Genomic DNA, 86,693 nt, shown 5'->3' with positions numbered 1-86,693 from the left:
TGCAACAGCGCCTGCTCAAGCGCGGCAGCTTCGGCAGTCTGACCGACCTGAACGACAAAGTGATGCGCTTCATCGACCACTACAACGCCGATGAGGCGCATCCCTACCGCTGGACCTACACCGGCCAGCCGAGGGCCGTCTAACTGTATATGTTTTTCAAAGGCACGACACTAGCACCAGCACCGACAACCGAGGAATGCACCCGGAACCGGCCATCGCGAACCGGGAACCGAGGACAAGGCGGCGCACGCGGTCATTGCAGGAGAGAGGGGGGCGACGGTTGAACCTGAGACCATGGACACCACCCGCGCGCTGCTGCTGGGGATCGTGGGCTGTTTCCTGCTGGGGGTGTGGCCGGCCGCGGCTGACCAGACGCCCCTCTATCGCGACCCTCGGGCCCCGCTGGAAGCCCGCGTCAGCGATCTCCTGGGGCGGCTGACGCTCGAAGAGAAGCTGTCACTGCTGGGCGGCACGGGGTTTGGGACGCGGCCGATCGAGCGCCTGGGTCTGCCCGCGATGGGCATGTGCGACGGGCCCATCGGCGTCCGCGGCGGCGGCCCCGGCACCTCTGGCCCTGCGACGGTCTTCCCCTGCGGCATCGCCATGGCCGCCACCTGGGACCCGGAGATCGTGCAGCGGATCGGGGCGGCCATCGGGCGCGAGGTGCAGCACAAGGGCGTCGGCGCGCAGATCATCCTCGGGCCGTGTGTCAACCTGCACCGCACCCCCCAGGGCGGGCGCAACGGCGAGAGCTTCAGCGAAGACCCCTACCTGGCGTCGCGCATGACGGTGGCCTATGTCACCGGGGTGCAGAGCACGGGCGCGGCGGCCTGTGTCAAACACTTCGCAGTCAACAACCAGGAGTGGCAGCGCGGGACCATCAGCGCCCAGGTGGACGAGCGGGCGCTGCGCGAGCTGTACCTGCCCGCCTTCCAAGCCGCCGTGCAGGAAGCCCACGTGTGGGCGGTGATGAACGCCTACAACCGCCTCAACGGCACGTACTGCTCGGCCAACCGCTATCTGCTGACGACCATCCTCAAGGACGAGTGGGGGTTCGACGGATGCGTCATGACCGATTGGGGGGCGGCACACAGCCCGCTCGGGGTCGCCACCGGCGGCACCGATCTGGAGATGCCCACCGGCGCCCACATGAACCCGGACAGGCTGACCCCGCCGGTGCAGGAGGGCAAGGTCAGCCGCGGCCTCATTGATGACAAGGTGCGACGGATCCTGCGCACCGTCATCCGCGTCGGGCTCCTCGATGGCCCCAAGACACCCGACAACACTGTTGTGAACTGCGCCGCCCACCGCCAGCTCGTGCGCGAGGCCGGGGCGCGGGCCATCGTGCTGCTCAAGAACGACGGCGGATTGCTGCCGCTGGACCCGGCGAAGCTCCGCTCGCTGGCGGTGATCGGCCCGAATGCCGCTGTGAACCGCCTGGCCATGGGTGGCAGCGGCTACGTGACCGCCTTCCAGAGCGTGAGCGCGCTCGACACGATCCGGGCGCGAGTGGGGCCGGGGGTGACGATCAATTACGCCAAGGGCGCGGACATGGGCGATGAGCCGCCGCCGGTCATCGGCAGCGAGTTCCTCACCCCCGCCGGCGGGCCAGACGGTGAGCACGGTCTGCGCGGTGAGTACTTCAAAGGACGGAAGCTCGAGGGTCGCCCGGTGCTGACGCGGACCGACGCCGTCGTGGACTTCCGGTGGCAGGGCAAGCCCCCGGTGGAGGGACTGGGCGGCAGTGACTACTCGGTGCGCTGGACGGGCAAGCTCACGCCGACCCGGAGTGGTGAGTACCGGCTGGGCGTCGCGAGCGATGATGGCTCGCGACTCACGCTCGATGGCAAGGCGCTTATCAGCAACTGGGAGGATCACGCGCTGGAGGCGCGCTCAGTCACGGTGCGCCTGGAAGCGGGGCGGGCCTATGACCTGCAGGTGGAGTACTACCAGAACTCCGGCGACGCGGCGGTGACACTGGGCTGGCGCGCGCCGGGGGTCGCGCCGGAGCATGATCCGCAGATCCGGGAGGCCGTCGCCGCGGCGCAGCAGTCGGACGCGGCGATAGTGCTCGTGGGGCTGTCCTCCTTCCACGAAAGCGAAGGGCGCGACCGCGACAGCCTGCGGTTGCCCGAGCTACAGGCGGACCTCATCCGGGCCGTCGTCGCCGCCAACCCGCGCACGGTGGTCGTGCTGACCAACGGCACGCCGTTGCTGATGGACACGTGGATCAAGCAGACGCCGGCGGTGCTGGAGGCGTGGTACCTGGGCGAGCAGGGCGGGCAGAGCGTGACGGACGTGCTCTTCGGCGATGTGAACCCCTCGGGCAAGCTGCCTGACACGCTCGCCGCGAAGCGCGAGGACTACCCCGACTGGGGCCACTATCCCGGCGGCGCGGGACAGGTGCAGTACGCCGAGGGGATCCTCGTCGGCTACCGGCACTTCGACGCGCGCGGGATCGCCCCGCTCTTCCCCTTCGGGCACGGGCTGTCGTACACGACCTTCGCCTACGACGACCTGCGGGTCACGCCGGAGACCCTCGCCCCGGCGGGGACGGTGCAGGTGTCGCTGACGGTGCGCAACACCGGCCCACGCGCCGGCGAGGAGGTCGTGCAGCTCTACCTGCACGACCCGCGACCGCGCGTGCCGAAGGCGCCGCGCGAGCTGAAGCGCTTCGCCCGGGTGGCGCTGCAGCCCGGCGAGGGCAAGCCGGTGACGTTCACCCTCGAGGCCCCGGCGCTGGCGTACTGCGACGTGCCCGGCAAGCAGTGGCGCGCCGACGCCGGGGTCTATCAGGTCGAGGTCGGCGCGTCCTCGCGGGACCTGCGGCTGCGGGGGAACCTCACCCTCAGTGCGGACTGGACCCGGCCGATCCCGCACCTGGGCGAGTGGCAGGACGCGGCGGCGGACCTGGGGCCCGATCTGGCGCTGGGCAAGCCGGTCCAGGCGTCATCGGTGGAGAACGAGCAGACCCGGGCGGACTGTGCGGTGGACGGGAACGGCGACACGCGGTGGTCGTCGCAGTTCAGCGACCCGCAGTGGCTCCGGGTGGACCTGGGGGAGGCGGCGACGATCGGGCGCGTGTTGCTCCGGTGGGAGACGGCGTTCGCCAGCAGCTATGTGATCGAGGTGTCGCTGGACGGGGAGCAGTGGCGGCAGGTGTACGCCACCGAGAACGGGGCGGGGGACGAGGAGGTCGTCAGCTTCGCGCCCACCCCGGCGCGGTATGTGCGGCTAACAGGCCGCAAGCGGGGAACGCAGTACGGGTATTCATTGTATACCTTAGGGGTGTACGGGCCGAAGAAGTAGGCGAAGCAGCACGAGCAGACGCACAGTCCAATCACGACGAGGGAGACAATGCCGATGGCGCCATTCAGAATCGCCTGTCATCTCATCCAGTATGCCGGCCGGGAGAAGCAAGAGCCGGAGTGGGTGCTGGACAACGTCGCTGCGGCGGGCTACGAGGGCTGCGAGGGCTTCGGCCCGCAGACGGCCGAGGAACTGGTGCAGACCGCCACGTTGGCGGCGCAGCGGGGACTGCACCTGATCAATGTGGGCGGGCCGACGCCCGAGGACAAGGTGCGGTTCAACGCGACCCTGGGCAACAGCGCGGTGGAAGTCCCGGCCGCGCGGAAGCAGTCCCCCACGCCGAGCGACGCCGATTTCGCCGCGGCGGCCGCGGGTCTGGCCGACATCATCGCCCTGTGCCAGCAGCATCACATGAAGCCCTTCCATCACGCGCACATCGGCACGTTCATTGAGACCAAGGAGGATGCCGACCGGCTGCTGGCCGCGGCGCCGGGGCTGGAGCTGCTGCTGGACACGGGCCACCTGACATGCGCGGGCTCGGACGCGCTGGCGACGCTGTGGGCGCACCGGGACCGCATCGGCCATGTGCACCTCAAGGACTTCTGGGCCGTGGACCCGCCGACGTGGCACTGGCCGGGGAGCAAGTTCGGCGAGGCGGGCTGGTTCAAGGAGCTGGGGGATGGCAACATGGGGCTCGACGTACCCGGCGTGCTGACGGCGCTGGAGGAGATCGGGTACGACGGGTGGGTGTCGGTGGAGCTGGACCGGGCGACAGTGCCGATGGAAGAGGCGGCCCGCAAGAACCGGGACTACCTGCGCAGCCTGGGGTACTGAGAGTCCACGAACGGAGTAGAGAAAGAGACGGGACAGGCCGCGTGGCCTGTCCCGTCTTGGCTGCTTCAGGTGGTGCGCCGGCCTACAGGCTGAACTGCCACTGCAGGCCAAACTGGCCGACGTCCACGGTGTCGCGCTCGGCGTACAGGTACTCGAGGGTCAGCTCGTTGTTCTTGTCCATCTGGTAGGCATAGCCGAACTTCCAGGCATTGTACAGATCCCCGAAGATGTCCTTGCTGGGGTTGTACTGCTCGAACCGGATGTACGGCGTGCCCTGGCCGACCTTGCGGGCGATCTGGCCATAGAAGCCGGTGACTTCCTGGCCGAACAGGCGCCCGATGATCCACTCGCCCTGGAGGCTCCAGGGGCTGGGGTCGGTGTGCACGAAGAAGCCGAACATCTCGCGGTCGGTGGTCATCGGGGAAGTGCCCACGGTCTCGGTGAACTCGCCGCCGATGTAGCTGACCCCGAAGTCCACGACGTCCCGGCGCCACTTGAGGTCGAGGCTGACAGTCTTGTTGGCGTTGTTGTCGGGGCTGATGAAGTTGCCGTTGACGAGGCCGAAGTACGCGGTCGGTTCCCAGTCGCCCGCGGACTTGCGGATGAAGTAGACGCCCTGGTCGGTGGGGCCGTTGCAGTACAGGCCGCGCAAGCCGGCGGCGCCGTAGCCCTCGACGCCGGGGAAGCGGTCGAAGGGCAAGCGCTTGGAGCTGCTCTCGAACGCATCCCAGCCGAACCTGTTGTAGACGCGCCCGAACTCCACGCTCCACAGATCGCTGAGCACGTAGTTGACGAACAGGGCCTCGAGATCAATGTTCTGATCCTTGGTGCCCAGGCGCCGCAGGGAGACGACCGCGGTGGTGCGGTCATTGGGCTTGGAGATGAAGTTCAGATACATGCGGCGGATGAGGAACTCATCGCGGGCACGAGTGGCGCTGTCAGGGTTGAAGGCCGCCGGCGGCGAGGCGGCCGGCATGGTCATGCGGCGGTCCTCGTAGCGCGCATGGGTGTAGCCGCTGACGGTGATCTTGTCATACCAGCGTGACGGTGGCGCGGCGGCGGGCTGTGCGGCGGGCTGTACTGGCGGCGGGGCCGCCTTCTGGGCCTCGAGCTTCTGGATGCGGTCCAGGGCTTGCTTGAGCGCGTCCTGGAGCTGTTTGACCTGGTTGCTCAGGTCCTCGACCGTTGGCGCTGCCCACGCGCCGGCCGCGAACGACAGCAGCAGCGTTCCGACTAGCAGCATGACCCACAGCTTTCTCATGACCCGTCCTCCCTGCTCTCTGATGATGCCGCAAAGGGGCAGGACCCCTGTTGAGCACGCGCCAGCACCCCGTCGTCCACAAGCCAAAAAGGGTCACGAAATGCTTCGCGACCCTCGTGCGCTCTCCGCGGTAGCCGCGGCTCTCCAGCCGCAGCCCGTGAGGGATGAACCCATAGTCCACCACACCGCCACCACACCCGGTTGTGCCGGCGGACAGGACTTGTGCCGCCGGAGGTCGAACGAACCTGCGGCAAGTATAGTACGACGCTCCGCAGGACGCAAGGGCATTGTGGCCTGCGGGGCGGAACGGCCTGTGCGGCTCTGGAGAGCCGCGCTCCAACGGCACGGCCATCGCTGGTAGGAGAATGCCATGCCCTCGATAGACACAGAGCGCGAGCACGTGCGGGAATTGGCCCGGCGGGTGGCGGAACTCGCCGCCAGCCCCGAGTACGAGCAGCGGCGCCGGCGGTGGCGTGATGTCAACGGCCTGCGGCGGCCGGACCGGGCGCCGGTGTGGCTGCGGCCGGCCGGGTGCTGGCCGGAGCTGCTGCCCGAGGCGGACTTCCAGTGTGAGAACCCGTTCCTGCGCGGCATGGAGCGGCGCCTGCGCATGGACCTGGTCAAACATGACATTGGCGATGACCACGTCTTCGAGGGCTGGTGGGACGTGCCCGCGGTCTTCGACTGTGACAGTCAGTACACGTGGGGGCTGCGCACCCAGGTGCTCGTGGACAGCACCGACCTGGGCGGCTGGCGTTACGAGCCGCCGCTGAAGACGCCCGAGGATTTCGAGCGCGTCACGCTGCCCACGTTCACCTACAACCCCGCCCGCACCGAGGAGGCGCTATCGCGCGCGGACGAGGTGCTCGGCGACATCCTGCCGGTGCGCCGGACCTGCGGGCCGCACCTGCACCAGACGCTGGGGGCGTACCTGGACCAGCTCCGCGGGCTGGGCGGGATGATGCTGGACCTGTATGTCCAGCCCCACCTGATCCACCGGCTGATGGCTAAGGTCCTCGAGGCGTGCCTGCGGGACCTGCGCAGCGTTGAGGAGAGCGGGTTGCTGACCCCCAACAACACCGGTGGGATGCACTGCTCGGACCCGATCAACGGCGCCCCGCCGCCGGGGCAGGTGCGCCTGCACAACCTGTGGGCCGATGGCAACAGCCAGGAGTTCGATGAGGTCTCGCCCCGGCAGTGGGAGGAGTTCCTGCTGAGCTACCAGAAGCCCATCTTCCAGCAGTTCGGCCTGGTCCACTACGGCTGCTGCGAGGACCTGACCACCAAGATACAGGGCGTGCTCTCGATCCCCAACCTGCGCATTTTCGTGTGCTCGGCCTGGACCGACCTGGACCAGGTCGTCGCCGCCTGCGGCCAGAAGTACTGCATCATGTGGCGGCAGGCGGCCGCCGAGGTGACGTTGCCGGACACCCTGGACAGGGTCGAACAGCACCTGGACGAGGGCCTGCGCAAGCTGCAGGGCCACTACTACCAGATCGTGCTGCGGGAGTTGCAGACCCTCGGTGGCCACCCACGGCGGCTGCACGAGTGGGCGAAGCTGGCCATCGCGAAGGCGGAGCAATGGGCGTGAACGGCAGTAGATAGCAGATAGCAGAGAGTACATAGCAGATAATGGATAGTAGGCAACAAGGAGACAGATGCGATGCGGACCGTACGACTGGCCTTGGTGACGCTCCTGCTGGCGGGCTCGATGGCGCTGGCCCAGGACCGCGAGACGCTCTTCCAGGTCTCGACCCTCGACGCGCTGCTGGCGGGCGTGTTCGACCGCGCCATCAGTGTGGGCGAGCTGCGCCAGCATGGCGACACCGGCCTGGGTTGCTTCGAGGCAGTGGACGGGGAGATGGTTGTGCTCGACGGAAGGGTCTACCAGGTGCGGGCCGACGGGTCGGTGCACCGGGCCACGAGCCACATGGGCAGCCCCTTCGCGGCAGTCACGTATCTCGACCGTGACAGTGAGGTGCGGCTGGATCAGCCTCTGGACCTCAAGGGGCTCGCGGCCCTGGCCCTGGGAAAGCTGCCGAGCCGGAACCTCTTCTGCGTGCTGCGGCTGGACGGGGAGTTCGCGTACGTGAAGACCCGGAGCGTGCCGCGCCAGCACAAGCCCTATCCGAAGCTGCTGGACGTGGCAGCCAAGCAGCCGACCTTCGAGTTCCGCGAGGTGAAGGGGAGCCTGGTGGGGCTGTACTGCCCGTACTACGTGGCCGGGTCCAACATGCCCGGCTTCCACTGGCACTTCCTGAACGAGGCGCGGACCGGCGGGGGGCACCTGCTGGAGTGCAAGCTGACGCGGGGCACGCTGTGGCTGGACCCGACGCCGCGCTACACGCTGTCGCTGCCCCAGAACGACGCTTTCCTGCAGGCGCAGACCGCCGCGCCGGACACGGCCGGGGCGCAGCAGGTGGAGCAGGACCGGAAGTAACCGGGGCTGCGAAAAAACTTGAGTAAATCCTTATGACGTTGCAGGAACCCCTCATATTCCCGCCGAATACGCTGCGCCATGGGGCGTGTTAACGCTCCCATACCAGCCCCGCAGGGCTGGACACGGAGGCGTCCAGGGAGGCATACCCAATGCGACGGACCGGTTTCACACTCATCGAGCTGCTGGTGGTCATAGCCATCATCGCTATCCTGGCAGCCATCCTCTTCCCGGTGTTCGCGAAGGCCCGGGAGAAGGCGCGGCAAAGCAGTTGTCTGGCCAACGGCAAGCAGGTCGGCCTAGCACTCATGTCGTACGCGCAGGACTACGACGAGTCGCTGCCCCAGAGCTGGGTTGACGCTGACGCCAGCGGCGACGGCACCTCGGGCGTAGACTACACCTGGCGCGGCTCGGTCCTGGCGTACTGCAAGAATGCCCAGATCTTCCAGTGCCCCAGCAAGAAGCTCTCCAGCCCGTTCGGCAGCGTCCCGGACTATGGCTACAACTCTGGCTACGGCATGAATGAAGTGCACTGGGCCAATGCCGGCTCCACGTGCGAGCCGCCGGCCGCTCAGTCGCTGGGTTCCATCCAGTACCCCGCGCAGTGTGTGCTGCTGATGGAGACTGAAGGCAGCCAGTCCGTCTCCAATACCGACGGCGCGGATGTCCATGGTGTGAACAGCGAGTTCACGAAGGCCGCCTACCCGGCGCTGTACCGCCACAACGACGGCAGCAACTTCGTGTACTGCGATGGCCACTCCAAGTGGAACAAGATCAACAACATCAAGTGCGCCACCGGGAACTGCGAGTACAGCATCAGCGGCAACTAACTGCCCATCACCGCTGTGATACCAGACGGCGCCTCGGCAACGGGGCGCCGTTTTCTTTGGCCCGGCAGGCAGAGGGGCCGACTGACCGGCGGCGAAATGCCCTGCGGCGGACCAGGGCGGGGCATTGGGCGCAGCACCACACGGACCCCGCCACTCACCGGCCATGAACGAACAACGCTTCCGCATCCTGGAGCCTCGGGCGCTGATTGAGATCGGCCTGCCCACGGCGTTCTTCTGGGGCACGCTGGTCCTGCAGGGCGCCCTCGACGCCGCCTTCCGCGTGCACTTCGGCGCCTTCGGGATGAACCTGATGGTCTACAACACCGTGCTGGCCGTCGGGTTCACGTGCGTCTGGGTGCTGGCTCTGGTGTGGACGCAGACCGAGGTCGTGCTGTCGCCCAAGAGCATCCGGCTGGAACTGCTCGGGCGGCCGCAGTGGGAGCTGCCCTGGGCGCAGCTCATGGCGTGGACGTGGGACTGGCACTGGACCGGCGTGCCGCAGGGGATCGTGCTGGTGCCCAAGCGCCAGGTATTGCCGTACCGGCTGCGGCTCGGGTTCCTGGGTCTGGGACGGCGCGTGGGGAAGGTGGTTGTGCCCTACCTGCCGTATGTGCCGCTGCTGAAGGCGCTGGGCTACTACCTGCCGGGCGAGCAGTGGCAGGAGCCGCCACCGAAGCCGCTGAAGATGGGGTGGTGAGGCGGGGCCGGGAGGGTGCATTACTGCGGGCCTGCCGATGCCCTGTCGCTGATCTCCTCCGCCGTCAGCGCCCGGTCCCATAGCTTCACTTCATCCAGCAGGCCCGTGAAGCAGGCCCGGTGCCCGGCCTCGTAGCTGCCCAGGCACAGGGGGAGCGTGTTGGGCTTGGCCGGGCCGGGGCGGTCCATCGCGCCGCACGCCTCGCCGTCCATATAGACCCTGATCGTCTGCCCGTCGAAGGTCCCCGCCAGGTGCACCCAGCGCCCGGTCGGCAGCGGCTTGCTGCCGGTCAGGTGGTGGCTGAAGCTCGTGACCGGCACGCCGAAGCACGGCTTGCCGCCCGACAGCCCCAGCCGGTAGCCCGTGTTCGTGCCCCCGCTGAAGATGTGGTTCACGATCCACTTGTCGCTCTGGCCCGGCACGTCGGTCTTCACCCAGCACTCGACCGTCAGCGCCGCCAGCGACAGCGCCGGGTGGGGCGGGACGGTGACGCTGCCGCCCTCGCAGACCAGGGCCTGGCCGACGTGGCCGGGGGCGTGGGTCGCCTTCGTCACCATGCCGCCCAGGCCATGGCCGGAGTAGTCCAGGGCCACGGGGCTGTCATCCGCCTCGTCGAAGGTCCACCAGGCCACGAGCCCCGGCACGTCGCCACCGGGCTTCGTTACATGCCGGCCGCAGAGCTTCCGCGCCTCCTGCTCTCGCGCCAGAAGCTCCCGCATCGCCGTGTCATAGGGGCCCAGGCCGATATCCTCAGGCAGCAGGTCGGTATGGGCCTCGGGGGCGGTGGAGAAGACCTTGCGCACGGCGTCCAGGTAGCCGAAGCCGTACTCGCGGTAGGGCGCGAGGTAGTGCCCCTCGCCCCATTCGTTCCAATTGTCCAGCAGCAACATGCGGCTGCCCAGTTGGTCGGCGGGGAGCGTGGCGATGAAGTCCTTCGCCTGGCGGAGGAGGCCCTCGAACTCCTCAGGCGGGATCTTCCAGATGCTGCCCTCGTCCCGCCAGCCGCTCCAGGCCTGTGACACGGTGGCGACCTGCGGCAGAATGTTCAGCTCCTGCGTGCGGCGGAGGTAGTTCATCTGCGCGGCGATGGCTTGCTGCGGGGTGGGGCTGTTCGGGACAGGCCAGCAGTACGCGAAGGTGTAGTCGAGGCCGAGTTGCTTCATCAGCTCGAGGTGCTTGGGGTCCAGACCACGGTACTCGCCCAGGAGCGTCAGGCCGGAAAAGCCGGCCTCGCGGCAGGCCTGCCGCATCTTGTCGCAGGCGGACCGCACCTGCTCAACGCCACCGAGGTCCTGGACGAGGAACTCGGGGCGGTAGATGAACAGCACGGGCTTGCCGTCCACCTTCAGGTAGCTGTCGCGCCGGAAGTAGTTGCTGATCCAGTAGGGCAGCAGGTTCTCCATCAGGTCGCGCTCATCGGCCACACCGGCGGTGCCGCGGCTCTGGTTCTCCCACATGATGGTCCACTTGAGGTGCTTCTCGAAGCGCGCATGGAAGAGCGCCTGCTCGATGGCGCTGGAGAAGCGGGTCGTGACCGGCCCGCCCTGGCTGGAGCGGTACCAGCAGTAGACGAAGAACGAAACCGCGTGCTCGACAGCCCACTTGGTCTCCCAGTCGGAGACCTCGGGGTTGGCCTGGTCGTAGAAGCCCAGGGCCGGGGTGCGCTCGGGGTGCTTGCTCACAACCTGGTCCCACATGCGCGGCTTGTCGGCTTCCCACAGCGGGCAGTGGTGGGCGCCGATGAGGAACTGGGTGGCGGCAGGCTGCGGCTCGGGGATGTAAGGGAGCTTACGGACCGGCAGGGCCGGGAGGAAGCGGATCGTCAGGGGCGCAGTGGCGGTCACGGCGCCGGCAAGCTGGAGGCGTATCTCGGCCGCACCCGGCGCGGCGGCGATGACCTCCCACGCCAGGTCGCGCTCCTCATCCGGCTGCAGATGCGCTGCCACGGCGGCCTGGCCCTCGGTGAGCCTCACCCCCTCCGGCAGCAGCAGCGTGGCCTGCAGATCGGTCGCAGCCGCCCCGTTGTTGGCGACCCGGGCGAGGAGGAGGCAGGGGCGGCCGGCCCGGCAAAGGGGCTGGCGGGGCTGGAAGCTGCGCAAGACCACATCCTGCGCGGCCGCCAGGCCGGCGGTCAGGAGGAGCAGAGCAACAGGGGCGAGGAGCTTGAGTGGCATGGCGCCTCCGGCGGACGAGGTTGCCCGAAGGCTTCGCCGCCGGAGGCGCGGGTCCTGCTGAAGGCTGTGCGTCGTCGGGCGCGCCCACCCTCGTAGGGCAGGTGGCCTCGCCTGCCCTACCCCGCCGCGCGCGGGCGAGGCCGCCCGCAGTACTGGACCGGAGGTCCAGAGGCTACTCGCCTTCCTTGAGCTGGGACCAGACCCAGCCCCGCGGCGGGGCGAGGAAGCCGCGGACGGGGCTGTCGGTCTGCTCCACCGTGGTCAGGACCTGGCCCGTGTGGAAGGAGACCGTGAAGGCGATGCCGTGGTCACCGCGCTTGCCGAACAGGAACACCTGCGCGCCGCCCACGAGGGACTGCTCCAGGACCGTGAAGTCCGGGATCGTGGCGAGCTGCTTCTCGTCGCCGGTGAACCAGACGCTGCTGATGTGCGTCACCGGCTTGCCCCCCTCGTCCTTGGTCTCCACGACGAGCGATTCGCTCTTGCTGAGCATGAACTCCTCATTGGCAGGGGGGAAGAAGTGCGACATCTTGCGCCATTCGGGCTTCTCGTTGCCGAGGAGCAGCTCGTAGTACATCGGCCCGATGCCGCCGCGCGGCAGGCCGATGGCCGGGTTGTCCATGTGCCAGTAGATACGCCCGGGCTGGCCGTCATCCGGCAGCGCGATGGCGTTCTTGCCGCCGCCCAGGAAGTCCTCGGGGTCCACCGTGGCCGGGGCCGGGGCGATCGTGCCCCAGCGGACCTGCCAGGGCATGCCGACCATCGGCCGGCTGTAAGCCACCCAGCGCTTGCCGGTCTGGTCCACGGCCGCGTCGCCGAAGTCAAAGGCGGAGGCCAGCCGGATGGGCTGGCCCGTGGAGCCGGGAGCCAGGTAGAGCAGGTCATGGCCCGAGCGCGAGGTGCGGCGAATGGCGATGATCGAGCCGTCAAGCTGCGGGTGGAAGTCGCTGACGCCGTGTATCAGCACCGTCGGGTTCGTGCCGGCCGCCGACACCTGTACCAGGTCGCCGTTCAGGTTCGGCTCGTCCGCAATGGGCTCAAGGTAGAGCGCCGAGGCCGTGCGCGCCCTCGTCGGGCCGCCGTAGCGGAAGGTGCGGTTCGTGGCGGTATACAGGTGCTTGAAGTTGCCGTGGGCCAGGATGACGATCCGACCGGGGGTGAGGACCTGCGCGTACATCTCACCAGGGCGCGGCAGGCCCAGGGACGCGTCCGGGAACGTCGTCTCATCCGCGCGGACGAGCTTGATGTCGCCCTCCGGGACGTTCAGACGCTTGGCCAGATCGCGACAACAGGGGCGTACCCCCGGCGGCAAGGCAACGGGATCGGCGGCCCACGCGCCGGCCAGCCCCAGGGCCGTCAGGGACCAGGTTACGAGCAAAGCAGCGAGACAGGTGCGCTTCATGCGAGACTCTCCTCAGTGTACTATCTTCGTCTGCCCCCTACGCGCCTTAGAGGCAGATGGGGGATCGGTTGTTCCCGGGCGTGCTGTTGGCGCGCAGCCCTCCAGGGCCGCATCGGTCTGCGATGAGGCTTGCGGCTCTGGAGAGCCGCGCTCCAGAGGCCCTCGCGTTGACGCCTACCGAGGCGACGGCTATACTGACTTGCGGACCTGATGGTCCGCCGAAGGAGTGTTCCCCCATCGCCCCCCGAGCACGACGTACCCTCTGGCAGGTGCGGGACCGTGATCCCGCGTTTGAGCAGGCCCTCGCACATGCGCTGGGGTTGCTGCCCCTGGTCGCGGCTGTGCTGCGCAACCGTGAGATCAGCGACGCCGACGCGGCACAGCAGTTTCTCAACCCGCCCCCCGGCGGGCTGCATGACCCGTTCAGACTACCCGACATGGCGCCGGCTGTCGAGCGCCTCCTGCAGGCGCGGGACGCCGGCGACGAGATACTCGTTCACGGCGACTATGACGCCGATGGCGTGACCAGCGCGGCGCTGCTGGTGCGCGCCCTGTCCAAGCTCGGGCTCGACGTGCACTACTTCATCCCGCATCGGCAGCACGACCACTACGGCCTGTCGCGCCGGGCCGTGAAGATGGCCGGGAAAAAGGGCCTCGGCCTGCTCATCTCGGTAGACTGCGGCGTCAGCGACCACGAGATGATCGCCGAGGCGCGGCAGGAGGGCATTGAGGTCATCGTGCTGGACCACCACCAGCCCGGCGAGACGCTGCCGCCCGGCACGCTGGTGGTCAACCCCAAGCGGGATGACTCCGAATACCCCTTCAGCGAACTCACGGCGGTCGGCATTGCGTACAAGTTCATCTGCGCCCTGTCCCAGCGGCTGGATATCCCCGAGCAATCGGTCGCGCGCGCGTTCCTGGACCTGGTGTGCATTGGCACCATTGCCGATGTGGCGCCGCTGGTGGATGAGAACCGGGCTTTCTGCGCGGCCGGGCTGAAGCTGCTGCCGGGCACGAAGAAGGCGGGCCTGCGCGCGCTGCTGGACATCTGCGACACCAACGGGGCGCTCAACGCCACCGACATCGCGTACCGTCTCGCCCCGCGCCTCAACGCCGTCGGCCGCATGGGCGACGCCACCGAGGCGCTGGAGTTGCTGCTCAGCGACGACGAGAGCGAGGCCCTGAAGCTGGCGCTGAACCTGGAGGCGCTCAACCGCCAGCGCCAGCGGGAGCAGGAGCGGACGTACCAGGAGGCGCGGATACAGGCCGAGCGCCTGCTGGAAGAGGATGACTGCCCGGTGCTGGTGCTGTCGCATGACGGCTGGCACCCGGGCGTGGTCGGCATCGTCGCCTCCAAGATCCTCGAGGAGTTCAGCCGGCCGGCGGTCATCATCGTCGAGGGCGACGACTTCTGCCGGGGCTCAGGCCGCAGCCTCCCCGGCTTCCACCTCGCCCACGCCTTTGCCGCGTGCGGCGACCTCCTCGAACGTGCCGGTGGGCACGAGCTGGCCGGCGGCCTGACCCTTCACCGCGACTGCATCCCGGCGGTGCGGCAGCGCCTGTGCGAGCTGGCCGCGGCGTGTCTCTCTCCGGCGGACCTGCTGCCCCGCCTGGAGCTGGATGCGGCGGTGGAGCCGTCGGAGATCACCCCCGAGCTGGCGCAGGCGCTGGTGGCGCTGGAGCCATGCGGGCAGTCCAACCCGGCGCCGCTGCTGTATTCGCCGGCGCTGGAAGTGCTGAGTGTGCGGCAGGTCGGGCGCGACAACAACCACCTGAAGCTGACGGTGGGCGCCGGGCGCATGGCCTTCGAGGCCATCGGCTTCGGCCTGGGCGACGAGGCGCGTTGGATCAGGCGAGGCATGTCCGTGGACCTCGCCCACACGCCGGGCCTCAACGAGTTCAACGGCAGCGTGGGGCTGCAGCTCAGGCTCGAGGCGGTGCGGCGGAGCGGGGACTGAACGGCAAGTGGCAAGTGGCAAGTGGTGGGGGGCGGGGCCGTTGCCGTTCCCCTCTCCGGAGGCCGAAGGCCGAGGGAGAGGGGCAGGGGTGAGGACGCCGTTCGGCGTTGCCGTCGCGTCCGCAGGACGCTCGGCGGCGAGGCCGACCTATGACGGGGCCTCCGGCCGACCGTCCTGCGGACGGAACGCCATGCGGGGAAGGGGAATGGGGGCCGCGGTCCGGGGGCTGAAGCCCCCTACTGTGGGGCGGCCCTGCGGGTCGCCAGGCGTCCTGCGGACGCTGACGGCAACGGCCAGGCCCGCCGCCATTCGTGCCGCCGAGACGGCCCGCCGCCATCCGCGCTGCCAAGACCGCCCGACGCGAAGAGAGAGCTCACCATGCCCACCCACCAACTGACCCTCAGCACGGGTAGCCGCCGCCAGATCGTGGACATCACGTCACAGGTCGCCGCCGCCATCGCCGCCGCCGGCGACGGCCTCGCGTGTATCTCCGTGCCGCACTGCACCTGTGCGGTGTATGTGAACGAGAATGAGTCGGGGCTGGTGCAGGATACGCTGGCCCTGATGGACAAGCTGAGCCAGGGCGCGTGGCGGCATGACCGCATTGACAGCAACGCCGACGCCCATCTGGCGGCCACTCTCATCGGCAACGCGGTGTGTCTGCCCATCCAGTCGGGGAAGCTCGTGCTGGGGACGTGGCAGCGTGTCATGCTGGTGGAGTTGGACGGCCCGCGCCGCCGGACCGTGCATGTGACTGTAGTCTAGAGGACGTCTCCATGAAGCAAGCCCCTGCCCCGGATTCCCCTGAGCAGCCCGAACCTGCTGTAGCCGAGAACGGCATAGACCTTCGCCCCGATGGCGACATTGTCACCGAGGGGGAGGAGTCCATGCGCCCCCCGGTCTCGACTCCCGTCACCGGCGAGACACCCCCCAGGGGCCGGGTGGACCTGACCCAGGGACACCTGCTGCGCGGCATCGTGGCGCTCTCGTGGCCCATTGTCAGCGGCGCGGTGCTCAACTGGATCATGGGCGTGGCGGACATCAAGATGGTCGGCAGCCTCGGCCCGTCCGCCATCGCCGCCGTCGGCCAGTCCATGAGCATCATCTTCACCGTGCAGTTCGTCGTGTTCGCGGTGGCTACGGGCACGCAGGTGCTGGTGGCCCGGTACACCGGGGCGCGGCAGCCCGGGCGCGTCACCGAAGTGACGCGCCAGTCCATCATCCTGTCGTTCGTGGCCGGCCTCCCCATGATCCCCATCGGGCTGCTGGTGTCGCGGACGCTGCTGGTGTGGCTGGGCGCGACCGGCGAGGTGCTCGACCAGGGCGTCATCTACACTCACGCCATGTTCTGGGGCTCGGTGGGGATGATGCTGAACTTCCTGCTGGCCTCGGCGCTGCAGGGGGCGGGGGATTCGTTGACTCCGCTGCTGATGCTGGTGTGGATCAACGTCGCCCACATCGGCCTGGAGTACTGCATGATCTTCGGGATCGGGCCCTTCCCGGCCATGGGCGTGGCCGGGGCGGGTTGGGCGGTGGTCATCACCCGGAGCCTGGCCGCGGCCGTCATGCTGTGGCTGCTCGGCAGCGGGCGGTTCGCCGTAACGGTGCCGTGGCGCGGCCCGTGGCGCATTGACTGGACCATCTGGGGCAAGATGTTCTACATCGGCACGCCGTCCTCGGTGCAGGGCCTGGTGCGCAACCTGGGCTACGCCGTGCTGATCGGCATCCTCAACCGCACGCGGGGCGGGGAGTTCGCCGTGGCCGGGCATGTGACGGCCGGGCAGTGGAGTTCGCTGGGGATCTTCGTGGGGCTGTCCATGATGACCGCGGCCATGACAGCCGTGGGTCAGAACATGGGGGCGCGCAACCCGCAGCGTGCCGAGCGCAGTTGCTGGTCGGTGGTCAACATCTCGTCGCTGACCTCGATCGGCCTGGGCCTGCTGTGCATCGTGTTCGCACGCCCACTGGTGGGCTTCTTCACCGACGACCCACGCGCGCTGTTCTGGGGCCACTGGGCGCTGATCTACATCGCGGGATCGCTGCCCTTCGCGACGATCTCCATGGCCTTCTCCGGCGGCCTGCGGGGGGCGGGCGACACCCTCAGCCCCCTGTGGGCCACGCTGATCGGGACGCTGGTGATCGGACCGGGGCTGGGCTGGCTGCTGGCCCTGAAGATGGGGATCGGCCCGGCCGGGGTGTGGATCGGCATGGTAGCCTCGATGCTTGCGCAGGCCGTCGTGACCGGCGCGATCTTCAAGGCCGGGCGGTGGAAGAAGATCGAGTTCTAGACGCCCCGCAGAGTCCATGTGGGAGCGGTCAGACCCATGTGGGAGCGGTCACCGACCGCGACCGCAGTGCACTCCAGTCGCGGTCGGTGACCGCTCCCACACACAGCCCGTCGGTGACCGCTCCCACACACAGCCTGCGCTTCGCAGTTGCGCCCCCCGTCGGAGCGGCGGCCACAGCTTCTATCCCGTGGCCTCCGCCACCATCGCCGCGACATCCCCCACGCAGTTGCCCTCGCTGGCGCGCAGGGCGCCGAAGAGCATCGCGGCGCTCTTGATGTTGTCATCCAGGACCGTGACCGGCGCCGGACCGCCCTCCTGCCATGTGAGGAACTGGTCAATGATGGCACAGTGGCCCTCGTACTGCGGGCGTAGCAGCGGGACCTCTTCCATTCGCAGGCCGGTTGGCAGCTTCTCCCACGTCCGCACCACCAGGTCACTGTCCACCGTGACAGCGCCGCCCTCGCACTCGGCACGGTACATCTCCTTGTGCCAGGTGTTCTGCACCCCCGCCTCGTTGCAGTTGCCCTCGTAGTTGACGACAACGCCGTTGCTCATCCGGCCCACAAAGTGGCCGCTGGACTCGCCGTCGAAGCTGCTCCACCGCGGGTTCCAGTCCCACCCGGCGATCTGCACACAGTCGGCGCCGGAGAGGTTGCGCAGCATGTCGAAATGGTGCACACTGCCCTCGACGAGCAGGCTGTGGGGAATCTCGTGGCGGAACGCGCCCCAGGCCCCGCGCACCCGGTAGTCGGCGGCGAAGCGGCCCATGAGGTAGTTGCAGCGGCCCAGGCGCTGCTCGGACAGGACCTGCCTGACGGTCAGCATCGTGGCGTTGTAGCGGTAGTTCTGTACCACCTGCATCGGCACGCCGCTGCTGCGGACGGCGCGGACGATGGCCGTGCAGTCCTCCCAGGTGTCAGCGATGGGCTTCTCGCTCAGGATCGCCATCTTGCGCTCTGCGGCCAGGAGGACAGCGTCCTTGTGATAGGCCGGGGGGATCACGATGCAACAGAAGTCGGCGGTGACGGCGTCGAAGGCCGTGGCCATGTCGGCGAACCGGCGGCTCTCGGGAAGGCCGAGGAAGTCGCCGGAGAGCTGCAGCGGCTCAGGCTTGACGTCCACCAGGCCGACGACTTCCATGCGGTCGGCGAACTGCGGGAAGAAGTTGCGGACATAGCCGCCGGCCATGCCCCCGGCGCCGATCATCAGACAGCGCAGCTTGTCAGCCATGCGGATCATCCCTTAAGATGGGGTTGTTCAGGAAGGCAATCAGACTTCGCTCCTGCCCATCAGAGTCCTCTCATGACCAACCAACCATCTCCCCCTCCGCCCCTGCTCACCCTCCGTCGGGAGGAGGGAGACACGCTCATCGCCACCAGCCGCCAGTGGCCTGCCAAGCGCCAGGACATCCTCCGGCGGGTCGAGGCATTGCTGCAGGACGCGCCGCGGACCATCCCCCCGCTCGACCCACAGTTGCTGGCCCAGGAAGACCAGGGCGACTTCCTGGAGCAGCAGGTGCGGTACGGGGTGGAGATCCACGAGACCTGCACCGCGACGCTGCTGCTGCCCAAGCCGGCCGCCCATCGCCAGCCCGCCGTCCTGTGCTGCCCGTATGACGGGGCCAGCACGACGGCCACGATGGCCAGGGAGCTGGTCAAGCGGCGCTTCGTGGTGCTATCGCCACACGAGCGCCGGGCGCCCGCCGGTAGGGCCCTGTGGGATCACCAGCGCGGACTGGACTTCCTGTGCCACCTCGATGCCGTGGACTCCGACCGCCTCGCGGCCATCGGTCAAGGGCACGGCGGCGCCAACGCCATCCTGCTGGCGGCTTTCGATCACCGCATCAAGGCCAGCGCCGCGGCGTGCGCGTATGCGCCCTTCGGGGTGGGCGGAGCGGAACCGTGGCAGGGCTTCCTGGCGCCCGGCGAGCCGCCGGTGTGTGAGTGGGTCGAGATCATCGGCCTGATCGCCCCCCGGGCCTTCCACTACACCTGGGCCCTGCACGATGAGGTCTTCCCCCACAGCGGGGCGGTGGCCGACGACATGATCGAGGTGGGGCGGCTGTACGATCTGCTGGGCTGCCGCGACAAGTTCAGCGTCTTCGAGAGCCCCGAGGGCCACGGCTACCCGATTGCGGCGCGGCGCGAGGCGTATGGCCTGTTCAAGCGCATCCTGCAAGATCGGCGCTGACGCCCCGTAACAACCCTCGCGTGGGTGCATCCTAGTCCCCAAATGAGCCTCGCCACGCAGACGGACACCTCCTGGTCGGACCTGGCGCGCCGCGCTCACGGTGAGGCGGGCGCTCTCGACGACCTCCTGCACCGCGTTCGCCCGTTCGTCTACGCCCTCATCCTCGACCGCATCCGCCGCCCCGAGGTTGCCGAAGACCTCACCCAGGAGGCCCTCACCGACGTGGTGCGCGGCCTGCCGGGGTTGCACGACCCGTCCGCCCTCACCGCCTGGCTGCGGCGCATTGCGCTGAACCGCTGCCGGCAGTACTGGCGACAGGTGGAGCGGGACTTCGGCGAACTGGAGGATGACGTGGCCGGTGCCGCCACGAACGACGCCTACACGCTCACGGCCCAGCGCGAGACATGGCGGCAGCTCTGCCGCGCCCTGGAGGCTCTGCCCGAGCCCAGCCGCCTGGCCCTGCTCATGCACGTGCTGGGGGACTGCACCTACCGCGAGATCGCCGCGGCCCTGGGGGAGTCGGAAGTCGGGGTGCGCGTGCGGGTGCACCGGGCCCGACAGCGCCTGCGCGAGCTGGTGCGGCCGTCATTCTACGACCCCGAGGAACGGTGACATGAACGACACGAACCTACCCCTGGCCGACCTGGTCGCCTACCTGCGCGTCTTCAGCCATCTCATCAACGCGGGCGTCAGCCTGATCCGCAGCATGGATGTCCTGACGCCACAGATCGTGCACCCCGACCTGCGCGACGCGCATCTGGACGTGATGCGTCAGATCGAGGAGGGCAGTACGCTGTCGCACGCCATGCGGGCCCACCCGGACGTGTTCAGCATCAACGTGATCGGGCTAATGCGCGCGGGGGAAGTCGGCGGGGTGCTGGACGAGACGATGGCGCGGGCGGCGGACCTCTACGAGAAGCAGCTCATGCTGCGCCGGGACCGGTTCATCCAGCAGGCTGCGGCGCGCGCGATGGGCCGGGCTCACGAAGAGCGCTACGAGGCCGCCGTTGCTGCCGCCGAGCCGCTCGTCACCCAGCAGTACTTCTGCCTGATGTTCGGCACGATGCTGAGCAGTGGCGTGCCGATCGTGCAGGCGCTGCAGACCGCGGCCGAGATCCTCCCGACCGAAGCCCACGAGGCCATGGTCGCGGCGGCCCAGGCCCTGCGCGCCCGGGAGATTGACACCCTCACTCCGAGCTTCGCCGCCGTCGGGTTCCCGCCTGAGGTCCTGCAACTCGCGGCGATCGGGGAGGAATGCGGGACGCTGGACCGCACGATGCTGCAGGCCGGGGACGTGCTGGGCGCGCGGGTGGACGGAATGTTGCTGCGGAGCCTGCTGCTGTAGCGGCGCGGCTGATCGCGCCGCTACACGTCTAGCAGCGCCTGCACCTCGGCCCTCGTCGGCAGGGCCCCGCGGCCGCCCAGGGCCCGACACGATAGCGCGGCCGCGGCACTGGCGAACCGGAGGTTCTCCGCCAGCTCGTAGCCCAGCGCCAGCCCGTAGGTGAAAGCGCCGTGGAAGACATCACCGGCCCCCGTGGTGTCCACCACCGGCGTCACGGCGAACGCGGGCTGGTGCAGCTCCTCCGCACCGGCAAACGCCGTCACACCCTCTTCCCCTTGCGTGACGATCACCAACTCCACGCCCTGGTCCTGCAGGCGGCGCACGCCGGCGCGCAGGTCATGCTCGCCGGTCAGCTCGCGCACGAACCCGCGCGGGACGATCGGATGGGTCACTGCGGCCAGAAAGTCCTCGGCCCCCGGCTGCAGGCGCTCGATGTCACCGACCACCGGCAGTCCGCGGCCGCGCGCGTACCGCGCCGCCTCGGTCGCCGCGCGCAGGTGGTGGTGGTCCACCAGCAGGGCCCGGCAGTCCGTCAGCGCCGCCAGGTCCACCTCCCCCTCGACCATCCGCCGGTACGTCCCGGGCTTCCAGAAGATCGTGCGCCGTCCGGTGCTCGCGTGCGCGACGCAGAAGGCAAACTGGGAGGTGATCCCGGGGAGGACCTCCAGATCGGAGGCGTCCACGCCCTCGCGCTCGAAGGCGGCCAGGATGTGGCGGCCGAAGTCATCATCGCCCATCCGGCCGAAGATCTTGGCCCGGCCGCCCAGCGCCGCCACCGCCGACATGGCCGTACCCGACAGCCCCCCGCCCATCTGCACCAGTTCGGTCAGCAGGGCCTTCTCGTCGAGATCGGGATACTCCCCGACAATCCCGACGTAGTCCCAGCAGACGCAGCCGAGGGCACAGACATCGTGGGTGGGGGTGGGGGATTGGGCGCTAGGCATTGGGATCCGGGATTCGGGAGTCGGGACTAGCGATTCGTGGGCAGGGACGGCTGGATGGCTGTGACGACAGACTGGGCGAGGGCGGCGTAGCCCTCGGCGTTGAAGTGCAGCGAGTCCGAGTGCCAGTCGCAGTGGTCCACGATCGCCGCATACAGGTCGTCAATCGGAATGCCGAGATCGGTCATCACGCGCGCCGCGATCTCATTGCGCCGGATGACGGTGGCGTTGGCGGTCGGGTTCAGCTGCTTGTCCGGGAGCGTCACCGAGGTTGTGCAGTTGCCCCACACCAGCTTGGCCTGCGGGGCCAGGGCGCGGAGCTTGTCCACCAGCCGCCGCAGCCCCGACTCGTACTGCGCGTCGGTCAAGTGCCCGCCGTGCAGCCCGTTGTTGAAGTGGATCACGGCATGATTGTAGCCGTCGGTGGCCAGCGTCACCTCGAGCAGGAACGCCGGGTCGCAGACGCTCTTGCTCGTGGCCAGCATGTCCACGTGGGCCCTGTCCTTCAGCAGCGTGCGGACCTGGGGCGTGTAGCCGTTGGTGATGGAGTCGCCGATGAGCAACACGCGCGGGAGCTTCGTGTCGTTCGTCTGCTCCCACCGGAAAATGGCCCATTCGATGCCCTCGCGGGTGCGGTTGTCCAGCGTGTCCTCAGCCATGGCTGTCCCCATTGTCAGCATGATGAGCGCGAGCGGCCACAATCTCATGTGTCACCTCAGGGCGGGTGGTGTGCAGCAACGACTCTGAGTTCGCCGCCTCAGCAGGAGCCGCCTGCTCACGCCTCTGCGGGCGCGATCAGAGCGGGGTGACGCCCTTCTTCAGAATGATGTTGCCGTACTTGGCGGTCTCGCCGGTCACCACCACGGCGAACGCCTCTCTGGCCCGCTCGTAGAACGCGAAGCGCTCGACGCGGGCGATCGGCGGGGTCCGCGGGGCGTGGCGGTCAACGGCCGCACGGTAGGCTGCCTCGACCGTCGGGTCCAGCGTGTCGCCCGGCACCGGGGCCATCATCGCCACGGGGTCGTCCACGTACGCGTCCAGCTCGAACAGCGGCAAGATGGCGTCGAGCAGGTCGGCGATCTTCAGGCCATCGGCGCGCAGCACGCGCCGGCCCACCGTCTCGCCGGGGAAGTGTGCATCGGCCAGCACGATCTCGTCACCGTGGCCCATGCGCGAGAGCACGGCCAGTAGCTCGGGGCTGATGAGGGGGGAGATGCCTTTGAGCATGCGCGAACCTCCAGATGGGTGTGGCGCCATCCGGGCGCCACGAGCTGATGGTAGCGTGTGGGCGCACTGCCGTCAACGCGTAGTCAGCCTGCGGAGCGAAGGCCTGGGGTGTACGGCGGGGGCTTGTACCCCGCCCCGCATGGCAAATACGGAACGGAGGGGCGGGGTACAAGCCCCCGCCCTACAGACGTCGCCCTGCCCTGCAGACTGGTGTCTCCCCTTCCCCCTGGTGTGGGCCGGTGGTATGCTGTTGCCTGGGCAGGTTCTGCGGGTTCGGGGACGAACCCGCCTACGCGATGGTTGTGGAGGATCGGGATGAAGTGTCAACTCCTGTGCTGTGTGGCCGCCTTGTCGTTGCTGACGGCGTCTGGCGTTCTGGCCGCCGACCGTCAGCCGGCCTTTCTGACCGGCTGGGGCATTGATGAGAAGCATCTGGACACCTTCATGGCCGCGGCCCATCACGTGGGCTTCCGCAGCCTCATCACCTGGACCACCGACCCGGCGGTGCTGCGACAGGACGTCGAGGCCGGGGCCAGGTACGGGATCGGCATCTTCTCGTGTATCGCACCCATGGGTGGCGTGGCGTCCCTGTGGAGCAAGCGTACCCCCGACCGCCCCGTGCCGTGGCAGGTCATGAGCGCAGACGAGGAGGCCGCCCTGCGCTTCATCTCGGCCGGGCGGAACAGGTTCCTGATCCCCTACCAGTTCGGCGGCGAGCCGCTGCTGACCCACGAGGTGCTGTGCAACCGGATCATCTGCTTCACCGACCAGGAGTGCCAGGAGCTGTTCAAGTCCCAGATCGCCGCGATCGCCGCGGTGCCGGGCCTCGCGGGCCTGGCCTTCGATGGGTTCGGCTACCAGAACTACCACGGCTGCCAGTGCGACCGGTGCCAGCAGCTACTGGCGCAGTACGTGCAGGCCCACCCCGACATGAAGCCGGAGGAGGCGACGGTGGCCTGCTTCCGCGACACGCTGGTGGACTACATCAATGGCCTGGCCGACTGCGCGCGGTCACGCCGGCCCGACCTGAAGACCGCCATCCACATCTGGCCGGTCTTCGCCCCCGAGCCGCTGTACGGCAACCGGCTGGATGTGGACTACTGCGGTCAGACCGCGGCCTGGTACACGCTGTGGCCCCAGGAGAAGATCGCGGCCTACAGCCGGACCATCGCGGGAGAGGCGCGCAGGTACCACGCCCGCCAGGAAGGGGTGGGCATGATCGGGTACTATGACCGGCCGGGGGACTTCCCGGTCAAGGACGCCGCGCGCGTAGAGATGGAGCTGCGCACGATGATCGAGAACGGCTGCCGCCACCTCCAGGTGTGCAGCAGCCGGGACGTCATCAACAACGCCGACATCGCCGCGGTGGTCCGGAAGTACTGTCAGTAGCGAGACGGCGCACAGTGGGGCTGCGTACCGCAGGCGACTCCGCAGACCACAGTTGCGCGGGCGGCCTCGCCCGCGCCGGGCAGGCGAGGCCGCCTGCCCTACCGATTCGCCTGACCGCCACGCTAGCTCGGAGGCGTCAGCCGCAGCACCCGCCCCTCGCCCGGGCGCAGGTTGAGGGTCAGCTCCGTCCGCGTCCCCAAACCCAGGCGAGAGCGCAGGTCGGCGACGATCAGCGGGCGCCTGAGCGTCAGCCGGGTCCGCTGCCCCTGCGCATGATCCTCATTGACCACGTAGAGCAGATACGTCCCCTCCCGCCGACACAGGTAGAGCTGGACGGACGGGTTGTCGGCGTCGGCCAGCGGCGGGGCATGGCGGGCGACGGCCTGCCCGAGGAGATCGGCCACCACGTCCGGCCCATCCAGGTGAGAGAAGCCGGTGACGATGATCTCGCCCTTCCCCAGCCTCCCGCGCAGCACCGCTCCCTGGCCGTCGGCGTAGGCCCGGTCCGACGCCACTCCGCCGAACGTCCAGCGCCGCCGCACCGTGGCCCCACCGCCGGCGAGGGCCACGGCGGGGCCATCACCACGCTGCACGGTCAGGCCGGGGAAGGCGGCCTGCAGCAGCTTCCCGCAGGAGCGGCCGTACTCGTCGTACAGCCCCACCGGCCCCGTCGCGAGCAGTGTGCCGCCCTGGCTGACCCATGTGGCGAGGCGGTCCTGCGTCTCCCGGTTCAGGAAGACGCCATACGGCGCCACCAGCACCGGCGGCAGGTCCAGCGGCATGGCCGACACGGACTGTCCGGGCGGAGCGGCCGGGGGCGGGCCCTCGAGCAGGCGCCATTCACCCACGATCTCTGTCTGCACATGGCGGCCCAGGAGCAGCTTGTGCAGGTTCTCGGCTTCGTACTGCGGGTCGCGGATGTCGGCGGCGATCGGCGTGCCGATGGTGTGGACGATGCTCGCCAGGGGCTCCACCAGCCCGACCTGGGGCATGTGGCGCGCGCCGACGATCTCGCCCCGGAAACGGCTGATCTCACGGGGGACGACCTTCATGGCATAGGCCATGGCCTTGAACGAATGGTCGGCCCAGTACGCCGTGTGTGGGCCCCAGTAGCCCTCGTCGAAGCTGTAGGTGTTCACGGGGTTGGCGAAGTACACGGTGAAGAGGTCGTTGCCCCGCGAGACGGCCTTCCACAGGTTGCGCGAAACAGCCGCGAAGTTGCGCGCCTCGTTCTGGAGGATCGGGTGCATGAAGTTGCCGCCGAAGCGGTAGCGCAGGCCGTCGGAGCCGCCGCCGTAGGTGCTCCAGTAGTACTCGCTCTGCACCAGGCGCTTGCCGCGGCTCATGCCCACCTGGTAGTCGAGCAGGAAGGGCGAGATGACATGGGTGCCGAGGGCGTCGTGCCAGCGGGCGCGCCGATCCTGGCGCGCAGCGTCCAGCGCACCGCTGGCCGGCACGCCGCACCAGTTCAGCCCGTCCCCGGCCGTCCGGTCGAAGATGGGCTTGCGGCTGACCGACCGCAGGGCCTCCCAGTCACTGCGGTGCAGGCCCTCCATGAGCTGGAAACGGAACTCGATCCACTCGGCCCATAGCGCCCGCCGGGGGTCGTCCATCCCGATCTGCGCCATCTCCTCGGGACGGGGGGGCGTGATGTCGGCGAGGCCGGCGTAGGTGGTCTGCAGCGTCGCGTTGAGCTTCGCCAGGTCGCCATGGCGCTGCTGCAGCCAGGCGCGGAAGTCGCCGAGGGTCTGGTCGTTGTAGCCGAACATGGTGTCGGGCTTCACGCCCAGGCCGGGCTCGTTGTTGGGCTCGAAGCCGTAGAACCCGGACAGGGGGTCGAAGTGCGCGGCGAGCCGGCGCAAGTCCCGCGCCCGGGCGGCCAGGGCCGGGGCGCTGTACGGCGTCTCCTTGCCGCGCGTGTCGAAGGCCCCGCCCACCGTGCACAGGATCATGGCCATGCCGCTGTCGCGGGCGGCGCGGGCGATGTCGTCGAGGGCCCCGGGTCGCGGGTCCTTCCCGTCCGGCCGCACCTCCCCCGCCGCGTAGCCCCCCACCACGATGTCGAAGACGTTCCAGTCCAGCTCGCCCCTCATGCGACGCAGCGTCTGGTCGTAGTACCACTGGCGGCTGGGACCGGAGGGATAGACCAGGCCACCGTTGACGTGCGTGGAGCCCACTAGCAGCGGTGGCCCGGCGACGGGCTGGATCGTCTTGACGCCGGGCCGAGCGAGCGCCTCACGGCGCAGCGAAGCCGTCAGGCCGTCCAGGCCCTGCCCCGCCTGCCGCAGCGCGGCCTCCGCCTTCTCGTAGGCGAGGCGGGCTTCCGCGCCCGTCAGCCCCCCAATCAGCTCGTCTCCCTCGTCCAGCGCCTGATCTGCTCGTGCCGCAAGGGCCGTTGCCTCCTGGTACTGCGCCTCCGCTGCCGGGGTGGCGACGACGTCGGCCAGGGCCCGCGCGTCTTCCAGGTGCATCTGCAGATCGGCCCATGGGCCCATCAGGCGCTCGCGCTGGGCCTTGGCGGCGAACAACTCGCCCAGGCGCCGCGGCACGTCGTCCTGACCGGCCGCGTGGTAGGCCAGCTTGAGCAGGAACGGGTCCCAGTAGCGGTTCAGGCCGGTGAACATGCGCCCGTAGTCCGTGCCGCCCGAGGCGGGGTAGAGGCGGGGGAAGTTGAGGACCGTGACCACGCCCTGGCCGACGCTCTGCCGGACGATGGCCGGGAAACTCTGTCCATCGGTGCTGCGCCATGTGGCCTCGACAGTGGCCCCCGGCCGCGCCGTGGCCTCGTACAGAGCCCCCGTCGGGGCCATCTGGGCCATGTCCAGGCCATTGAACAGCGGCGAGTTGGCGTCCGCCGGCTGTAGGAAGAAGGCCCGGGGCTCGCCCTCGGCCCAGCGCCAGTACGGAGCAATGGCCCGCAGCACCGGCGGGGCGGCCATCGTCACCGGCAGCAGGTCCGCCAGGCCCTGCGGGGGCGGCCCGAACACGAGCAACCGCCCGCCCCCCCGCACGCGCTCGGCCACCTTCGCCGCCACCGCCGAGGGTAGGTCCTCGGTCACGAAGAGCAGGTCATAGCCGGACAGGTCGGCCGCTTGCTTGAGATCCGCGGCCGCCCACTCGGGGTCGAGGTGGGTGCCACGGAAGCAGCGGTCCAGGCCGGTCAGGCCGGCGGCGGCGACGCGCAGCGGCGGTAGCTTGGCCCCGCCCGTCGTCCCGCCGCTGATCGCCACGGGGCCTGAGGCGGCCGTCACGGCGACAATCCCGGCAACCGGGCCGTCGCCGGCGCGGAAAGTCAGGTCGCGGATCGGCTTGTCCGGATGGGGGTTGAGCCAGCGCAGGAGCATCAGGCCCACGGGCGCCCGATTGCTGGCGCCGCGCCAGGCCACGCGCGCGTTCTCCCCCAGGTCGCGCACGCCCCACCAGTCGAGCGCCTCCTGCCCTACCCGCACCGGAATGTCGGTGGTGGTGTTGTCCTCGTAGCGCACCGTGGCCCTGAAGGCGGTCTTGCCGGGCGCGGCCCACGCGCAGCCATGCAGGAAGAAGAGCGCCGCCGCGGGCCGCCCCATCGGCACCGTGGCCTCGACGGGGAAGGTGTTGCGGTCGCCGCCGCGCAGCATGAGGACCGACGGGCCCGTGGCCGGGCCGACCTTGAAGGGGATGCCGCGCAGGAACTGCAGGCCGGTGGGCAGGGCCCGCAGGTCGTTGTCGCCCTGGTCGGTCCAGCCGCCCCGCCCATCGCCCTCGCGCTCGTCCAGCAGGCCCATGTTCGCCGCGTCAGCCAGCGGCACGGGGCTGAACTCAGCTGCCGGCGGGTTGACCGTGATCCGCAACCGTGCTTCCAGGTGGCAGGGGCTCTTGAAGCCGTAGGTAGGCAGCACGAGGCGGTACAGGCTGCGGTTGTCCTGGCTGCGGCGGAGGTCCTGGAACTGCCAGCCGCCCTGGGCGCCGAAGTCCATGACGATCCGGCGCCGGGGCGTCTGGACGACAAGCTGCCGCAAGTTGGCCAGCGGCGCGCGCTGCTCCACCCACAGTTGGTCCGCGCGGGTCGTGCCGTCCTGCAGCGTCACCTCGCATGGCGACACGCCCAGCGTGGCTTCCGGCAGGAAGACATTGATCTCCAGGTTGCCCGCGAGCGTCCGGAAGTCGAGGGACCAGCGGAGGTCGAGCTGGTTCGGTCCGAGCACGGCCTCCTGCTCGGCGTTGCCGAAGTCGCCCTGCCGGCGCATGACGACCCGTCGTCCGGCGAAGGTGTCGGTGGTTGTGACCTCAGCCCCGCGGAAGTCGAAGAGGTGTTGCTTCCAGTCAGCGGACGCGGCGAAGACGTCCACAGCGCTGACCACGGGCGTCCCACCGTCCACCTGGAAGCTCACCGAGCCGGCGCGCCAGGGCGGGTCGAGGACCTTCAGGGTCGCGGCGCCGACCTCGAGTACCTGCGGCGCCGGAGCGGCCGTTGCCAGTGTCGCGACGCCTGCCAGCCACAGCATCATCAGCACGGCGTGTCTCATGGCCGTTCCCATCCCTGGTCGAGCGGTAGCGCTTCGCAGCGGGGCCCTGCTGTGCACGATGCGCCTCCGTGACTTCGCCGTAGCAGGCCGGACGCCTGCACGAGCATGGCGAGGAGGATTAGGGTATGGCTCCGGCGAAGCGAACACGCATATGGGGCTGTTTGCTGCTGTGCATTGAGAAGTGGGAGGGTGGAACCCGTGCTCAAGAAGACCGAGCGTGTTGTTGTGACCGGGGACATCGTTCTCGACTGTCACTTCTATGGGGGAGTGAAGACCGCCGCCACGTCCTTCGCCGAGCCCGGCACCGTCTACACGCAGGAACTGGGGGGCGCCGCACTGACACACCGCCTGCTGAGCGCGGCGGCGGACGCGGAGGGGCTCGCCTGGAAGCGGGGCATCGAGGAATGGCAGGAGAGGAACCGCGGGCGTCGTGACCATGGCGAGAAGGCTCTGCCCAAGCCTAAGGCGCTTGCCGTGCCACGACCCGAGCCCGCCTATGCCGCGGAGCTGGACCTGGTAACACGGGGGCTGGAGGCGAAGCTCCCCTCACACTTGCGCTCCTATGGCGTATGGGTCGCGCGGCCGGCGGGGAAAGGCAAGGAAGAGCGCGTCTGGCGCGTACAGCCGGATTTCGGCTACGGCCCCACGGACCGCGAACGCCAGGACTTCACTTTCACTCGCCGCGCGACTCCACATGCCGACCCGCGCCCCCGACCGCCCGTGCTCACCATCATTGACGACGGTGCAGTGCTCTTCCGACACGCCCCGAGAAGACGCGTGCCGTGGCCCGACCTTCGCCCCAGGGGCAAGGGCTTCTACCTGCTGAAGATGAGCTACCCCCTGTGCCGGGGCGATCTGTGGCCGGCGCTGCGGCCGGTGGCGAACCGGCTGATCGTGGTCGTCTCGGCGAGCGACCTGCGGCGCGAGGATGTCCAGATTGGCGGGCGCCTGTCATGGGAGCGGTGCACCGAGCATACGCTGCGCGGCCTGCAGGCCTCAGAGGTCGGGGATGAGCTGCGGACCGCGGCGCACACTGTGGTGACCTACGGGTCCGCCGGGGCCCTGTGGGTAACGTGCCGCGACGGCGCCGAGGGACGCCGCGAGATCAGCGACGCCGTCCTGGTCTTCACCCCCGAGGAGATGGAGGCGGACTACGCCCGCGCCGTGGACGGCACGGCCTACGGCTTCCAAACGTGCTTCACCGTCGGCATCGCCCATCACCTGATGCGCCACCACCTCGGGCTGGTCAAGGAGACGAGGGGCAAGAGCCCCTTCACGAACCCGGAGACGCTGCTGCGGGCCATGCCGGAGGGCATCGCCGCCGGCCTGAAGGCCCGACGTGAGCTGCTGGTGCTGGGCCATGGCCGGGTGTCCGACCCTCACCCGGGCGTCCCGACGTATGAGTTGGGGCAGGTGCTGGCCCGGACACACAGCGCCCCCAAGATCGTGCGTGTCCCCGCGCAGCCGACAGAGCGTCCGTGGACCATCCTGACCAGCCTCGAGGAGCCGTCCGGCACTGCGGCTTCTGCCACCGGCGCCCCGTCGGGGCCCGGCTCCGCCGGTTGTGCACCGCTGGCCGGCCTCGGGCACCTGGTCGCTATCTACGGCCCGGAGGCCGTCTCGGAGGTGCCGGCCCTGCGCCTGGGCCCCCTGTTCTCAGTGGACCGCAATGAGATCGAGAGCCTGCGCGCGCTGGACATTCTGATCCGCGAATACGAGCACGGCGGCGTCCAGAAGCGGCCGTTGTGCCTCGGCGTCTTTGGCCCCCCGGGGGCAGGGAAGTCGTTCGCGGTAGAGGCCCTGGCGAAGTCCATTCTGGGCAAGGAAGTGCCGTTGCTGCAGTTCAACCTGTCGCAGTTCAGCGACCCCGCCGAACTCGTGGGGGCCTTCCACCGCGTGCGTGACGAAGTCCTGCGGGGAATCACGCCAGTCGCTTTCTGGGATGAGTTCGACACCGGGCAGAACAGGTGGCTGCAGTACCTGCTGGCGCCCATGCAGGATGGCACGTTCCAGGAGGGGCAGGTCATCCACCCCATCGGCAAGTGCATCTTCGTCTTCGCCGGAGGCACCTGCCACAGGCTTGTGGACTTTGCCTTGCGGAAGCCGAGGAAGCCGACAGCGGAGGAGCTGGCGGCGCTCGAACAGCCGCAGCAGCAGGCCAAGGAGAAGGAGTACGAAGAGGCTGCCACGCGCTACCGGGCGTTCACGCTGGCCAAGGGGCCGGACTTCGTCTCGCGGCTACACGGTTTCCTGAACGTGCTGGGGCCGAACGGGCGGCGCGACCCGGCCTGCCCCGACGACCTCACCTGGCCCATCCGCCGCGCGCTACTGCTGCGCAGCCTGCTCAAGCTGGGCGATGACGACCGCCTGGAGATGGACCCCGGCCTGCTGGACGCCCTGCTCCAGGTGTCCGAGTACCGGAACGGTGCGCGCTCCTTCGAGAAGATCGTGCGGGTGCTGTGCAGCGGCTGCAGACAGGCGCACCTGCATCAGTCCGCCTGGCCCCTGGAGTCGCCGAGCGGCCACCAGGCAAGCGGCGCGGACCTGAGCCGCGAGCGGGATCGTCTGCACCGCTCCGCCCTGCCCCCGGAGTTCATGCTCGACTGTGAGACCGTCGCCGACGAGTTCATGAAGCTACTCACCGCGCGCGAGGCCTTCCGCGGCCATCCCGCCCGAGAGGACCTGGCCGGCCTGATCAACTGGGGCTACCTCCCGCAGCAGATGAAGGACAGATGGCTGCGGCAGGTGAGCGGTCCGGACGCGGAACTGGAGGCGAGTCGCAAGGCGTACGAGGATCTCGGCGAGGACCACAGGAAGTCCAGCCTGGCCGCTGCAGTGCGGATACCGGGCCACCTGGGACTCATTGACTTTGCCGTCGAGCCCCTGGCTCCCGGAGAAAGCGACAAGTGGCAGGAGACCCTGCGCAAGGCCATCGAGAAGCACCTGGTCCGCCTGGCCCGCGCCGAGCACCTCGGCTGGCACCGCGAACGCCTGGCCAGCGGCTGGACCTATGCCCCCGAGCGGGACAACGAGCACAAGCGGCATCCCCTGATGGTCGACTGGGCCCAGCTACCCTTCAGCGAGCGTGAGAAGGACTACCGCATCATCCGGGCCATCCCGGACATCCTCAAGGTGGCCGGCTATAGGGCCGTCCGGTTCCGGCCCGAGCCAGGTAGCGATAGCGAGGAGGGGGCGGAATGAGTTGCTCCGCAGCGCTATCCGGGGTAACCTGTCACTGTCGGCGTACCGCATGACTGAACTGGAGCAGGCAATGCCCTACCAACCCAAGCCGTTGGATACCTCAGCCGTGGCCCTGCCCGAGGAGCTGGTGGCCCTCACCGAGTACCTGGCCGAGAACGCCCACGACATCTGGGCCGCCCAGCGCATGGCCGACGGGTGGCAGTACGGCCCACAACGCGACGACGCCCGCAAGCTGCACCCGTGCCTCGTGCCTTACGCGGACCTGCCCGACTCAGAGAAGCAGTACGACCGCAGCGCGGCCATGGAGACCCTCAAGGCCATCCTCGTGCTCGGGTACCGCATCGAGCGGGGCTAACTGACCGGCGCCGTCGCTAGCGGACCTCCTCGAAGCGGAAGTCATCCACCCAGGCGTCCATGGAGCCGGGGAAGGCGACCAGGAAGTGCAGGCGGATGGCGACCGCACCCGGCGGCACTACGAACTCGTAGGGCAGCGGCGTGAAGTCCTGGTTGGTCTTCACGAAGCCCGCAAACAGGTTGTTGCTCAGCACCGAGGTGCCCTCGTTGTCGGTCGCGCTGATCATCCAGTAGGCCTGCGCGCCGGTTGAGTTCACGATCTTCAGTTGGCAGTTGACCCGGTACTTCTGCCCCGGCGTGACCGCGAGCACATCCCGCGTCTCCAGATGCACCCCGCCCGGCCCCTCCGCCTTGTATAGATGACACGACGCCTTCCCGGCGTACTTGACCTGCGCATCGAGCGTGATGCTGCCGCCATTGCCCTCGAGGGTGGAGGTCATCCAGCCGGACATGTCCTCCTCGAAGCCGGGGTTCTTCAGCGTCGTCAGGGCGGTCGCGCGCAGGTCGCCGGCGGTGATCGGCGGGGGCGCATAGGCCGGCAGAGCGATCAGCCGGAAGTCCCGCGCCTTGACCGGCACGGTCAGCACGCCCCCGGTCAGTGCGAGCTTCTCCCCCGTCTCCAGGTCCACCCCCGCCGTAACCGGCCCCCGCAGCTTCAGCGCCGCCAGGTTGGGCTTCACCGTGAGAGTGTTGTCCTGCTTGGCCGAGTTGCCCACCACCAGCAGGCACCGGGCCCCATCGGGCTTGCGGTAGACGCTGACATGGCCGTCGGGCGTGGCGCACGCCGCCCAGTCGGTCTTCCAGTAGCCCCTGAACTGGCAGTCGGCCACGCCGAACAGGCGGCGGGCCTGGTAGTTGCGCATCATCAGCCGGGTGTTGAAGCTGCCGGGGAAGATGCCGACATCGTGCAGGTTGGTGAGCATCAGCAGCTCGCGCGTCGGCGCCTGCGCCTGGGCCCACTGGCCGGGGATGTCGGGCAGGATGAACGGGGCCGGGCCGAAGTGCGTGCTGTGCTCCGCGCGCCACTTGTCCAGCGGCACGATGTCCATGAAGTGGTCTTCGACCTTCTGCGCCGCGTCGTGGTATTGCTCGCCGTCGAGCATCATGTGGCAGAACGACAGGCAGGGCAGCGCCAGCCAACAGGAGGTGTGGAAGTGAAGCACCGGGCTTTGGCGCCGGGCGTAGAACAGGCAGTACATGCGCTTGAACAGCTCGCGGAAGGCCCAGATGTTGTACTGCTTCTGCCAGACGCCCTGATCGTCCGCATAGCCGCAGCCGTGCTGCTTGTTGGAGCAGAACCACCACGACCCGTCAATGTAGATACCATCCAGCGGCACTTGGTCCAGGAGCTGGTTGAGCTTGTAGATGTAGTACTGCGAGAAGCTGGAGTTGGGGCAGACCCAGTAGTACTCCTTGAGCGGAATCTGCTCATCCGGCTCCTGGCGGGGGCCAGGCGGGCGGGTGATGTTGGACCACTCGGGTCCGAAGACCTTGATCTCCGGCGCGGGCATCCCGTCGCGGTACTTGCCGCTCCAGAAGACGACCTGGCTATAGGGGATGGCCCGACAGAGCTCCTGACCCGGGTAGTACGGCGCGCTCTCCCCGTGCTTCTGCACGTCCTCCACCCAGCGCTTCATGGCCGCCGGGTCCTTGGGCATGAGCGTACCGGGGTCGTCGGTGCCGCTGAGGTTGTTGAAGCCCGGAGCCCATGTACCCCAGGGGTTCGTCTGATTGAGGGGGATGAGCCAGTTGCGACAACCGGGTGGCGTCGGCCGCGAGGGCGTGGCCATGAGGCCGAACACCGTCTGCCACTGGCCGTCGAGCTGCCACGGGCGGTCCACCATGCGGATGCAGGCCACGGTTCGGCCCTGGTCGCGCCGCACGGTCAACACCGACTCCGCGTCATTGATCTGCCAGCCGCGCGGCGACTCGGCGAACCAACACAGACCGCGGTCGTCATCGCCCAGCCACAAGAGGGGCTTGAAGTGGGTCTTCAGGCCCGCCTCGGGCAGGGCCCCGGCATTGGTCAGGCGCGGGTCGCGCGTGGCCTCGAACCAGTGGTAGTACAGCGCGCGCTCGGGCTTGACGGGGAGACGCAACTCGAGGTTGTCGAAGCGAACGGGCTGGCCCTTGCTGGCGAGGGTGAGTGTCAGCTTGATGCACCCGTCGAACTCCAGGTGAGACTGCACGCGGGCGGTGAGGTTGCCCGCGGCGGTTCGGGCGTCGAAGTTGACTTCGTTTGGCGCGGCGGTCGCGCTCTGCTGGTCGGCCTTTTGCAGGACGATCTCCTTGCCACCGATCTTCGCCACGAGCGCCACCGGCCCGGCAAGCAGCTCAGCCGACTGCGCGGTGACTTGTCGGGGGAAGAGGCTGGCGGCGTAGTCGTACCGGCGTCCCCAGCAGCCCACCGTCTTGCCGGTCAGCGTCATCGGCGTCCACGGCGGCGGCACGGCGTTGGTGATCCCGATCCGGTTGTGCTCCCACAGCTTGCGCCCGGCGACCACAGCGGCGAGCATCTCCTGGGTCAGCTTCGGCGCCTGGAGGGGCCGGCTGCCGGACGGCCCGGCGCTCACCGCCGGGGCCGTGGCGCCGACAGCCTCCTTCGCCCCCGCCCGGACCGTCTGCACCAGCAGTGGCTTCTCCCCGCTGCGGACCTGCAGCTTCACCTGGTCGGCGGCGAAGCTCGCCTTCGTGGCGATGGTCTCGGTACGGACCTCGCCGGGGGCCAGCGTCCACGGCCCAACGGCCACCTCACGGGTGTCCTCGCCCATGCCGGCGCGATACATGATGAGATCCGCCGAGACCGGCACGGGCTGTGGGCCCGGGTTGGCGAGCTGCACCTGGGCGCTCGCGTCCGTCCCCGCCGCCGTCCAGCCGGTGACGCGCGCCACCGGCCCTGACGGGGCGAACTGCACAGCGCCGAACCACTGCCAGACGCCATAGCCGCTGCCATTGGTGAATGCCCAGGCGGTGTGGCGGTTGGTGGCGCCGCTGCCGCCGAAGCTGCGGCAGAAGTTGGCCTGCCACTTCGTGCCCGGCGTCGGCGCCATGGTGCCCAGGGCGGCATGGGGCACGGCGAACTCGGCGCTCCAGCCCGAGTCGTCCTGGCTGGCGGCCCAGGCACTCGTGCCGTTCCACGCCGCGCTCTGGTCCTCGAGATCATACAGGCTACCGGCGGCGTTCACGATCACGTGGAAGTACTTGCCGGTGAAGCCGACCTCCGGCTGCAGCCACGCCTCGACGCAGTCCTCGTCCCAGGGCGAGCCGGCGTCCCGCGCGGTCTTGTTGGCAAAAGGCTTCTGCCGGGTCGGGCAGATGAAGGCGACGTACACGTTCGTCTCGTCGTAGGTCACCAGAACGCGGGTCTGGGCGGCGGTGAGTTGGCCGCTGGCGATCTCGACGAAGCCCGCCGTGCCGCCGCCGGCCGCCCACTCGGCGTCTTCCACCTTGCCGTCAACCGTGGGCGGCTTGGCGCACTGGCCGACCGTCAGCAGCGGGCGCTCGTGCTGGACCTGCCCCGACATCGCGACCCGGTACTTCTCCTGCACCTGGTCGGCAGTGAGGGGCGTCTTCAGGATGGAGAGGGAGCGGAAGCTGAGGGAGGCTGTCCCGCCGAAGTCGCCGCCGAGGGTGAGTTGATCGCCCCGGGTCTTCCCGGCGGCCGGTCGCGAGGCGGCGGCGGCCTGCCCGTCCACATAGAGCGCGGGGCCCGCGGGGGACCAGGTCGCGACGAGGTAGTGCCACGTTGGCTCCGTCCAGTCGTAGGCCGGCTTGACGACCTCGGCAGTGCGGCCCTGCCGCCCGGTCACGAAGCGCAGCGTCCGCTGCTTGCCTTCCCACAGCAGTGCGAGGGAAGCATCGCCCTGCGAGGCCGAGAGCAAGAAGACCGGGTTCCTCGCGCTCGCCAGGTCACGGGGCTGCACCCACAGGATGACGGAGCCCTGCTGCAGGTCAACATTGCCGGCAGCAGCGTAGCTGAGCGTGCCGCCGCCAGGACTGAGCACCAGCGACTGGCCGAAACGGTCGGGGACCAGGGCGGTCTTGGCGTTCGCCAGAGGCGCCGCCTTCCCGCCGGCCTCGTCGGCGTCGAAGCCCTTCTCGAAGGAGGCGCGGAAGAGCGTGTCTCCCGCGGGCCACGCGAGTGAGACGATGAGGAGACTGAGCCCGAGTGCGAGGGGGGCGTATCCGCGGCGCATGAGCGTACCCTCCGGGCGCTGCCATCGGGCAGCGCGGGTGCTGGGGAACGCTGGTGACTTCGCCGACGCGACGCGGGCTCCTTCTAGGGAGGCGAGCGGACAGAGGCGTCTGCGGCTCTGTAGAGCCGCGCTCCAGCGGCAGGGCGCCCTAGCGCTGGCACACCCACACCATGTCGCCCTCCTCGAGGATCTTGCTCGGCTGGGAGGGGCCCTTGCCGCCGTCGTCCTTGAGGTTCGGGCCGATGCTGTAGAGCAGGAAGCCGTTGCCACGGGGTCGGTAGACGAAGGGCTTGCCGCTGAAAGGGTCCTCGAGCGGTGACTGCCAGACCAGGCCGGTCAGGACGGGGGGATAGCTGCCCAGCGACTGCTTCTGGGCCTTGAGCGCGAGCACGATCTGCAGCAGGCGCGTGGCGGCAAGGGACTGGTCGCGCTTCGCGTTGACCCTCGCATAGACCGGGAGCAGGATATGAGCCAGCATGTACCCCGGGCCGTTGTGTCCGGCCATGATGTCCGGGGCACCGGCCGTCTCTCGGTATGGCTGACGCGAGCGGGCGATCGCCTGCCGCATCGCGCGGGCGTAGTTCGTCTCCTCGAGCTTGAGTAGCGGCGACGCCAGGCCGGAATAGAGGACGGCGTTCAGGCCGGGGTACGGGTTGCCCAGGTCACCGAGCAGTGGCCGCAGGTCCTGCCGGCGCTGGCGCAGCCCCTCGATGAAGGTCAGGCCCTGGGCCAGCTCCATCCGCATGCCAGCCTCGTAGGTTGCGGCGATCTGGGCCCGGGCAAGCTGGTCGTAGAGCCCCCGCGCCTGCGCCGGCGTGAGCGTGGCCGGGGCGATGATCTCATGTGCGGCCTTGTCACTGATGGCCCGCATGGCGATGGCCACAAGCTGGGCGATCAGCGTCGGCTCCGCGGCGGCCTGGTCGGCCATGCGGTACGACACCGCCAGCCAGTCCAGCGCCTCCGGCAGTTTGCCGTCATGGGCCTTGAGCATAGCCTGGGCGCACACCAGCCGCGCGCCCTGGCGGAACTGCGCCATGTGGGGGAACAGGGAGCTGAACCCGTCGTCCCAGCGGACCGGGAAGACACAGAAGGGCATGGCGGAGGCCTGCCTGAGCGTGGCCAGGGCCCGCCGGGCGTCGGGGCTCTCGACGATCGCGCGCTGGGCCAGCACGCCCGGCAGGTCTGCACGATCCACCTTGAAGCGGCGCAGGCCGCTGTCCGGACTATTGCCTGGCGAGCCCTGTTTGGGGTCGAAGCTGACCTGGAAGAGCGGCAGGTAGAGACAGGCCGCGTTGTCAGCCTCCGGCACGGGAGCCGGCTTGGCCTCGGCGACGGTCAGCGGGTAGCCCTCGGTCTTCAGCGCCGCCAGCTCGCGCTCCAGCATCCGGCCGTAGCGCATGTTGCTGACGGTCCAGAAGGCCGCCCCGACTACGAAGACCGTCCCCGCCACCAGACCCAGGATCGTGAGACTGCTCAGCACACGGTTGTGTCGCATCAGAGCATCTCCTCTCTCAGTTCGCTGGGGAAGTCCCCACTGCACCAGGCGATCAGCAGGCGTTGACGGTGTTCCAGGCGCTGCGCGAGGACCTTCGTGTCCAGGGGGCGCTCGATGGACGGCGGCTGCACCAGGGAGGCCAGGCGCGCCTCCTGGGCGCGGCCAAACTGCAGGTTGAGCGTCAGTAGCAGCGCCGCCGCCGTCACCAGCGCCCAGCGCCAGACACGCTGGACCGTCCGCCAACGGTGCTCGCGCCGCGCGCGGGCCAGCAGGCGCGGGCGCAGCGGCTCGGGCGGCTCGGGCAGGGACGTTCTCGCCATCCGCATCTCAAGGTCGCTCATCTACTCCTCCTCCCACATCCCCTTCAGCTTCTCAATCCCGTAACGGTAGCGGCTGGCGGCGGTGTTGGGCGAGACCGCTAGGGCCTGGCCGATCTCCTCGAAGGTGAAGCCGTGCCACACCTTCAGGGCCACCACCTCGGCCTGCTGGGGAGGCAGTTGCCGCAGCAACTGCACGACTGCCAGGCTGCCCTCTGGTCCGGGTGCTATGGTAGCTGTGGGTGCCACGGCCAGCCCCGCTGGCCGTGCAGGCTCCCCGCGATCATCATGGCCGGCAAGACTGGCCGTGGCGCCCTTCGTGCGGGCCTTGCGGACCCGGTGTGCCAGGTGCCGGGCGATGCCGAGGAGGTAGGCCAGGGCGCTCTGCACCTGGCGGAGCTTGCGGCCCCGCTCGGCCAGCGCCAGGAACACCTCGGGCAAGACCTCATCAGCCTCGCCTACCTCCAGGCCCCGAGCCAGCAGCACGTGGTACACGCGGCGCGCGTGCCGGTCGTACAGGTCCCCCAGCGCCGCCATGTCCCCGTGCGCCAGGCACTGCAACAGTTCGTGGTCCGAATGGGTCACAACCCGCGCTTCCTTCACAGGACTCAGTATTATAGTGCGTTTTCGCGGGGCGGATTTGTCTACCTGCCCGCGACATGGCACGGCAAGGGCAGGCGGGTATGGGGACGGTATGGTGAGGGATCATCGGCAGGCCTCGGGGAGGGGACGCGCCCCCACGAATGCGACGGGCCCCGCCCGGGGTTCGGGCGGGGCCCTGTGGCTCGCAGAGATGGTGCTCAGCGGCCGGCGCACTGTCGCGACTATGCGCTGCCCGCAGAACGCCTCACCCGACGGCTAGGGCAGGTTGTTGCCTGTCTGCGTGCCCAGCGCCGCCTTTTCGGCGTCCACCAGGCCGTAGCCGGTGTAGACATCGAACCCCGCCGGCAGCAGGTCATCGGCGGTGTTGGTCAGGCTGACGTCAGGCTTCAGGGCCAGCGTCCCCGTGGCGTGAGGCGCCGCCATGCTGGTGCCGCTGAGGGTCTGATAGGCGCTGCCCAGGTAGGTGGAGAACACGTCCACGCCCGGGGCTGCCACGGCGATCTGGGGGCCGAAGTTGCTGAACCAGGCGCGGGTGTCCGTGCGGTCCACAGCCGCTACGGCGATGACGGAGGCGTAGGCCGCCGGGTAGCTGACAGCCGCGTTCTCATTGCCGGCCGCGGCCACGAGCTTGATGCCCAGAGCGTGCGCCTGGTCACACGCATCATGGAACGATTGGACATCGCTGGCCGTGCCCAGGCTCATATTCACGACCTGGATTCCGTTGGCCCCGCACCACTGCAGCCCGGCAATGATCCAGCTCAGGTACCCCGAGCCGCTCTTGTCCAGAGCCTTGACGGCATAGAGGCTGGCCTGGGGAGCGACACCGACGACGCCGATGGTGTTGTCCACGGCCGCGATGATCCCGGCCACATGGGTGCCGTGGCCGTTATCGTCGGCCCACTTGCTGGCGTTGGCCGGCTTCCACGGCGGCGTGCTGACGAAGTTGGCGCCCCCCTTGACATTGGCTGCGAGGTCGGGGTGGTCGGCCTGGATGCCGGTGTCCAGGACCGCCACCTTCACGCCCGCGCCGGTCACGCCCTGGGCGCGCGCCACCTCGGCGTCAATCCGGTCCACGCCCCAGGGCTGCACCTGGGGCGGTTGGGGGGTGGGGGTGGGCTTGGTGGGCTTCCCGGGCGAGGCCGTCACGATGACGTCTGGGTCTATGCGCAGGACGTTGGGGTTGGCGCCCAGAGCCCGCTCCGCCGCCGGGGTGAGGCCGGCGGACAGACCGCGGATCAGGGCGAGGTCTACACCGGCTTCGCCGCCGGCGGCACGGACCATGTCGCGGCGCGCCGTCGCAGTGGCCGCGCCCGCTTTGAACACGACGATACGCGCGGCCGGGCCGGCTTCCGCCGGGGCGGCCGCCGGCGTTGCCTGGGCAGTTGTGGTGGGCGTCCGGTCACCCACGCCCGAGCAACCAGCGAACAGACCCAGAGCAAGCAGTGCAGCCAGGGCCAAGATCAGGGACAGACTGGTGATCCTCATCGCCATCGCCTCCTACTGACAGTGCATAGGCTGCCCCCGCCGACGCAGTTCTCAAGGTGGTCCACGACCGTGTGCTCCCGAGGGAACAGTACGCCATATTATACCACGACACGACTGTGATTGTGTTCTACCAGTTGATCGGGTAGACCTTCATGGAGCTGACGAAGCAGGCGAGGAGGCTGTAGAGGGCGCCGTTGAGGAAGTCGCCGACGACGAGGCCGAGGAAGAAGGGTTGGGCGCGGCGATAGAGCTTGGCGCCACCGTAGCGCAGAATCACGGTCTTCGCCGCCCAGGCCAGCAGGAACGGGAACCACTGGCTGCCCATGCTGTTGGTGTTGGCCATGGCGTAGCCTACCGGGTGGAAGGGCCAGGTCAGCAGCCGGGTGCGCATGATGAACAGGAAGCCGGTGAAGAGCAGCCCGGCGGACACGAACACCAGCTCGATCAGGTTGGCGGGCTGGGGGTTGGTGAGGTAGCCCTGTAGCCGGTCGAAGGGCTGCTTGCCCATCATCGTGCGCCAGGGCTCCCCCTTCGCCAGCGCCCCGATGTTGTGCCAGATGGCCAGCCCGAGCCAGAAGGCCACCGGGATGCCCACCGCCAGCCCCAGCAGGAGCGCCCCGGTCAGCCGCCCCCGCTCCAGCTTGCGGACCTCGGCCAGCTTGAAGGCATCGAGCTGGTGGGGCATCGAGACACAACGCAGGTCGAAGCTGGAGATGGCGTTCAGGTACGCCATGATGGTCAGATCGCGGGGGAGTATGTGGCGCGCCCCCACGGCGGTGATCATCAGGCGCTGGGGGTCCACATCGGGGCCGAAGAGCCACGCGTTGCCCGTCTCGGCGCGGATGCGGGTGGCCGCGACCAGGTAGGTCAGCGACAGCGCCAGCAGCACCACAGGCGTCCAGAGCGACATCCCCGCCGCGCGGCAGAAACCGACCAGGGCCGCGAAGCTAAGCAGGAAGCCCCAGACGGCCCATTGGGCGGCGCGATCGGGGCGGCTGCCCGGCTCCGGGGGCGCGCCCTGGCCCAGGTCCAGCGCCGAGTGGAAGGCGGCCCGGAAGGTCTGTGCCAGGGGCCTGCGCCCGATCCACAGGGCCAGCAGCGCCAGCGCCACGAACGCCCCCGCGCCCTGGTGGTTCTCAAACGGGAAGCGCGCCAGGCCCCCCGAGCCCCACTGCGCCACCCCGAAGCTCGCCCCCACGATCCGCTGCACCTTGGTCATCAGGTAGAAGAACCAGCACGAGAACGTCATCTCGGTGGACAGCAGGAACGCCAGGCCGACCACGAAGGGGTAGAAGGAAATCGCCAGCCCCCCGATGGCGTTCCAGGGAGGGTCCCCGAAGTGCGAGGACAGGTCTATGCGGCGGACCTCCAGCTTCGGGATGGACGGGAAGTTGACGTTCAGCGTGTTGAGCGTGCCGATCAGGAAGGGGATGGCGATGCCGACCCAGGCGGCCTTGCTGCGCCAGAAGGCGCCATCGGGCTCAGTGAGGCTGAGGGGCACATAGACGGTCGGGAAGGTCAGGCGCTCGCTCTCGATCCACTGCCGGCGCAGCAGCAGCACCAGCGACAGGCAGCAGGCACCATAGGTGAAGACGAAGCCCGACCAGATGGTGACCGGCCGGAACCACAGGCCCACCGGCACCGGGACGCCGCCCTCGAAGAAGTGCCGCAGCAGGCGGGGGTCGTCCGGGCCGATCCAGCGGGGGATGTACTGGAAGAACAGTGTCTCCCAACGGTTTTCGGGGGAGGCGAAGCCCAGCGGGGCGGCCATGGCCGGCACGAGGAAGTGGATGGCCCCCGAGGACGCCAGGACCGTGGCCACGGTGGTCATGGCATAGACGACGACCAGTTCACCCGAGGAGAGCTGCCAGCGGCGGCGGCAGCGGCCCACCAGGCTGTTGACCGAGACAAGCAGCATCAGCGAGGCAAAGGCCCCCAGCGGGATGCTGGTGTTGGCCATGGCGCTGTGCCCGCGCGAGCTGCCGAGGATCAGCTCCGCCCAGTGGATGAGCAGGATCACCGCGACGATGCTGACCAGGCCCAGCGCGACCGCGCGGCCCGTGACGCCACGGGCGTGAGGAGGGGCAAGAGCCGCTTGGTGTTGTGCTTCAGCCTGCATTGCGGCGAACCTCAGTGCGGGGTCAGGCGAGCGTCAACCGTTCGGCTGGGTCCGACATCGCGGGTCCTGGTCTCGCGTAGTCACACCATCCTGCCAGACACTGGCAGGTGCTGGGTGTGCGGATGGTGAACCCATGATAGTCACATGCGACCGGCACGTCCAGACGGTGGGGCAGACCCCACGAGGGAGGACCAGGATGGACCGACACACCGGCAGCCAGAGACATGTGTTCCGACGCCCATGCCTGGGCGTGCTGTTTGCCCTGGCGGCGCTACTCCCAACCTTGGGCCAGGCCAAACTGCAACTGGGGGGACAGACACTTGCCTTCGCCCCTGCGCACACGCTTCGTGGGCCGCATCTCTCTCCGAACCTGCGCCGCTTTGAGCAGGGCATCGTGGACAAGGAGGTATTGGACCTCTTGGCGGGCACTGGCGGCATTGCCTTTGACGGAGTCGCGACGCCTGCCAATGGCCGGGAAGTGGCAGGCCTCAGCTATGACGCGAACCGCCCCGATGGTCAGAGGCTGCAGGTCGTCCTGGCGGACGGCAAGGGGACAGTGACCACGGTCACAGCTCTGATCCCGGACTGGCAACTCGTACCCATCGCGCGCTTTGCGGCGAAAGATGAGGGCTCTTGCGTGACACTCTTCGGTCACCTCCAGAACGAGAGTGACGAGAAAGCTCGCAGAGAGCGTCGCGAGAGAATCATCAACTACCATGCCGACTTCGAGGACACTCTTCTGGGGCTGAGGCTCTTCCAGGCTGATGCCCTGCTCCTGAGGTTGTACCGGGACGGTCAGCTGGTTCTGACCCGGGACTGCTGTGATCTGCCCAAGCTGGACGGCGAGTACATCCTGGGTGACGGAGAGATGAAGCCCGACGTCCAGGCCAACACGGAGCGCTACGACAAGTTCTGGAGTGCGGTAAAGGACCGGCTGATGCCTGGGGGCGAGTGGGTGCATCATTCGTATGTCATTTGCGATTTCGGCCAGACCGTGACGTTCGACCTCAACGGCCAAGCCCTGAGCCTGACAGGAGATCCCATCTGGTACTTCTGGGGCCTCGATGCCGACCGCACGCCCATTCCCCTGCCGCAACTCAACGGTCCAGTCTCAGACACGGTCAAGCAACTCGAAGGCATCAACCCGACCGTCTACCGTGCGTTGGTGAACACCATGCGCTATGCCGCCTTCCTCAGGCATGTGAAGGCGTCATCGCCCGAGCAATTCGCAAGCTTCATCCGTTCTGTGGCCGGGGTGGGGTGGGAGCCGGACGTGTCCACGCCGACAGTGCTGATTCCGCCGCCAGTGTTGGCTCCGCGGCCAGGCGGCTGATCGGGAGGATTCGCGCCATGACGGCCCCAGAGCCGCGCGTGTTCGTCAGCTTCTCCAGTGATGATCGGGAGGAAGTGCGCCGCCTGCTCGCACGGCTGCAGGCTCAACCGCTGAACGTGTGGAACTACGCCGACGAGCCGCAGGAGATCCCGGGCGGAGCGTCCTTGCCGGATTACCTGTGCAATCAGATCAACCGGAGCGACTACTTTGTGCCGATGGTCTCGGCGAATGCCCTCAACACCCGCTATGCCAAACTGGAGGTCGAGCACGCCCTGGTCCGCCGGGCGGAGCACCAGCTTCAGATCATTCCCGTCGCCGTGGCCGGTTGCCCGCCGGACGAGCAATGGGAGCCTCCCTACCGGGAACTCGCGACGATCCGCCGCCGCGAGGCGGACTTGCTCTCGCCCGAAGAACTCGACGCGCTGGTCCAGGAGCTCTGCCGAGACATGCGCGTCGACTACGTGCCGCGGCCCAACGAAGACCCCCGCCTGCCCTTCATGCTGCGCTTCGATGACGAGATCAGGGGCCTGCGCGCTCGGCACGCGGAACACGACAGGGCGGTCTTCACCCGCCTCATGAACGTTCGGGACGAGTTTGTCGCAGCCTATGAGGCCGGGGATTTCCTCCGGGCCCGAGCACGCGCAGCGTTCTTCGTCGCCATGTGCGAGTACGAATTCCCTCAGGCTGCAACCAGTATCTACTATCCCTATGTAGTCAGGGCCGTCTGCGAAAGTTCATGCGGCGACTTGCGCCAGGCGCGAGAAACCCTGATGGCCCTACTCAATCACCCCTCCGTGGACGAGAACACGTATGGAGCTCTGGGGTACGTTGCCCGCCAGGAGGGCTCATACCAGGAGGCCCTGGCGCTCTACCGCGAGGCGATGCGGCTCGATCCGGCCGACCCGGCGGCCCGCACGTGGGTGGTGCTGCTCTCGATCCTGTGCGGGGAGCCTGCCGAAGAGGTAGAGCGCGTCTTCGCTGACATTGACGAAGGCCGCATTGTGCTAGCAGGAGACCGCATGCAGGTCCGGGCGCTGCGCGCCTTCGCCTATGCCAACGAGGGCCGGTACGCCGACGCGGCACACGTCCTAGGAGAGCTGGTGCGGCGCGAGGAAGTGACAGCCGACATTGTGGTGGATTACGCCGTGGCCCTGGGGAATCTGGATCAGCCGACTGAGGCTCTTGGCGTCCTGGAAAGCCACTGCGAGCAGTTCCATGAGGCCAACTTCTGGCACCATCTGGCCAGCCTCAACCTGGAACTGGGACACCTCGACCGGGCTGTCGACTGCTTCACCGAGCTGGTAGCAATGGCACCGCACGTCCGCCAGTACAGGGCGGATGCAGCGCTGGCCTACTGGTGCGCTGATCTGGATTGTCGCGTACGCGAGACCGTGTCGCCCATACTCGACCTCCGCGTGTTCGCGCTCCCGGAGGAGCCCGAGGACTTCTACCTCGACGGGTTTGCCAACTGGTTCCTTGACCAGACAGAGCGCGCGGAGTACGACTTCCAGCGCTCCGGGTACTCCTCAGACAAGCACTACCGCGAGGTGCTATCGGACTGGCGACGCGCGTTCGGCAGGCGCAGCTAGTCTTCGCGCGACCCGCCGATCATGCCGGTGGATCGGGGTTCACGAACCGACTACTTCCCCAGGATCGGCCGCAGGGCCTTGGTGAACACCTCGGCCTGGTACATGAACCCCAGGTCGGTCGGGTGGCAGCCGTCCACGGTGCCCTGGTCGTCCGGGCCCATCATGCCCTCGGCGGAGACGAAGTACAGGCCGGTGACGCCCTCCTGCTGCAGCGCAGCGAAGATGTCGCGCAGGATCTTGCCCTTGGCCGTGGGGATGGTGTTGCGGACGGTGCAGTCCTCGGCCAGGAGGATGGGCGTGGTGGGGTGGGCCGCCCGCAACTTGCGCACGAACGGCGCCGTCCGCTCTCTGACGAAGTCCGGACTCATGTTCCACAGCGCGTCGAAGACGTAGACGGCCGGGTCGAGTTCGGCGAGCAGGTCGGCCATCTCCGGCTCACCTTGCCCATTGCCGGAGAAACCCAGGTTGATGATGGGGACGTCGAGCTGGCGGCCGACGATGGCGCTGTAGGCCATGCCCGGGCGCGAGGCGCACCCGCCCTGGGTGATGGAGGTGCCGTAGAAGACGACGGGCTTGCCGCGCGGCGCCGACAGCGGCGCGAGCGACTTGCCGGCTGGGACGCCGACGCTCACGGCGGTCACGCCGTTGTACAGCGGCAGGTTGAGCACGAACTCCCGGGCGCCGGGGTTGGCGAAGGTGGCCTCGTTGCCCAGTTGCTTGGTGACACGGCCCGTGCCGACATACCGCCAGCCCCCATCCTCCCGCCGTGCGTACAGGTCCACACCGCTCACGCCGGTGGCTGGCATGTGGTCCATGGCCAACGTCGGCTTGAGCAGGTCCCACTTCACGCGGATCGTGGGGGAGTCGGTGAGGAAGTGCACCGAATAGCCGGCGCTGTCGCGGCTGAGGTCCCAGACGGGTTGACGCACCACGCCCTGGGCCTTCGCGGGCAGGCGGTCGTAGAAGGCGGCCGTATCCGTCCAGCCCTTGCCCTCGATGGTGAGCTGGCGCGCGTCGGTCCAGACGATCTCTTCGGCGGCCTCGGTCTGCTCGGGGACCAGCCAGAGCAACAGCCCCATGGCCAGGGCCACCCACACGGCGGGCAGCGCGGTTCCCATCACGTCACAAGTCATGCGATTCACCTCGTGCTTGGGGGGTCAGTTCGCCCCCACAGTCTCGTTCGTCACCTCTCCGGTCTCCTTGTTCACCTTGAACCAACCGAAGGTGGCAGTGTGGCCGGGCTCTTCATCTTGCACGTTCTCGAACAGGTGCACCAGGTAGTTGCCGGTGCCGGGGATCAGCTCCACGCTGACCATCGCCGTCCGCTTCTTGCCCTCCTGCCGGGCCGCGTCAATGGCCTGCACCCAGTCCTGCGTCTCGGGCTTGGCCAGCACCAGGCCGGCGGCCTGGTCGCCGTTGCTGACGGGGCCGAAGGGCTTGCCCTCCTCCACCTGCAGCGCGGGGACCTCCTCGACCGGGTAGGCGGTGGGCGGGTTGGTCCCGCCACCCTCGCCGACCTCGATGACGGGCTCGTCACTCGTCTTGGTCTCCTGCTCCCCCGTGGTCGTGTCCTCGGTCTTGGCGGCCTCGCCGCCAGTGTCGGTCTTGGGCTGGGCGGCCTTGAGCTCTTGCTGCACCTCGGCCCACGCCTGCCGGCCGCTCTGGTAGCCCCGGTAGAGCGCAAAGCCGCCGACCGCGAGTATCACCAGGAGCACGGCGCAGCCGATGGCCACGGCGGGCCAGGCGCTCGAGCGCCGGGGCGGGGCCGTCGCGGGCACAACCGGCGTGGGCGGCACGGGGGCAGCCATCACCGGAGGGGCGGCTGGCGGCGGGGGCGGCGCCGCCGCTACGGGAGCAGGTGGCGGCGCGGCCGGTGGCACGGGTGGCGCCGGTGGTGGTGTGGCCGCGGGCGCGAACCGCTGCCCGCAGCGGGGGCAGAACGTCGCGGCTGCGTCCACTTCGGTCTTGCAGTTGTCACACTGCCTGTGCTCGCCCATGGCGACCCTCCGGCCGGGGGATGTGGTGGAAGACAATTGGCCCTGCGCGAGGCGATCTCCTGCCGGCGCGTAGCCTGGAGCGCGGCTCTCCCGAGCCGCAGAACGAAGCGGCCCCGCCTCATTCCTGAGGCGGGGCCGTTGTCGTTCCTGGGACACGTATGTGTTACCTCACTACACAACATAGACCTCGACAGTCATGGGGCTGAGGCATAGACTTACGCCCGTCGCGGCACAGCCACGGCACGAACGCAGGCACAAAGTCGCACGGTCCCTCTGGGGGACCGAGTCAGGTGCGCCCGGACGGCGCAGGGAGGCTGATGGCGGTGAGCCGAGGTTTCACGCTTATTGAACTGTTGGTGGTGATCGCGATCATCGCGATTCTAGCGGCGATCCTGTTCCCGGTGTTCGCCAAGGCCAGGGAGAAGGCGAGGCAGAGCAGCTGTCTGAGCAACGTCAAGCAGTTGGTGTTGGCGACTCTGCAGTACGCACAGGACTACGATGAGGTCCTCCCCAAGTGCGGCCACGACTCCGGGCTGGTCTGGTGTGACTTCATCTGCCCGTACGCGAAGAACTCCCAGGTCTTCCGTTGCCCGTCCGTGCAGCAGACGGCCATCAGTAACTGGGCTACCACCATCGGCCTGACCACCAGCCAGATTGGCTATGGCTGGAACGTCGGTACCGCCGCGGGCAGGTACAATGACGGCTGCGGGTTCATGCTGGGCACCGGCACCGGGCAAGGACAGGCCGGTCCCTTCGCGCTCAGCCAATTCCCGGTGCCCGCCGAGACGTTCCTACTGGGTGATGTAGTGACCGACACTTACTACACGGCGCCGCTCCTCTCGTACTACCCAGCCCTGACTCGCTTCACGACGACTCACAACGGCGGCGGGAACTATGGCTTCGTGGATGGTCACGCCAAATGGATGTCCCGAGAGTCCGGTCTGGGGTCCGCGCGACTGTATACTCGCGCCGAGGACTGACGCACGACCTGGAGAGCCGGGACGACTGTCGTTCCCCGAGGAGACAAACGGCCCCGCCTCAACCGAGGCGGGGCCGTTGTCATCACGAAGCCCGCTTCCCGAATCCCGATTCCCGCCGTTACTCGACGGTCACCGTCTTCGCCAGATTGCGCGGCTGGTCAATGTGCTCGCCGCGGAACCTGGCGATGTGGTAGGCCAGCAGTTGCAGCGGGATGGCCCTGCGCACCGCATCCAGATGCCGCCGCACCAACCGTTCGTCCCGCCACACCTCGCCACCGGAGTCCGTCACAACGATCACACTCCCTCAAGCGCCCCGCATTCCGCGTGTCCAGCACGCTCCTGGACAGTGCAGAACGACGCCTGCCGCGCCGTGAGGGAGAGCCACTTGCCGCCTCACCGCGCCAGCCAGAGACGCTCATACGCGTCCCACTCCGCCGGCTCGGTCGTGTAGTCGGCGAACAGGGCTACACCCGCGAGCGCGGGGCTGAGCGGGCGACTACCGAGGGTGTTGCGGACAGCCACCAGTGCCAGAGGCAGGTTCTCGGCCCGCGGGTTGTGGGCCGGCACACCACGGCCATAGGTCGGCAGCCCGAGCAGCACGCGACAATGCGGATTGGCGGCAACCACAGCGACGGGCACCCGCCGGCACTCCTGCCCCAGGAGCCACGCATACCAGCGCGGCCAGTGCATGCCCGTGTCGTAGCACATGACCGCGATCTGGTCACACTCGCGCGCGACCTCACCGAAATAGCCCTCGCTCCAACCCCAACCCCACCTATGCCACGGCAGCCACGGCGCCGCGGCCACGCCCAGCAGCTTCCGCGGGGCCAGCGCCGCCCGCGTCTCGCGCAGCAGCTCCAGCAGGCCGGGGTCGCCGTCGCGGCACGTCTCGTAGTCCCACTGTACGCCGTCGAAACCGCAGGTCTGGGTCAACCACAGCGCTTCGCCAACCATGTTGCTCCGCATCGCCGCATCATCCAGATCCACCAACCCTCCTGCCCGGACATTCCCCGCATACACCCACGCCAGCACCTTCACCTTGGGCGCGAGCCGATGCAGCGTCCGCACCAGCCGCCGGGCGGGGTCCGGGTACCGATAGACGAGCTTGCCCTCACGGTTGACGAGCCGCACATGGAAGTAAGCGTACCGGATCTCCAGCACCCGCAGGTCGTGTGCCAGCCGGTGCAAGTCCGCGCCGCTCCTCTGACCGAAGTACCACGTGTAGCGCAGCCAGAGAGCGTTCTCGCCGTAGTTGGGGGAGGGGACGTCAGGACTCACGCAGAGCGGGTAGAGCCAGTAGTCAGCCAGGGCGGCGACGAAGAGTAGCGCCAGGAGAATGGGGCCGCGCCTGAGGCGGAGCCCCCTGCGGTGAACTGTGCCTTCCCTCTGCATGATGGGGAGACATTCGCCTCTGCGGACAGGATTACATTCGTACACACAGCAAGACGGCCCCGCCTCAGACGAGGCGGGGCCGTTGTCGTTACGGTTCCCGAATCCCGAATCCCGATTCCCGCCGTTACTCGACGGTCACCGTCTTGGCCAGATTGCGCGGCTGGTCAATGTGCTCGCCACGGAACTTGGCGATGTGGTAGGCCAGCAGTTGCAGCGGGATAGCCACCAGGATCGGGCTGACCAGCTCGGGGCAGGCCGGGACCCAGATCATGTCATTGGGCTGGCTCGCCACGTCGTCCGGGCTGGCGCCCTTGTCCACGCCGGTGTTCTCGATGGCCGTGTCGCCATCGGTCGCCACGGCGATGACCGGGCCGCTGCGGGCCTTGATCTCCATGATGTTGGCGACCATCTGGTCCCTGACCTCACCCTCGACCGCGATGGCCACCGTGAACAGCGACGGCTCGACCAGCGCGATGGGGCCGTGCTTCATCTCGCCGGCGCTGTAGCCTTCGGCGTGGATGTAGCTGATCTCCTTGAGCTTCAGCGCGCCCTCCAGCGCCGACGCCAGGTTGACGCCGCGGGCCAGGTAGAGCGAATTGGGGCGCATGGCGTCGCGCCGGAAGGTCGTGGACCACCAGCCCTTCTCCGCGGCCTTCGCGTCGCCGTTCTCGATGCTGACGCCGTGCTTGGCCCACTGGTTGCGGCGGGAGTCGTAGTACTTCTCGGCGATGGCGATGATGCTGTCCTCGCGCGCCAGCAGGGCCTCGGCGTGCTCGGGGCACTCCAGGAGCGAAGCCTTCATGGCCCGCAGTTCCTCGGCGCTGGCCGCGCCGCGCACTTCGGCGAAGTACAGGGCGATCAGCTCGATGGTGAGGATCTGCAGCGTGTAGGCCTTGGTCGAAGCCACGCCGATCTCGGGGCCGGCCTGGATGTAGACCACGCCGTCGCTCTCGCGGGCGATGGTGCTGTCCACGACGTTGACGACGGAGACGACCTTGGCGCCCTTCTCACGCATGTCGCGCAGGGCCAGGAGCGTGTCCATCGTCTCGCCCGACTGCGTCACGGCGATGACGAGGGTATCGTCCAGGACGATGGGACTGCGGCTGCGCAGCTCGGGGGCCAGGTCGGCCTCGGACGGGATCTTCGCCAGCTTCTCCATCACGAAGCGCCCGACCACTCCGGAGTGGTACGCGGTGCCGCAGGCGGTGAAGACGACCTTGCGAATGCGCTTGATCTCGTCTGCGGTCAGGTTGAGGCCCTCGAGCTTGACGGGGGCGTCAGCGGAGGTCAGGCGGCCCGCCAGACAAGCGTAGATGGCGTTGGGCTGCTCGTGGATCTCCTTGTGCATGAAGTGGTCATGCCCGCCCTTGCCGGCGGCGTCGGCGGGCCAGGGGATCTCGTAGACCGGCTTGTCAATCGGCTGGAGGTCGAGGGTGGTCAGCTCGATGTTGTCGGCGGTGATGAGGGCGACCTCGTCGTCGTCAATGACGTAGACGCGGTCGGTCTCGGAGCGGATGGCGGGCATGTCGGAGGCGATGAAGTTCTCGCCCTCGCCGATGCCGACGACGAGCGGGCTGCGGCGGCGGACGGCGACGAGCTGCCCGGGGCTGTCGGCGCAGATGATGCCGAAGGCGAAGGCGCCGCGCAGGCGATGGACGGCCTCGATGACGGCGGCGCGCAGGTCACCCGCATAGTACTTCTCGACGAGATGCGACATGACTTCGGTGTCGGTCTGCGACTTGAACTCGTGACCCTCGGCCTCGAGCTCGGCGCGCAGCTCCTGGTAGTTCTCGATGATGCCGTTGTGCACGACGGCGATCTTGCCATCGCAGGACAGATGCGGGTGGCTGTTGGCCACGGAGGGCTTGCCATGGGTGGCCCAGCGGGTGTGACCGAGGCCGAGGGAGCCGACCACGGGATCGGCAGCCAGATCGGCCTCGAGATTGGTGAGCTTGCCAACCGCGCGGCGCAGGACGAGTTCGCCGCTATCGGTGATCACGGCGACTCCGGCGGAGTCATAGCCGCGGTACTCCATGCAGTGCAGGCTCTGGATACAGATCGCAGTGGCCTGTCGCTTTCCAACATAACCGACGATACCACACATGACAGATCGCCTCGGATGGTGCCCTGTAGGGCGGGGGCTTGTACCCCGCCCCGTAGATGCGCCGGCACTCCGGCGCACGGACACAATGATAAACCGGCCGCAGGGCCGGCGACGGTACGGAGCGGCGGACAAAGGGGATTTCGTCCGGAACAGCATTATAGACGGAAGGGGCGGCAAAAGGCAAGGAGCGATGGCGGGATGGCGGGAAGCGGCAGCGGCGCGCCGCAGACCGGGACGGGTGTGGACAAGGCGGCGGGAAGGGGGTAAGATTCGGTGGGGGAGAGACAGGAGCGTTCAGGTGACCTATACAGTCGTCATGCTGCGAGAGAAGGACGGGCGCTATTCGGCTATCGTGCCGGCGCTGCCCGGCTGCGCCACGTGGGGCGAGAGCCTGCCCGAGGCCCTGAAGATGGTCGAGGAGGCCATCTTGGCGTACCGGGATGGTCAGGAGGCGCTGGGGCTGCCGATGCCAGCGGACGTGGGGACGGTGAACTTCGATCTGGGAGAAGCCGCTGAAGCCTCGGTATACAGGGTGACCGTGGCGGAGGAGGCTGTCTTTGCCTAAGCAGCCAGTCGTCTCCGGACGCGAGTTGATCAAGGCATTGGGTCACATCGGCTATGAGCCTCTTAGACAGCGGGGGAGTCATGTCACGCTGGTGAACCGAGAGGTTGGCAAGACTGTCTCGGTTGCCGTTCACAGCAACAAGCCTCTGCCGCCAGGCACGCTGGCGCACATCCTGCGGCAAGTCGACATCAGCAATGACGAGCTGCGGGAGTTGGTCGACGAATAGCGGCACCGCCGGGCTGGCGGACGCTACTCACCGTCGGACAAGGGGATCGCGCCCGAGGGGGGACTCTTGACGGAGGGGCGGACGAAGACAAGATGCCCCACAGCCCTGGTAGGCTCACAGCCCCGCCGGAATTGTCACCCTGCGCTGAAGGCTTTCCTGGCAGCGGCCTCACCTTCGGGGCTCAGGCTCACTGTTCTGGTTCCGCCGGCAATCTTGATGTGCACGTAGCCGCAGTGCTGGAGTTCAGCCATGTGCCTTCTCGCCGCCTTCCATACCTCCGCCGGTATCGCCATCGGCTTCCTCAGCAGTTCGAGCAGGGCAGTGTCAGCTTCCCGACTCAGGGGTGCGGCGGGAGTCGTGTGCCAGGCGAGCTTCCCCGTTGGCTTGCCGGTCTCGGGGTCCGTGACCCACGTCGCGTCACTGTTCGGGTACCCAGGGACCACCGGCACTCGCTGCCAATAATCCTCTTGCGGCCTGGTGATGAAGTGGCCGTACCGCGCCACCAGTTCCGCACTCGGTACCTCGAAGTCCTCCGTGTCCTGTGGCTTCTCCGGGTACCACACCAGATAGTGTCTGCATTTCCGATGCACCGGCGGAGCGTAGCGGAATAGCTCTTCGCTCCCGGCTCTGAATACTTCGCCGCAGAGCAACCAACACAGAGAACAGGTCTGCTCATCTACCGGCCCTGCTACTCGCGCCCACTTGGCCCATCTTGGCGGGCTGTCAGCGCCCACACAGAGGTATATGCCGAGGCTGGGATCCTGCCCCTCGGGTATACCTTCCTCCGGGAGATGTTGGGCCCCGGTCTGCCCCAGGCTCACGCCATACTCCGGCGTTACGAGCGTCGCCCGGACCTCCTCGACCGCCCGCCGCGCCTCGTCGGCCCGGCGCTCTACGTCCTCGAGTCGGATACCCCGTCCCGTTCTGCGCTTCTTCCCCGGCTCTGGCTCGGGCGGTCCTTCATGTTCTGCCACGAGGGAGTCAATCTCATGAGTCCCCCAGCCGGCAGCCAGCATGGCGACTCGTATCTCAGCAGTGTTGCAGCCGACGGTGAGCATCTTGCTGAGGTATGCTCGTCCTGTATTGAGGCGGTCACTCACGGCAGCATCCCCTCCTGCTTTGAGGTGGTGTGCCCGCTGGCTACAGCGAAAAGGGTACTCCTTACCCACGTCGGCAGCAAGGCCTGTGGTATGCGCGACTCCCGCTCTATTCCCGGCGTTGTCTGGGTAGATGAGGAGCATCGGGCATCTCCACGTGTCTCGCGAGGCCTGCACGCGCACCTCTCGCCGCCCGTCACACGCGCTTGGGGATGCCATGCGCATCCCTGCGACGGTCACTACCCGCCCTTGGTGAGTATCCCCTGCTCATACCCCTCGAACGCCGCCCTCAACTCCTCCCGCGCATTCATCGCGGCCCGCCCCCCCCCCGCGCGGCAGGTCCCCCTCCCCCGAGTGCCGAGCCGCTCCCCCATGCCCACCACCGACCTCTCCGCCACCTGTGACGCCATCGTAGCCCATCTCGTGCGCGCCCAGGATCTCACCCCCGGGCCGTAGTATGGCTCCTTCTGGAGCGAGAAGGCCTACCGCGGGCCGCTGCTGGACTGGCACGCCGGGGGGGCCGCCACCCGCGCGGAGCCGACAGTGGGGGGGCTGGGGCTGTGGCTGGCCGTGTGAGGGCACGCACCGTCGGATGAAGGTCTCCGCCTCGCACCTCTTGAACGGTACCCATCGCGTGCATGCACGCGATGGAGAGGCATGAACGGGATATCGTCTAGCACAGTGCCGGGCAGGGACGGCACGCTCGGCGGTGGGGTCGTCATCTCTGCAGCGCTCGTGCTGTTGTGTGTGGGGGCCATCATCCTCTTACGCCTTCCCTACTGCGACGGCGGGTTGCTCAAGTCGGACGAGGCTGTCTACGCGGTAACCGCCCGGGCGTGGAGCCAGGGGCTGCTGCCGGGCCGCGACACGTGGGACAACAAGCCGCCCGGGATGGCGGCGGCATACCTCCTGGCGGCGCGGCTGCCAGGCGGCATGATCGCGGGCTCACGGCTGCTGGCGCTGCTGTTGGCGGCCGTGACGCTGCTGGTCACGCTCCGACTGGCGCGCCTGGCGGCGCCGACGCTTCCGGTGTGGCCCGTGGCGGTCGCCTATGTGCTGATCACCCATGCCAACGGGTGGCCTGCCCCCGAATGGGTGGTGCTCAACGGCGAGTGGCCGTCCACGGCACTGGTAGCACTGAGCGCCCTGTGTCTGGCCGAATGGACCCGGCGGGGCGATGGCTGGTGGGTGCTGCTGGCAGGCGTGTGGGGTGGGATGGCGCTGCTGTTCCGGCAGACGGCGCTGGTCCCGATGGCGGCGTTGGGGCTGTGGCTGATCTGGGTAGCGGCGCGGCGCGGCGGAGGTCGCGATGCAGGGGCGAGCGTGGGCCTGGCCATGGCCGGGACGCTCTTGGCCTGGGCCCCACTGGTTGCCTACTACACCGCGCACGGGGCCCAGTCGTACCTATGGCCGGCGTGCGGCGGCTGGGGGCTGGCGTATGCGGAACAGCGCGTGGGCTGGGCTGACGGATGGCGCAATGCCTGCGGCAGCCTGGGTGTCGGCCTGCTGCCGGCCCTGGCGGGGCTCGGCCTGCTCGGCGCTGTGCTGGCTGTTGTGCCGGCGCGATGGGGAGAGGCGGGGAGGGGCGTGGCGGTGCCGACGCTCCGCTGGCTTCTGGTGGCTCTGGGCCTCGGCAGCGCCCTGGCGGTGCTGCCGGGCGGGCGCCTGTTCGACCACTACTTCCTGCAGGCGGCGCCCCCCTGGGCGTTGGCCGTGGGTCTGGGTGCGGCACAGGTCAGACGCTGGCCGCGCTGCCCGCTCCTGCGCTCCGCCGCCGGCGTGATGCTGGCGTTGGGGGTGCTGGCCGTCGGGGGACGACTGCTGCTCTCCCATCCCGACAACGCGAGGGCCGTCATGGACGAGGCGAGCCAGGAGGTGTTCGCGGCGGTGGCGGACACCACGCAGGCCCGGACGCGCCCGACCGACCGGATACTGGTGTGGGCGTGGGCGCCCCAGGTGTACTGGTACGCCAACCGGCTGCCGGCGGCCCGCGACCTCACGCTCAACTACGCCCTGGGGTGGATCGGCCGCGAGCCCGGCGAGCTGTTCCCGGGGGCCGCCGCCGCGCTGCGTGCCGACCTGTGCCGCACCCGCCCCCCGATCATCGTCAAGCCCACCGACGACGCAGTGCCCTTCGGCACCTCGCCGGCGTGGCAGCCGGGCGCAGCCCCCCTGGTGTGGGCGTTCGTGCGCCAGAACTACCGACAGGTCCAGCACCTGCCGCACTGGGAGGTGTACGAGCTGCGGGCAGGTGTGTCCGCCGGCCGCGCCGAACCCCCCGCGCATGATCCCCTCCGACCTCACCGCCACCTGTGATGCCATCGTCGCGTACCTCGTCCGCTGCCAGGACTTCACGCCCGGGCAGTACTACGGCGCCTTCTGGAGCGAGAAGGCCTACCATGGGCCGCTGCTGGACTGGCACGCCGGGGGGAGCCACCACCCGCGCGGAGCGGGCAGTGGGGGGCTGGGACTGTGGCTGGCCGGGCAGGAGCGCGATGATGACGACCTGTGCCGCCGCGCCGAGGCGGCCTTCGACTGGGTCGTGACGCGCCAGCATGAGAGCGGCGGGTACTTCGAGATCCAGAACAACGAGCGACCCTCGGACTGGGAGTGCACCGGGCTGGAGGAATGCTCGACCATCGAGGTCTCGTTCGTCATCCACGGGCTGGCGAACGCGCTGCTGGCGGGGCTGCCGCCGAAGGCCTGCTACCTGGAATGCCTGCACCGCGCGGGCCACTGGTACCTGTCCATCGAGTGGCCGCCGGGCTCGGGCATCTTCCCCCACCACGAGCGCTCGCCGTATGACACGCTGAACGCCAACCTGCACACCGGGGAGGCGCTGGCGGCGATCTTCACCGCGCTGCGCGAGGTGTACGGGCGCACGGTGAACATCTTCTACCAGGGCGCGCGGCGGACGGTCCGCCACACGCTGACGCTGCAATGGCCGAATGGTTGCTTCCCCTATCGCGCCAATGACGGCATCACGATCAACTACACCTCGCTGGTGGTCTGGTGTCTGCTGAACGCGGTGGAGACGCTGCCGGAGATGCACTACCGGGGCGACGTGGCGCCGGCGGAGGACGTGCGGCGAGCCCTGGAGATGGCCGGCAAGTTCCTGAGTGGCTGCGTGGCCGCTGACGGCACGCTGCTGTGGGACGAGAACGAGACCTCGACCGCCAAGCACAACATGTGGACCTATGCGCTGACGGCCAATGTGCTGCGGCGGATCGGAGGCGAGGGGAACGTGGCGGCGGCGGAGCGGCTACTGGGGTACGCACTGTCGCAGCGGAGCGCCTCGGGACTACTGCCGATGCGAGACGAGGGGGAAGAGATCACCGAGTGCGCGTACATGCAGGCGGACATGCTGCTGTTCCTGACACAGGGGGTTTGATATAGGGCGAGACGGGCGATATAATGTTTGCGCAAACATATCACCGCAGGTGCCTCCCATGAAGACACGACAAGACCCCGTCCACCGCAAGATGGGCGTCAACGTCAGCCTGGACCATCACACCCTCGCGATGCTCGACGAAGCTGCCAACGCTGAGAGCACGACCCGCTCAGCCCTCCTGCGCCGCATCATCGCCGAATGGGTCGCCGACGTGGCCCTGGATCGGGCGCTCATGGCGGAAGCCGAGGAGATACTCAGCGATCCGGCTACCGAGTGGGTTCCCCTTGAGCAACTTGAGGCGGAGCTGGGGGGCACATGCCATACGAAGTCGAAGTGAGCGGCCGCGCCGCCAGGATGATACGGAGCATGGGACCGGAACTGCAGGCGCGAGTGCTGCAGGAATTGCACGCGCTGGCGACCGAGCCCAGGCCGCCGGGCGTGGTGCGGCTACACGGCAAGTGGGACGGGGCGTGGCGGACCCGCGTCGGTGACTACCGCGTCGTCTACACCGTAGACGACACAGCGCGGGTAGTCCGTGTCGTCACCATCGGGCACCGTAGCCGCGTCTACGAGTAGGCAACTGCGTCAGTGGGGGTAGTACCCCGCCGCCGTGTCGAACAGGGCCACGATGTTCTCGGGGGGTGTGCCGGCCTGGATGGCGTGGCTGGGGCCGAGGATGTAGCCGCCCCCCGCGCCGAGGATGTCAATGTGCCGCCGCACCTCGTCCGCCACGTCCTCCGCAGTGCCGAAAGGCAGCGTGTGCTGGACGCTCACGCCGCCCTCGAAGCAGAGCCGATCCCCGAAACGCCCCTTCAGGTCCGCCGGGTCCATCCCTGCGGCGTCGAACTGCAGCGCCTGCAGCACGTCTATCCCCATGTCCAGCAGCCCCGGCACCGCCTCCGCCACCGCCCCGTCCGAGTGGTAGATGACCCGGGCCCCGTGCTCGTGGATGACCGCATTGAGGCGCGTGTGGTAGGGCTTGAGGTGCTCCTCCCACATCGCCAGCGACATGAGCAGCCCGTTCTGGCCGCCGATGTCGTCGGCCGTGAAGACCAGGTCAATCGCGCCCGGGACAGCACTGAGCGCGCGGTGGAAGTGCTCGCAGAAGAAGTCGGTGACCCGGCCGGCGATGGCGTGGAACAGCTCGGGCTCCATGACCAGGTCCATGAAGCTCTGCTCGAAGCCGCGCATGTACCACGTGGTCTCGAAGATGTTGCCATTCGACAGCATGAGGCAGGTCTCGCCGTCGGCCTGCAGCCGGGCCACGAGGCCGGGGAAGGCGGCGTAGTCGAACAGTTCCGGCGTCGGCCAGGCATGAGCGGCGATGTCGGCGACGGTACGGGCCCCGGCCAGGGGATAGACGTCAATCTCGTGGTAGCAGTCCGCGCCGTAGCTCACGGGCTTGCGGTGGACGCCCCACATGTCGGTCCCGGCGGGCAGCGCGGGACCGACATACGGGGGAGCACAGCCCTGGATGTCCACGAGGGGTTGCAGGACGGCGGCGACGGTGGTCTGGCGCTCGCGCGCCAGATACTCCTCGAGTGCCCGGTGGGCCGGGGCATTGATCCCGGCGCAGACCATGGCGAAGGGGATGCGGTCGGTGGTCTGGTGGTCGAGCGCGAGGCGCATCCGCTCGCGGCGGCTGAGTGTACCGGTTCCCATTGAGCCTACCTGCGCGACCTCGTGTCGCGTCCCAGAGGGAACTGACCAACCGCAGTAGGGCAGGCGGCCTCGCCCGCCCACCCCCACCATGCGCGGGCGAGGCCGCCCGCGCTACTGACGGATGCAGCGCACTACCGGGACGCGACCCTAGAACAGTACAGTGGCGCTGCCGGTCACCCCGACCCCCATGTCCACATTGGCCATGCTCGAGTCCCAGTGCGTGAAGGCCAGGTCGAACTGCCAGTCCCTGACCCGGTGGCCGACACCGAGGCTGAGGCCGATGGGGTTCTTGTGGGCCCGCTCCTCATAGCCCGTGCGGATGAACCACCCCGGGCGGATCTGCACCTCGGCGCCCACGTTGAGCAGGCGGTACGTCTCGTTGGTCAGGTCGCGCGCCAGGAGCGCGAGCAGGAAGTCCTCGGACAGATAGCCCGAGACGCCCAGGTCATACGTCCTGCCCTCGTCGGTGTGGCTGTAGGCATCGCGCACCACGAGCGTGGCCGTCAGGGGCCTGCCGTTGGTCAGGTGCCACTGGCGCAGGAGGCTGAAATCGGTCGTCTCCACGTCGTCCGCCTCGCCGGGGTGGTCCCACATGCGGAGCATGGCGCCTACCGACCAGTCATGCGAGAGAGACACACCGTAGCCGATGCCGAACTCGGTCGGCTTGTCGGTGAGCAGGTCCGCGTCAGCATAGTAGGCCGCCAGGCCATGCTTGCCGTTGGTGGCGCCGGCGCCGGTCAGGAAGGTGCTCTGCGCGTCGCAGGCGGGCACGCCTGACACATCGGCAAAGCCATAGGCGGCCATGGCCTGCCCGCCCCACAGGTGCCGGTCGGCCGAACCAGCGGCCTGCCGCAGCCACGGCAGGGCCGCCGCGTTCAGGAAGATGGCCTCACTGTCGCCCAGCGACGACAGGCTCGCATTGCCCATGCCGGCCGTACGACCACTCATGGCGCTTTGCGCGCACGCCGCGCCCACGCAGACCAACAGCACACATGCGACTACCAGACCTCGAACCATGCCATCACCACCTGTGACGTCCCTTCGTCCGTACTACTGTGCCTTCGCCGGCTTCAAGTCGCCGCGCTCGACCATGTCGCGCAGCGGGTTGTCCTCGATGTCCAGCGGCAGGTGCACCATGCCGCGCCGCCGCACGGACTCCCAGCAGGCGAAGATCTGCTCGGTGGCCCGCAGGGCGTTGCGCGCGTTCATCATGCACTCGCGGCCGGTCTTGAAGCAGTCCACCACGTCGGCCAGACAGCGCTCGATGAAGTTGGGGCCATGGCAGCTCTCGCCGTCACAGTCGTAGCCAACCCAGGACGCGCCGGCCTGCAGAACGCGCAGCACCGGCTGGCCGGCGCGCCCGATCTCGATCATGCCATCATTGCCGATGATGCGGTGGTGGCAGCCGACCGACGCGCCCGCGTCGCCCGTGGCCGCCTGGCCGAAGATGCCGCTCTCATACTGCCACACCGCGATGGCGCTGTTCTCGTTGTGGGTGCCGAAGATCAGCTTCTCCTTGCTGTAGTCCAAGCCGCACAGCACCCAACTGGTGTTACCCTCGCCGGCGAACCAGTTGGCCATGTCGAAGTTGTGGGAGCCGTAGTCGAACAGATCCCCGATGCCAATCTCGATCTTCTGGATGTCACCGATGACGCCGTCGTCAATCATCTGCTTGGCCATGGCGAAGGGCAGGCCGTAGCGCCGCTGGTGGTTGAAAGTGAGCTTCGTGCCGGATTGCTCACACGCCGCGACGAGAGCCCTGGCGTCACCGAAGCTGTAGGCCACGGGCTTCTCGCAGTGGATGGCGGGTACGCCGGCCTCGGCGCAGTCCACGACCATCTGTCGGTGCAGGTGCGGCCAGGTGCAGATGGACACGAGGTCCAGCTTGATCTGCGCCAGCATCTCGTGATAGTCCGTGAAGATGTCGGTGAAGCCGAACTTGCTTGCGAAGGCCTGCGCGTGCTCGGGCACGATGTCGGCGGCGGCGACCATCTCGACGTCGTCGGCCAGCAGCTTGTACGCCTCGCCATGGCGATAGGCCATGGCATAGCCCATGGGACCGGCCTTCTCGGGGACTTTGCCGGTGCCGATGAATGCGACTTTGAGCTTGGACATCACGTCATCTCCTTGGTGATAGTGCAGCCCGGTTCGGGACAGTGTCCAGCTGGGAGACCGGCAGCCCAGTAGGGCAGGCGGCTCGCCTGCCCGCGCGGGCGGGCCGCCTGCCCGCGCGGGCGGGCCGCCCGCGCTACTACGGCGCGGTGGCGCCCGCGGCCAGTTCCGTTACTTCAACCCGCCATGAGCGCGCGCCAGGCTTGCAGCGACCCGCGCAGGGCGGGGCGTGATTCGGCCGGTGTGGCGCCGTGGAAGGACGGCGCGACCTCGATCGTGCAGACGCCGTCGAAGCCGACTTCACGCAGGCCCCGCGCGGCGCCAGCCAGGTCGGCGTTGCCTGCGCCGGGGTGTTGGTGCAGGTCGCGCATGCCGTCGTTGTCGTGCACGTGCACTTCGTGGATCGGCGCCGCGACGCTACGGATGTAGGCGGCGGCGTCCCCGCCCTGGAAGTACGGGTGCTGGTGCCGGCGCAGGTTCAGATGCCCCAGGTCCACGAGCATCCCGAAGCCGTCCAGGGCCAGCAGCGGCCGCAGGTGCTCGGCGTAGGCGTCCACGGCGGCGGCGTCCAGCGGGAAGTCCTCGACTCCGAAGCGCAAGCCGGGCGCCGTCTCGGCCACGGTCCGCAGCACCAGCGCCATGGTCGCTATGTCGTAGAACATGCCGCAGGACGTGGTCTCCATGGCGGCATCGAAGGTGACATCGAGCAAACGCGCGCCGAACTGCTCGCGGGCCGTGCGCAGGTGCTCGGCGCGGAACAGCGGGAAGTTCGTGTGCAGCGTGACGGTCAGGTCGTTGCGCTCGACGACCCGGCCCAGGTCGCGCCACGCCGCGGCGTCGAGGTCGGCCAGGAAGTGGGGCTGCAGGGCGAGGCTGTCGAAGCCGGCTCCAGCCAACTCCTGTACCAACTCCGTCAGTGGGAGCCCGGGCTCCATGTAGTTCCAGACGGCAACACCGTAACGCATGAGCACCCTCGGGTGAACCTCAGCATACCATCTCTCGGACGTTCCGCATCCCCACCAGATCATCCTGCAAACACGCGAGGACATACGGCCCCTCGGGGATCACGGCGATGCTGGCGTCCGGACCGTGGACCGCGAGGGCCTGCGCCACCGCCGCCTCCACCGTCTCGGCGGGAACGACGAACAGCTCGCGCTGCAGGTCGGCGGGCAGGCTCGACACGCTGACGACCGTGGCTTGGCGGCAGACCTTGTGCATCTCCTGGAGTTGCCACAGGTCAATGGAGCACAGCGTACCGGCGAAGGCCTGGGCCATGAGACCATCGAGGCTGCTCTGGCCGAGGATCAGTTCAGCGAACTCCGGGCCGCCGAGGCCCTCGGCGTTCTCCTGGGCCACGATGACGGTACCGCCGGGCTTGACGATGGGCAGCGCGCCGACCATCCCCTTGACGCCCTGGTAGAACGTCAGGTCGAGCGGGTAGCCGGCGGCGGTGGTGACGACAATGTCCACCGGCTCGGCCAGCGTCACCTTGGTCTGGCGCTCGGCCAACTCCATGCCCGCCAGATGGGCCCGGCGCATGTCGCCGGCGAAGACACCGGTCGGTTGCCGGGCCTCGTTGAGCACGACGTTGAGGAGGAAGACGTTGGACCGCGGGCTTTCCAGCCCGCAGCCGTTCGCCAGGTCTGCCACCTCCAGTGCCTGCTCGTGCACGGGATTGTGCCACAGGTTGCCCGCGCGCGCCTCGTCCGGGTCGAGCATCTCGGCGCTGTGCCACGCCATGACCGTGCGCACGCTGCACAGGCCGGGGCAGATGGCCTTGCGGCCGCCCGAATAGCCCGCCATCAGGTGCGGCTCGATCAGGCCGGTCAGGATCTTCAGGTCGGCCTCGACGTAGCGCCGGTCCACGTGCACCGGGAGGCCGCGCGACGTGCGCCCCAGGTCCGCATGGCTCTCCGGGTCGCGGGCCACGTGGTTGACGATGCGGCAGCCGCTGGCCATGACCTGCGGCCCCAGCATCTCGGCCAGCTCCTCGTCGGTGTTGCCCCGGTGCAGACCGGTGGCGACGAGGATCGTCACCTGCTCCGGGGGCAGACCGGCCTGGCCGAGCGTCTCCAGCAGCGGCGGCAGCAACAACGCGTTGGGCACAGGGCGGGTGATGTCCGAGACGACGATGACGGCATCGCGGCGGCCGGTGGCGATCTCGGCCAGCGGGGGAGAGGCGATGGGGTGGAGCAGCGCCTCGCGCACCGCGCCCTCCGGGTCGGGCAACACCGGCAGTTCGTTCATGCGCAGCACATGGCGCACATTGCGGTCGGGTAGCTCGACGTCCAGCCCCTGACGGCCGTAGCGAAGATGGATCTGCATGGACACTCCTCAGCACGATGCTGCACGCAGAGTTCCCGCCGCGGGCGGCGCAATCCTCCGCTGCGGCGAGGCGAACCCGCGCCGGCACGGGCGGCGGCCTGAGGAACGCTCGAGATCGTCCCACCGGCGGAAGGAGACGCTGCACTCCGCAGGGAAGGGGCACGAAACGCAGGTTCCGGGGGCGGTGGTGGGGGCCATCATTCAGGAGGGTGACCACATGCGCAAGGGATTCACACTCATTGAGCTGTTGGTTGTCATCGCGATCATCGCGATCCTCGCCGCGATCCTGTTCCCGGTGTTCGCCAAGGCCCGGGAGAAGGCGCGTCAGGCGAGCTGTCTGTCGAACGCCCGGCAGATGGGCATCGGGCTGGTGGCCTACATCCAGGACTACGACGAGGCCCACCCCGGGTGCTACATCGGGGTCTGGACCGGCGCGTTCTGGAGCACGAGCAATCCCGGCGGAAACCGGCGCTGGTTCCAGGTGGTGGAGCCATACATCAAGAACAGCCAGATCTGGAAGTGCCCCTCCTCCAACTCGGCGGCCGGGGCGCTGGACTATGGCGTGAACCGCAGCGTCTTCCCTGAGGACGTCAATCCCCAGAGGCTCGCGAACTTCCAGGCCCCGGCCAACACGATCGCTGTCTCCGAGCGGCCCAACACCGGGGGCGCTTCACAGCATCCATACCATTGTGCGGCCTACGGCCAGTACGGCTGCTGCCATGTGCAGGACCCGCACAACAATGGCGGCAACTTCGTCTTCCTCGATGGCCATGCCAAGTGGATGAAGTCGGAGAGCACGAAGGGCATGTGGTCGTGCGGCCACGGCTGGTAGGGCGCCGGGGGCCCCAGATGCTGCCGCGCGAACGCATTCGCGCCGTCCTCGACTTCCAGCCCTGCGACATCGTGGGGCTGGAATGCCACCCCTCGCCTGCCGGGTTGTACGAGCATGGCACGCGGCTGCAGCGGCTCCTACGCGACCACCCCCACGACTTCGGCGACTTCTCGGACCTGCCACTGCCGCATCCCGACCCGGCGGCGATCCAGGCCGACGGCAGCTACTGCGAGGTGCGCACTGATGCCTGGGGCGTCACCTGGAAGCACCACATCTTCGGCGCCTGGGGCCTCCCCCAACACCGGCCGCTCGACGACTGGGCGAACCTGGCCGACTACCGACCGCCGGCGCCACCCACGCCCTCGGGCCCGGCCTTCGCGGCCGCGCGCGCTGCGGCAGCCACGCACAAGCAGCGCTACTACCTGAAGGCCGGCTGGGGCGGGTTCTTCGAGACGCTGCACTCGCTGCGGCGCTTCGAGGACGTGCTGATGGACATCGCCCTCAACACGCGGGAGATCAACCGTCTGGCCGACATGCTGGTGGAGTACCAGGCCGAGGCCCTGCGGTACGCGCTGGCGCTGGAGCCGGACGGGGTGCAGATGGGAGACGACTTCGGCACCCAGGAGGCGCTGCTGCTGGCGCCCGAGCAGTGGCGGCGGTTCTTCCGGCCGCGCTACGAGAAGCTCCTGGCCCCGGCCCGCGCGCAGGGCGTGGACATCTTCTTCCACTCCTGCGGGCAGATCTGGGACCTCCTGGGCGACCTGGCGGACCTGGGGGTCAACGCGCTGTGGCCGCAGATCAACCTGTACGACTGGCCCACCCTCGCGCGGCGCTGCCGCGAGCTGAAGCTGGCCCTGGCGCTGCACCCGGAGCGCTCACACATCATGACCTTCGGCACACCGGCGCAGGTGCGACAGCATGTTACCGACCTCGTCGCCGCCTTCAGGCCGCAGGAGGGCGGGAGTTGGCTTTACCTGGAGATCGACAACGGCTTTCCGTGGGAGAACGTGGAGGCGCTGTTCGACACGGTCGCGCGGTACCGGTGAGGGGAGCAGCGCGGCTTACCGGTCTCGGGCCGCGCGCTGCATCGCCCACTGCTTCAGCCGTCCGAAGCCCGGCTTGGCGACGAGTGCATCGGCGATGCCGAGGGCGGCGTCCGTGAACCCCGCGGCGTAGAGCTGCTGCAGCGCGTTGAGCACCGCGGTCTCGCTGAGGGGCTGGTTGATGCACAGGCCGACGATGCGGTAGGTGAGGCGCTCGCGCGGCCCCCCGTTCATGATGGCCTGCACCAGGTGCCAGAGCGCCTCCTCGGGGCGGTAGCCCTGCGCGCAGGCCTCCGCGGCCACCATGTGCGCCGCGGCCCGCGCTCCCGGCCCGTTCCCCTCGCTGTCCCCTGCCAGACCGGCGCCCCCATAGTCCGTCGGTCCTGCCGTCATCTGCAGCACCTGCTCGGCCGCGAGCCCGGCTTCGGGCACGCGCTGGACCTGCAGCAGGCACTGGGCGCGCTCCAGCAGACCGGTGGGGGAGCCGGCGGCGCCCTCAGTCTGGTTGAGCCAGACCAGCGCTTCGCGCGGTCGCCCGAGCTGGCGCAGCAACCGCGTCAGACCCACAGTAGCCGGGGCCGTCACGGCCCGCCGCGTCGCCTCGGTCTGCAGGAATATGACCCCGGCGTCCGCCTGGCGTGTCGCCAGGTACATCTCGGCCAGGGCCAGGTAGTAGGCCTCGGACTCCGGGTCGGCCAGCGCCACGTCGGCGGCCGCCTGGGCGACCGCAGCCAGGTTCAGGTCCGCGCTCGTCTGCAAGGCCAGATCGCTACGGGCCGCCAGCAGGAGCCGGTATGGCTCGGCTCCGATGGCCTGTGGGCCGGTGAGGCGGGCCAGGGCCGCGATCAGTTCAGAGTACCGCTGCTGGGCCAGCAGCACATGGCACAGGCCCACGCGGGCGGCGGCGGTGAACTCCGACCCGCGGGCCAGCCGCTCGTAGATTGCCGCCGCCTCCTGGCGCCGCCCCGCCGCGGCCAACTCGCGCGCCGCCGCCAGGTTGAGCAGGCCCTGGCGGGGCTGACGGTCGGCCAGATCGCCCAGGCGCCGGGCCGCCAGCACCGTCCCCCCCTGCCGGCGATAGAGCATCGTCAGTCCGTCCAGCACCGCGGCGTTGTCGGGGGCTTCGCACAGCAGCGCCTGGAAGACCAGGGCCGTAGCGTCCATCTCGTCGGCCGCCTCGGCGGCCTCGATGAACGCCTCGATGGTCTCCACATCGCGCGGGTGATCCGGCACGGCGCGCCGCAGTTGCTCCCATGCAACCCGCACTTGCCCGCGCTGCAGGGCGCACAGGGCGAGGCTGCGCCGGGCCACTGCGTTGTCGGGCGCAGCCTGCAGCACTTCCTGGAAGACGGGCTCGGCCGCCTCGGGTTGTTCGACTTGCAGCAGCACCTGGGCGGCCAACAGCCGCGTGGCGCGCACGTCCTCAGCCGTACCTCCCCCGGATCGCGCGAGCGCCGCCCGGGCCAGCATCTCCGCGCGCGGCGCGTCGTGCAGCTGCTGGAAGAGCGACGCCAGCCGGGCCTGCAGCAGGGCGTCGCCCGCCGACCGGTCGGCCACCTCCTGCAAGCGCGTCAGCGCCCACTCACGCCCCCCGAGCCGCAGCGCCAACTCGGCCTCCTCCAGGGCATACTGCTGCTGCCCGGCCCGCTGCAGCTCGCGCCACTGCATCAGCGCGGTCGGGGTGTCATGCTCGGTCAGCGCGGCCTGGATCAGCATGCGGCGGGGCTCCAACTCCCCGGGCGTGAGGGCCACCAGCCAGGTCAGGTAGCCCAGCGCGGCATCCGGGCGGCCGGCCTTGGCCGCCAGCGCCGAGGCCGTCAGGAGCTGGTCGGCCAGGGGCTGCTGGAGCGCGAAGGCGGCGTCGTACGCGCGCAGGGCCTCGGCCGGGTCTTCCTCGCCCAGGACCTGCGCCAGCACCAACTGGTACTGCGGCACGCGGGGGGCCAATCGGGCCGCCGTCCGGTAAGCCGCTACCGCCGCTCTGCGGTCGTCCACCGCGAGGTAGCACTCGGCCAGGCGGGCCTGCAGCGCGGCGCTCTGGGGCTGGCGGCGCACGGCCAGTTGGAGGTACGGAAGGGCGCGGTCGGGCTGTCCGGCCTGCAGGTACAGATCAATGAGCTTGCGGAGCTGGTCTGGCTGCGCGGGCTGCAGGCGCGCGGCCTGCTCCAGGCACCGGGCCTGCTCGGCGTCCAGCTTCATCTGCTGGTAGCACTGCGCGAGCAGCAGCCACAGCTCGGGCGCTTTGGGGTTGGCCGCGGTGGCCTGCTTGAGGATGAGTTCGGCTTCGAGGGGGTTGCCCTGCTGCAGCACGAACGAGGCAGCCTCTTCGGCCAGCTTGGGGTTCTTGGGGCGGAGGCGCAGGAGCTTGCGGTACCAGAACGAGGCGCGGTCGGCCCGGGGCAGCTCCGCGTACAGACGCGCCAGCGCCGCTGCATACACCGCTTCATTGGGGCGCAGGCGCGCGGCGCGGTTGAAGGCGTTGATCGCCCCCGACAAGTCGCCGGAGCGCTGGCGGGCGACCCCGAGGCGGTACTGCAGGTCGGCATCCCGGGGGTGGGCGGCGACCAACGGCGCCAGGGCCTGCGCCGCCTCGGCATACTGCCCGCGGTGCAGGAGCGCCAGGGCCCGCGCCCGAGCATCCGCCGGCGCGCCGACCACCGGCGACACCAGGGCCGCGGCCAGGCACGCCGCCAGCAGGAGCAAGCAGGGGCTACTTGCGGTGGTAGATCTCGTCAGGATCCACCTCGGGCTCGCAGGTCTCGCACCACTGCCCGTCGCGCAGCTCGTAGAAGAAGCAACTGCGACGGCCGGTGTGACAGGCCACGCCGGCCTGCTCGACGCCGAGCAGCAGCGTGTCCTTGTCGCAGTCGGTGCGGATCCACTTTACCTTCTGCAGATGGCCGGACGATTCCCCCTTGACCCAGAACTGCTGCCGCGACCGGCTCCAGTACGTGGCATGGCCGGTCTCCACGGTCGCCTGGAAGGACTCGCGGTTCATGTAGGCAACCATGAGCACTTCACCCGTCTCCGCGTCCACGGCGATGGCGGGGATGAGGCCGTTGGCATCGAACTTGAGTTCGTCAACTACAGACATGGAAGTCCTCAGGGGGAAAGGATGACGGCAACGGCAACGGCAACAGGATGTAAGGATATAAGGATGGCAAGGATGAACGGATTGACGGCCGGCTACTGTTCTGGCACGGCGACTTTGGGGCGCCAGCAGCGCTTGACCTCGATGCTCGGCCGGCCGAAGTTCACGAGCAGGCCGACGTCCTGTCCGCTCGCCTTCAGGTAGTTGATGAGCTGTGCGCTGTGTTCGGACGCGAGTGCGGAGACGGCCTTCAGCTCCAGGATGACGGTGCCCTCAACGACAATGTCAGCCAGGAACTCCCCGACGATCTCTCCACGGAAGGACACTTTGAGTGGCACTTGCTGGGCCACTGCCAGCCCCTCCTGCGCCAAGGCCATGGCCAGCGCCTTCTGGTACACCGACTCCAGGAACCCATGCCCCAGCTCGTTCGCCACCTCATAGCACACCCCGATGATCCGCCCCGTCAACTCCTCGTGCTCCACTGCCCCTACCCCCTGGCAATGCCGTTGGCCTCTGCCGTATCCTCCCCATCCTTCCATCCTTACATCCTGTCTTCCGTTCCTCAAATCCGTATGTCTACGCCTCTGGCCTTCAGTTCCTGCTTCACATCCTGCACCGTCGTCTCGCCGAAGTGGAAGATGCTCGCCGCCAACACAGCGTCGGCCTTCCCCAGCGTCAGCGCCTCGTACAGGTGGTCCACGCTGCCCGCGCCGCCGGAGGCGATGACGGGGATGCCGGCCTTCTCGCTGATGCGCCGGAGCAGCTCAATGTCATAGCCGGCCTTGGTGCCGTCGGCGTCCATGCTGGTGACGAGGAACTCGCCCGCGCCGCGCTCCTCGGCTTCCTGCGCCCACTGGAGCGCATCCACCGTGGTCGGCGTGTGGCCGCCGTGGGTGTAGACGACCCACTCGATGTCCTCGTCGGGCGCGTAGCCGAGGTTGCTGTCATCGCGACCCTCGCGCGGGACGCGCTTGGCGTCAATGGCCACGACGATGCACTGGCTGCCGAAGCGCTCGGCGCCGCGGTTGACCAGGTCGGGGTCCTTGATGGCCGCGGTCATGATCGAGGTCTTGTCGGCCCCGGCCTTGAGTATCTCGCGGATGTCCTCGACGCTGCGCACACCGCCACCGACGGTGAACGGGATGAACACCTGCTCGGCCACACGGCGGACGATGTCGAGCATGATCTCGCGGTGGTCGAGGGAGGCGGTGATGTCCAGGAAGACGAGTTCATCGGCGCCCTGGCGGTCATAGTTGGCGGCCTGCTCGACGGGGTCGCCCGCGTCCACGTGGTCAATGTACTTGACGCCCTTGACCACGCGGCCACCGGTCACGTCGAGACAGGGAATGATGCGTTTGGCTAGCATGAGGCTCCTCAACTCCCGCACGCGGCGGGTCACTGTATTGGCTGTCAGGGCTGCGGCTAGTCCGGGTCTGTGGCCGTCGGCCCCGCAGGCTCAGCGGCCCCGCCTCGAAGGCGGCTGGCCGCGTGTACCAGAGCCACGAGCACTGCCGCAACCGTGCCGAGAGCGACACCGCCCGCCAGCCCGCCCAGCGGCAGGACCAGGATGTTCCATGGCGCTGGCAGCCCTCCCATGACAGCCATGCCCAGGAACGTGACCACCACGCCAGCCAGCGCCCCGAGCGCCGCCCCGATGGCGAAGGCAGTTCGGTACCGCTGGCGCCATGCCGTTGCGGGCCGCGGCGCAGACCGCCGCACCAGCGCCGCGCCGCCCAGGATCACGATCAGCGCGACCGCGGCACATCCGCCGAGCAGCCCGAGCAGCTCCAGAGCCAACTGCATGGATTCCACCCGCACGCTCAGCGTGCCGCCGCGATGGCTGCCTTCAGGTTGAGTGTGCCCTCATACAGCGCTTTGCCCGTGATCGCGCCGATGACGCCGAGCGGCTCGAGCGCCTTCAGCGCCACGATGTCCTCGAGCTTGCTCACCCCGCCGCTGGCGATGACGGCGATGTCCACGGCCTCGGCGATCGTGCGCAGGCTCTCGAGGTTCGGCCCCACGAGCATCCCGTCGGTCGCGATGTCCGTGCAGATCAGCCGCTGCACGCCGAGGCCCTGCATCTGCTTCGCCAGGTCCACGGCGCTGATGTCAGAGGTCTCCGTCCAGCCCAACACGGCCACCTTGCCGTCGCGGGCGTCAATGCCGACGATGATCCGCTCGCCGAACTCCGCCAGCGCGGCCCTGAGCTGGTCGGGCTGCCGCAGGGCGCTGGTGCCCATGATGGCCCACTGCACACCCAGGCCCAGCACCCGCCGCACATCGTCCGCCGTCCGCAGCCCGCCGCCCAGCTCGACCGGGATGGAGATGGCCCCGACGATGGCCTCAATGGCCGGCAGGTTGACCGACCGGCCGCCCATGGCGCCGTCGAGGTCCACGACGTGCAGGATCTCCGCGCCCTGGTCCGCCCAGTGCCGCGCCATGTCGGCGGGACTGTCCGAGTAGACGGTCTGTTGGTTCATGTCGCCTTGGCGGAGTCGCACGCACTTGCCGGCGGCCAGGTCAATGGCAGGTATGACGATCATGACGGATTCCCGTATCGGTTGGTACGCCCGACACTCCTGTCGGGCGCGTGTCCGGTGAACCGCCCGACAGGAGTGTCGGGCGTACCGGCAGGCAAGGCGCGATGAATCGCGCCGCTACTTCGTCCTGGCGTAGCACAGACAGTCGGACGGGACCTCGTGCCCCGGCCGCTGCGTCCAGCGCCTCAGCGTGCCCTCGTACGACATCCCGATCTTCGCCATCACGCGCGCCGAGGCCGGGTTGTTGACATCGCACACCGCCCAGACGCGGTAGATGTCCGGCTGCGCGAAGGCCCAGTCCGTGACGGCCTGCGCCGCCTCGGTGACCAGCCCCTGGCCCCAGTACGGGCGCGCCAGCACGTAGCCCAGATCGGCCTTGTGGCCCTGCACCCGCAGGGCGATCATGCCGAGGGCCTCGTCCAGCGGCGGGACGGTGATGACCCACTCGTAAGCCTCGCCTGACTCCCAGGCGGCCAGACGGCTGGCCACGAACCGCTGCGTCTGCGCCAGCTCCGTGTGCGCGGGCCAGGTCAGGTAGCGCGTGACTTCCGGGTCCTGCGCATAGCTGGCGAAGATCGCCTCAGCATCGTCGAGACGAGGGCGGCGCAGCACCAGGCGGGCGGTCCGGAACTCCTCGGGCGGGTTCATAGCTCCCCCTGCACAGCCTTCCGGAAGTTCGCCAGGACCTGCAGGCCCACTGCGGCGCTCTTCTCGGGATGCCACTGGCTGGCATACAGGTTGCCGCGCCGGACGGCCGAGCAGAACTCGTAGCCGTAGTCGGTGGTCGTGGCGATGAGGCTGTCATCGGCCGGCTCGGCATAGTACGAGTGGACGAAGTAGGTCCATGGGCCCTGCGCCACGCCGCGCAGCAGCGGCACGTCGCCATGGATCGTGATCTGGTTCCAGCCGATCTGCGGGATCTTCAGGCTGTGGCGGAAGCGCACCACCTTACCCGGCAGAATGCCCAGCCCGGGCAGCTTGCCCTCCTCGCTGGACTCAAAGAGCACCTGGAGCCCCAGGCAGATGCCGACGAAGGGCTTGTCTGCCGCGATGGCAGCCTTGATGGCCGGGATGACGCCGGCCTGCTCCAGGTTGGTCATGCAGTCATCGAACGCGCCGACCCCGGGCAGCACGACGCCGTCGGCCGCCTCAATGACCGCCGCGTCGGACGTGATCTCGACCTCACAGCCAACCTTCAGCAGCGCCTTGTGGACGCTGCCCAGATTACCCATACCGTAGTCAATCAGTGCGATCATCGTGCGCTCTCACTTCTGTCTTCTATCTTCAGTCTTCTCTCTTCGGCCTTCTACAGCGTCCCCTTGGTGCTCGGCACCTGCCCGGCCTGGCGCTCATCCAGCTCGGCGGCCATCCGCAGCGCGCGGCCGAACGACTTGAAGGCCGACTCGGCGATGTGGTGGCTGTTAAGACCGGACTGCTGCCACAGGTGCAGCGTCATCGCGGCGTTGGCGGCCACCGCGCGGAAGAACTCCAGGACCAGTTCGGTGTCGAACGTGCCGGTCTTCTGGGTCGGGAAGCGCAGGTCGAACTGCAGGTGGGTGCGGCCCGAGAAGTCCAGCGCCACGCCGACAAGGGCCTCATCGAGCGGGCACAGCGCCCAGCCGTAGCGGCTGATGCCCTTCTTGTCGCCGATGGCCTGCGCCAGCGCCTGGCCCAGGACGATGCCGACATCCTCGACCAGGTGGTGGTCGTCCACGTGCGTGTCGCCGGTGGCCCTGAGCTTCAGGTCCAGCAGCCCATGCTTGGCGATGTGAGTGAGCATGTGGTCGAAGAAACCAACACCGGTCTCGATCTCGTACGTGCCGGAGCCGTCGAGACTCAGCCACAGCTCAATCTGTGTCTCTTTCGTCTCGCGCTTGATGGTTGCTTCGCGTGACATGGTATGCTCACTCTCTGGTTGGTGGCGCTGAGCTTGAGAGGATGGCGAGGATGGGAACGACGATCTCGAGGATGAACGGCATCCTCCATTCATCCTCGACATCCTTGCCGTTATCCTCTACATCCTCTTAAGCTCAGCTTCGCCTACCGCAAACGTCGCTTGACCGCCTCCGCGTGCGCATACAGCCCCTCGCCCTCGGCCAGCACCGCTACATCCGGCCCCAGGCTCTGCAGGCCACACTCGGTGGCATACACCAGCGACGACTTCTTCACGAAATCCTCGACCGACAGCGGCGACGAGAAGCGGGCCGTGCCGTTGGTGGGCAGCACGTGGCTCGGGCCGGCGGCGTAGTCCGCCAGCGGCACGCTGGTCATGTGCCCCAGGCAGATGCAGCCGGCGTTCTCCACGCGCTCGAGCAGCTCCAGCGGCTCGGCCACCGACAGTTCCAGGTGCTCCGGTGCGATGTCGTTGGCGATCTGCACGGCATGGTCCAGGTCCTGCACGATGGCAATGACCCCGTAGTCGCCCAGCGAGGCGCTGGTCAGCTCCATGCGGGGCAGGACCATCAGTTGCCGGTAGGCCTCGTCACGCACGGCCTCGGCCAGTGTCTGGTCGGGGGTCAGGAGGATGACCAGATTGTCGCCGGTGTGCTCGGCCTGGGAGAGCAGGTCGGCGGCCACCAGCACCGGGTCGGCCTCGCCGTCGGCGATGATGAGCGACTCGCTGGGGCCGGGAAGCGACTCGATCCCCACGACCCCGAAGACCTCGCGCTTGGCCAGAATCACGTACGGGTTGCCCGGGCCGACGACCTTGTCCACGCGCTCCACGGTGTCGGTGCCGTAGGCCAGGGCGGCGACGGCCTGCGCCCCGCCCATGCGATAGACCTCATCCACGCCGCACTCGGCGGCGGCGACGAGCATCGTCGGGTCCAGCGTGCCATCACGGCGCGGCGGGGTCGCCAGCACCAGGCGGGTTACGCCCGCGACGCGCGCCGGCACGGCGGTCATGGCGACCGTCGAGGGCAGCGGGGCCTTTGCCGCCGGCACATAGAGGCCGACCGCCGCCAGGGGGGTCACCTTCTGCCCGAGCCACATCCCGTCGAAGCTATCGAGCCACGACGTGGGCCGCAGGCGCTCATGGAAGGCGTAGATGTTCTCCTTGGCCCGCCGGAAGGCGCCGATCCACTCAGGGCTGACGTCGGCGTAGGCGGCCTCCAGTTCCTGATCGGGGACGCGCAGGTCGTCCAGCTCCAGGGTCGGGCAGTCAAAGCGTCGGCCGTACTCCAGCAGCGCGGCATCGCCCTCGGCGCGGACGCGGTCCACGATCTCGCGCACGGCCTGTTCGACCTCGGGCGAGACGTCCGCAAGCGAGCGCTGCCGCAGCGCGTCCAGCAACGCCGAGGACTGGCGGCGCACGTCAATGATCTGGACCTTGCCTTCGCTCATGGTTGCTCCGGGCTCTGCGGCTCTGGAGGGCCGCGCTCCTACGCCGGCGGCGCGAGATAGTCTACCTCGTAGGTATCGTTCACGAATGGCAGCTGCTGCAGGGCCAGCAGCAGCTCGGGCTTGGGGTCCACCTGCACGCCGCCGAGCTCCACCAGGCGCCGCTTGCCGTTGCCGATGAACAGCAGGGCCACGCGCTCGCTGCCGCTGTGCTGGGTCAGGACGTCCTGCAACTGCGGTAGGGAGTCGCCCTGCAGTTGCGGCACCCGGATCTCGACCTCCAGCCATGGGCCCGGCGGCGGCTCCTCGGGCACCGTGTCATCATCCTCGGCGGCGGCCACCTCGATGGCCGTCTGGCGCGCCCGCTCGGCGTCCTGGCGGCGCTTGGCCGAGGCGGGGCGCGCCTTCTCGATCGGGATGACCCGGTCGCACAGCAGCTTGGTATCCGCGGGCGTATCGCCGCCACCGTTGCCGCCGCGCCGGTCCACTGTACCGTCCACGATCACCAGCTCGTTGAGCTCCATCAGCTCGCTGAACTGCTGGTAGGCCCGCGGGAACATCGTGACCTCAACCGAGTTGCTCAGGTCGGCCAGTGTGAAGAAGAGCATCGTGTCGCCGCTGCGGGTGCGGTAGGGCTTCACGGCGCTGATCATCCCGCCGATGAGCAGCTTGGTCTTCTCCGGGAACTCATGCAGTTCGCCAATGGTCGCTGTCGAGCACTTGGCGAGCTTGTCGCGGTTGCGCAGGAGCGGATGGTCGGACAGGTACATGCCCAGCAGCTCGCGCTCCAGGGCCATCGACTCGTCCGACGGCATGGGCGGGACCTTCGGCAGCGCGTCGGCGGCGGCGATGGTCTCGTCGCTCTCCATGTCATCAAAGAGCGAGCCCTGCCCGCGCGCGGCGTCGGCCTGCTGCTTCTGGGCCGCGGCGTAGCAGGCGTCGAGGCCTTCGAGCAGGGCGTTGCGCTCGCCCAACTCCGACAGGGCGCCGGCCTGGATCAGCGTCTTGACCGAGGCCTTGTTCAGGTTCAGCGGCGCCATGCGGCGGCAGAAGTCGGCCAGGCTGGCGAAGGCGCCTTGGCCCTCGCGCTCGTCCACGATCTGCTGGGCCGCGCTGGGACCGAAGTTCTTGATGGCGCCCAGGCCGAAGATGACATCGCCGCCCTTGACGGCAAAAGCGGCGTCGCTGAGGTTCACATTGGGTGGCTGGACGTTGAGGCCCAGGCGCAGACACTCGGTCACATACTTGGCGACCTCTTCGGTCGCGTCCATGACGCTGGTGAGCTGCGCCGCCAGCAGTTCCGCCGGCCAGTTCGCCTTCAGGTACGCCGTCCAGTACGCGACCAGCCCGTACGCCGCGCTGTGCGACTTGTTGAACCCGTAGTTGCTGAACGTCTCCATGCGGTCCCAGATCTGCTGGACCGTGTCCTCAGGCACGCCGTTCTTCATGCAGCCCTCGAAGAACAGCGGCTTCATCTGCAGCATCTTCTGAGTTTGCTTCTTGGCCATGGCCCGCATGATGATCTCGGCCTGGGGCATGGAGAAGCCGGCCACGTCGGTCGCCACCCGCATGACTTGCTCTTGGTATAGGATGACGCCGTAGGTTTCCTCAAGAATCGGTTCCAGCAGCGAGTGCAGGTACTGGATGGGCTGGCCGTGGCGGCCGGCGCAGAACTCGGGCGCCGAGTCCATCGGCCCCGGGCGGTACAGCGCCACCAGGGCGATGCAGTGCTCGAACTTCGCCGGCTGCAACTGCCGCAGCAGGGCGCGCATGCCCTCGCTTTCCAGTTGGAACACTGCCAGCGTGTCGGCCTGGCTGAGCAGCTCGTAGGTCCTGGGGTCGTCGAGCGGTATCTGCAGCACGTCAATCTTGCGGCCGTAGTTGCGCTCGATGGCCTCGACGGCGTGCCGAATGATGGTCAGGGTCTTCAGGCCCAGGAAATCCATCTTGACCAGGCCGGCGTCCACGACCGGGTTCATGGAGTACTGGGTGATGACGACGCCCTTCTCCTGCTTGAGCGGCACCACGTCCGCCAGCGGCTGGTCGGAGATCACGACCGCGGCGGCGTGGACGGAGGAATGGCGCGAGATGCCCTCGAGCTGCGCGGCGTAGTCCACGACCTGCGCCAGCTCGGCATCCTCGTCGGTCAACTGCTTGACCTCGGGCGCCTCAGCCAGGGCCTTCTCCAGCGTCCAGCCCTTGCCGTCGGGGATGGACTTGGCCAGCCGGTTGATGCGGTCCTGATCAATGCCCAGCACGCGGCCGACATCGCGCACGGCGGCCTTGGCCCCGAGCGTGTTGAAGGTGCAGACCTGCGCCACCCGGTCGTGCCCGTACTTCTCCCGCACATAGTCCATGATCTCTTCACGGCGGTCGTCGGGGAAGTCCAGGTCAATGTCGGGTGGGCTGGCGCGCTCGGGATTGAGCATACGCTCGAAGATCAGTCCGTACTTGAGCGGGTCCACCTCGGTGATGCCCGTCAGGTACGAGACGACGCTGCCGGTGGCCGAGCCGCGCCCGGGGCCCACCAGCATCCCGCGCCGCTTGGCCTCGGCGATGAAGTCACTGACGATCAGGAAGTAACCCGAATACTGACACTGCTCGATGACATCCAGCTCGTAGTCCAGGCGCTGCTGGACATCGGGGCGGTCCGGCCCGTACAGGCGCCCAATGTTGCCCTCGCACACCTGGCGCAGGTAGCTGGCCAGCGTGTGGCCCTCGGGGACCTCAAAGCGCGGCAAGCGGAGGTTGCCCAGCTCCAGGCTCACGTCGCACCGCTGCACGATCTCGGCCACGTTGCTGATCGCCTCGGGCGCCTCGGGGAAGAGCGCCAGCATCTCCTCTTCGGACTTCAGGTAGAACTCGTCGGCGCCGAAGCGGAGCCGCTTCTCGTCCTGGAGCAGCGAGCCGGTCTGCATGCACAGCAGCACATCGTGCAGCCGCGCATCTTCCCTGGCCACGTAGTGGGCGTCGTTGGTGGCGACGACCTTCGCGCCGGTCTGGCGGGCAAGCTCCAGCTTGCCGGCGATGACCACGTCCTGCCCCTCCAGGCCGTGTTGCATCAGTTCCAGGTAGACATTGTCGGGGCTGTAGATCTCGCGGAGTTGGTCCAGGTGCTGCCGGGCGGCGGGGAGGTCATCGGCCATGAGGCGGTTGGCGACGAGCCCCGCCTGGCAGGCAGTGAGGCAGATGAGACCCTCATGGTGCTGGCTCAGCAGCTCCAGGTCGGTGCGCGGCTTGTAGTAGAAGCCCTCCAGGTGCGCCGCCGACACGAGCCGCAGGAGGTTGCGGTAGCCGATCTCATTCTGCGCCAGTAGCAACAGGTGGAAGTTGTTGGCCTGGCCCATCCCCGGCTCGCGGTCGCGGCGCGAACCCGGGGTGAAGTACACCTCGCAGCCGAGGAGCGGCTTGATGCCGGCGTCGTGACAGGCCTTGTAGAAGTCAATGGCCCCGTACATGACACCATGGTCCGTCATGGCGACGGCAGGCTGCTCCAACTCCGCCGCGCGCTTGACGAGAGGCTTGATGCGACAGGCGCCGTCGAGGAGACTGTACTCGGTGTGGACGTGCAGATGGGAGAAGCCGGTCTGGTTCATCGTGGGCTGCTGGTGAGGCAGGGATCAGGTGAAAGGGTACAGGGCGCGCCGGAGGCCGGCGCGCCCGTGGATCATCGCGTTGGTGTCGCCGTCGCCGGCTGGGTCGTCGCGGCTGGCGCGGCCGAGGTGGCGGCCGGCTGGGTCGCGGCTGGCTGCTGGCCCGTCGCGGCCGGCGCCGGGGCCGTCGTGGCTGCCGTCGCCGGCTGGGTCGCCGGCGCGGCGCCCTCAGCAGGGGCGGCCGTGCCCGTCGCCGGAGTCGTTGTCTCGGTCTTCGTGGCAGCCGGCTGCGCCACGACGATCTGACTCAGTAGACTGTCCAGTTGCGACAGCTCGGCGGCGACGACCGTCCAGGCCTCGCGGTTCAGCGCCGTCTCGGCGCCCAGCGCCTCGACCTGCGCCTGCGCCAGCACCTTCAGCGCCGCGTTCTCCAGAGACTTGCCGATGACGTCGTTGAGCGCCTTGAGGGCCGCCTCCGGGTCGCCCTTCCTGAGGGTCTTCAGAGCGCCCTCGAGGTCGCTGGTCACGGGAGGCACCAGCTCGGCGGGGCGGCCGTGGTTGGCGGCATCATAGGCCGCCACCAGCTCCAGCGTGCCCTCGGAGAAGTCCTTGGAGGCCACGGCCATGCTCGCCTTGATCGAGTACATGGCGCGGTCGGCGTGCTGGGCGATCTGCGCGGCGGGCAGTTCGGCGGCGATGCTCTGCAGCACCCGTCGCAGGCGCGCCAGGACCGCGGCGCATGTCGGCGCGTCCTTGGCCTGGGCGGCGAGCTTCTGGGCGTCGGTCAGCGTGGCGCGGGCGACGGCGAGGTCGCGCACGACCGGCGGGTCGCCAGCCTGCTGCGCCTCCCGGCTCTGCTGCTGCTCGACCTGCGCCGCCAACTCCTCCATGCTCTTGCCGGTGCGTTCGAGCGCCTCGCGCAGTTGGGCGTTCTCAGTCTCAGCCTGGGCCGCCGCACTGGGCGGCTCGTTGGATCGCTGGCAGCCGTTCAGCACCGCGAACAGGCCGCCGACCAGCAGCGCACCGCACAGGAGCATGAGAGCCGGATATCTGTTCACAAGCATCCCTCAGTTTCGCATGATGAGGCGAGTTCCCGCCACCGCACGACCGCTGCGGGACAACTCCGTGGAGAAGCAGCCAACGGGGCGACAGCCGCTGGGAGCACCGACCGTCGGGCCGGCCCCACGTGACGCTGCCGAACATCCTGACCGCCGCATTATACGCCAAGACAATCGGCTCTTGCAACGGCAGCAGACCACGGGCGCCAGGGCGGGGTGTCGGCGTCAGACTGCGCAGCAGTCTGGGCCGACGGGGACCCCGCCCGGGGTAAGCGCCGGCGGAGCGGAGAAGGTGTCGGCGCCTTGGGGGGCGAAACACCCCCCCGCTTCACTCCTCGTTGGGCGCAAGACGTTCATCCGAGACAACCGGCGGCGTACCCGGGCGGCTCTGCATGGCAGGGACTGCGCCTGCGGCGTCGTGTTCACGCTATGGCTCTCACCGACCTGCAACTTGTGCAGTCCATTGCCGCCGGGGACCAGGGCGCCTTCGCGCTCCTGGACGAGCGGTACCGCGCCCGCCTGACGGGCTTCCTGCAGGGCCGGCAGCAGCTCACCCGCGACGAGGCCGAGGACGTCGTGCAAGACGTCTTCGCCACGCTGGTGGACCGCGACTGCGCTGCCCTGCGCAGCTTCGAGGGCCGGTCCAGCTTCTACACCTACCTGTGCGCCATCGCCCTGCGGCGGCTCTATCGCCTGCGCCGCAAGCACCTGCCCGCTGTGGACCCCACCGACCAGCCCGCCCACGAGCCGTCCGAAGACACCCGCGAGGCCGAGATCACGGCCGCGCAAGTGCGGCAGGCCATGGCCGCGTTGCCCGAGCAGTTCCGGGCCGCGCTGATGCTGCACCATTTCGGTGGGCTCGAGTACCACGAGATATCGGACCTGCTGGGCATTCCGGCCAACACCGTGGCCACGCGCATCTGCCGCGCCAAGCGTCGCCTGAAGGAGCTGCTGATAGCGTAGGGGCGCGATTCATCGCGCCGGCGGAAGCAACGGAAGCGTCACCGGGCGCGATGAATCGCGCCCCTACTGCCGGACTGACGCGCGGCAGGGCGGAAGAATCCACCCGCCGGGGGCCCCTAACGTATCAGTAGGTCTATGAGGACACCGATGAAGTGCCCGTCTGAAGTGGAACTGAACGAGTACGCCGAGGACCGGCTGCCAACCGCTCGCCGCTGGCAGGTGGAGGCCCACCTGCGCGACTGCGCGGGCTGCCGCACGGATCTGGAGGGTCTGTCGTGGGTGACGGCGGCGCTGGGAGCGCTGGAGGCGGAGGAGACCGACGAGGCGAGCCATCCGCCGCTGGAGGACCTCGCGGCGCTGCGGGAGGGCCGCCTGCCCGCCCTGCGCCGCGCCGAGGTGCTGACCCACATCGGCACCTGCCCCGAGTGCGCCGAGATCTACGGCCACCTCCCCCGCGAGCAGCGCGCTGCGTCCCTGGTGCGCCACTGGCAGCCCCTGGCCGCGGCGGCCAGCCTGCTGCTGGTTGTGGGGCTGGTCTTCTTCCTGGCCCGTGGGCAGTTCGCCCCGGGCGTCATCCCCAAGGTCCCCGTGGCGCAGCAAGCCGAGATGAGCCGCCCGGCCGCCCCGCTCTCACCGGCGGCTGGCGGCAGCGCGGCCCCGGGCAAGGCCGCCACCACGCCCAAGGAGCCCCCGCACGCCACGCCAGGGCCCCGGATCGGCCGGCACGCCGTTGAGCAGCCCCATCAGGCCGGAACTCCGGAGCGCGGCAGGAGAGGCGAGGGAACCCGGCCCCGACCCGGCCCGGTCAAGGGCCGCGGCGAGGCGGTCGTGGCGGAGACGCCGCCGCTACCGGCTCCCGTGCCCGCCCCTCTGCTCGAGGCTGTCACCGAGAGCATGAGGGCGTCCGCCCCGACCATGAAGACGATGACGGCGGATGCCTCCGCCGGCTACAGCGGCCCAACGCGAGGCGCGACGTCCCGCGCCGAGGGAAAGGGCCGTACCAGCCCGGGCGGCGTTGTGGCAGCGAAGGATGTCACCGATAGGGTGCAAGTCGCCGCGGTCAACCGGCTCCTGCCGTCGGTCGGCGCCATGGACCGTGCCAGGCCGACACCCCTTGCGCCCGTTGCGGCCACACCGGCGCCGGTCGCTGCGGCACCCACGATGTCCGCTCTGCCGGGGATGCCCGGCGCGCCTGCCGGATCGGCAGGCGCCGCCACCGCCGCCACGCCGCGAGCGAGGACAACCGCTGGCGCGGGCATGCCTCCGACCACCTCGGCAACCGTGGCCTCCCCGTCGGCGACAGCCGCGGTGTCGCTACTCATGAACCGCGTGCCGCCCAGCGACAAGTGGCTGCAGGACCTGCGGAACGATCCGGTGCGCAAGGCGCAGGTGAAGGCACTGTTGCGGGAGATGCTGCGGCAGGAGAAGGACGGGGGACGGCGGGAGATCATGCGGCGGGCGTTGCTGGCGCTGGAGCCGCCGGCGAGTCTCTAGGGACCGCGTAGGCGGGTTCGTCCTCGAACCCGCACTGGCGGACGGGTTCGTCTCCGAGCCCGCAACTGTGGGTTCGAGGACGAACCCACCTACGCACAGTAACGAAACAGGGAGCCCCAGATGGGGCTCCCTGTCAGTTCTCCATGCGAGAGAGCGCCTGGCGCGCTACTCCTCGTCTTCGTCGTTGTCGTCGTCGAGAGCCGGCGGACGCGTGGCCGCGGCGATGGGCACCGGGGACTCGGCGTCGGCGTAGGGGTTCTCGACTTCGCGGCCGAGGATGTCCTTGACCGTCAGCCCGCGGGCGGCGGCGACTTCCTGCGGGTCGCGCAGCAGCGTCAGGGCCTTGAAGCAGGCCTTGGCGCGGTTGAAGACGTTGCCGCTGCCCAGCGACTTGGTGAGGATGTCGCGGATGCCGCTGACTTCGATGATCTGGCGGGTGGCGCCGCCGGCGATGATGCCCGTGCCGCGCGAGGCGGGCTTGAGCAGGATGACCGCGCCGCCGACCTTGGCGGTGACCTCATGGGTCACGGTGTACCCATCCATCGGCACCCGGATCATGGTCTTCTTCGCGCGGGCCACAGCCTTGGCGATGGCCTCGGGCGCGTTGCGCGCCTTGCCCACGCCGAGACCCACATGGCCGCGGCCGTCACCGACGACGGCTATGACACGGGAGGAGGAGATGCGGCCACCCTTGACCGTCTTGCGGGTGCGGTCAATCCGCACCACGCGCTCCTGCAACTCCGACTCTTCCTGCTGGACTACTGGTTGGCGCCTCATGCCCTGCCTACTCCTGAAAAGTACTGGCCTCCCACAAGCGCGGGAGGCAGGGACACACACGATAGCACATCCAGGCGGAAAGTGTCAACGCCGGATTGACTTCGGTGTGGTACGGCGTCGTCGCCGAGGCTATGCGGCCCGTCTGCGGGACGCTCAGGGAGCGGCCGATGGCCGCTCCCTGAAGCGACACAGCACAGTCCAGACAGGCCCACAACGCCCGGGGCGTCAGCGACGACGGTTCACGGATACACCCAGGTCGGGCCGACCGGGCGGTCCACCGTCGCGTCACTGTCCGGCATGTTCGTAAGGTTGCGGTAGCGCAACTGGCTGAACCTGTTGGTCTTCACGTGGCCGTCGGCGTACAGGAAGTTGGCCAGGGCGTTGTGGCGCTGGCCGTAGTTGTCGTTGCCGGCAAACGCTTGTGCGACATCGCGCCCAAAGGCATTGGTGCCGTCAGCCCAGCGGTTCGAGCTGTCCCACACCATGCACAACTCCGCAGGCCGCACCGTGGCGCCCATGGCGCCCCCGGCACCGGGGACGTTCGTGGACGAGGGTGTCGTGCTGTTGATGGCGGCAGCGTAGTTGTAGCAGTAAGAGACCTTGTAGAAGCGGCTGTCGCCGCTCGGGACCGTGGTCGTCCCGACATTGTAGTTGTTGTTCCCGTCGCTCGAGCAGACAAAGAGCTGGTTGTTCTTGACATACGGCATGACCACGTTGGAGAGCCAGCCCCGCCAGCCACAGACGTTCACGGCCACATAGGGGTCGTCAGTGCCGTTGCCGGCATAGGGGTACTTCTCGTCATAGTCCTGCATGTACTGGGCGATGGCCAGACCCACCTGCTTGAGGTTGCTCTGGCAGCTCGCCTGGCGCGCCTTCTCGCGCGCCTTGGCGAAGACCGGGAAGAGAATCGCGGCGAGGATCGCGATGATCGCGATGACCACCAACAGCTCGATGAGCGTAAAGCCGTGTCGTCGGGACATATCCGTGTTCCTCCTCTGATGGTTCAGGGACACCGTATGTAACGCCGCTACGCGCATAGAATACACCGACGACGGGTGGCGGTCAACGGTTCCGTGCTGGTCCTGATGGCAGACGGTGTCGTCTGGCAGGCGCCCAGGGCGTGAGCCTGTATTGCCGGCAGAACGGCGCTCGCGGGTCAGGGCGGGGTGTCGGCGAAGCCGACAGGGACCCCGCCTGAAGCGTGGCTAGGGTGGCTTCCCGCGGCGGGGTCCCCGTCGGCCCAGACTGCTGCGCAGTCTGGCGCCGACACCCCGCCCTGGCTGGTGCCGGTAGCCCACCGGCAAACGTAGGTCACACCCGGCGTCCAAGCGTTTGACTTGCCCCCGCCTTGCTGATAGAATCCCTTCTGCCGCCGGACTCGGCGGCACTGCCATTTCCGGACGATGAATGATGAGCATCCACGATCCGCGGCTGCAGGACACGACCTCCCAGATGCGTCACACCTGGTTCCTCTGGGGCCTCATGCCGCTGGCAGCGGCCGTCGTTCTGACGCTCCTGGCGGTCTCCCTGGCCAATGCCGACGTGCACATGACGCCGATGACGATGGAGCGGCGCTTCCAGGTGCTGCTGGCCATTGGCGCCGGGCTGTTCCTCATCGGCTTCAGCCTCGACAGCCACTGGACCGGGGCGCAGAAGCTGGCCAAGCGCCTGACGCTGGCCGCCGGCATCCAGCCCGATGAGAAGGGGCGCTTCCCGAGGCTGACAGCCCGCCAGCAGCAGCAACTGGCCCTCCAGAGCGACATTGTGTTCAAGAGCGTCCTGTCCTCGGTGCAGGCGCTGACGATCATCGGCGGGGCCATCGCCGTCGTGGCCATCCTGGCGGCGGCCGCACACCTGGGCCTGTCATACGCGGTCATGCTGCTCGTGCTGGCCGCCTCCTACCAACTCTTTGTCTTCTCGCGCCACTCATACTATAGGGAAGTCATGATCGCCGCGGCCGAGGGGAAGCTGGTCGTGGAGCAAGAGGAAGACGAGAAAGGATAGGGCAGAGGGTCGAGGGTCAAGGGTGAAGGGTCACGGCACGGCGACGTCGTTACCCTTGACCCTCGACCCTTGATCCTTGCCCCTCACCATGCGCTACCAACGTCCCATCGGCACCCAGGACGTCACTCCGGAGATCGCTCCCGAGTGGCGTTTTGTCGAGGAGAGCTTCCGTCAACTCGCCGGCCGCTACGGCTACGGCGAGCTGCGCACCCCTGTCTTCGAGGACACCGACCTGTTCCTGCGGTCGGTCGGCCAGGAGACGGACATCGCCTCGAAGGAGATGTACACCTTCGACGACCGCGGCAAGCGCAGCATCACTCTGCGGGCCGAGGGCACGGCCCCGGCGGTGCGGGCATATCTCGAGAATCACCTCGACCGCACCGACAAGCAGCGGCTGGTCAAGCTGTTCTACGTCGTCCCCATCTTCCGCTACGACCGCCCGCAGGCCGGGCGCTACCGCCAGCACCACCAGCTTGGCATCGAGGCCATCGGCTCGTCCGACCCGGCCGTGGATGCCGAGGTCATCTCGCTCGCGTGGAACTTCTACGCCCAGATGGGTCTCACCGGAATCAAGCTGCTCCTCAACTCAGTGGGCTGCCCGTCCTGCGCCCCGGCGTACGTGGAGAAGCTCAAGCAGACGCTGGCCCCCAGCCTCCCCGAGCTGTGCGAGAGCTGCCAGCGACGCTATGTCGAGAACCCGCTGCGGATGCTCGACTGCAAAGTGGACCACGACCGCATGGCTGCGGCGCCCAAGCTCGTCGAGGAGCTGTGCGACGAGTGTGCGGGGCACCTGCAGCAGGTGCTGGCCGTGCTGGGCGCTCTCGGCATACCCTACGAGATTGACCACACCATCGTCCGCGGGCTGGACTACTACACCAAGACCGCCTTCGAGTTCCAGATCGAGGGCATCGGGGCGCAGTCGGCCCTGGGCGGCGGCGGGCGCTATGACGGGCTCGTGGAGAAGTGCGGCGGCCCGCCCACGCCCGGCGTGGGTCTGGGCATGGGCCTGGAGCGCGTGCTGCTGGCCCGCCAGCAGCTCGGCCAGACGCTCGCGGGGACCGCGGGCTTTCCAGCCCGCGCAGGGGTCTTCCTCGTCGCCCTGGGCGACGCCGTCTGGACCGAGGCACTCACGCTGCTGCAGGAGCTGCGGCTCGCGGGTCTGAAGACTGAAGTGGACTACCGCCGCCGCTCGATGAAGGCGCAGTTGCGCTTCGCCGATAGCGAGCTGTTCGCGCAGGCGATCATCCTGGGCGAGGATGAGCTAGCGCAGGGCATCGTGGGGCTCAAGGACCTGGCGACGGGCGAGCAGGTGGAGGTCCCGCGCGGGGAGCTGTTGGAGCGACTGAAGTAGGATGATCTGCCCCAAGTGCCACCAACCGGTGCAGGTGACGGCGGGCGACTGCTGCCCCCTGTGTGGCTTCCGTCTGCGTCCGTACAGGCAGCGCCTGCAGACGATCTACACACTCGGCTTTGCGTTCTTCGCCAGCACCCTGATCTACAGCATCCTGGTCTACTTCCTGGACACGCGCGGCGTGGTGCGACCACTGGCGCTGCCGCCGGTGGTGCCATACGTGGCCCTGGTCGTGGCCGTGCTGAACCTCGGGCTGGCCCGGCGCGTCGGCCCGCCCCTGGAGCAACTGAAGACGATGGCGCAGTTGCAGCAGGTGTTCCTGGTGCGGATGGCGCTGGTGGAGGCCGCGGCGGTGCTCGGAGTGGTGATCTACGTCCTGACCGCCTCGTTGCCCTGGTTCGTCACGTTCCTGGCGATCAGTTGGGTCGGCTTGCTGGTGGTGGGGTCGCAGATGCCGCACCTGGGGCAGCGGCTGGCAGAGCTGGCGGTGGAGGAGACCAGCAGTCGGGGAGACCAGTAGGGCAGGCGGCCCGCCTGCCCAATGCGCCGCAGCGCGGGCGAGCCGCCCGCGCTACTGACATGTTGGAGTCGGACTATGGAACAACAGATGTTCATGAAGCGCACCCTTCGCTGCGGCGAGGTGCGGGAAGACCATATCGGGCAGGAGGTCGTGCTCAACGGCTGGGTGCACCGCCGGCGCGACCATGGCGGCCTGATCTTCATTGACCTGCGCGACCGCGCCGGGCTCGTCCAGATCGTCTTCGACCCCGACGAGAGCGCGGAGGCGCTCGCCGCCGCCCACGGGCTGCGCGCCGAGTTCGTCATTGCGGTGCGCGGCGAGATCCGCCGCCGCCCCGAGGGCACCGAGAACCCCGAGATCGCCACCGGCGCCGTCGAGATGCGCGTGCGGAAGCTGGAGCTGCTCAACGAGGCCAAGACCCCGCCGTTCTCCATCGCCGACCGCACCGAGACCGATGAGCTGCTGCGGATGAAGTACCGGTACATCGACCTGCGGAGCGAGCGCATGCAGCGCAATCTTGAGATCCGGCACAGGGCGTACCAGGTGACGCGGCAGTTCCTGACCGAAGAGGGCTTTTGGGAAGTCGAGACGCCGCTTTTCAAGCCAACGCCGGAGGGCGCACGGGATTACCTGGTGCCAAGCCGCGTGAGCCCCGGCAACTTCTACGCGCTGCCGCAGTCGCCGCAGATCCTGAAGCAACTCTTGATGGTCGGCGGGATCGACCGCTATTTCCAGATCGCCAAGTGCTTGCGCGACGA

Annotated in this window: 69 protein-coding genes and 2 pseudogenes; 32 read left to right on the top strand and 39 right to left on the bottom strand. The window is 68.6% G+C overall.

The features are described 5' to 3' along the window. The first annotated feature begins 294 nt into the window (after positions 1-294). On the top strand, positions 295-3,309 hold the full coding sequence (locus tag LLH23_08730) for a glycoside hydrolase family 3 C-terminal domain-containing protein (GenBank protein MCE5238563.1): 3,015 nt from the start codon (positions 295-297) through the stop codon (positions 3,307-3,309). Positions 3,310-3,363: 54 nt separating this feature from the next. Then, entirely contained in the window at positions 3,364-4,143 is a 780-nt protein-coding gene (locus LLH23_08725) for a TIM barrel protein (GenBank protein MCE5238562.1), read from the top strand. Positions 4,144-4,225: 82 nt separating this feature from the next. Here LLH23_08725 and LLH23_08720 read toward each other — a convergent pair whose 3' ends face one another. Then, the gene (locus LLH23_08720; GenBank protein ID MCE5238561.1) at positions 4,226-5,404 is read right to left on the bottom strand and encodes an OprO/OprP family phosphate-selective porin; all 1,179 of its coding nucleotides are present in this window, start codon (positions 5,402-5,404) and stop codon (positions 4,226-4,228) included. Between the two features lie 370 nt (positions 5,405-5,774). Here LLH23_08720 and LLH23_08715 point away from each other — a divergent pair, with 370 nt between their 5' ends. From LLH23_08715 to LLH23_08700, 4 genes are all read left to right on the top strand, one after another. Further along, on the top strand, positions 5,775-6,995 hold the full coding sequence (locus LLH23_08715) for a hypothetical protein (GenBank protein ID MCE5238560.1): 1,221 nt from the start codon (positions 5,775-5,777) through the stop codon (positions 6,993-6,995). 72 nt (positions 6,996-7,067) lie between these two features. Next, positions 7,068-7,844 carry an acetolactate decarboxylase gene (gene budA, locus LLH23_08710; protein ID MCE5238559.1) on the top strand — a complete coding sequence of 259 codons (777 nt, stop codon included), beginning with the start codon at positions 7,068-7,070 and terminating at the stop codon, positions 7,842-7,844. A gap of 149 nt (positions 7,845-7,993) precedes the next feature. Next, a complete protein-coding gene (locus tag LLH23_08705) occupies positions 7,994-8,671 on the top strand; it encodes a DUF1559 domain-containing protein (GenBank protein MCE5238558.1) in 678 nt (225 codons plus the stop codon). A gap of 163 nt (positions 8,672-8,834) precedes the next feature. Further along, positions 8,835-9,368, top strand: coding sequence for a hypothetical protein (locus LLH23_08700; GenBank protein ID MCE5238557.1), 534 nt, complete (start codon positions 8,835-8,837; stop codon positions 9,366-9,368). Positions 9,369-9,388: 20 nt separating this feature from the next. On the opposite strand, the gene LLH23_08695 is transcribed toward LLH23_08700, so the two are convergent. Together LLH23_08695 and LLH23_08690 are read right to left on the bottom strand one after the other, a co-directional pair. After that, the gene (locus LLH23_08695) at positions 9,389-11,542 is read right to left on the bottom strand and encodes a glycoside hydrolase family 99-like domain-containing protein (protein MCE5238556.1); all 2,154 of its coding nucleotides are present in this window, start codon (positions 11,540-11,542) and stop codon (positions 9,389-9,391) included. A gap of 172 nt (positions 11,543-11,714) precedes the next feature. Continuing rightward, positions 11,715-12,944 (bottom strand): hypothetical protein, encoded by a 1,230-nt coding sequence (locus tag LLH23_08690; GenBank protein MCE5238555.1) that lies wholly within the window; start codon positions 12,942-12,944, stop codon positions 11,715-11,717. 269 nt (positions 12,945-13,213) lie between these two features. On the opposite strand from LLH23_08690, the gene recJ reads away from it, so the two are divergent. The 3 genes from recJ (at position 13,214) to LLH23_08675 (ending at position 17,190) form a co-directional block, all read left to right on the top strand. After that, on the top strand, positions 13,214-14,902 hold the full coding sequence (recJ, locus tag LLH23_08685) for a single-stranded-DNA-specific exonuclease RecJ (protein ID MCE5238554.1): 1,689 nt from the start codon (positions 13,214-13,216) through the stop codon (positions 14,900-14,902). A 378-nt stretch (positions 14,903-15,280) separates the two neighbouring features. Continuing rightward, positions 15,281-15,667, top strand: a complete 387-nt coding sequence (locus LLH23_08680) for a secondary thiamine-phosphate synthase enzyme YjbQ (protein MCE5238553.1) — start codon at positions 15,281-15,283, stop codon at positions 15,665-15,667. A gap of 11 nt (positions 15,668-15,678) precedes the next feature. Then, positions 15,679-17,190 (top strand): MATE family efflux transporter, encoded by a 1,512-nt coding sequence (locus tag LLH23_08675; GenBank protein MCE5238552.1) that lies wholly within the window; start codon positions 15,679-15,681, stop codon positions 17,188-17,190. A 180-nt stretch (positions 17,191-17,370) separates the two neighbouring features. On the opposite strand, the gene LLH23_08670 is transcribed toward LLH23_08675, so the two are convergent. Then, positions 17,371-18,420: a Gfo/Idh/MocA family oxidoreductase gene (locus LLH23_08670; protein ID MCE5238551.1), complete on the bottom strand. Its 1,050-nt coding sequence runs from the start codon at positions 18,418-18,420 to the stop codon at positions 17,371-17,373. A gap of 72 nt (positions 18,421-18,492) precedes the next feature. On the opposite strand from LLH23_08670, the gene LLH23_08665 reads away from it, so the two are divergent. From LLH23_08665 to LLH23_08655, 3 genes are read left to right on the top strand one after another with little or no spacing between them, the layout of a single operon-like run. Further along, a complete protein-coding gene (locus tag LLH23_08665) occupies positions 18,493-19,380 on the top strand; it encodes a hypothetical protein (protein ID MCE5238550.1) in 888 nt (295 codons plus the stop codon). Positions 19,381-19,422: 42 nt separating this feature from the next. After that, positions 19,423-19,992, top strand: coding sequence for a sigma-70 family RNA polymerase sigma factor (locus LLH23_08660; GenBank protein MCE5238549.1), 570 nt, complete (start codon positions 19,423-19,425; stop codon positions 19,990-19,992). Position 19,993: 1 nt separating this feature from the next. Further along, the gene (locus LLH23_08655; protein MCE5238548.1) at positions 19,994-20,725 is read left to right on the top strand and encodes a type II secretion system F family protein; all 732 of its coding nucleotides are present in this window, start codon (positions 19,994-19,996) and stop codon (positions 20,723-20,725) included. Between the two features lie 20 nt (positions 20,726-20,745). Here LLH23_08655 and LLH23_08650 read toward each other — a convergent pair whose 3' ends face one another. The 3 genes from LLH23_08650 to fucU form a co-directional block, all read right to left on the bottom strand. Beyond that, on the bottom strand, positions 20,746-21,669 hold the full coding sequence (locus tag LLH23_08650; GenBank protein MCE5238547.1) for a PfkB family carbohydrate kinase: 924 nt from the start codon (positions 21,667-21,669) through the stop codon (positions 20,746-20,748). A gap of 26 nt (positions 21,670-21,695) precedes the next feature. Further along, positions 21,696-22,373 carry an SGNH/GDSL hydrolase family protein gene (locus LLH23_08645; protein ID MCE5238546.1) on the bottom strand — a complete coding sequence of 226 codons (678 nt, stop codon included), beginning with the start codon at positions 22,371-22,373 and terminating at the stop codon, positions 21,696-21,698. 88 nt (positions 22,374-22,461) lie between these two features. Continuing rightward, positions 22,462-22,893 (bottom strand): L-fucose mutarotase, encoded by a 432-nt coding sequence (gene fucU, locus LLH23_08640; GenBank protein ID MCE5238545.1) that lies wholly within the window; start codon positions 22,891-22,893, stop codon positions 22,462-22,464. Positions 22,894-23,208: 315 nt separating this feature from the next. Here fucU and LLH23_08635 point away from each other — a divergent pair, with 315 nt between their 5' ends. After that, the gene (locus LLH23_08635; protein MCE5238544.1) at positions 23,209-24,282 is read left to right on the top strand and encodes a hypothetical protein; all 1,074 of its coding nucleotides are present in this window, start codon (positions 23,209-23,211) and stop codon (positions 24,280-24,282) included. A gap of 122 nt (positions 24,283-24,404) precedes the next feature. Here the strand turns inward: LLH23_08635 and LLH23_08630 are convergent, their stop codons facing one another. Next, positions 24,405-28,787: a beta-galactosidase gene (locus tag LLH23_08630; GenBank protein ID MCE5238543.1), complete on the bottom strand. Its 4,383-nt coding sequence runs from the start codon at positions 28,785-28,787 to the stop codon at positions 24,405-24,407. A 198-nt stretch (positions 28,788-28,985) separates the two neighbouring features. On the opposite strand from LLH23_08630, the gene LLH23_08625 reads away from it, so the two are divergent. Together LLH23_08625 and LLH23_08620 are read left to right on the top strand one after the other, a co-directional pair. After that, on the top strand, positions 28,986-31,988 hold the full coding sequence (locus LLH23_08625) for a hypothetical protein (protein ID MCE5238542.1): 3,003 nt from the start codon (positions 28,986-28,988) through the stop codon (positions 31,986-31,988). Positions 31,989-32,058: 70 nt separating this feature from the next. Next, positions 32,059-32,343 carry a Ryanodine receptor Ryr gene (locus LLH23_08620; GenBank protein MCE5238541.1) on the top strand — a complete coding sequence of 95 codons (285 nt, stop codon included), beginning with the start codon at positions 32,059-32,061 and terminating at the stop codon, positions 32,341-32,343. A 16-nt stretch (positions 32,344-32,359) separates the two neighbouring features. On the opposite strand, the gene LLH23_08615 is transcribed toward LLH23_08620, so the two are convergent. The 6 genes from LLH23_08615 to LLH23_08590 all read right to left on the bottom strand — a co-directional run bounded on the left by LLH23_08615 (position 32,360) and on the right by LLH23_08590 (position 42,557). Next, positions 32,360-36,538 carry a DUF6067 family protein gene (locus LLH23_08615; protein MCE5238540.1) on the bottom strand — a complete coding sequence of 1,393 codons (4,179 nt, stop codon included), beginning with the start codon at positions 36,536-36,538 and terminating at the stop codon, positions 32,360-32,362. A gap of 148 nt (positions 36,539-36,686) precedes the next feature. Continuing rightward, on the bottom strand, positions 36,687-38,033 hold the full coding sequence (locus LLH23_08610) for a hypothetical protein (protein ID MCE5238539.1): 1,347 nt from the start codon (positions 38,031-38,033) through the stop codon (positions 36,687-36,689). Next, on the bottom strand, positions 38,033-38,374 hold the full coding sequence (locus tag LLH23_08605; protein MCE5238538.1) for a hypothetical protein: 342 nt from the start codon (positions 38,372-38,374) through the stop codon (positions 38,033-38,035). Before LLH23_08605 ends, LLH23_08610 begins: the two co-directional genes overlap by 1 nt. Next, positions 38,375-38,935: an RNA polymerase sigma factor gene (locus tag LLH23_08600; protein MCE5238537.1), complete on the bottom strand. Its 561-nt coding sequence runs from the start codon at positions 38,933-38,935 to the stop codon at positions 38,375-38,377. It abuts the gene before it with no gap. 273 nt (positions 38,936-39,208) lie between these two features. After that, on the bottom strand, positions 39,209-40,438 hold the full coding sequence (locus LLH23_08595) for a S8 family peptidase (protein ID MCE5238536.1): 1,230 nt from the start codon (positions 40,436-40,438) through the stop codon (positions 39,209-39,211). A 127-nt stretch (positions 40,439-40,565) separates the two neighbouring features. Continuing rightward, a complete protein-coding gene (locus tag LLH23_08590; GenBank protein ID MCE5238535.1) occupies positions 40,566-42,557 on the bottom strand; it encodes a hypothetical protein in 1,992 nt (663 codons plus the stop codon). 250 nt (positions 42,558-42,807) lie between these two features. On the opposite strand from LLH23_08590, the gene LLH23_08585 reads away from it, so the two are divergent. Together LLH23_08585 and LLH23_08580 are read left to right on the top strand one after the other, a co-directional pair. Then, entirely contained in the window at positions 42,808-43,890 is a 1,083-nt protein-coding gene (locus tag LLH23_08585) for a hypothetical protein (GenBank protein ID MCE5238534.1), read from the top strand. Positions 43,891-43,907: 17 nt separating this feature from the next. After that, the gene (locus LLH23_08580; GenBank protein MCE5238533.1) at positions 43,908-45,479 is read left to right on the top strand and encodes a TIR domain-containing protein; all 1,572 of its coding nucleotides are present in this window, start codon (positions 43,908-43,910) and stop codon (positions 45,477-45,479) included. 50 nt (positions 45,480-45,529) lie between these two features. Here LLH23_08580 and LLH23_08575 read toward each other — a convergent pair whose 3' ends face one another. After that, positions 45,530-46,612 (bottom strand): SGNH/GDSL hydrolase family protein, encoded by a 1,083-nt coding sequence (locus LLH23_08575; GenBank protein ID MCE5238532.1) that lies wholly within the window; start codon positions 46,610-46,612, stop codon positions 45,530-45,532. Between the two features lie 24 nt (positions 46,613-46,636). Continuing rightward, complete coding sequence (locus LLH23_08570; GenBank protein MCE5238531.1) at positions 46,637-47,476, bottom strand: zinc ribbon domain-containing protein; 840 nt, start codon at positions 47,474-47,476, stop codon at positions 46,637-46,639. 317 nt (positions 47,477-47,793) lie between these two features. On the opposite strand from LLH23_08570, the gene LLH23_08565 reads away from it, so the two are divergent. Further along, a complete protein-coding gene (locus tag LLH23_08565) occupies positions 47,794-48,456 on the top strand; it encodes a DUF1559 domain-containing protein (protein MCE5238530.1) in 663 nt (220 codons plus the stop codon). Between the two features lie 118 nt (positions 48,457-48,574). Here LLH23_08565 and LLH23_08560 read toward each other — a convergent pair whose 3' ends face one another. From LLH23_08560 to glmS, 3 genes are all read right to left on the bottom strand, one after another. Continuing rightward, positions 48,575-48,754, bottom strand: a complete 180-nt coding sequence (locus LLH23_08560; protein MCE5238529.1) for a hypothetical protein — start codon at positions 48,752-48,754, stop codon at positions 48,575-48,577. Between the two features lie 95 nt (positions 48,755-48,849). Then, a complete protein-coding gene (locus LLH23_08555; GenBank protein ID MCE5238528.1) occupies positions 48,850-49,848 on the bottom strand; it encodes a hypothetical protein in 999 nt (332 codons plus the stop codon). Between the two features lie 124 nt (positions 49,849-49,972). After that, entirely contained in the window at positions 49,973-51,952 is a 1,980-nt protein-coding gene (gene glmS / locus LLH23_08550) for a glutamine--fructose-6-phosphate transaminase (isomerizing) (GenBank protein ID MCE5238527.1), read from the bottom strand. 298 nt (positions 51,953-52,250) lie between these two features. On the opposite strand from glmS, the gene LLH23_08545 reads away from it, so the two are divergent. Together LLH23_08545 and LLH23_08540 are read left to right on the top strand one after the other, a co-directional pair. Continuing rightward, positions 52,251-52,517, top strand: coding sequence for a type II toxin-antitoxin system HicB family antitoxin (locus LLH23_08545; protein ID MCE5238526.1), 267 nt, complete (start codon positions 52,251-52,253; stop codon positions 52,515-52,517). Next, positions 52,510-52,743, top strand: coding sequence for a type II toxin-antitoxin system HicA family toxin (locus tag LLH23_08540; protein MCE5238525.1), 234 nt, complete (start codon positions 52,510-52,512; stop codon positions 52,741-52,743). Before LLH23_08545 ends, LLH23_08540 begins: the two co-directional genes overlap by 8 nt. 134 nt (positions 52,744-52,877) lie before the next feature. On the opposite strand, the gene LLH23_08535 is transcribed toward LLH23_08540, so the two are convergent. Further along, on the bottom strand, positions 52,878-53,984 hold the full coding sequence (locus tag LLH23_08535; protein MCE5238524.1) for a hypothetical protein: 1,107 nt from the start codon (positions 53,982-53,984) through the stop codon (positions 52,878-52,880). A gap of 513 nt (positions 53,985-54,497) precedes the next feature. Between LLH23_08535 and LLH23_08530 the strand changes: the two genes are divergently transcribed. The 4 genes from LLH23_08530 to LLH23_08515 are packed head-to-tail and all read left to right on the top strand — an operon-like array spanning position 54,498 to position 57,807. After that, positions 54,498-56,156 (top strand): glycosyltransferase family 39 protein, encoded by a 1,659-nt coding sequence (locus tag LLH23_08530; GenBank protein ID MCE5238523.1) that lies wholly within the window; start codon positions 54,498-54,500, stop codon positions 56,154-56,156. Further along, positions 56,125-57,231 carry a hypothetical protein gene (locus tag LLH23_08525; GenBank protein ID MCE5238522.1) on the top strand — a complete coding sequence of 369 codons (1,107 nt, stop codon included), beginning with the start codon at positions 56,125-56,127 and terminating at the stop codon, positions 57,229-57,231. The genes LLH23_08530 and LLH23_08525 overlap by 32 nt, the downstream gene beginning before the upstream one ends. A gap of 58 nt (positions 57,232-57,289) precedes the next feature. Further along, complete coding sequence (locus LLH23_08520; protein MCE5238521.1) at positions 57,290-57,568, top strand: ribbon-helix-helix protein, CopG family; 279 nt, start codon at positions 57,290-57,292, stop codon at positions 57,566-57,568. Next, positions 57,547-57,807: a type II toxin-antitoxin system RelE/ParE family toxin gene (locus LLH23_08515; GenBank protein MCE5238520.1), complete on the top strand. Its 261-nt coding sequence runs from the start codon at positions 57,547-57,549 to the stop codon at positions 57,805-57,807. Before LLH23_08520 ends, LLH23_08515 begins: the two co-directional genes overlap by 22 nt. A 9-nt stretch (positions 57,808-57,816) precedes the next feature. On the opposite strand, the gene LLH23_08510 is transcribed toward LLH23_08515, so the two are convergent. The 5 genes from LLH23_08510 to larA form a co-directional block, all read right to left on the bottom strand. Beyond that, a complete protein-coding gene (locus LLH23_08510) occupies positions 57,817-58,893 on the bottom strand; it encodes a uroporphyrinogen decarboxylase family protein (protein MCE5238519.1) in 1,077 nt (358 codons plus the stop codon). Between the two features lie 147 nt (positions 58,894-59,040). Next, a complete protein-coding gene (locus tag LLH23_08505) occupies positions 59,041-59,910 on the bottom strand; it encodes a hypothetical protein (protein ID MCE5238518.1) in 870 nt (289 codons plus the stop codon). A gap of 33 nt (positions 59,911-59,943) precedes the next feature. Next, positions 59,944-61,008: a Gfo/Idh/MocA family oxidoreductase gene (locus tag LLH23_08500; protein MCE5238517.1), complete on the bottom strand. Its 1,065-nt coding sequence runs from the start codon at positions 61,006-61,008 to the stop codon at positions 59,944-59,946. A gap of 173 nt (positions 61,009-61,181) precedes the next feature. Then, complete coding sequence (locus LLH23_08495; protein ID MCE5238516.1) at positions 61,182-61,970, bottom strand: sugar phosphate isomerase/epimerase; 789 nt, start codon at positions 61,968-61,970, stop codon at positions 61,182-61,184. A gap of 19 nt (positions 61,971-61,989) precedes the next feature. Next, a complete protein-coding gene (gene larA / locus LLH23_08490) occupies positions 61,990-63,330 on the bottom strand; it encodes a nickel-dependent lactate racemase (protein ID MCE5238515.1) in 1,341 nt (446 codons plus the stop codon). 217 nt (positions 63,331-63,547) lie between these two features. On the opposite strand from larA, the gene LLH23_08485 reads away from it, so the two are divergent. Together LLH23_08485 and LLH23_08480 are read left to right on the top strand one after the other, a co-directional pair. Beyond that, positions 63,548-64,162, top strand: a complete 615-nt coding sequence (locus LLH23_08485; protein MCE5238514.1) for a DUF1559 domain-containing protein — start codon at positions 63,548-63,550, stop codon at positions 64,160-64,162. A gap of 17 nt (positions 64,163-64,179) precedes the next feature. Continuing rightward, complete coding sequence (locus LLH23_08480; GenBank protein MCE5238513.1) at positions 64,180-65,208, top strand: hypothetical protein; 1,029 nt, start codon at positions 64,180-64,182, stop codon at positions 65,206-65,208. A 1,215-nt stretch (positions 65,209-66,423) separates the two neighbouring features. Here the strand turns inward: LLH23_08480 and LLH23_08475 are convergent. From LLH23_08475 to LLH23_08420, 12 genes and pseudogenes are all read right to left on the bottom strand, one after another. Continuing rightward, positions 66,424-67,863, bottom strand: a pseudogene (locus LLH23_08475) (tetratricopeptide repeat protein). 52 nt (positions 67,864-67,915) lie between these two features. Further along, on the bottom strand, positions 67,916-68,299 hold the full coding sequence (gene hisI / locus LLH23_08470; GenBank protein MCE5238512.1) for a phosphoribosyl-AMP cyclohydrolase: 384 nt from the start codon (positions 68,297-68,299) through the stop codon (positions 67,916-67,918). Positions 68,300-68,391: 92 nt separating this feature from the next. Further along, complete coding sequence (locus LLH23_08465; protein MCE5238511.1) at positions 68,392-68,778, bottom strand: GxxExxY protein; 387 nt, start codon at positions 68,776-68,778, stop codon at positions 68,392-68,394. A gap of 80 nt (positions 68,779-68,858) precedes the next feature. Then, entirely contained in the window at positions 68,859-69,662 is an 804-nt protein-coding gene (gene hisF, locus LLH23_08460; GenBank protein ID MCE5238510.1) for an imidazole glycerol phosphate synthase subunit HisF, read from the bottom strand. 56 nt (positions 69,663-69,718) lie between these two features. Next, positions 69,719-70,099 (bottom strand): hypothetical protein, encoded by a 381-nt coding sequence (locus LLH23_08455; protein MCE5238509.1) that lies wholly within the window; start codon positions 70,097-70,099, stop codon positions 69,719-69,721. 17 nt (positions 70,100-70,116) lie between these two features. Beyond that, the gene (hisA, locus tag LLH23_08450; GenBank protein ID MCE5238508.1) at positions 70,117-70,839 is read right to left on the bottom strand and encodes a 1-(5-phosphoribosyl)-5-[(5-phosphoribosylamino)methylideneamino]imidazole-4-carboxamide isomerase; all 723 of its coding nucleotides are present in this window, start codon (positions 70,837-70,839) and stop codon (positions 70,117-70,119) included. 114 nt (positions 70,840-70,953) lie between these two features. Next, positions 70,954-71,484 (bottom strand): GNAT family N-acetyltransferase, encoded by a 531-nt coding sequence (locus LLH23_08445; protein ID MCE5238507.1) that lies wholly within the window; start codon positions 71,482-71,484, stop codon positions 70,954-70,956. Beyond that, positions 71,481-72,092 carry an imidazole glycerol phosphate synthase subunit HisH gene (hisH, locus tag LLH23_08440; GenBank protein MCE5238506.1) on the bottom strand — a complete coding sequence of 204 codons (612 nt, stop codon included), beginning with the start codon at positions 72,090-72,092 and terminating at the stop codon, positions 71,481-71,483. The genes LLH23_08445 and hisH overlap by 4 nt, the downstream gene beginning before the upstream one ends. Before the next feature lie 50 nt (positions 72,093-72,142). Then, positions 72,143-72,733: an imidazoleglycerol-phosphate dehydratase HisB gene (hisB, locus tag LLH23_08435; protein ID MCE5238505.1), complete on the bottom strand. Its 591-nt coding sequence runs from the start codon at positions 72,731-72,733 to the stop codon at positions 72,143-72,145. A gap of 143 nt (positions 72,734-72,876) precedes the next feature. Further along, positions 72,877-74,178: a histidinol dehydrogenase gene (gene hisD, locus LLH23_08430; protein ID MCE5238504.1), complete on the bottom strand. Its 1,302-nt coding sequence runs from the start codon at positions 74,176-74,178 to the stop codon at positions 72,877-72,879. A gap of 38 nt (positions 74,179-74,216) precedes the next feature. Next, on the bottom strand, positions 74,217-77,771 hold the full coding sequence (locus tag LLH23_08425; GenBank protein MCE5238503.1) for a DNA polymerase III subunit alpha: 3,555 nt from the start codon (positions 77,769-77,771) through the stop codon (positions 74,217-74,219). Positions 77,772-77,842: 71 nt separating this feature from the next. Continuing rightward, positions 77,843-78,832, bottom strand: coding sequence for a hypothetical protein (locus LLH23_08420; GenBank protein ID MCE5238502.1), 990 nt, complete (start codon positions 78,830-78,832; stop codon positions 77,843-77,845). 423 nt (positions 78,833-79,255) lie between these two features. On the opposite strand from LLH23_08420, the gene LLH23_08415 reads away from it, so the two are divergent. Further along, a complete protein-coding gene (locus LLH23_08415) occupies positions 79,256-79,789 on the top strand; it encodes a sigma-70 family RNA polymerase sigma factor (GenBank protein ID MCE5238501.1) in 534 nt (177 codons plus the stop codon). Positions 79,790-79,936: 147 nt separating this feature from the next. After that, positions 79,937-81,283, top strand: coding sequence for a zf-HC2 domain-containing protein (locus LLH23_08410; protein ID MCE5238500.1), 1,347 nt, complete (start codon positions 79,937-79,939; stop codon positions 81,281-81,283). Between the two features lie 273 nt (positions 81,284-81,556). On the opposite strand, the pseudogene rpsE reads toward LLH23_08410, so the two are convergent. Both rpsE and LLH23_08400 read right to left on the bottom strand, forming a co-directional pair. After that, positions 81,557-82,060 (bottom strand): annotated as a pseudogene (gene rpsE, locus LLH23_08405) (30S ribosomal protein S5). A 239-nt stretch (positions 82,061-82,299) separates the two neighbouring features. Further along, complete coding sequence (locus tag LLH23_08400) at positions 82,300-83,040, bottom strand: DUF1559 domain-containing protein (protein ID MCE5238499.1); 741 nt, start codon at positions 83,038-83,040, stop codon at positions 82,300-82,302. 430 nt (positions 83,041-83,470) lie between these two features. Here LLH23_08400 and LLH23_08395 point away from each other — a divergent pair, with 430 nt between their 5' ends. From LLH23_08395 to LLH23_08380, 4 genes are all read left to right on the top strand, one after another. Next, on the top strand, positions 83,471-84,064 hold the full coding sequence (locus LLH23_08395; protein ID MCE5238498.1) for a hypothetical protein: 594 nt from the start codon (positions 83,471-83,473) through the stop codon (positions 84,062-84,064). Positions 84,065-84,152: 88 nt separating this feature from the next. After that, positions 84,153-85,415, top strand: coding sequence for a histidine--tRNA ligase (gene hisS / locus LLH23_08390; GenBank protein ID MCE5238497.1), 1,263 nt, complete (start codon positions 84,153-84,155; stop codon positions 85,413-85,415). A 1-nt stretch (position 85,416) separates the two neighbouring features. After that, a complete protein-coding gene (locus LLH23_08385; GenBank protein MCE5238496.1) occupies positions 85,417-85,935 on the top strand; it encodes a hypothetical protein in 519 nt (172 codons plus the stop codon). A gap of 75 nt (positions 85,936-86,010) precedes the next feature. Then, on the top strand, positions 86,011-86,693 hold a 683-nt coding region (locus LLH23_08380), incomplete at its 3' end, for an aspartate--tRNA ligase (protein ID MCE5238495.1).

The sequence above is a fragment of the bacterium genome (assembly GCA_021372615.1).
Lineage (GTDB): Bacteria > Armatimonadota > Zipacnadia > Zipacnadales > UBA11051 > JAJFUB01.
The sequence above is the reverse complement of the archived record's forward strand: the minus strand, read 5'-3'. Positions and strand labels throughout refer to the sequence as shown.

Coding starts and splice junctions, on each gene's coding strand:
- LLH23_08730 (MCE5238563.1), top strand. CDS start 295: ATGGACACCACCCGCGCGCTGCTGCTGGGGATCGTGGGCTGTTTCCTG.
- LLH23_08725 (MCE5238562.1), top strand. CDS start 3,364: ATGGCGCCATTCAGAATCGCCTGTCATCTCATCCAGTATGCCGGCCGG.
- LLH23_08720 (MCE5238561.1), bottom strand. CDS start 5,404: ATGAGAAAGCTGTGGGTCATGCTGCTAGTCGGAACGCTGCTGCTGTCG.
- LLH23_08715 (MCE5238560.1), top strand. CDS start 5,775: ATGCCCTCGATAGACACAGAGCGCGAGCACGTGCGGGAATTGGCCCGG.
- budA (MCE5238559.1), top strand. CDS start 7,068: ATGCGGACCGTACGACTGGCCTTGGTGACGCTCCTGCTGGCGGGCTCG.
- LLH23_08705 (MCE5238558.1), top strand. CDS start 7,994: ATGCGACGGACCGGTTTCACACTCATCGAGCTGCTGGTGGTCATAGCC.
- LLH23_08700 (MCE5238557.1), top strand. CDS start 8,835: ATGAACGAACAACGCTTCCGCATCCTGGAGCCTCGGGCGCTGATTGAG.
- LLH23_08695 (MCE5238556.1), bottom strand. CDS start 11,542: ATGCCACTCAAGCTCCTCGCCCCTGTTGCTCTGCTCCTCCTGACCGCC.
- LLH23_08690 (MCE5238555.1), bottom strand. CDS start 12,944: ATGAAGCGCACCTGTCTCGCTGCTTTGCTCGTAACCTGGTCCCTGACG.
- LLH23_08680 (MCE5238553.1), top strand. CDS start 15,281: ATGCCCACCCACCAACTGACCCTCAGCACGGGTAGCCGCCGCCAGATC.
- LLH23_08675 (MCE5238552.1), top strand. CDS start 15,679: ATGAAGCAAGCCCCTGCCCCGGATTCCCCTGAGCAGCCCGAACCTGCT.
- LLH23_08670 (MCE5238551.1), bottom strand. CDS start 18,420: ATGGCTGACAAGCTGCGCTGTCTGATGATCGGCGCCGGGGGCATGGCC.
- LLH23_08665 (MCE5238550.1), top strand. CDS start 18,493: ATGACCAACCAACCATCTCCCCCTCCGCCCCTGCTCACCCTCCGTCGG.
- LLH23_08660 (MCE5238549.1), top strand. CDS start 19,423: ATGAGCCTCGCCACGCAGACGGACACCTCCTGGTCGGACCTGGCGCGC.
- LLH23_08655 (MCE5238548.1), top strand. CDS start 19,994: ATGAACGACACGAACCTACCCCTGGCCGACCTGGTCGCCTACCTGCGC.
- LLH23_08650 (MCE5238547.1), bottom strand. CDS start 21,669: ATGCCTAGCGCCCAATCCCCCACCCCCACCCACGATGTCTGTGCCCTC.
- LLH23_08645 (MCE5238546.1), bottom strand. CDS start 22,373: ATGAGATTGTGGCCGCTCGCGCTCATCATGCTGACAATGGGGACAGCC.
- fucU (MCE5238545.1), bottom strand. CDS start 22,893: ATGCTCAAAGGCATCTCCCCCCTCATCAGCCCCGAGCTACTGGCCGTG.
- LLH23_08635 (MCE5238544.1), top strand. CDS start 23,209: ATGAAGTGTCAACTCCTGTGCTGTGTGGCCGCCTTGTCGTTGCTGACG.
- LLH23_08630 (MCE5238543.1), bottom strand. CDS start 28,787: ATGAGACACGCCGTGCTGATGATGCTGTGGCTGGCAGGCGTCGCGACA.
- LLH23_08620 (MCE5238541.1), top strand. CDS start 32,059: ATGCCCTACCAACCCAAGCCGTTGGATACCTCAGCCGTGGCCCTGCCC.
- LLH23_08615 (MCE5238540.1), bottom strand. CDS start 36,538: ATGCGCCGCGGATACGCCCCCCTCGCACTCGGGCTCAGTCTCCTCATC.
- LLH23_08610 (MCE5238539.1), bottom strand. CDS start 38,033: ATGCGACACAACCGTGTGCTGAGCAGTCTCACGATCCTGGGTCTGGTG.
- LLH23_08605 (MCE5238538.1), bottom strand. CDS start 38,374: ATGAGCGACCTTGAGATGCGGATGGCGAGAACGTCCCTGCCCGAGCCG.
- LLH23_08595 (MCE5238536.1), bottom strand. CDS start 40,438: ATGAGGATCACCAGTCTGTCCCTGATCTTGGCCCTGGCTGCACTGCTT.
- LLH23_08590 (MCE5238535.1), bottom strand. CDS start 42,557: ATGCAGGCTGAAGCACAACACCAAGCGGCTCTTGCCCCTCCTCACGCC.
- LLH23_08580 (MCE5238533.1), top strand. CDS start 43,908: ATGACGGCCCCAGAGCCGCGCGTGTTCGTCAGCTTCTCCAGTGATGAT.
- LLH23_08575 (MCE5238532.1), bottom strand. CDS start 46,612: ATGACTTGTGACGTGATGGGAACCGCGCTGCCCGCCGTGTGGGTGGCC.
- LLH23_08570 (MCE5238531.1), bottom strand. CDS start 47,476: ATGGGCGAGCACAGGCAGTGTGACAACTGCAAGACCGAAGTGGACGCA.
- LLH23_08565 (MCE5238530.1), top strand. CDS start 47,794: ATGGCGGTGAGCCGAGGTTTCACGCTTATTGAACTGTTGGTGGTGATC.
- LLH23_08555 (MCE5238528.1), bottom strand. CDS start 49,848: ATGCAGAGGGAAGGCACAGTTCACCGCAGGGGGCTCCGCCTCAGGCGC.
- glmS (MCE5238527.1), bottom strand. CDS start 51,952: ATGTGTGGTATCGTCGGTTATGTTGGAAAGCGACAGGCCACTGCGATC.
- LLH23_08535 (MCE5238524.1), bottom strand. CDS start 53,984: ATGCTCCTCATCTACCCAGACAACGCCGGGAATAGAGCGGGAGTCGCG.
- LLH23_08530 (MCE5238523.1), top strand. CDS start 54,498: ATGAACGGGATATCGTCTAGCACAGTGCCGGGCAGGGACGGCACGCTC.
- LLH23_08525 (MCE5238522.1), top strand. CDS start 56,125: ATGATCCCCTCCGACCTCACCGCCACCTGTGATGCCATCGTCGCGTAC.
- LLH23_08520 (MCE5238521.1), top strand. CDS start 57,290: ATGAAGACACGACAAGACCCCGTCCACCGCAAGATGGGCGTCAACGTC.
- LLH23_08515 (MCE5238520.1), top strand. CDS start 57,547: ATGCCATACGAAGTCGAAGTGAGCGGCCGCGCCGCCAGGATGATACGG.
- LLH23_08510 (MCE5238519.1), bottom strand. CDS start 58,893: ATGGGAACCGGTACACTCAGCCGCCGCGAGCGGATGCGCCTCGCGCTC.
- LLH23_08505 (MCE5238518.1), bottom strand. CDS start 59,910: ATGGTTCGAGGTCTGGTAGTCGCATGTGTGCTGTTGGTCTGCGTGGGC.
- LLH23_08500 (MCE5238517.1), bottom strand. CDS start 61,008: ATGTCCAAGCTCAAAGTCGCATTCATCGGCACCGGCAAAGTCCCCGAG.
- LLH23_08495 (MCE5238516.1), bottom strand. CDS start 61,970: ATGCGTTACGGTGTTGCCGTCTGGAACTACATGGAGCCCGGGCTCCCA.
- larA (MCE5238515.1), bottom strand. CDS start 63,330: ATGCAGATCCATCTTCGCTACGGCCGTCAGGGGCTGGACGTCGAGCTA.
- LLH23_08485 (MCE5238514.1), top strand. CDS start 63,548: ATGCGCAAGGGATTCACACTCATTGAGCTGTTGGTTGTCATCGCGATC.
- LLH23_08480 (MCE5238513.1), top strand. CDS start 64,180: ATGCTGCCGCGCGAACGCATTCGCGCCGTCCTCGACTTCCAGCCCTGC.
- hisI (MCE5238512.1), bottom strand. CDS start 68,299: ATGTCTGTAGTTGACGAACTCAAGTTCGATGCCAACGGCCTCATCCCC.
- hisF (MCE5238510.1), bottom strand. CDS start 69,662: ATGCTAGCCAAACGCATCATTCCCTGTCTCGACGTGACCGGTGGCCGC.
- LLH23_08455 (MCE5238509.1), bottom strand. CDS start 70,099: ATGCAGTTGGCTCTGGAGCTGCTCGGGCTGCTCGGCGGATGTGCCGCG.
- hisA (MCE5238508.1), bottom strand. CDS start 70,839: ATGATCGTCATACCTGCCATTGACCTGGCCGCCGGCAAGTGCGTGCGA.
- LLH23_08445 (MCE5238507.1), bottom strand. CDS start 71,484: ATGAACCCGCCCGAGGAGTTCCGGACCGCCCGCCTGGTGCTGCGCCGC.
- hisH (MCE5238506.1), bottom strand. CDS start 72,092: ATGATCGCACTGATTGACTACGGTATGGGTAATCTGGGCAGCGTCCAC.
- hisB (MCE5238505.1), bottom strand. CDS start 72,733: ATGTCACGCGAAGCAACCATCAAGCGCGAGACGAAAGAGACACAGATT.
- hisD (MCE5238504.1), bottom strand. CDS start 74,178: ATGAGCGAAGGCAAGGTCCAGATCATTGACGTGCGCCGCCAGTCCTCG.
- LLH23_08425 (MCE5238503.1), bottom strand. CDS start 77,771: ATGAACCAGACCGGCTTCTCCCATCTGCACGTCCACACCGAGTACAGT.
- LLH23_08420 (MCE5238502.1), bottom strand. CDS start 78,832: ATGCTTGTGAACAGATATCCGGCTCTCATGCTCCTGTGCGGTGCGCTG.
- LLH23_08415 (MCE5238501.1), top strand. CDS start 79,256: ATGGCTCTCACCGACCTGCAACTTGTGCAGTCCATTGCCGCCGGGGAC.
- LLH23_08410 (MCE5238500.1), top strand. CDS start 79,937: ATGAAGTGCCCGTCTGAAGTGGAACTGAACGAGTACGCCGAGGACCGG.
- LLH23_08400 (MCE5238499.1), bottom strand. CDS start 83,040: ATGTCCCGACGACACGGCTTTACGCTCATCGAGCTGTTGGTGGTCATC.
- LLH23_08395 (MCE5238498.1), top strand. CDS start 83,471: ATGAGCATCCACGATCCGCGGCTGCAGGACACGACCTCCCAGATGCGT.
- hisS (MCE5238497.1), top strand. CDS start 84,153: ATGCGCTACCAACGTCCCATCGGCACCCAGGACGTCACTCCGGAGATC.
- LLH23_08385 (MCE5238496.1), top strand. CDS start 85,417: ATGATCTGCCCCAAGTGCCACCAACCGGTGCAGGTGACGGCGGGCGAC.